General features: G+C 64.8%; 105 protein-coding genes and 7 pseudogenes (1 of these 112 cut by a window edge). 52 read left to right on the forward strand and 60 right to left on the reverse strand.

All coding sequences use genetic code 11. The features are described 5' to 3' along the window. Positions 1–40: 40 nt before the first annotated feature. The 4 genes from ACUXVA_RS11510 (at position 41) to ACUXVA_RS11525 (ending at position 2,667) form a co-directional block, all read left to right on the forward strand. Entirely contained in the window at positions 41–697 is a 657-nt protein-coding gene (locus ACUXVA_RS11510; protein ID WP_265080187.1) for a Crp/Fnr family transcriptional regulator, read from the forward strand. A 16-nt stretch (positions 698–713) separates the two neighbouring features. Further along, positions 714–1,559, forward strand: a complete 846-nt coding sequence (locus tag ACUXVA_RS11515; RefSeq protein ID WP_265080186.1) for a DUF6537 domain-containing protein — start codon at positions 714–716, stop codon at positions 1,557–1,559. 137 nt (positions 1,560–1,696) lie between these two features. After that, positions 1,697–2,113: a DUF3307 domain-containing protein gene (locus ACUXVA_RS11520; protein ID WP_265080185.1), complete on the forward strand. Its 417-nt coding sequence runs from the start codon at positions 1,697–1,699 to the stop codon at positions 2,111–2,113. 131 nt (positions 2,114–2,244) lie between these two features. Then, positions 2,245–2,667, forward strand: a complete 423-nt coding sequence (locus ACUXVA_RS11525; RefSeq protein WP_445492216.1) for a hypothetical protein — start codon at positions 2,245–2,247, stop codon at positions 2,665–2,667. On the opposite strand, the gene ACUXVA_RS11530 is transcribed toward ACUXVA_RS11525, so the two are convergent. Then, positions 2,668–2,994: a YkgJ family cysteine cluster protein gene (locus ACUXVA_RS11530; protein ID WP_265083833.1), complete on the reverse strand. Its 327-nt coding sequence runs from the start codon at positions 2,992–2,994 to the stop codon at positions 2,668–2,670. It abuts the gene before it with no gap. Positions 2,995–3,107: 113 nt separating this feature from the next. Continuing rightward, positions 3,108–3,719, reverse strand: coding sequence for a pyridoxamine 5'-phosphate oxidase family protein (locus ACUXVA_RS11535; RefSeq protein WP_265080183.1), 612 nt, complete (start codon positions 3,717–3,719; stop codon positions 3,108–3,110). Between the two features lie 124 nt (positions 3,720–3,843). On the opposite strand from ACUXVA_RS11535, the gene ACUXVA_RS11540 reads away from it, so the two are divergent. After that, positions 3,844–4,776: a LysR family transcriptional regulator gene (locus ACUXVA_RS11540; RefSeq protein ID WP_265080182.1), complete on the forward strand. Its 933-nt coding sequence runs from the start codon at positions 3,844–3,846 to the stop codon at positions 4,774–4,776. A 6-nt stretch (positions 4,777–4,782) separates the two neighbouring features. On the opposite strand, the gene ACUXVA_RS11545 is transcribed toward ACUXVA_RS11540, so the two are convergent. Beyond that, the gene (locus ACUXVA_RS11545) at positions 4,783–5,202 is read right to left on the reverse strand and encodes a PaaI family thioesterase (RefSeq protein ID WP_445492219.1); all 420 of its coding nucleotides are present in this window, start codon (positions 5,200–5,202) and stop codon (positions 4,783–4,785) included. A 165-nt stretch (positions 5,203–5,367) separates the two neighbouring features. Continuing rightward, positions 5,368–6,542 (reverse strand): annotated as a pseudogene (gene pobA / locus ACUXVA_RS11550) (4-hydroxybenzoate 3-monooxygenase). Between the two features lie 167 nt (positions 6,543–6,709). Between pobA and ACUXVA_RS11555 the strand changes: the two are divergent. The 9 genes from ACUXVA_RS11555 (at position 6,710) to ACUXVA_RS11595 (ending at position 16,548) form a co-directional block, all read left to right on the forward strand. Next, a complete protein-coding gene (locus ACUXVA_RS11555; protein ID WP_445492221.1) occupies positions 6,710–7,720 on the forward strand; it encodes a TRAP transporter substrate-binding protein in 1,011 nt (336 codons plus the stop codon). A 182-nt stretch (positions 7,721–7,902) separates the two neighbouring features. Next, positions 7,903–8,466: a TRAP transporter small permease gene (locus ACUXVA_RS11560; protein WP_445492223.1), complete on the forward strand. Its 564-nt coding sequence runs from the start codon at positions 7,903–7,905 to the stop codon at positions 8,464–8,466. A gap of 11 nt (positions 8,467–8,477) precedes the next feature. After that, on the forward strand, positions 8,478–9,782 hold the full coding sequence (locus ACUXVA_RS11565) for a TRAP transporter large permease (protein ID WP_265083832.1): 1,305 nt from the start codon (positions 8,478–8,480) through the stop codon (positions 9,780–9,782). 2 nt (positions 9,783–9,784) lie between these two features. Then, a complete protein-coding gene (locus ACUXVA_RS11570; protein WP_265083831.1) occupies positions 9,785–10,246 on the forward strand; it encodes a DUF3237 domain-containing protein in 462 nt (153 codons plus the stop codon). Positions 10,247–10,359: 113 nt separating this feature from the next. After that, entirely contained in the window at positions 10,360–11,151 is a 792-nt protein-coding gene (locus ACUXVA_RS11575; protein WP_265080179.1) for a crotonase/enoyl-CoA hydratase family protein, read from the forward strand. Between the two features lie 41 nt (positions 11,152–11,192). Continuing rightward, positions 11,193–13,076, forward strand: coding sequence for a feruloyl-CoA synthase (locus ACUXVA_RS11580; RefSeq protein WP_265080178.1), 1,884 nt, complete (start codon positions 11,193–11,195; stop codon positions 13,074–13,076). 40 nt (positions 13,077–13,116) lie between these two features. Beyond that, on the forward strand, positions 13,117–13,878 hold the full coding sequence (locus ACUXVA_RS11585) for an SDR family NAD(P)-dependent oxidoreductase (RefSeq protein ID WP_265080177.1): 762 nt from the start codon (positions 13,117–13,119) through the stop codon (positions 13,876–13,878). 127 nt (positions 13,879–14,005) lie between these two features. Further along, positions 14,006–15,154 carry an ABC transporter substrate-binding protein gene (locus ACUXVA_RS11590; protein WP_265080176.1) on the forward strand — a complete coding sequence of 383 codons (1,149 nt, stop codon included), beginning with the start codon at positions 14,006–14,008 and terminating at the stop codon, positions 15,152–15,154. A gap of 245 nt (positions 15,155–15,399) precedes the next feature. Beyond that, the gene (locus tag ACUXVA_RS11595; protein ID WP_445492226.1) at positions 15,400–16,548 is read left to right on the forward strand and encodes an ABC transporter substrate-binding protein; all 1,149 of its coding nucleotides are present in this window, start codon (positions 15,400–15,402) and stop codon (positions 16,546–16,548) included. Between the two features lie 187 nt (positions 16,549–16,735). On the opposite strand, the gene ACUXVA_RS11600 is transcribed toward ACUXVA_RS11595, so the two are convergent. From ACUXVA_RS11600 to ACUXVA_RS11610, 3 genes are read right to left on the reverse strand one after another with little or no spacing between them, the layout of a single operon-like run. Then, positions 16,736–17,470, reverse strand: a complete 735-nt coding sequence (locus ACUXVA_RS11600; protein WP_265080175.1) for an ABC transporter ATP-binding protein — start codon at positions 17,468–17,470, stop codon at positions 16,736–16,738. After that, positions 17,467–19,236 (reverse strand): branched-chain amino acid ABC transporter ATP-binding protein/permease, encoded by a 1,770-nt coding sequence (locus ACUXVA_RS11605; RefSeq protein WP_445492229.1) that lies wholly within the window; start codon positions 19,234–19,236, stop codon positions 17,467–17,469. The genes ACUXVA_RS11600 and ACUXVA_RS11605 overlap by 4 nt, the downstream gene beginning before the upstream one ends. Before the next feature lie 3 nt (positions 19,237–19,239). After that, positions 19,240–20,280: a branched-chain amino acid ABC transporter permease gene (locus ACUXVA_RS11610; RefSeq protein WP_265080173.1), complete on the reverse strand. Its 1,041-nt coding sequence runs from the start codon at positions 20,278–20,280 to the stop codon at positions 19,240–19,242. A 218-nt stretch (positions 20,281–20,498) separates the two neighbouring features. On the opposite strand from ACUXVA_RS11610, the gene ACUXVA_RS11615 reads away from it, so the two are divergent. After that, positions 20,499–20,981, forward strand: coding sequence for a MarR family winged helix-turn-helix transcriptional regulator (locus ACUXVA_RS11615; RefSeq protein ID WP_445493276.1), 483 nt, complete (start codon positions 20,499–20,501; stop codon positions 20,979–20,981). Positions 20,982–21,104: 123 nt separating this feature from the next. Here the strand turns inward: ACUXVA_RS11615 and ACUXVA_RS11620 are convergent, their stop codons facing one another. Both ACUXVA_RS11620 and putA read right to left on the reverse strand, forming a co-directional pair. After that, positions 21,105–22,391: a glycerate kinase type-2 family protein gene (locus tag ACUXVA_RS11620; protein ID WP_445492231.1), complete on the reverse strand. Its 1,287-nt coding sequence runs from the start codon at positions 22,389–22,391 to the stop codon at positions 21,105–21,107. A 63-nt stretch (positions 22,392–22,454) separates the two neighbouring features. Next, positions 22,455–25,449: pseudogene (gene putA, locus ACUXVA_RS11625) on the reverse strand (bifunctional proline dehydrogenase/L-glutamate gamma-semialdehyde dehydrogenase PutA). Positions 25,450–25,560: 111 nt separating this feature from the next. On the opposite strand from putA, the gene ACUXVA_RS11630 reads away from it, so the two are divergent. Further along, positions 25,561–26,193 (forward strand): hypothetical protein, encoded by a 633-nt coding sequence (locus tag ACUXVA_RS11630; RefSeq protein ID WP_445492233.1) that lies wholly within the window; start codon positions 25,561–25,563, stop codon positions 26,191–26,193. A 237-nt stretch (positions 26,194–26,430) separates the two neighbouring features. Here the strand turns inward: ACUXVA_RS11630 and ACUXVA_RS11635 are convergent, their stop codons facing one another. The 4 genes from ACUXVA_RS11635 to ACUXVA_RS11650 form a co-directional block, all read right to left on the reverse strand. Continuing rightward, positions 26,431–26,631 carry a cold-shock protein gene (locus ACUXVA_RS11635; protein ID WP_143576103.1) on the reverse strand — a complete coding sequence of 67 codons (201 nt, stop codon included), beginning with the start codon at positions 26,629–26,631 and terminating at the stop codon, positions 26,431–26,433. A gap of 280 nt (positions 26,632–26,911) precedes the next feature. Next, entirely contained in the window at positions 26,912–27,190 is a 279-nt protein-coding gene (gene sorB / locus ACUXVA_RS11640) for a SorB family sulfite dehydrogenase c-type cytochrome subunit (RefSeq protein WP_445493277.1), read from the reverse strand. A 50-nt stretch (positions 27,191–27,240) separates the two neighbouring features. After that, positions 27,241–28,449: a SorA family sulfite dehydrogenase catalytic subunit gene (gene sorA / locus ACUXVA_RS11645; protein WP_445492236.1), complete on the reverse strand. Its 1,209-nt coding sequence runs from the start codon at positions 28,447–28,449 to the stop codon at positions 27,241–27,243. Positions 28,450–28,659: 210 nt separating this feature from the next. Beyond that, positions 28,660–30,387 (reverse strand): adenylate/guanylate cyclase domain-containing protein, encoded by a 1,728-nt coding sequence (locus ACUXVA_RS11650; RefSeq protein ID WP_445492238.1) that lies wholly within the window; start codon positions 30,385–30,387, stop codon positions 28,660–28,662. 159 nt (positions 30,388–30,546) lie between these two features. On the opposite strand from ACUXVA_RS11650, the gene ACUXVA_RS11655 reads away from it, so the two are divergent. After that, complete coding sequence (locus ACUXVA_RS11655; RefSeq protein ID WP_445492240.1) at positions 30,547–32,151, forward strand: glycosyltransferase family 39 protein; 1,605 nt, start codon at positions 30,547–30,549, stop codon at positions 32,149–32,151. A 139-nt stretch (positions 32,152–32,290) separates the two neighbouring features. Here the strand turns inward: ACUXVA_RS11655 and ACUXVA_RS11660 are convergent, their stop codons facing one another. Both ACUXVA_RS11660 and ACUXVA_RS11665 read right to left on the reverse strand, forming a co-directional pair. Continuing rightward, positions 32,291–33,325 carry a YcjF family protein gene (locus ACUXVA_RS11660; RefSeq protein ID WP_445492242.1) on the reverse strand — a complete coding sequence of 345 codons (1,035 nt, stop codon included), beginning with the start codon at positions 33,323–33,325 and terminating at the stop codon, positions 32,291–32,293. Then, positions 33,322–34,786 (reverse strand): annotated as a pseudogene (locus ACUXVA_RS11665) (YcjX family protein). The gene ACUXVA_RS11660 and the pseudogene ACUXVA_RS11665 overlap by 4 nt, the downstream one beginning before the upstream one ends. 219 nt (positions 34,787–35,005) lie before the next feature. Here ACUXVA_RS11665 and trhA point away from each other — a divergent pair. Both trhA and ACUXVA_RS11675 read left to right on the forward strand, forming a co-directional pair. Then, positions 35,006–35,704 carry a PAQR family membrane homeostasis protein TrhA gene (trhA, locus tag ACUXVA_RS11670; RefSeq protein WP_265080165.1) on the forward strand — a complete coding sequence of 233 codons (699 nt, stop codon included), beginning with the start codon at positions 35,006–35,008 and terminating at the stop codon, positions 35,702–35,704. Between the two features lie 23 nt (positions 35,705–35,727). Then, positions 35,728–36,525 carry an SDR family oxidoreductase gene (locus ACUXVA_RS11675; RefSeq protein WP_265080164.1) on the forward strand — a complete coding sequence of 266 codons (798 nt, stop codon included), beginning with the start codon at positions 35,728–35,730 and terminating at the stop codon, positions 36,523–36,525. A 252-nt stretch (positions 36,526–36,777) separates the two neighbouring features. Here ACUXVA_RS11675 and ACUXVA_RS11680 read toward each other — a convergent pair whose 3' ends face one another. The 6 genes from ACUXVA_RS11680 to ACUXVA_RS11705 all read right to left on the reverse strand — a co-directional run bounded on the left by ACUXVA_RS11680 (position 36,778) and on the right by ACUXVA_RS11705 (position 45,481). Next, entirely contained in the window at positions 36,778–39,108 is a 2,331-nt protein-coding gene (locus ACUXVA_RS11680) for a molybdopterin guanine dinucleotide-containing S/N-oxide reductase (protein ID WP_445492245.1), read from the reverse strand. A gap of 26 nt (positions 39,109–39,134) precedes the next feature. Further along, positions 39,135–40,760: a benzoylformate decarboxylase gene (mdlC, locus tag ACUXVA_RS11685; protein ID WP_265080162.1), complete on the reverse strand. Its 1,626-nt coding sequence runs from the start codon at positions 40,758–40,760 to the stop codon at positions 39,135–39,137. Between the two features lie 238 nt (positions 40,761–40,998). Then, complete coding sequence (locus ACUXVA_RS11690; protein ID WP_445492248.1) at positions 40,999–41,850, reverse strand: FAS1-like dehydratase domain-containing protein; 852 nt, start codon at positions 41,848–41,850, stop codon at positions 40,999–41,001. Between the two features lie 11 nt (positions 41,851–41,861). Next, the gene (locus ACUXVA_RS11695) at positions 41,862–42,956 is read right to left on the reverse strand and encodes a CaiB/BaiF CoA transferase family protein (protein ID WP_445492250.1); all 1,095 of its coding nucleotides are present in this window, start codon (positions 42,954–42,956) and stop codon (positions 41,862–41,864) included. Between the two features lie 42 nt (positions 42,957–42,998). Then, positions 42,999–44,183: an acyl-CoA dehydrogenase family protein gene (locus ACUXVA_RS11700; protein ID WP_265080160.1), complete on the reverse strand. Its 1,185-nt coding sequence runs from the start codon at positions 44,181–44,183 to the stop codon at positions 42,999–43,001. A gap of 32 nt (positions 44,184–44,215) precedes the next feature. After that, on the reverse strand, positions 44,216–45,481 hold the full coding sequence (locus tag ACUXVA_RS11705; protein ID WP_445492252.1) for a cytochrome P450: 1,266 nt from the start codon (positions 45,479–45,481) through the stop codon (positions 44,216–44,218). Positions 45,482–45,700: 219 nt separating this feature from the next. Between ACUXVA_RS11705 and ACUXVA_RS11710 the strand changes: the two genes are divergently transcribed. Next, on the forward strand, positions 45,701–46,873 hold the full coding sequence (locus tag ACUXVA_RS11710) for an isovaleryl-CoA dehydrogenase (protein ID WP_445492254.1): 1,173 nt from the start codon (positions 45,701–45,703) through the stop codon (positions 46,871–46,873). Positions 46,874–47,141: 268 nt separating this feature from the next. On the opposite strand, the gene ACUXVA_RS11715 is transcribed toward ACUXVA_RS11710, so the two are convergent. Both ACUXVA_RS11715 and ACUXVA_RS11720 read right to left on the reverse strand, forming a co-directional pair. Beyond that, positions 47,142–47,954 (reverse strand): DUF2927 domain-containing protein, encoded by an 813-nt coding sequence (locus ACUXVA_RS11715; protein WP_445492256.1) that lies wholly within the window; start codon positions 47,952–47,954, stop codon positions 47,142–47,144. Positions 47,955–48,048: 94 nt separating this feature from the next. After that, entirely contained in the window at positions 48,049–48,564 is a 516-nt protein-coding gene (locus ACUXVA_RS11720) for a L,D-transpeptidase (protein ID WP_445493278.1), read from the reverse strand. On the opposite strand from ACUXVA_RS11720, the gene ACUXVA_RS11725 reads away from it, so the two are divergent. From ACUXVA_RS11725 to ACUXVA_RS11740, 4 genes are all read left to right on the forward strand, one after another. Next, complete coding sequence (locus ACUXVA_RS11725; RefSeq protein ID WP_445493394.1) at positions 48,464–48,832, forward strand: hypothetical protein; 369 nt, start codon at positions 48,464–48,466, stop codon at positions 48,830–48,832. The genes ACUXVA_RS11720 and ACUXVA_RS11725 overlap by 101 nt on opposite strands. A 64-nt stretch (positions 48,833–48,896) precedes the next feature. Continuing rightward, entirely contained in the window at positions 48,897–50,435 is a 1,539-nt protein-coding gene (locus tag ACUXVA_RS11730) for an acetolactate synthase large subunit (RefSeq protein ID WP_265080155.1), read from the forward strand. Positions 50,436–51,803: 1,368 nt separating this feature from the next. Next, complete coding sequence (locus ACUXVA_RS11735) at positions 51,804–52,976, forward strand: MFS transporter (protein WP_265080154.1); 1,173 nt, start codon at positions 51,804–51,806, stop codon at positions 52,974–52,976. 143 nt (positions 52,977–53,119) lie between these two features. After that, on the forward strand, positions 53,120–54,256 hold the full coding sequence (locus ACUXVA_RS11740; protein ID WP_445492259.1) for a hypothetical protein: 1,137 nt from the start codon (positions 53,120–53,122) through the stop codon (positions 54,254–54,256). 201 nt (positions 54,257–54,457) lie between these two features. On the opposite strand, the gene ACUXVA_RS11745 is transcribed toward ACUXVA_RS11740, so the two are convergent. Next, the gene (locus ACUXVA_RS11745; protein ID WP_445492261.1) at positions 54,458–55,681 is read right to left on the reverse strand and encodes a polyhydroxyalkanoate depolymerase; all 1,224 of its coding nucleotides are present in this window, start codon (positions 55,679–55,681) and stop codon (positions 54,458–54,460) included. 182 nt (positions 55,682–55,863) lie between these two features. Between ACUXVA_RS11745 and ACUXVA_RS11750 the strand changes: the two genes are divergently transcribed. Next, positions 55,864–56,517, forward strand: a complete 654-nt coding sequence (locus tag ACUXVA_RS11750; protein ID WP_445492263.1) for a glutathione S-transferase family protein — start codon at positions 55,864–55,866, stop codon at positions 56,515–56,517. A gap of 400 nt (positions 56,518–56,917) precedes the next feature. Further along, positions 56,918–58,068, forward strand: a pseudogene (locus ACUXVA_RS11755) (hypothetical protein). Between the two features lie 55 nt (positions 58,069–58,123). Here ACUXVA_RS11755 and ACUXVA_RS11760 read toward each other — a convergent pair. Beyond that, positions 58,124–58,330: a hypothetical protein gene (locus tag ACUXVA_RS11760; RefSeq protein ID WP_265080150.1), complete on the reverse strand. Its 207-nt coding sequence runs from the start codon at positions 58,328–58,330 to the stop codon at positions 58,124–58,126. 121 nt (positions 58,331–58,451) lie between these two features. Between ACUXVA_RS11760 and ACUXVA_RS11765 the strand changes: the two genes are divergently transcribed. Then, a complete protein-coding gene (locus tag ACUXVA_RS11765) occupies positions 58,452–58,817 on the forward strand; it encodes a hypothetical protein (protein ID WP_413776398.1) in 366 nt (121 codons plus the stop codon). A gap of 218 nt (positions 58,818–59,035) precedes the next feature. Here ACUXVA_RS11765 and ACUXVA_RS11770 read toward each other — a convergent pair whose 3' ends face one another. Next, positions 59,036–60,238, reverse strand: coding sequence for an ABC transporter substrate-binding protein (locus ACUXVA_RS11770; protein ID WP_445492266.1), 1,203 nt, complete (start codon positions 60,236–60,238; stop codon positions 59,036–59,038). Positions 60,239–60,522: 284 nt separating this feature from the next. Between ACUXVA_RS11770 and ACUXVA_RS11775 the strand changes: the two genes are divergently transcribed. Both ACUXVA_RS11775 and ACUXVA_RS11780 read left to right on the forward strand, forming a co-directional pair. After that, the gene (locus tag ACUXVA_RS11775; protein ID WP_445492268.1) at positions 60,523–61,464 is read left to right on the forward strand and encodes an SMP-30/gluconolactonase/LRE family protein; all 942 of its coding nucleotides are present in this window, start codon (positions 60,523–60,525) and stop codon (positions 61,462–61,464) included. 10 nt (positions 61,465–61,474) lie between these two features. Continuing rightward, positions 61,475–62,062, forward strand: coding sequence for a GNAT family N-acetyltransferase (locus ACUXVA_RS11780; protein ID WP_265080147.1), 588 nt, complete (start codon positions 61,475–61,477; stop codon positions 62,060–62,062). A gap of 163 nt (positions 62,063–62,225) precedes the next feature. On the opposite strand, the pseudogene ACUXVA_RS11785 reads toward ACUXVA_RS11780, so the two are convergent. Next, a pseudogene (locus ACUXVA_RS11785) lies at positions 62,226–62,785 on the reverse strand (TetR/AcrR family transcriptional regulator C-terminal ligand-binding domain-containing protein). Positions 62,786–62,917: 132 nt separating this feature from the next. Between ACUXVA_RS11785 and ACUXVA_RS11790 the strand changes: the two are divergent. After that, positions 62,918–64,231, forward strand: a complete 1,314-nt coding sequence (locus ACUXVA_RS11790) for an MFS transporter (protein WP_445492271.1) — start codon at positions 62,918–62,920, stop codon at positions 64,229–64,231. Here ACUXVA_RS11790 and ACUXVA_RS11795 read toward each other — a convergent pair. The 3 genes from ACUXVA_RS11795 to ACUXVA_RS11805 are packed head-to-tail and all read right to left on the reverse strand — an operon-like array spanning position 64,128 to position 66,927. Further along, on the reverse strand, positions 64,128–65,105 hold the full coding sequence (locus tag ACUXVA_RS11795; protein ID WP_265080144.1) for a PDR/VanB family oxidoreductase: 978 nt from the start codon (positions 65,103–65,105) through the stop codon (positions 64,128–64,130). The two genes, ACUXVA_RS11790 and ACUXVA_RS11795, sit on opposite strands and share 104 nt — an antisense overlap. Positions 65,106–65,117: 12 nt before the next feature. Continuing rightward, entirely contained in the window at positions 65,118–65,873 is a 756-nt protein-coding gene (locus tag ACUXVA_RS11800; RefSeq protein ID WP_445492273.1) for a GntR family transcriptional regulator, read from the reverse strand. A 4-nt stretch (positions 65,874–65,877) separates the two neighbouring features. Further along, positions 65,878–66,927, reverse strand: coding sequence for an aromatic ring-hydroxylating dioxygenase subunit alpha (locus ACUXVA_RS11805; protein ID WP_265080142.1), 1,050 nt, complete (start codon positions 66,925–66,927; stop codon positions 65,878–65,880). Positions 66,928–67,115: 188 nt separating this feature from the next. Here ACUXVA_RS11805 and ACUXVA_RS11810 point away from each other — a divergent pair, with 188 nt between their 5' ends. Both ACUXVA_RS11810 and ACUXVA_RS11815 read left to right on the forward strand, forming a co-directional pair. Beyond that, positions 67,116–67,286 (forward strand): hypothetical protein, encoded by a 171-nt coding sequence (locus tag ACUXVA_RS11810; protein WP_265080141.1) that lies wholly within the window; start codon positions 67,116–67,118, stop codon positions 67,284–67,286. After that, on the forward strand, positions 67,286–68,326 hold the full coding sequence (locus ACUXVA_RS11815) for a YwqG family protein (RefSeq protein WP_445492276.1): 1,041 nt from the start codon (positions 67,286–67,288) through the stop codon (positions 68,324–68,326). The genes ACUXVA_RS11810 and ACUXVA_RS11815 overlap by 1 nt, the downstream gene beginning before the upstream one ends. Positions 68,327–68,787: 461 nt before the next feature. Here the strand turns inward: ACUXVA_RS11815 and ACUXVA_RS11820 are convergent, their stop codons facing one another. The 5 genes and pseudogenes from ACUXVA_RS11820 to mtnK all read right to left on the reverse strand — a co-directional run bounded on the left by ACUXVA_RS11820 (position 68,788) and on the right by mtnK (position 73,335). Further along, positions 68,788–69,630, reverse strand: coding sequence for an AAA family ATPase (locus ACUXVA_RS11820; RefSeq protein ID WP_265080139.1), 843 nt, complete (start codon positions 69,628–69,630; stop codon positions 68,788–68,790). Between the two features lie 96 nt (positions 69,631–69,726). Next, positions 69,727–69,978, reverse strand: a complete 252-nt coding sequence (locus ACUXVA_RS11825; protein WP_265080138.1) for a GlsB/YeaQ/YmgE family stress response membrane protein — start codon at positions 69,976–69,978, stop codon at positions 69,727–69,729. Positions 69,979–70,198: 220 nt separating this feature from the next. Next, entirely contained in the window at positions 70,199–70,852 is a 654-nt protein-coding gene (locus ACUXVA_RS11830; protein ID WP_445492278.1) for a class II aldolase/adducin family protein, read from the reverse strand. 129 nt (positions 70,853–70,981) lie between these two features. Then, positions 70,982–72,067, reverse strand: a pseudogene (mtnA, locus tag ACUXVA_RS11835) (S-methyl-5-thioribose-1-phosphate isomerase); the annotation flags it as partial. Further along, on the reverse strand, positions 72,064–73,335 hold the full coding sequence (mtnK, locus tag ACUXVA_RS11840; RefSeq protein ID WP_445492280.1) for an S-methyl-5-thioribose kinase: 1,272 nt from the start codon (positions 73,333–73,335) through the stop codon (positions 72,064–72,066). The pseudogene mtnA and the gene mtnK, both read right to left, overlap by 4 nt. Before the next feature lie 144 nt (positions 73,336–73,479). Between mtnK and ACUXVA_RS11845 the strand changes: the two genes are divergently transcribed. Genes ACUXVA_RS11845 through ACUXVA_RS11855 form a run of 3 tightly spaced genes read left to right on the forward strand, consistent with a single transcriptional unit; the run spans position 73,480 to position 77,164 of the window. Beyond that, positions 73,480–74,997 (forward strand): sugar ABC transporter ATP-binding protein, encoded by a 1,518-nt coding sequence (locus ACUXVA_RS11845; RefSeq protein WP_445492282.1) that lies wholly within the window; start codon positions 73,480–73,482, stop codon positions 74,995–74,997. Continuing rightward, positions 74,994–76,058, forward strand: a complete 1,065-nt coding sequence (locus ACUXVA_RS11850) for an ABC transporter permease (RefSeq protein WP_265080136.1) — start codon at positions 74,994–74,996, stop codon at positions 76,056–76,058. Before ACUXVA_RS11845 ends, ACUXVA_RS11850 begins: the two co-directional genes overlap by 4 nt. Before the next feature lie 50 nt (positions 76,059–76,108). Continuing rightward, positions 76,109–77,164 (forward strand): substrate-binding domain-containing protein, encoded by a 1,056-nt coding sequence (locus ACUXVA_RS11855; RefSeq protein WP_265080135.1) that lies wholly within the window; start codon positions 76,109–76,111, stop codon positions 77,162–77,164. 239 nt (positions 77,165–77,403) lie between these two features. On the opposite strand, the gene ACUXVA_RS11860 is transcribed toward ACUXVA_RS11855, so the two are convergent. Further along, positions 77,404–78,408: a sugar-binding transcriptional regulator gene (locus ACUXVA_RS11860; RefSeq protein WP_445492285.1), complete on the reverse strand. Its 1,005-nt coding sequence runs from the start codon at positions 78,406–78,408 to the stop codon at positions 77,404–77,406. Positions 78,409–78,642: 234 nt separating this feature from the next. Between ACUXVA_RS11860 and ACUXVA_RS11865 the strand changes: the two genes are divergently transcribed. The 3 genes from ACUXVA_RS11865 to sseA all read left to right on the forward strand — a co-directional run bounded on the left by ACUXVA_RS11865 (position 78,643) and on the right by sseA (position 81,261). Beyond that, positions 78,643–79,824, forward strand: a complete 1,182-nt coding sequence (locus ACUXVA_RS11865; RefSeq protein WP_445492287.1) for a vWA domain-containing protein — start codon at positions 78,643–78,645, stop codon at positions 79,822–79,824. Continuing rightward, positions 79,821–80,237, forward strand: a complete 417-nt coding sequence (locus tag ACUXVA_RS11870) for a rhodanese-like domain-containing protein (protein WP_265080134.1) — start codon at positions 79,821–79,823, stop codon at positions 80,235–80,237. Before ACUXVA_RS11865 ends, ACUXVA_RS11870 begins: the two co-directional genes overlap by 4 nt. A gap of 166 nt (positions 80,238–80,403) precedes the next feature. After that, positions 80,404–81,261 carry a 3-mercaptopyruvate sulfurtransferase gene (gene sseA, locus ACUXVA_RS11875; RefSeq protein ID WP_265080133.1) on the forward strand — a complete coding sequence of 286 codons (858 nt, stop codon included), beginning with the start codon at positions 80,404–80,406 and terminating at the stop codon, positions 81,259–81,261. Between the two features lie 15 nt (positions 81,262–81,276). On the opposite strand, the gene ACUXVA_RS11880 is transcribed toward sseA, so the two are convergent. Further along, positions 81,277–82,098: a hypothetical protein gene (locus tag ACUXVA_RS11880; RefSeq protein WP_445492290.1), complete on the reverse strand. Its 822-nt coding sequence runs from the start codon at positions 82,096–82,098 to the stop codon at positions 81,277–81,279. A 353-nt stretch (positions 82,099–82,451) separates the two neighbouring features. Between ACUXVA_RS11880 and ACUXVA_RS11885 the strand changes: the two genes are divergently transcribed. Then, positions 82,452–83,603, forward strand: coding sequence for a L,D-transpeptidase family protein (locus ACUXVA_RS11885; protein ID WP_445492292.1), 1,152 nt, complete (start codon positions 82,452–82,454; stop codon positions 83,601–83,603). Positions 83,604–83,667: 64 nt separating this feature from the next. On the opposite strand, the gene ACUXVA_RS11890 is transcribed toward ACUXVA_RS11885, so the two are convergent. Together ACUXVA_RS11890 and ACUXVA_RS11895 are read right to left on the reverse strand one after the other, a co-directional pair. Next, positions 83,668–84,627 carry a D-2-hydroxyacid dehydrogenase family protein gene (locus ACUXVA_RS11890; protein ID WP_445492294.1) on the reverse strand — a complete coding sequence of 320 codons (960 nt, stop codon included), beginning with the start codon at positions 84,625–84,627 and terminating at the stop codon, positions 83,668–83,670. A 118-nt stretch (positions 84,628–84,745) separates the two neighbouring features. Beyond that, positions 84,746–84,955: a hypothetical protein gene (locus ACUXVA_RS11895; protein WP_445492295.1), complete on the reverse strand. Its 210-nt coding sequence runs from the start codon at positions 84,953–84,955 to the stop codon at positions 84,746–84,748. Between the two features lie 230 nt (positions 84,956–85,185). Between ACUXVA_RS11895 and ettA the strand changes: the two genes are divergently transcribed. The 4 genes from ettA to ACUXVA_RS11915 all read left to right on the forward strand — a co-directional run bounded on the left by ettA (position 85,186) and on the right by ACUXVA_RS11915 (position 89,653). Further along, the gene (ettA, locus tag ACUXVA_RS11900; protein ID WP_265080128.1) at positions 85,186–86,835 is read left to right on the forward strand and encodes an energy-dependent translational throttle protein EttA; all 1,650 of its coding nucleotides are present in this window, start codon (positions 85,186–85,188) and stop codon (positions 86,833–86,835) included. Between the two features lie 91 nt (positions 86,836–86,926). Next, entirely contained in the window at positions 86,927–87,697 is a 771-nt protein-coding gene (gene tam, locus ACUXVA_RS11905) for a trans-aconitate 2-methyltransferase (protein ID WP_445492297.1), read from the forward strand. 109 nt (positions 87,698–87,806) lie between these two features. Continuing rightward, on the forward strand, positions 87,807–88,394 hold the full coding sequence (locus ACUXVA_RS11910) for a TIGR00645 family protein (RefSeq protein ID WP_265080126.1): 588 nt from the start codon (positions 87,807–87,809) through the stop codon (positions 88,392–88,394). 17 nt (positions 88,395–88,411) lie between these two features. Continuing rightward, positions 88,412–89,653, forward strand: coding sequence for a lytic murein transglycosylase (locus ACUXVA_RS11915; protein WP_265080125.1), 1,242 nt, complete (start codon positions 88,412–88,414; stop codon positions 89,651–89,653). An 85-nt stretch (positions 89,654–89,738) separates the two neighbouring features. On the opposite strand, the gene ACUXVA_RS11920 is transcribed toward ACUXVA_RS11915, so the two are convergent. Together ACUXVA_RS11920 and ACUXVA_RS11925 are read right to left on the reverse strand one after the other, a co-directional pair. Continuing rightward, entirely contained in the window at positions 89,739–90,029 is a 291-nt protein-coding gene (locus tag ACUXVA_RS11920) for a hypothetical protein (RefSeq protein WP_265080124.1), read from the reverse strand. Between the two features lie 212 nt (positions 90,030–90,241). Further along, the gene (locus tag ACUXVA_RS11925; protein ID WP_265080123.1) at positions 90,242–90,565 is read right to left on the reverse strand and encodes a hypothetical protein; all 324 of its coding nucleotides are present in this window, start codon (positions 90,563–90,565) and stop codon (positions 90,242–90,244) included. 451 nt (positions 90,566–91,016) lie between these two features. On the opposite strand from ACUXVA_RS11925, the gene ACUXVA_RS11930 reads away from it, so the two are divergent. Beyond that, complete coding sequence (locus ACUXVA_RS11930) at positions 91,017–91,280, forward strand: (2Fe-2S)-binding protein (RefSeq protein ID WP_265083826.1); 264 nt, start codon at positions 91,017–91,019, stop codon at positions 91,278–91,280. A gap of 138 nt (positions 91,281–91,418) precedes the next feature. Then, entirely contained in the window at positions 91,419–91,904 is a 486-nt protein-coding gene (gene bfr, locus ACUXVA_RS11935; protein WP_265080122.1) for a bacterioferritin, read from the forward strand. 98 nt (positions 91,905–92,002) lie between these two features. On the opposite strand, the gene ACUXVA_RS11940 is transcribed toward bfr, so the two are convergent. From ACUXVA_RS11940 to ACUXVA_RS11970, 7 genes are all read right to left on the reverse strand, one after another. Next, positions 92,003–92,575 carry a hypothetical protein gene (locus ACUXVA_RS11940; RefSeq protein WP_445492301.1) on the reverse strand — a complete coding sequence of 191 codons (573 nt, stop codon included), beginning with the start codon at positions 92,573–92,575 and terminating at the stop codon, positions 92,003–92,005. A gap of 79 nt (positions 92,576–92,654) precedes the next feature. After that, positions 92,655–93,356 carry a YoaK family protein gene (locus ACUXVA_RS11945; RefSeq protein ID WP_445492303.1) on the reverse strand — a complete coding sequence of 234 codons (702 nt, stop codon included), beginning with the start codon at positions 93,354–93,356 and terminating at the stop codon, positions 92,655–92,657. Between the two features lie 95 nt (positions 93,357–93,451). Beyond that, positions 93,452–93,697, reverse strand: coding sequence for a hypothetical protein (locus tag ACUXVA_RS11950; RefSeq protein WP_265080119.1), 246 nt, complete (start codon positions 93,695–93,697; stop codon positions 93,452–93,454). Positions 93,698–93,955: 258 nt separating this feature from the next. Continuing rightward, complete coding sequence (locus tag ACUXVA_RS11955; RefSeq protein ID WP_265080118.1) at positions 93,956–94,309, reverse strand: hypothetical protein; 354 nt, start codon at positions 94,307–94,309, stop codon at positions 93,956–93,958. Between the two features lie 178 nt (positions 94,310–94,487). After that, entirely contained in the window at positions 94,488–96,374 is a 1,887-nt protein-coding gene (locus ACUXVA_RS11960) for a putative bifunctional diguanylate cyclase/phosphodiesterase (RefSeq protein ID WP_445492306.1), read from the reverse strand. A 203-nt stretch (positions 96,375–96,577) separates the two neighbouring features. Next, a complete protein-coding gene (locus tag ACUXVA_RS11965) occupies positions 96,578–97,654 on the reverse strand; it encodes an alpha/beta fold hydrolase (RefSeq protein ID WP_265080116.1) in 1,077 nt (358 codons plus the stop codon). A 124-nt stretch (positions 97,655–97,778) separates the two neighbouring features. After that, a complete protein-coding gene (locus tag ACUXVA_RS11970; protein WP_445492308.1) occupies positions 97,779–98,324 on the reverse strand; it encodes a collagen-like protein in 546 nt (181 codons plus the stop codon). Positions 98,325–98,544: 220 nt separating this feature from the next. On the opposite strand from ACUXVA_RS11970, the gene ACUXVA_RS11975 reads away from it, so the two are divergent. Together ACUXVA_RS11975 and ACUXVA_RS11980 are read left to right on the forward strand one after the other, a co-directional pair. Next, positions 98,545–99,117 carry a hypothetical protein gene (locus ACUXVA_RS11975; protein WP_265080114.1) on the forward strand — a complete coding sequence of 191 codons (573 nt, stop codon included), beginning with the start codon at positions 98,545–98,547 and terminating at the stop codon, positions 99,115–99,117. A gap of 55 nt (positions 99,118–99,172) precedes the next feature. Next, positions 99,173–99,679: a DUF3280 domain-containing protein gene (locus ACUXVA_RS11980; protein WP_265080113.1), complete on the forward strand. Its 507-nt coding sequence runs from the start codon at positions 99,173–99,175 to the stop codon at positions 99,677–99,679. Between the two features lie 29 nt (positions 99,680–99,708). Here ACUXVA_RS11980 and ACUXVA_RS11985 read toward each other — a convergent pair whose 3' ends face one another. The 3 genes from ACUXVA_RS11985 to ACUXVA_RS11995 form a co-directional block, all read right to left on the reverse strand. Further along, positions 99,709–100,005 carry a helix-turn-helix domain-containing protein gene (locus ACUXVA_RS11985; RefSeq protein WP_445492311.1) on the reverse strand — a complete coding sequence of 99 codons (297 nt, stop codon included), beginning with the start codon at positions 100,003–100,005 and terminating at the stop codon, positions 99,709–99,711. 227 nt (positions 100,006–100,232) lie between these two features. After that, positions 100,233–100,487, reverse strand: coding sequence for a hypothetical protein (locus tag ACUXVA_RS11990; protein WP_265080112.1), 255 nt, complete (start codon positions 100,485–100,487; stop codon positions 100,233–100,235). Between the two features lie 139 nt (positions 100,488–100,626). Next, positions 100,627–101,013, reverse strand: a complete 387-nt coding sequence (locus tag ACUXVA_RS11995; protein WP_445492313.1) for a RidA family protein — start codon at positions 101,011–101,013, stop codon at positions 100,627–100,629. A 193-nt stretch (positions 101,014–101,206) separates the two neighbouring features. Between ACUXVA_RS11995 and ACUXVA_RS12000 the strand changes: the two genes are divergently transcribed. Together ACUXVA_RS12000 and ACUXVA_RS12005 are read left to right on the forward strand one after the other, a co-directional pair. Next, positions 101,207–101,551: a hypothetical protein gene (locus ACUXVA_RS12000; protein WP_445492315.1), complete on the forward strand. Its 345-nt coding sequence runs from the start codon at positions 101,207–101,209 to the stop codon at positions 101,549–101,551. 167 nt (positions 101,552–101,718) lie between these two features. Further along, a complete protein-coding gene (locus ACUXVA_RS12005) occupies positions 101,719–103,011 on the forward strand; it encodes a flavin-dependent oxidoreductase (RefSeq protein ID WP_445492317.1) in 1,293 nt (430 codons plus the stop codon). 69 nt (positions 103,012–103,080) lie between these two features. Here ACUXVA_RS12005 and ACUXVA_RS12010 read toward each other — a convergent pair whose 3' ends face one another. Continuing rightward, positions 103,081–103,584: a DUF2314 domain-containing protein gene (locus ACUXVA_RS12010; protein WP_445492319.1), complete on the reverse strand. Its 504-nt coding sequence runs from the start codon at positions 103,582–103,584 to the stop codon at positions 103,081–103,083. Positions 103,585–103,677: 93 nt separating this feature from the next. Between ACUXVA_RS12010 and ACUXVA_RS12015 the strand changes: the two genes are divergently transcribed. Beyond that, on the forward strand, positions 103,678–104,205 hold the full coding sequence (locus ACUXVA_RS12015; RefSeq protein WP_445492321.1) for a TY-Chap domain-containing protein: 528 nt from the start codon (positions 103,678–103,680) through the stop codon (positions 104,203–104,205). 46 nt (positions 104,206–104,251) lie between these two features. Beyond that, the gene (locus ACUXVA_RS12020; RefSeq protein WP_265080106.1) at positions 104,252–104,728 is read left to right on the forward strand and encodes a hypothetical protein; all 477 of its coding nucleotides are present in this window, start codon (positions 104,252–104,254) and stop codon (positions 104,726–104,728) included. A gap of 88 nt (positions 104,729–104,816) precedes the next feature. On the opposite strand, the gene ACUXVA_RS12025 is transcribed toward ACUXVA_RS12020, so the two are convergent. Next, entirely contained in the window at positions 104,817–105,749 is a 933-nt protein-coding gene (locus tag ACUXVA_RS12025; RefSeq protein WP_265080105.1) for a YiiG family protein, read from the reverse strand. Between the two features lie 124 nt (positions 105,750–105,873). Next, positions 105,874–106,227, reverse strand: coding sequence for a hypothetical protein (locus ACUXVA_RS12030; protein WP_445492324.1), 354 nt, complete (start codon positions 106,225–106,227; stop codon positions 105,874–105,876). On the opposite strand from ACUXVA_RS12030, the gene ACUXVA_RS12035 reads away from it, so the two are divergent. After that, complete coding sequence (locus ACUXVA_RS12035) at positions 106,226–106,441, forward strand: hypothetical protein (protein ID WP_445492326.1); 216 nt, start codon at positions 106,226–106,228, stop codon at positions 106,439–106,441. The genes ACUXVA_RS12030 and ACUXVA_RS12035 overlap by 2 nt on opposite strands. A 42-nt stretch (positions 106,442–106,483) precedes the next feature. Here the strand turns inward: ACUXVA_RS12035 and thiC are convergent. The 6 genes and pseudogenes from thiC to ACUXVA_RS12065 form a co-directional block, all read right to left on the reverse strand. Then, positions 106,484–108,422, reverse strand: a pseudogene (gene thiC / locus ACUXVA_RS12040) (phosphomethylpyrimidine synthase ThiC). Between the two features lie 13 nt (positions 108,423–108,435). Then, entirely contained in the window at positions 108,436–108,621 is a 186-nt protein-coding gene (locus ACUXVA_RS12045; RefSeq protein WP_265080102.1) for a hypothetical protein, read from the reverse strand. Beyond that, entirely contained in the window at positions 108,621–109,229 is a 609-nt protein-coding gene (locus ACUXVA_RS12050; protein ID WP_265080101.1) for a thiamine phosphate synthase, read from the reverse strand. Before ACUXVA_RS12050 ends, ACUXVA_RS12045 begins: the two co-directional genes overlap by 1 nt. Continuing rightward, on the reverse strand, positions 109,216–109,998 hold the full coding sequence (locus ACUXVA_RS12055; protein ID WP_265083824.1) for a thiazole synthase: 783 nt from the start codon (positions 109,996–109,998) through the stop codon (positions 109,216–109,218). The genes ACUXVA_RS12050 and ACUXVA_RS12055 overlap by 14 nt, the downstream gene beginning before the upstream one ends. A gap of 211 nt (positions 109,999–110,209) precedes the next feature. After that, positions 110,210–110,407 (reverse strand): sulfur carrier protein ThiS, encoded by a 198-nt coding sequence (gene thiS / locus ACUXVA_RS12060; protein ID WP_445492328.1) that lies wholly within the window; start codon positions 110,405–110,407, stop codon positions 110,210–110,212. Beyond that, positions 110,398–111,046: the 3' portion of an FAD-dependent oxidoreductase gene (locus tag ACUXVA_RS12065; RefSeq protein WP_445492330.1), read on the reverse strand. 407 nt of this gene lie beyond the right edge of the window; 649 of the gene's 1,056 nt are visible here — the last part of the coding sequence; the start codon falls outside the window, past its right edge; the stop codon is at positions 110,398–110,400. Before ACUXVA_RS12065 ends, thiS begins: the two co-directional genes overlap by 10 nt.

Here is a 111,046-nt window from a genome sequence, read left to right on the forward strand (position 1 = left end):
GGCGGGAGCGCATCGAGTTCCGGAACGATCGGCACTTCCCATGGATATGGACTATCTTCACCACGCCGGCAGCGCGTTCGCATCGATCTTTGTGGTGGCGACCTGCACCATGAGAACGATGATCCCGCTGCGGGTGTTCGGCATTCTGACCAATGTGATCTTGATCGGAATCTCGATTCCGACCCACAATTATCCGACCATGGTGCTGCACGCGGTGCTGCTGCCGCTCAATGCCTATCGCCTGCACCAGATGCTGCAACTGGTGCGGGACGTGAAGAAGTCGGTCAACAGCGACCTGTCGATGGAATGGCTGAAGCCGTTCATGACCGAACGCAGGTGCGAGGCCGGGGAAGCACTCTTCTACAAGGACGAGAAAGCCGAGGACATGTTCTACATCGTCAGCGGCCGCTATCGCCTGGTGGAATCCGGCATTGAACTGCCGGTCGGCGCCATCGTCGGCGAACTCGGCATGCTGTCGCCGTCCAACGAGCGGACCCAGACGCTGGAATGCATCGAGGCGGGCACCGTGCTGAGCGTGAGCTATAGCCAGGTCGAAGAGCTCTACGTGCAGAATCCGGAGTTCGGCTTTTTCTTCCTGCGCTTGGCGAGCGCCCGGTTGTTCGAGAATATCGATACTCTGGAGCGCCGTCTGGCGAAGAACAGCGGCGCGGCGGTGGTCGCCGTGCAGCCGGCCTAGGGGCAGGAAACCTTACGTGGCAGGCTTCATCTCCGCAATTCGCGCCACGCTGACCGAGCTGATGGGTCAGGACGATACGGCGGCGCCTTGCCTGCCGCCCGGCCTGCCCGATGAGGTCAGGACGGTGGCGCTGCAGGGCGTGGCGATCCTGATCGACTACCAGGGGCCCGGTTATGCGCAGCTCTATTGCGACCGGATGCGCCGCTTCGTCGGTCGTCGCGGCGTCGATGACGCCCTGTTCTGCGAGATCGCGCGCCTGCTGGCGGTGCGCATGAGCTACCATGATCCGATCCGGATCGCGCAGCTCAAGCTCGCCGAGCCGCTCGCCGCCGGCCGCGCGCCGGTGGTCGATATCAGGCGATTCCGGGCCGACGAACTGATCTCGGCGCTGCCGGAGATCGTCGGCGATCCCGTGCTGTGGGCCCTGGAATCCGTCAGTTGCTCGCACCGGACGATCGCCATGCGCTTCAGCAACGTCGGCTGGTGGAGCAGGCGACGGCTCAGGCTGGAAGCTTCGTTGCGGCGCTGGCGGTTGCTGTCGGTTCGCTATGAGGCGGAGCGGCGCTGGGTCGAGCGCTGGCTGCACATGATCGACCGCGCGCTGACGAATCGTCCGGAGGCGGTCGCAGCGATCGTGCAGACCGCCACGATGATCGAGGGGTATGGCACCGGCTACCGACACGGCCTTGCCGCTTGGCATCAGATCATCGACGGTTTGGCGAAGCCTGTTTTCGACGGTGCGCTGCACCTGCCCGATCTGGCCGACGCCATCCGACGCGCCCGCGCGGTACCTCTCGATCCCAAGGGTGACCAATTGCGCAGGGCGATCGCGGAGATTCGGGCGCGGGCCCGAACGCCATGAGCCAGTCCGTTACCGGGCATCGTTGCCGGGAAACCACGCCCGCCTGGAAGCAGTGGGTTTCCCGGTTCCGTGGCGTGCATTCTGCGATTTGTGCTGTCATAAATGCACATCGTTGCTGATCCCAGAGGGGCATGGGCTTGTCACTTCCCGCAATGTCGTCGTCGGTTGTCTTGGCGCCTTTGGTCGGATGGATGCTGGTCCTGACGGTCAAGCATGTGGTCGCGGATTTCTTGCTGCAAAACGCCTGGATGGCGAAGGGCAAGGACCAGAAGACCGGTTGGGCACTGCCGCTGCTGGCGCATTGCTCCGTGCATCTGGTGCTCACCACTTTGATCATGCTGATCATCGCGCCGCGGTTCTGGTTCATCGGACCGGTCGATTTTGCGATCCACATCACCATCGACCGGCTCAAGGGAATTTGCGTGTCCAGGTTGGGCGTGACGCTGCAGCACCCTTGGTTCTGGTCGCTGATCGGGATCGACCAGGCGCTTCATCACCTGACCGGGTTTGCCCTTGCGATCTTCATCGCCGCGAACAGCGGATCCGCCGTCTAGCCGGGGCGGGAATGTGGCGCGGCTGCCTTATTCATCGAGATCGTTCAAGAGTCCCCCGATAACGTACTGGGGTTGTGGTTAACCTTCCATTAGTAATTTACGTTGCATCGTCGCAGCTGAGGAGAAACCCCATGTGGTCCAGCCGCGAAGCCTTCGAGAACGATTTCTGTCCGGTCCAAGATGATCTGCTCGGTGCGATGTACCGGGCGAATGAGAATGGTCTGCCGCAGCTCGTCGAGAGCGTCTCGTCCGATGTCCGTGCGATGTTGGCGCTGTTCTGCTACCGCCGCAGTCATCTGCACTCGCTGGCGCTTTCCATCGCCGCCAGCTGCGATGAGCGCGAACTGATCCAGCCGGGCGGTCGCGTTGGCTCGACGCTTTATGCGTTAGCGCATGAAACGACCGCGGCGCGACCCGCCGCCACCTCGTCCTACGGCAACCGCAAGGCGATCACGCTGTCGACCAAGCCGCTCACCACGTTCTCGCCGGTGACGGATGACGAGCTTGACGAGGACATCGAAACAGCCGGCAATCGCGTTCACGTCACGGCTTGATTAAAGGCCGCTCTCGTCGGGAGCGCACTCCAACACTGGCAGCCCATGTCGGCGCCGCGCCATGGCGCATTCCGGGTCGCCGGGCATGCAGGTCCGACACACGTCCGGCCTGATCTCATAAATGCCGCACGCCGTGCTCTCGCCGACCTTGCCGGTCAGGGCCGAACAGCGATCGCCGTCGCAACGCATGCCGGACAGCCGCTCGTTTACATATTTTTCCGGAATGAGATCGAGCGCCTCGTCGTCCTCGATGGTGAACCGCGGCCAGTTGCTGGAATATGAACAGCATGCCCCGCAGGCCTGGCATGGGCTCGTCTCGGCAGGCATTGTTGTGATGGCAGTCATCGCTGTGTCTTAGCGCGGACACGCCAGCGCCGATACACCTCTCGTCATTCCGGGTTCGCTCGGGCTGCACCCTCACGCCCCCGGAACGACGAGCTCTATCCCTTCAGTTGCGCCAGTTCCGCTTCCAGCTCGGCGATCCGCGCATCGCGCGATGCCAATGCGGCGGCCACGTCCGCGGCGTCGAATTTTTGTGGAATGTGCTGCGGGCAGTTCGTGTCCCACGCCGAGATATTGAAGACGATCACCTGTTCCGGCCGCGCCCTGTATCCCTGCGGCATCAGGCTGGCGAGCAGCGCCGGATCGTCCTCCACCACGCGCGCCTCGCCCCAGATCTTCACGCGGCGGCGATGCGCATAATCCATCAGGAAAATCTGCGCCTTCGGGTTTTCTGTGAGATTGCCCTGGCTGATGAACTGCTGATTGCCCTTGTAGTCGGCAAAGGCCAGCGTCTGCTTGTCCAGAACCTTCACGAAACCCTTGGGGCCCCCGCGATGCTGGATGTAAGGCTGACCATCGGCGCTTGCGGTTGCCAGGAACAGGCTGTCGGCCTCGGCCAGGACCGCCGCAAGGTGGTCATCGACCTCGCTGCGCCAGCCGCCATTCTGTTCGACCCGCGCATAGGCCTCGCGCGAGCCTTTGCGCGCCTGAATCGCCTTGACCGCCGGCGTGAAGGCGACGTCGCTGGAATAATGCTGGGTCCTGGTCATTCGAATCTCCCAAGAATGTCTCAGGCGAGCGATATTTCTCGTCACGCCCCAAGATGGCTCCGTCCACGAAATTTGAGAATAATCGCAATTGACACTTCATTGTTGCGGAATATGAAATAACGCCATGGATCGCATCGACGCCATGACCGCCTTTGTCGCGGTTGCCGACCTCCGGGGCTTTGCGCCCGCCGCGCGAAAAATGGGGCTGTCGGCCTCCAACGTCACCCGGCTGATCGCCGCGCTCGAAGAGCGCGTCGGCGCTCGGCTGCTGCAGCGAACCACGCGCTCGGTGACCCTCACCGACGTCGGCGCGCGTTATCTGGAACGCGCTCGCCGCATCCTGGCCGATATCGAGGAGGCCGAAGGCTCCGCTCGGGCCGAGCGCACCCTGCCGAGCGGCCGGCTGGTCGTGTCGGCGCCGGTCGGTTTCGGACGGATCCATGTCACGCCGCTGATGTCGAGCTATCTGCAACGCTATCCCTCCGTCAGCGGCGAGTTGCGCCTGACAGACCGGGTGATCAACATGGTCGAGGACGGCGTCGATGCCGCGATCAGGATCGGTCATCTTCCGGATTCCAGCCTGGTGACGCGCAGTCTCGGCAGCATGCGGCGCATCGTGGTGGCGTCGCCGGATTATCTCGCGCGGCGCGGCCAACTGAAGGCGCCCGCCGAGCTTGCCGGCCACGACACCATCCAGTTCGGCGCCACGGCGGCTGTGCCGGAATGGCGCTTCCTCGTCGACGGCAAGGAGATCCGCGTCAGCCATGCGCCGCGCTTCACCTGCAACGTGGCGGATGCCGCGACCTGGCACGCGGAGCACGGCGGTGGACTCGCCAGCGTGCTGGCCTATCAGGCAGCCGACGCCATCGCGGCGGGACGGCTGGACGTCGTGCTGGCGGATTTCGAGTTGCCGGCGATGCCGATCCACGTGGTCTATCCGACGTCGCGTTTGCTTTCCGCCAAGGTGCGGACGTTCATCGATCTCGCGCTGGAGACCGCCGACTGGCATTTCGACGCGCGGTCGGCAGGCCGGCACAAGAAGCCGCGCGCTGAATGAATGCGGTTATTCTTTTTTCTGCACCACGCTGAAGCTGGCACTGGCGCGTGCGCAGGGCACGCCGTCGACGATCACCAGGCACTGCGCGAAGCATAGCGTGCGGCCGGTCTTGATCACCTCGGTCTCGACCTGCAGCCATTGCCCGACTTTGGCCGGGCCGATGAAGTCGACCGACAGGCTGGCGGTTACCAGTCGCGTCGCGCCGCCGAGCTGGTGCCCGCAACTCAATCCCATGGCGTTGTCGGCCAGCGACGTGATCAAGCCGCCATGGGCCATGCCGCGCGAATTGGTGTGCGGCAGCGCCAGCCTCAGGCCGATGATGACAGCCTTGTCGGTGCGCTTGGAATAGATCGGCTCCCACGGATCGGTCAGCGGGCTCTGACGGAAGTGGCGCTCGAAGCCAGCGGGGATGTCGGTGGTGGTCATGCAGTGGCGCTCGCGATGGAGGAGGTTGTCTCCATATGAGCCGGATCGTGCTGCCGAGGACAGAGCAACAAAGTTTAAAACGAGATTTCAAACGGGTTGCGATCGGTCGTCATTCCAAGGTCGCGCGCAGCTCGCGCTGCGCACGCCCCGGAATGACAGCTGTGTTCAATACGGCAGCCCCACGTAATTCTCCGCCAGCGACGCCGTCGCCGCCTGCGAATGCACGACGTAGTCGAGTTCGGCCTGCTGGATCTTGCCGCCAAATCCGTCGGCGTCGGGGAAGCGGTGCATCATCGAGGTCATCCACCATGAGAACCGCACCGCCTTCCACACCCGCTTCAGCGCGCGCGCCGAATAGAAGTCGATGCCGACCGAGGATTTCTCGTCGTAGAACTCGCGCAGCGCCTGCGACAGGTAATGGACGTCGGAAGCGGCGAGGTTGAGCCCCTTGGCGCCGGTCGGCGGTACGATGTGGGCAGCGTCGCCGGCCAGGAACATCCGGCCGAAGCGCATCGGCTCGGCGACGAAACTGCGCAGCGGCGCAATGCTCTTTTCGATCGACGGTCCGGTGACCAGCGCCTCGGCGGCTTCGGGGTCGAGCCGCGCGCGCAACTCGTCCCAGAACCGGTCGTCGGACCATTCCTCGACATGCTCGTCGAGAGAGCACTGCACGTAATAGCGGCTGCGGGTTGTCGAGCGCATCGAGCACAGCGCGAAACCGCGCTCGTGATTGGTGTAGATCAGTTCCGGCGAGACCGGCGGGGTGTCGGAGAGCAGGCCGAGCCAGCCGAACGGATAGACCCGCTCGTAGGTTTGCACTGCGGTAGAAGGCACGCTCTGCCGGCTGACGCCGTGAAAGCCATCGCAGCCGGCAATGAAATCGCAGGCGAGTTCGTGGCCGACGCCATCCTTGACGTAACGCACGCGCGGATGGTCGGTGTCGAAGTCGTGCAGGCTGACCTGGTCGGCGTCGTAGACCGTGGTGAGGCCGGCCTTGGCGCGGGCATCCATCAGGTCGCGGGTGACCTCGGTCTGGCCGTACACGGTGACCGATTTGCCGCCGGAGGCCCGTTTCAGGTCGATGCGATGCCGGATGCCGCCGAACAGCAGTTCTATGCCGTCATGGATCAACCCTTCATGGTGCAGCCGCTCGGTAATCCCCAGCTCGTTCCATCAGGCCGACCGCGCCCTGTTCGAGCACGCCGGCGCGAATCCGGCCGAGCACGTAGGCTGGGTCCTTGCGTTCCAGGATGACGTTGTCGATTCCGTAGGAATGGAGCAGACTGCCCAAGCAGGAGACCCGCCGGGCCGGCGCCGATGATTGCTACTTTTGTCCGCAACACTTGCTCCTGCATTTCTTATAGGTTTGTCGGGCCCGCAGCGCCGCGAGTGAAGACGTCGCGGATCGTTGCAGGCTCGGCTTGCAATGATAATTATATCATATAACAATATTCGCAAAGGGGTCGTTCAAGACCCCACGTCCAAAGGCCAAGGGGAGAAGATGTCAATGAGGAAAGCCATTCTGGCGTTGCTGGTTGCGGCCAGCGTGACGCCCGCGCTCGCGCAGGACAAGACCGTCAACATGAAGGTGTCGCTGTGGGTGCCGCCGGCGCATCCGCTGGTGCCGGCCACGCAGGCATGGGCTGCCGACATCGAAAAGGTCTCCGGCGGCACCATCAAGATGTCGGTGTTTCCCTCCGAACAGCTCGGCAAGGCGTTCGACCATTACGACATGGCGCGCGACGGCATCGCCGACATCACCTACGTCAATCCCGGCTACCAGCCCGGCCGCTTCCCGATCGTGGCTGCCGGCCGGCTGCCGTTCGTGTTCTCCGACGCCAAGAAGGGGACGCTGGCGCTCAACGAATGGTATCACAAATACGCCCCGACCGAGATGAAGGACACCAAGCTGTGCTTCGCCTTCATCCATGATCCCGGCACCCTGCACGGCAAGAAGAAGATCGTTGTGCCGTCCGATCTCAATGGCGTGAAGGTCCGCCCGGCGCAGAGCACCATCGGCGAGATGGTCAAGCTGTTCGGCGGCACCAACGTGCAGGCCTCGGCGCCGGAATCCCGCGACGCCATCGAGCGCGGCGTCGCCGACGAAATCGCGTTCCCGTGGGGGTCGATCTTCCTGTTCGGCATCGACAAGGTGGTTAAGTATCACATCGATACGCCGCTCTACACCACGGTGTTCACCTACAACATCAATCTGGCCAAATACAATTCCATGTCGGACGGCCAGAAGAAGATCATCGATGATCACTGCACGCCGGAATGGGCATCCAAGGTCACCGATCCCTGGACCGACTTCGAGGCTAACGGCCGCACCAAGATGAAGGCGCTGGAAGGTCATGAGGTCTACAAGCTGACGCCGGAACAGCTGGCCGAATGGAAGAAGGGCGTCGAGCCGCTGCACGCCAGCTGGGCCGCGCAGGTCAAGAAGGCCGGCGGCGACGCCGACAAGGTCGACGCGGATCTCAAGGCTGCGCTGAAGAAATACGACGCGGGATTGTAAGTTCTTAACCTCTCCCCGCTCTTGCGGGGAGAGGTCGGCTTTCACGCGCTTGCGCGTGGGTGCCGGTTGAGGGGCGAAGCCACACACTGCCCCATCATGAGCACCATGCCGCGCGATTGCCCCTCACCCCGACCCTCTCCCCGTAAGAACGGGGAGAGGGAGCCGTTAGTCTGCGAGTTTTCATGACCACCATCCCCGAAGTCTCTCCCGACGGCGCGCTGTCGCTGCCACCTCCACCGAAAAAAGACGTGATGGATCGCTTCATCGATTCCATCGAATGGATCGCCGCGTTCTTCGTCGGTATCGTCGCGCTCAACACCTTCGTCGCCGTCTTCATGCGAAAATTCTTCGCGGTGACGATTCCCGACTATTACAATGTCGGACAGTTCATGCTCGGCATCCTGATCTTCTGGGGCATTGCCGCCACCAGCTATCGCGGCTCGCACATCACCGTCGATTTGGTGTGGGCCAACGCCACGCCGAAATACCAGCGCTGGATCGACATCTTCGCCACGCTGGTGCTGCTGTTCGTGGTGACGGTGCAGACCTACACTTTGTTCGACAAGGTGGCGGATACCTGGCGCAGCAACCTTGTCACCATGGACCTGCGGCTGCCGGTGTGGCCGTTCTTCCTGGTGTCGTGGGTCGGCGACGTCTCCGCCGTGCTGCTGATCGCCATCCGCACCTACAGGCTCATCATGCATCCCGAGCAGATGCATGAACCCAAAATCAAGACCGCAGAGTAGCCGCCATGGAATTGAGCAATGAAGCGGTCGCCCTGATCGGGTTCGTCAGCCTGTTCGTCCTGATGCTGCTGCGGGTGCCGGTCGGCATGGCCATGGGCCTAGTCGGCATCACCGGATTCGGCTATCTCACCGGCTTCGCGCCGGCGCTGAAACTGGTCGGCCAGACCACCATGCGGACGGTGACGGACTATTCGTTCGGCGTCATCCCGATGTTTCTGCTGATGGGCGCCTTCGTCTCGGTGTCCGGCATCAGCCGCGAGTTGTTTCGCGCCGCCAACACTTTTGTCGGCCACTGGAAGGGCGGGCTGGGCATCGCCACCATCGCCGCCTGCGGCGGCTTCGCCGCGATCTCGGGATCTTCGGTGGCGACCGCCGCAACGTTCTCCGCCGTCGCCTATCCGGAGATGCGGCGCTTCAAATATCCACAGAGCTTTGCCACCGGCGTCATCGCGGTCGGCGGCACGCTCGGCGCCATGCTGCCGCCATCCACGGTGCTCGCCGTCTACGGCATCATCACCCAGCAGGACATCGGCAAGCTGTTCATTGCCGGCATCGTGCCCGGCCTGCTGGCAATCGTCATGCACATGATCACCATCTTCATCATCGGCGTGGTCAAGCCGGACTTCCTGCCAGCCGGACCGAAGGCCTCGTGGCGCGACCGGGCGCTGGCGATCCGCGACGTGTGGTCGCCGTTGTTGCTGTTCATCTTCGTGATCGGCGGCCTGTATGGCGGCTTCTTCATTCCGACGGAAGCCGGCGCGGTCGGTGCGGTCGGCGCGTTCCTGATCGGCGTGCTCCGCGGCAAGCTGAACCGCGAGGGCATTCTGCAATCGCTGCTGCAGGCGACTCGGACGGCGGCTGCCGTCTTCACTGTGCTGATCGGCGCGCTGTGCTTCGGCTATTTCCTCACAATCACCCAGACCCCGCAGCACGTCACCGAGTTTCTCACCGGGCTGGGCATCGGTCCCTACGGCGTGCTGGCGCTGATCCTGCTGATGTATCTGGTGCTCGGCTGCCTGATGGATGCCATGGCCATGGTGATCCTCACCGTGCCGATCGTGTTCCCAGTGGTGATGGCGCTGGGCTTCGACCCGATCTGGTTCGGCATCGTCATCGTCATGACTGTCGAACTCGGCCTGATTCATCCGCCGGTCGGCATGAATGTGTTCGTCATCAAGAGCGTGATCAAGGACGTCACCATGTCCACCATCTTCAAGGGCGTACTGCCCTTCGTGGTCACCGACCTGATCCGGTTGGTGCTGCTGATCCTGTTCCCGCTGATCGCCACCTGGCTGCCGACGCGGATGATCGGATGACCATGACACCCGCGCTTGCGACAAAGTACGTCTTCACCCTGACGATCAAGATCGGCGCGCCGATCGTCGCCGGCGATCTCGGCCATGGCATCCGCCGTATCATTCCGATCCTCGGCGGTTCGGTGAGCGGCGAGGGGATGTCCGGCACCATCTATCCGGTCGGCGCGGATTATCAGACCATCCGGCCGGACGGTTTTACCGAGGTCGTGGCAAATTACGCGTTCGAGATGGACGATGGCGCGGTGATCTACATCGAGAACGTCGGCGTCCGCTTCGGGCCGAAGGAAGCGCTGGACCGCATCGCCCGCGGCGAGGCCGTCGATCCCGCGCTGATCTATTTCCGTTCGGTGCCGAAGTTCGAGACCGGCAGCGCGCAATACCGCTGGCTGATGCAGCACCTGTTTATCGGTGTCGGCACAAGGCATCCCGATCGCGTGGTGATCGACGTTCATCAGGTGTTGTAGAAGCGGTCTTTCTTCCCTCTCCCATGCGCGAAACATCGCATACCGCAGTGCAAGATTGACTCACGCGCCAATCGTTATAAAATATAACTATTCTCACTAGGACATATTGTGCCATGGTCGACGCCACTCCCATCGCAGCCTCTTTGTTAACCATCCAGACCGTCGGTCGGGTGCTGACTGTGGGCCTGAACCGACCGGCTAAGCGCAACGCGCTGAACGATTCCATCATCCTCGAAATCGAGAAGTGTTTTACCGATTTGCCGGATGATATCGGGGCCGTGGTGGTGCACGGCATCGGTGAGCATTTCTGCGCTGGCCTCGATCTGTCCGAACTCTCCGAGCGCGATGCCAGCGAAGGCATGTTGCATTCGCGGAGCTGGCACCGGGCGTTCGACCGCGTGCAATATTGCCGCGTGCCGGTGATCGCCGCGATGCGGGGCGCGGTGATCGGCGGCGGGCTCGAGCTGGCCTGCGCGGCGCATATCCGCGTCGCCGAGCCTTCGGCCTATTTCGCGCTGCCGGAGGGCAGCCGCGGCATCTTTGTGGGCGGCGGTGGGTCAGTCCGCCTGCCGCGTCTGATCGGTGTGGCGCGGATGGCCGACATGATGCTGACCGGGCGGATTTACCCGGCCGCCGAAGGCGTCCAGCACGGCTTCGCGCAATATCTCACCGCTGAGGGCGGCGCCTTCGACAAGGCGATGGAGCTTGCCGAGCGCGTGGCGCAGAATGCGCCGATGACCAATTTCGCGGTGCTGCAGGCGCTGCCGCTGATCGCCGACGCCAGTCCGCAGACCGGGCTGTTGCTGGAATCGCTGATGGCCGGGGTGGCGCAGAGCGACAAGGAGGCCAAGCGGCGGATCCAGGATTTTCTCGATCGAAAGGCGGCAAAGGTACAGCCCACCTGACGACGGACTACGAAAAAATATAACCAGGGTCGAAACAAACAATGTCTGCAACAGCCGAAATGCGCGATCAGACGACACGAGCCGGCTCGGCGCATCCGCTGCGCCAGATTTCGTTCGGCGACACCACGGTTACCGTCGAACGTCGGGACGACGGCACCATCTATCTGCGGCCGACCAATCCGATCGGCGACTACCCGACGCGCCTCACGGACTATCTGCATCATTGGGCCAAGGAGGCGCCCGACCGTGTTTTCATGGCCGAACGCAACGCGTCCGGGGGCTGGCGCGAGGTACGCTATGCGGAGATGCTGCAGACCACGCGCCACATCGCTTCGGCGCTGCTGACGCGCGGCCTGTCCGCCGACCGGCCGATCGTGATCCTGTCCGGCAATTCGGTGGATCACGCTTTGCTGGCCTTCGGCGCGCTCTACGCCGGCATTCCCTATGTCCCGGTGTCGCCAGCTTATTCGCTGGTCTCCAAGGACTACGGCAAGCTGTCCTACCTGATGAAGCTGCTGACGCCCGGCATGGTGTTCGTCGACGACGCCGATGCTTTTGCCGGTGCGATCCACGCCAACGTGCCTGCTGATGTCGAGGTGGTGATGTCATTCGGCACGCTGCCGGACCGCCGCGTCACCTTGCTGGCCGACCTGCTGGCGACGCCGGTGACCGCTGATCTCGATGCAGTCCATGAGGCCATCGGCCCCGACAGCATCGCCAAATTCCTGCTGACCTCGGGTTCGACCGGCAACCCGAAAGCGGTGATCAACACCCAGCGCATGCTGTGCGCCAACCAGATCATGCTGCGCGACACGCTGGCCTTTCTGAAGGACGAGCCGCCTGTCATCATCGACTGGCTGCCGTGGAATCACACCTTTGGCGGCAACCACAACGTCGGGCTGACGCTGTTCAACGGCGGCTCGATGTATCTCGACGACGGCAAGCCGACGCCGGCAGGCATCGCGGCCACCATCCGGAATCTCCGCGAGATCTCGCCGACGGTCTATTTCAACGTGCCGAAGGGCTACGAATCGCTGTTGCCCTATCTGCGCGACGACGCCGAACTGCGGGAGAAGTTCTTCCACCGGCTGCATGCGATGTTCTTCAGCGGCGCCGGCCTGTCGCCGTTCGTGTGGAATAGCCTCGACGAACTGTCGGTGCAGCAGACCGGCGTTCGCGTGCCGATGCTGACGGGGCTCGGCGCCACCGAGACCGCGCCGTTCTTCATGTGCGTGACGCCGCTGACCAGCCGCTCCGGCCATGTCGGCCTTCCGGTGCCCGGCAACGAAGCCAAACTGGTGCCCAACAACGGCAAGCTGGAAGTCCGCGCCAAGGGCCCGAACGTCACGCCGGGCTACTGGCGCGAACCGGAATTGACCGCGAAGGCGTTCGACGAGGAAGGCTACTATATCTTCGGCGACGCGCTGAAGCCGGTCGATCCCGACGACCTGTCCGCCGGGTTCGATTTCGACGGCCGCATCTCTGAGGATTTCAAGCTCGGCAGCGGCACCTGGGTCAGCGTCGGCCCGCTGCGCGCGCGCTTCATCGCCACCTGCGCGCCTCTGGTGCGTGACGTGGTGATCGCCGGCATCAATCGCGACGAACTGTCGGCGCTGGTGGTGCTCGATCTCGATGGGTGCCGACTGATCAATCCCACGTTGCCGCTCGACGACCTCAAGGCGACCGCGGCCGATCCCTTGGTTCGCGCCGCATTCCGCGAGCGGCTGCAGGCATTTCTGGCCGGCTCGACGGGTTCCTCGACGCGCATCACCCGCGCGGTACTGCTCGACACGCCGCTGTCCATCGATGTCGGCGAGATCACAGACAAGGGCTCGGTCAACCAGCGCAAGGTGCTGGAGCATCGCGCCGCCTTGATCGAGGCCATCTATGCGGGCGCGGAGGACGCGCACGTCATTACGCCCTAGCAGAAGCCGTCGTTACGTTGCGACACCACGGGAGAATTCCATGCAGTTGAAAGACCACGCCGCGCTTGTGACCGGCGGTGCATCCGGCCTCGGCGCAGCGACCGCGCGAAAACTCGCCGGGCAGGGGGCCAAGGTCGCTGTGCTCGACCTCAACATGGCGCTGGCTGAAAAAGTCGCCAAGGAGATCGGCGGCGTCGCCGTGCATTGCGACGTGTCGGATGCCGCGTCCGGCGAAGCCGCGGTCGCGGCCGCCGCCAAGGCCCATGGCGCCGCGCGGGTGCTGGTCAACTGCGCCGGCATCGGCGTCGCCAAGCGGGTGATCGGCCGCGAAGGCCCGATGGCGCTGGGCGATTTCGACAAGGTCATCCGGGTCAACCTGATCGGCTCGTTCAACATGATCCGGCTGGCCACTGATCCGATGTCGAAGCTGGAGCCGCTGGAGGGTGGCGAGCGCGGCGTGGTGATCTCGACCGCTTCGGTTGCCGCCTATGATGGCCAGATCGGGCAGGCTGCCTATTCGGCCTCCAAAGGCGGTATTGTCGGCATGACGCTGCCGATCGCCCGCGAACTGGCCCAGTTCGGCATCCGCGTCCTGACTATCGCGCCCGGCCTGTTCATGACGCCGCTGCTGGGCGCTCTGCCGCAGGAGGCCCAGGACAGCCTGGCTGCGGCGATTCCGTTCCCGCGCCGGCTCGGCCACGCCGACGAGTTCGCCTCGCTGGCGCTGCACATGATCGACAATCCCTACCTCAACGGCGAGGTGGTCAGGCTGGATGCGTCCTTGCGCATGGCACCGCGCTAGGCTGCGGCGAAGGGTCGACTGGCCGGGGCCTTTCCCCCGCCAGTGCCCTGACCTAAAGAAGGGGCTGATTAAAGCTGCGAAGTTTGATCTAGAAGACCCAGAAAAAACGAACCCCAGGGAGATACCAATGACCAAGCTCAGTTTGGCGATAGCGGCTGTGGCTGCCTCGCTGGCCATCGCCGGCCCGGTGCAGGCGCAGACCCCCGAGATCACCATCGGCATCACCACCACCACCACGGGCCCCGCCGCAGCCCTCGGCATTCCCGAGCGCAATGCGCTGGAATTCGTGCCGAAGGAAATCGGCGGCGTGCCGCTCAAGGTCGTCGTGCTCGACGACGGCGGCGATCCGACCATCGCCACCACCAACGCCCGCCGCTTCGTCACCGAATCCAAGGCCGATATCATCATGGGCTCGGCGACCACGCCGCCCACGGTGGCGGTTTCCACCGTCGCCAACGAAGCCGGCATCCCGCATTTCGGCCTGGCACCGTTCCCGATTTCGCCGGAGCGCGCGAAGTGGTCGGTCGCCATGCCGCAGCCGATCCCGATCGTCGGCAAGGTGATGTACGACCACATGAAGGCGCACAACATCAAGACCGTCGGCTATATCGGCTATTCGGACAGCTACGGCGATCTCTGGTTCAACGATCTCAAGGCCCAGGGGCCGGCGATGGGCATCAGCATTGCTGCCGAAGAGCGCTTTGCCCGCCCTGATACGTCGGTGACCGGACAGGTCCTGAAGCTGGTCGCGGCAAATCCCGATGCCGTGCTGGTCGGCGCCTCCGGCACCGCCGCAGCGCTGCCGCAGACCGAACTGCGCGCGCGCGGCTACAAGGGCCTGATCTATCAGACCCACGGCGCGGCCTCGATGGACTTCATCCGCATCGCAGGTCCGGCCGCTGAAGGCGTGCTGATGGCCTCGGGTCCGGTGATGTATCCGGAAGGCCAGGACGACAGCGCGCTGACCAAGAAGCCCGGCCTCGCGCTCAACACCGCCTATGAAGCCAAGTATGGCCCGAACAGCCGCAGCCAGTTCGCCGGCCATTCCTATGACGCGTTCGAGATCCTCAAGCGGGTCATCCCGGTGGCGCTGAAGACCGCCAAGCCCGGCACGCCGGAATTCCGCGAAGCGATCCGCCAGGCGCTGATGACCGAGAAGGACTTGGCCGCCAGCCAGGGCGTCTACAACTTCACCGAAAAGGATCGCTACGGCCTCGACGAGCGCTCGCGCATCCTGCTCACGGTGAAGGACGGCAAATACGTCATGGTCAAGTAAGACCGGACGCGTTCGATGTCAGCCGGCCCCCGCAAGGGGGCCGGCTTTTTTGTGGCTGGGCCATGCGGTGCGGTCTGGCTGCCCGGCAGCGGTCGCGGTTGAGATCGGGGCGGTATCGCTTTAAGTCTGCACCCCCTCCCACGGTCCGGGCGACGCATCACCCTGCCAGGACCGTCCAGCCCTGCCCGACAGGAGATCGCCCGGTCTTCGTTCGGGCGGACGGCAGTCACTTGAAAGAACAACGAATGACCAGACTTCATGTGGCCATGGTGGCTGTCGCCGCCACATTGGCCGTCGCCTCGCCGTCTTGGGCGCAGACCTCCGACATCACCATCGGCATTAGCCTGTCGACCACCGGTCCCGCCGCGGCGCTGGGGGTGCCCGAGCGCAATGCGCTGGAATTCGTACCGAAGGAGATCGGCGGTGTGCCGCTGAAACTGATCGTGCTCGATGATGGAGGCGATCCCGCCACGGCGACCACCAATGCGCGGCGCTTCGTGACCGAGTCGAAGGCCGATCTGATGATCGGCTCGTCGATCGTGCCGTCGTCGGTTGCGATGTCCACCGTCGCCAACGAGGCCGGCATTCCGCATTTCAGCCTGTCGCCGATGCCGTTCACGCCTGCCCGCGAAAAGTGGTCGGTGGACATGCCGCAGCCGGTCGCGATCGTCGGCCGGGTGATGTACGACCACATGAAGGCGCATGGCATCAAGACCGTGGGCTATATCGGCTATTCGGATTCCTATGGCGACCTGTGGTTCTCCGACCTCAAGGCGCAGACCGCGTCGCTGGGCATGGCCATCGTCGACGACGAGCGTTTCGCGCGGCCGGATACGTCGATCACCGGCCAGGTGCTGAAGCTGGTCGCCGCCAATCCCGATGCGATCCTGGTCGGCGCCGCCGGTGCCGGCGCCGGCATGCCGCAAACGGAATTGCGTGCCCGCGGCTACAAGGGCCTGATCTACCAGACCCACGGCGCCGCCGTGATGGACTTCATCCGCATCGCCGGCGCTTCCGCCGAAGGCGTGCTGATGGCTTCCGGCCCGGTGATGAATCCCGAGGGCCAGCCCGACAGCGCGCTGACCAAGAAGCCCGGCCTCGCGCTCAACGCCGCCTACGAGGCCAAATATGGCCCGGACAGCCGCAACCAGTTTGCCGGCCATTCCTATGATGCGTTCGAAGTCTTGAAGCGCGTCATTCCGGTGGCGCTGAAGACCGCCAAGCCCGGCACGCCGGAATTCCGCGAGGCGATCCGCCAGGCGTTGATGTCGGAAAAGGAAATCGCCGCAACGCAGGGCGTCTACAACTTCACCGACAAGGACCGCAACGGCGTCGACGATCGCTCGCGCATCCTGCTGACGGTGAAGAACGGCAAGTACGTTCCGGCGCAGTAGTTACTCGTCTGTCGTCCCGGCCAAGCGAGCAACGCGAGCGCTGAGCCGGGACCCATACGCCGTGCAGAATTGATGGAGCGTTGTGGCTGCCGCCATGATGCGACACGACTGACGGAGGTTATGGGTCCCGGCGTTCGCCGGGACGACAAGTGGAGGGGGTGCGCCGGAAACAGAACGAGCGCGCCAGCTATACCGCGCTGGCGCCTTCGTGTTGAAATCCCAGATAGCTCGCCACCACGCGCTGGTTGCTGGCGATATCGCTCGCCGCACCGTCGAGGATGAACTCGCCGAGCTCCATGACATAAGCGCGGTCGGCGATTTTCAGGGCCGCCTGCGCGTTCTGCTCCACCAGCAGCACCGAGACGCCAGCGGCCTTCAGCTCGGCGACGATGCGGAAAATGTCGGCGACGATGATCGGCGCAAGGCCAAGGCTCGGCTCGTCGAGCATCAGCAGCTTCGGCGCACCCATCAGTGCGCGGCCCATGGCCAGCATCTGCTGCTCGCCGCCGGACAATGTGCCGGCGAGCTGCTTGCGGCGCTCTTTGAGCCGCGGAAACAGCGTGTAGACCCGCTCGAAGGAGCGTGCGGCCGTGGCCTTGGCGATGCGGAAGGCACCAAGCTGCAGGTTGTCCTCGACATTCATGGTGGCGAACAGCTCGCGATGCTCGGGCACCAGGCATAGGCCGGCGGCGACGCGGTCCTCGATGTCCATCTTCGAGACGTCTTCGCCGGCAAAGCTGACGCCGCCCTTGAGCGGCAGGATGCCCATGATGGCGTTGAGCAGCGTGGTCTTGCCGGCGCCGTTGGCGCCGATGATGGTGACGATCTCGTCGGCGCGGACGTCGAGCGACACCGCCCGCACCGCCTCCACCTTGCCGTAGGAAATGTGCGCGTCGGAGACTGCAAGCAAGGGCGTGCTCATGCGACCGCTCCCAGATAGGCCTTGATGACGTCGGGGTTGCGCTTGATGGCCTCGGGCGTGCCCTCGGCGATCCGCGTGCCGAAGTCGAGCACCACGATACGGTCGGCCAGGTCCATCACAAATCCCATGTCGTGTTCCACCAGCAGCACCGACATGCCGCCGTCGCGCAGCTGCCGCAGCAATGCGGCCGGCTGCTGCTTTTCCATGTGTCGCAGGCCGGCGGCGGGCTCGTCGAGCAGCAGCAACTGCGGGTCGACGCACAGCGCGCGGGCGATCTCGACGATGCGCTGCTGGCCCAGCGACAGCGAGCCCGCGAGCTGGTCGATCTGATCGCCGAGGCCGACGCGGTCGATCTGCCGTGCGGCTTCCGCCAGCAGTTTCGCTTCGTCGGCGCGGTCGAGCCGCAGCATGCTGCTGATGGCGCCGGCCGTGCCGCGCAGATGCGCGCCGAGGGCGACGTTCTCCAGCACGGTCATGTCCGGCACCAGCTTGACGTGCTGGAAGGTGCGGGCGATGCCGAGCTTGACGACGTCCTGCGGCGGCGCGTTGTCGATGCTTTTGCCGCGCATGGAGATCTTGCCGGCGGTGGTCTTCAGCACGCCGGTGATCAGGTTGAAGGTGGTGCTCTTGCCGGCGCCGTTGGGGCCGATCAGCGCCACGATCTCGCGCGCTCCCACGTCGAACGAGACGTTGTTGACGGCGATCACGCCGCCGAACTGCTTGCGCGCATTGTTGACTTCAAGCAGCGGGCCCGATCCCGTGGCGGTCTGCGGCCGCGCCGGCAGGGTTGCGGACGGATCCGGCCGCTTGCGCTTGATCTCGAACGGCAGCAGCGAGGTCAGCCACGGCCACATACCGGTTGGTGCGAACTGCAGCAGCGCCACCAGCAGGATGCCGAACACGATGGTCTCGAGCTGGCCACCGCCGCCGAAGATCAGCGGCAGGTAGCTCTGCAGCACCTCCTTGAGGATCACCACCACGGCAGCTCCGAGCACGCCGCCCCAGACATAGCCGGCGCCGCCGACCACGGCGATGAACAGATATTCGATGCCGGCCTGCGGGCCGAACGGCGTCGGCGTCGCGGCGCGCTGGAAGTGCGCGTAGAGCCAGCCGGACAGGCCGGCCAGCATTGCGGCATAGATGAAAACCATCAGCTTGGCGCGGGCGGTCTGCACGCCGAAGGCTTCGGCGGCGATGTGGCCGCGACGCAATGCGCGGATTGCGCGGCCGGTGCGGGAGTCCAGCAGGTTCATCGACAGCACGGCGCAGAGGATGACCGCGATCCAGATAGGAAAGTAGATGGTGTGGGGATCGAGCATCTTCAGCGTGCCGATGGACAGCGGCGGAATCCCGGAGATGCCGTCATTGCGGCCGAGAAAGCTGAGCTTGCTGAAGAGATAGTACAGGCTGATGCCCCAGGCGATGGTGCCGAGTGGCAGGTAGTGGCCGGATAGCCGCACGGTGACGAGGCCAAGCAGCACGGCGGCGAGGCCACTGACGATCAGCGCCGCCGGCAGGGTCAGCCACGGCGACACGCCCCAGGTGGTGGTCAGCACCGCGGTGGTGTAGGCGCCGAAGCCGCAGAACGCCGCCTGGCCGAACGACGTGAGGCCGCCGACGCCGGTGAGCAGCACGAGGCCCATCGCCACCAGGGCGGCGAGGCCGATATTGTCGAGCAGCACGATCCAGAACGGCGGCATGCCGGGGATGAACGGCAGCGCTGCCATGACAAGCGCGAAAATGACGATGGGAAAACGCCGGTTCATCGCTCAATCCTTCTCTTCATCGACCGCGGGTGCCGCAAGCGAGCGCAGCACGAGGACCGGCAGGATCAGCGTGAAGACGATGACCTCCTTGAAATTGCTCGCGTAGAACGATGAGAACGCCTCGACGCAGCCGACCACGATGGCGGCGACGGCGGTGAGCGGATAGCTCACCAGGCCGCCGATAATTGCGGCGACGAAGCCCTTGAGGCCGATCAGGAAGCCGGTGTCGTAATAGAGCGTGGTGATCGGCACGATCAGGATGCCGGAGATGGCGCCGATCACCGATGCCAGCAGGAAGGCGATCTGGCCGGACAGCGAAGTGCGGATGCCGACGAGGCGGGCGCCAAGCCGGTTCACCGCGGTGGCGCGCAGCGCCTTGCCGTATAGCGTGAAACCGAAGAACAGCCAGAGGCCGATGATCAGCGCGAGGGTGATGGCGTAGACTGCGATGCTCTGGCCGGTGAAGCGCAGCGGCCCGATCATCACGGCGGCATCGGAGATGGTGGGGCCGCGCTGGCCCTCGGCGCCGAAGAACACCAGGCCGAAGCCCTGCAGGGCCAGGTGGCAACCCACCGAGGCGATCAGCAGCACCAGCACAGAGGTGTGGGCGATCGGCTGGAACGCGATGCGATAGAGGAACAGTCCGATCGCCGCGACGATCAGCAGGGACAAAGCGATATTCACCGCGATGTGGCTCTGCCGTCCGGCCAGCGCCAGGGTCAGGCCCCACACGGCCAGCGGAAACACGATATTGACCGCGAATGCGCGCAGAACACGCCGCAGATGCAGCGACTTTCTGAAGGTGAAGATGTCGAAGGCAAAAGCGACCACGCCCATGGCGACGGCCAGGCGAACCGTGCCCGGGACCTGCCCGGTCGACAGGCTGGCATAAGTCAGCGCACCATAGGTGATGAATTCGCCCTGCGGAATCAGGATCACCCTGGTGACCGCAAAGACCAGCACCAGCGCCAGGCCAAGCAGCGCGTAGATCGCGCCGTTGGTGATGCCGTCCTGCAAGAGGAACAGCAGAATCGTTGTGTTCAAGACCGCACGCTCCCACCCCGGATGAATGTGCCGCGGATACCACAGCCCCACGACAATCAACAACGGCAGTTGAAATCTGCCGCTCATTTGATACAGTAATGGTATATCCTATAACGATTATCCATCATAATCTCAAGAGCCGCCGCATTTCGACCGGGTATTGCGCTCATTGACCGGTAGCCGGGGATTGCACGATGCCTGTTTCCAGAGATGCCGATATGGACCTTCGGCTGCAGGTGCTGCCTGAGGACACCGCCGTCGACGACACCACACTGCAGATCGGCGAACTGGCCGGCCTGCTCGGCTACTCGCTCAAGCGGGCTCAGTTGCGGGTGTTCGACGACTTCATGCGCTGCATGGCGCCGCTGCAACTGACGCCGGCGCAGTTTTCCGTGCTGCTGCTGCTGGACAACAATCCCGGCCGCAACCAGACCGAGATCGCCAACACCCTCGGCATTCTCCGCCCCAATTTCGTGGCCATGCTGGATGCGCTGGAAAGCCGCGGCCTGTGCACCCGGATGCGTTCGCCCAACGATCGCCGCTCCCATGTCCTGATGCTCACCGACAAGGGCCGCGCCACGCTGGTCCGCGCCAAGAAACTGGTCACCGCCAAGCACGAGGCCCGTTTGATCGAGGTGCTCGGCCCGGCCAACCACACCGCGCTGCTCGGCATGCTGGCGACGATTGCCCGGGATTTTTAGGACTTCCTCTCTCGTCATTCCGGGGCGCGAGCGACCCCGGAATCCCGAAATGTTCATCAAAGCACATCGAGGTTCCGGGTTCGCGTTCGGCTGACGCCGCCCGCGCCCCGGAACGACAGTGCGCTATTCCCGCTCCACCAGGATCACCCTGACATCATTGACGTTGGTCAGCGTCGGACCGTTATGCAGCAGGTCGCCGGTAGCTGTGAAGAATGCGGTGGCGTCGTTATTCTTCAGATAGGCGGCGGCCTCGAGGTTCTGCGCGCGCATCGCAGCAAACGTCTTCGCATCGACCATCGCACCTGCCGGATCGTCGGCGCTGCCGGCGCCGCCGTCGGCGCCGTCGGTGTCGCCGGCCAGCGCTGACATGCCGGTGCTGTCTTTCAGCAAGTCCGCCAGCGCCAGCGCATATTCCTGATTGGGGCCGCCGCGGCCGTTGCCGGTGACGGTCACGGTGAGTTCGCCGCCCGACAGGATCGCGAGCTTCCGGTTGTCCGCGCGTGCCTTCAGGGCGAGCTGCGCATGCCCTGCAGCCACCTCGCGGGCCTCGCCCTCGAGGTCGGCGCCGAGGTCGACGATCTCGTAGCCGGCATCTGCCGCCACCTTGATGGCGGCGTCGAGGGATTCGCGCGGTCGCGCGATCATCTGGTAGCGCGCGCGTGCGAACGCCGCATCGCCCGGCTTGACGCTCTCGTTGGCGTCATCGTCGAGGGCGGCGCGAACCGCGTCGTCGATGGCAAGATCGTATTTGGCGACGATGGCGCGGGCTTCGGCCAGCGTGCTGGCGTCAGGCACTGTCGGGCCTGACGCGATCACCGCCGGGTCGTCATGGGGCACGTCGGAAATCGCCAGCGTCAGGATCTCGGCGCGCTGGCCGGCGCGGGCGAGGCGGCCGCCCTTGATGCGCGACAGATGCTTGCGCACGGTGTTGATCTCGCCGATGGCGGCGCCGGAGCGCAGCAGCGCGCGCGTCACCTGCTGTTTCTGCAGGAAGCTGATGCCCGCCACCGGTGCGATCCAGTTGGCGGAGCCGCCGCCGGAAATCAGCACCAGCAGCAGGTCGTCGGCAGCGGCGGTGGCGGCGAGCCTCAGGCTGTCGTCGGCGCCCTTCAGTCCGGCCTCGTCGGGCACGGGATGGCCGGCCTCGATCACCGTGATGCGGCGTGTCGGCACGCCATGGCCGTGGCGCGTGGTGGCGATGCCGATGAGGCGTGACGGCTCGATCTTGAGGTCATCGAGATAGTGCGCCTCGGCGGCGGCGGCCATGGCGCCGGCAGCCTTGCCGGCGGCGAGGATGATGATGCGGCCCTTCGGCGGCGCGGGCAAATGCGCGCCCAGGATCTTGTCCGGATGGGCGGCGGCCACGGCGGCGTCGAAGATGGCGCGCAAAAGCGGGCGTTTGTCGGTCATGGACGATGTCATGGGGCGATCTTATGCCGATCAGCGCTGGCCACGGCAAGATGCACCGGCGGCCTATTCTGCATCCGACAGCAATGCTGCGTTGCCACCGGCCGCGGCGGTGTTGATGGTCACGGTCTGCTCGGTGGCGAAGCGTGGCAGGTAGTGCGGACCGCCGGCCTTGGGACCGGTGCCCGACAGGCCGAAGCCGCCGAACGGCTGCACGCCGACCACCGCGCCTATCATGTTGCGGTTGACATAGATGTTGCCGACCTGCAGCCGGTCGATAACGCCTTCAACCATGTCGTCGATCCGCGAATGGACGCCGAGCGTCAGCCCGAAGCCGCTGCGGGTGATCGCCTGCACCACCTCGTCAAGCGCGTCGGCGCGGTAGCGCACCACGTGCAGCACCGGACCGAACACTTCTTCGGTGAGCTGCCCCGCGTCGGACAATTCAAAAATGTGCGGTGCCACGAAATTGCCTGATGGCGCGACGCCGGCGAAATGCAGGCGAGCTTCTTGCCGCATCCGCGCGATATGGCCATCGAGCTTGTGCTTCGCCTCGGCGTCGATCACCGGGCCGACATGGGTGGCGGGATCGCTGACATCGCCGAGCTGCAGCTCGCGTGCGCTGCCGACGATCATCTCGATCATGCGATCGGCGACGTCCTCCTGCACGAACAGCAGCCGCAGCGCCGAGCAGCGCTGGCCGGCAGAGCGGAACGCCGAGGTCACTACGTCGCCGGCGACCTGTTCCGGCAGCGCGGTGGCGTCAACGATCATGGCATTGATGCCGCCGGTCTCGGCGATCAGCGGCACGATCGGGCCGTCCTTCGCCGCCAGAGCGCGGTTGATGTTGCGGGCGACCTCGGTGGAGCCGGTGAACGCCACGCCGGCGATGCCGGCATGTGCCACCAGCACCGCGCCGATCGCGCCATCGCCCGGCACCAGATGCAGCGCTGTCGCCGGCACGCCGGCCTCATGGAGCAGACTGCACTGCGGCAGCAGCCACGCGCGGCGTCTGTCCGGCGGGTTTTGCCACCACCGCATTGCCGGCCGTCAGCGCCGCCGTGACCTGGCCCAGGAAAATCGCCAGCGGAAAATTCCATGGCGAGATCGCCACGAAGACGCCGCGTCCGCGCAGTCGCAGCAGGTTGCTCTCACCGGTCGGCCCGGGCATCGCTACGCCGTCGCCGAACAGGACGCGGCCGTGCGCGGCATAGTAGCGACAGAAGTCGATGGCCTCGCGGACCTCCGACAGCGCATCGTCCAGCGTCTTGCCGCCCTCGCGCTGCAGCAGCGCGATGAAGCCGGCGCGGCGTTGCTCGAGCAGGTCGGCGGCGCGCTCCAGAGCGGCGGCGCGCGCATCGGCCGGGGTGCGGCTCCAGTGCTGGAAGCCCGCTTGTGCGGCGACGATGGCGGCATTCGCCTCTTCTGGCGTGGCATCGGCGACCGATGCGCCGCCTGTCGCGCCGGCGACCTCGTTGACCAGTTCCCGCAATGCCGCGCGCTCACCGAACTCGACGCCGCGCGAGTTGATCCGCTGCGGCCGGTAGAGATCGCGCGGCAGCGGAATATGGGGATGCCGCGCCTGGTCCGCGGTGCCGATGATATCAGCCGGCCGCTTCAGCAACACTTCCACCGGCACGCTATTGTCACCGGCGACCGCGACGAAGGACGAGTTGGCGCCGTTCTCCAGCAGCCGGCGCACCAGATAGGCCAGCAGGTCGCGGTGGCTGCCCACCGGCGCATAGGTGCGGCAGGAAAGTTGCATCCGATCGGCGATCAGTTGCGCATAGAGCGCCTCGCCCATGCCGTGCAGACGCTGAAATTCGTAAGTAGCGTTGTCGCCGGCGAGTTCGACAATCGTCGCCACCGTCAGCGCGTTGTGGGTGGCGAATTGCGGAAAGATCCGCGGTCGCAGCGCCAGCAGGCGTTGCGCGCAGGCGATGTAGTTGAGGTCGGTCATCGCCTTGCGGGTGAACACCGGGTAGTCGCCGAGGCCGCGCTCCTGGGTGCGCTTGATCTCGTTGTCCCAATAGGCGCCCTTCACCAGCCGGACCATCATGCGGCGGTCGAGGCTGTCGGCGAGCGCAGCCGCCCAGTCGATCACTGCGCCGGCGCGCTTCTGATAGGCCTGGATCGCCAGGCCAAAACCATCCCAGCCGGCCAGCGACGGATCTGCAAAGGCCGCCGCGATCACGTCGAGCGACAGTTCGAGCCGATCGGCCTCCTCGGCATCGACAGTGAAGTTGAGGTTGTAGGTCTTTGCCTGGCGCGCCAGCGCGATCAGATCCGGCACCAGTTGGGTCATCACCCGGGCGCGGCTCATCGCCTCGAAGCGCGGATGCAACGCCGACAGTTTCACCGAAATGCCCGGCCGGTCGGGCAGGGCATGGTGGCCGGCGCTGTGGCCGATGGCGTCGATGGCGGTTCGATAGGCGCGGCAATAGCGCTGCGCATCGGCGCGGGTGCGCGCGCCTTCGCCGAGCATGTCGAAGGAATAGCGTGGCGCGCGATCGTCTCGCGTTTTGGCGCGCTGCAGCGCGGCCTCGATGGTCTCGCCAAGGACAAAGTGGCTGCCCATCAGCCGCATCGCCTGCCTTGTCGCGGCCCGCACCGCGGGCGCGCCGAGCCGCTTTGTGAGTTGTCCGATGGTGCCCCGGGGCGTCTCTCCGGACTGGATCACCCGCGCCGACACGCCAAGCGCCCAGGCCGAGGCATTGACCAGGAACGCAGTCGACCTGATTTCGTGATGCACGAAGTCGCCGTGGCCGAGTCGGTCCTCGATGAAGCGGTCGGCGGTGGCCGCGTCCGGCACCCGCAATAGCGCCTCGGCCAGCACCATCAGCGCCAGGCCTTCTTTGGTCGACAGCGCGTATTCCCGCAGCATGTCCTCGACGCCGCCGAAACGGTCGTCACGTCCGCGAATCGCACGGATCAGCCGCGTCGCGGTTGCGTCGATCCGCGTCTCCTGCGCCGGCGTCAGCCGCGCGCCAGCGAGCAGCGTTGCAGCCATGGTTGCGTCGTCGGCAGCATAGGGCGCATGGAATGCGGGACCCGATGTCATCTGCTTCAAACCTGCGATTGGCGTGGCGCCGGAACAGCCTTCCTCAACGCTTGGCATGATAAAACGGCTGCGCTAGTTTCCGCAAAATTGTGGCGACCGGACGGGCACATCATGCGGATAGAGCATTTCAGACGGCGCGTTGCGCAGGCCCTTGCGGTCATTGCGCTGCTGGGCCTGCCGGCCGCGCATGCGATCGAACTGACGCCTGGAATCAGCGAGCTCTATACCTCGGTGTCGATCTACCCGCCGACGACCTCATCGATGACGATCTGCTACGGCTTCGTCTGCAAGCGGCGTTATGAGCTGGGCTTTACCTCGGGCGATCGCGCCGCGCTGACGAAAATCATGGCAGCCGGCCGTGCCAATGCGGCGGCCGAGCGCGCTGCGGTGCAGAAGGCGGTGGTGTGGTTCGATCGCCGCGTCGGACCGGTGATCGGCACCGACAAGCGCATCGCCAATGCGGATTTCCGCTATTTCGACGACAAGCACAATTTCGATTGCTGGGACACCACCCGCAACGTCACCAGCCTGCTGCTGGTGATGCAGGAGTGGGGTCTGTTCAAGCATCACACGGTGGGAGAGCCGAAGTATCGCGGCAATGCCCTGGTGCTGCAGACGCCGCACAACACACCCGTGCTGGTCGAGCGCGCAACCGGCGAGCGCTGGGTCGTGGACATGTGGACGCGCGGCTACGCGCAGGCGCCCGATGTCATGACCGTCGATAAATGGGTTGATTTGAAGTGAGCGCCGACGCGCGGCCGAAGCCAACGCGTGGATCTTTCAAGCGGACCTGAATTGTTTATAGAGCGCACACCGCGGATCGAATTAGCGCAATCTGCGTGAACCTGATTGCGTCGCAACAGTGGAAAGCCCTTTGGAGGTAACCGCTGCTGCCGAATGCGCTCTATGTTGTTGAAACGTGATCGTTCGGAAACTGGCCTGGATTGTGTCGAGGAGAGCGGTCCGGATCACGCCGTCGCATCAAACCTTGAGGTTTTCAGCCGAAGTCTTGCCGCGGTTGGCGACTTCTTCGTATTCAACGGTCTGGCCTTCGTTCAGCGAAGAAAGACCAGCCTTCTCAACTGCCGAAATATGAACAAACACGTCCTTGCCGCCGTTGCTGGGCTGGATGAAACCGAAGCCCTTGGTGGCGTTGAACCACTTCACAGTACCTTTAGCCATAACGTCGTCTCCGCGGGATCAAAAATCGATAACGAACTGCCGGTCCCCGCAAACCGGCATATCCGACATGCGCACGATACGCGCTATATGTCCGGCTTGATAGCTTAAACGACGGGCAAAATTCGTGCAATATCGACGGTATCGGGACATTTAGAGCGTTTTTGACCGCTTTTGAACCGTTTTGCCGCGGCCGAACGCCGCGAGGCACGGTCAAGGTCTATTTCCCGCAAAGTCGACCGCTTCGCAGGTCAGCGCGATTCCCGGCCGGTCCGGCCCGATCCTAATAGGTCGCGGCGAGATAATCGACGATCTTGCCGACATCCGCCTCGTCGATCGTCGCGCCGTAGACCTTGATCATCTTGGTGACCTCGGCCTGCCAGAAATCCTTCTTGAACTTCGGGCCGCGCGGCTGGGTCTGGATGTAGTCGGCGGAATGGCACGCCGTGCAGTTGTTCTGTGCGGCCTCAACACCCGGTCCCGGCTTGAACGCCGCGGTCTCGTCGGGCAGTTGATAGTTGATAGGCCTGGCGCTCGCAGCGAGTGTAGCGCCGCAGGTCATCGCCACGAGGGCGACCAGTGCACGGATGGACTGTTTCATGATCGATCGCCTCATGCGGCCGTGACGCGGGTGGTCTCGATGCCGTTGCGCAGATAGCCCGCCGGGTTCCACAGCGATTCGGCAGGTTGAACCTGGCCGCCATTGCTGGTGGCGCGCACCTTGAGTGCGTGGGGGCCGGCCGCCAGCTTTACCGGTAGCTTCCATTCGCGGAACGAGTACTTGCCGAGGTCCTTGCCGAGCTTCGCCGGCGTCCGGCTGTTGCCGCCGTCGGTCGACACTGCGACTTCCTTGATGCCCTTGCCGCCGTCGAAGGCAATGCCTTTCAAGGTCACGCGGCCGGCCTTGAGCTTCGCCCCATCGGTCACGTTGGTGATGAAGGAGCGGACCGTGAAGCGGTTGATCGGGATTGTCGCCTTCGGCGCGGTCCCCGGCTCGAGGCAGTTGCAGTCGTTGTCGGGAATGCGATAGGCCGACTTCATCCAGAACCCGTCGAAGACATCGTCGATCACCGTGATCTCGTTGAGGTGCTTGACCCAGTAGGTGCCGTAATAGCCGGGCACGATCAGCCGCATCGGAAAGCCGTTGAGCAATGGCAGGTCTTCGCCGTTCATGCCGTAGGCCAGCATCACCTCGCCGTCGCGGGCATGATCGATGTCCAGCGCCTTGACGAAGTCCGGCGTCTTGTCGCTGACGGGTCCGTCCATGCCGTTGAAGGTCACCTGCTTCGCGCCGGCCTTGACGCCGGCCCGGTCGAGCAGCGTCTTCAGCGCCACGCCGCGCCAGCGTGCATTGCCCATGGCGCCGTTGCCGAGCTGGCCGCCGGCGACGCGCGGGGTGAAGAAACCGCGGCTGTTGCCCGAGCACTGGTTGACGGCGACGAGTTCGACCGCGGGAAGCTTCCTGATCTCCTTCAGCGACAGCTTGAGCGGACGCTCGACGCTGCCCTTGATCTCCAGCGTAAACGTGTCCGGATCGATGTTGTAGGGAATGTCGGCGAGGTGATAGCGGACGAAGAACGCATTGTTGGGGGTGATGGCGCCATCGTTGAAGATCGCAAACGGCGTCTCCAGTTGCGGCGGCCTGCTGGTCAGGCCGATCATCGGGCGCTTCTGCGGATATTTCACCAGCGGTCGCTCGCCGTTGTCGAATGGCAGCGTCACCGTATCCAGTGCAAAGGCGGTGACCGGATCGAGCCCTGCCGTGCCGAGCGCTGCCAGGCCTGCGCCGACGCGCTTCATCATCTCTCGTCTGTCGAGCATGGGCTTCCTCCGAAGCGATCTTGCGCAGGCCGGTCATCACCGCGCCCGTTTGCGCCATAGTCGCATGGTTGCCGGTCCTGTCAATTTGTCGCAGGCGATCGACCAGCGCTCGACCCGGCACATTCAACAAGAATTCGTTATCCGCACCGCGGCTTTCCATGGAAATCCGTGCGCTTCGCGACCGGCTTTCCCCGGACGGATATCCCCGGCTTAGTCGCCCTGCGTCGCCAGCCCTGCCAGACCGCGCGCATCGGCAATCGCGCGCACCATCATCGGCGCGACGCGACCGCGGATCGTCACGTCATGAGCCGGCAGCGCATCCGCCGCCACGCCGGCGGTCTCGAACACGGTGGCGGAGACGATCGCTTCGCAAGCCATGCTCTTGGTCATGTCCTGCAATCGCGCCGCGACATTGACGGCGTCGCCGAGCGCCGTGAACACCATGTGGTCGTGATAGCCTATGTCGCCGACGATCACCTCTCCGGCATGGATGCCGATGCCGAAGCCGATCGGCTCAGGCAGATCATCTTTGAGGAACTGGCTGAGTTCCCCGATATTGGTGGCGATCATCGCCGCCGCCTGCAACGCCTGGCGGCAGGCCGTCGCAGGATCGGCACCGAGGCCGAACAGCGCCAGCATGCCGTCGCCGACGAACTGGTTGGGCTGACCGCCCGACGCGATCACGGCCTGCGACACGGCGCCGAGGAAGCGGTTGACGATGAATACCGTATCGAACGGCAGGCGTTTTTCCGCCATCCTGGTCGAGCCGCGCATGTCGATGAACATGCTGACCAGATAGCGTTCCTGGCCGATGCGCGCCGGATTCGCCGCGTGGGCATTGGCGCTTGCGGCGTGCGGCAGGAACGGCTGGAAGAAGGCGAGGTCCGCGGTCGGCCGCAACTGGCAGGCGAGCCGGATCGACGGGTCGGCGGAAGCGCCCACACGATCGAGCACGAAGCTCTCGCGCGGCGACGGCGCGGGCAGGGCGCTGCTGTTGCCGATCACCCGGATGCGGCAGGTGGAGCAGCGGGCGCGGCCGCCGCAGACGCTGGCGTGGGGCATCTGGTGGCGCAGGCTGGCCTCGAGCACGCTGAGGCCCTTCGGCACCCGGATGGTCCGGCCATTGCCATAGGACAGGCTGACCATGCCGCCGCGGCGGTCGAGCAGCGCCCGCCCGCCACGCGCCGTCACTGCCAGGCCGAGCAAGACCCCGTAGCCGAGCATCAGGCCATTCGCGATATCGTCGAGCACGTCCTGTTGCTCCGGCGTGCCCACTTCCCCGATCGACAGGTTCTGCTTCTGCCATTCCGGCGCTGCGCTGTCGCGCATGACCGTGCGACCGCCCTGGTAGAGTCCCAGCAAGGCCAGTGTCGGAATCAGCACCGCGACGGCCAGAAGAGCCGGTGCCGCGGACCTGAAGAACGGCTTCAGCCGCAGCCAGAAATACAGCCCGATGCATCCATGGGTCCAGGCGATCAGGACGGTGAGGTGGGTCAGCCATATCTTCAGCGGGCCGGCGCCCCAGTAGCCGTACAGCACCTGCTGGTAGCCGCGCTCCTGCTCGAACAGCACGCCGCTGAGGCGCATGTTAACGGCATGGGCAATGATCAGTGCGGGGATGCTGAGGCCGAGGATCGGCTGCAGCGGCTCGATCGCCTTCCGGTGGAACTGCCGTCGCTCATACAGCGCCCAGATGCCGAGCCCGGCATGGATGGCGGCGGCTGCATAGAACGTCATGGCCACCGGCGGGTACTGCCAGAACCGGGTGTGGATCATCATCCCGGACGCCATCGCCGTCAGCGAGATGTTGCCTAGCGCGTGATTGAGGAAGTGGCTGACCAGGTAGCTGAACAGCACCACGCCGCAGGCCAGCCGCAACTGCCGGACGCTGAAGCCGCGGAGTGCGGCGCCGCGGGCCGTTGGCGTTGCTTCGATCATCGAGCCGCTCGCCTCGCTGCTGTCTGGTGGGTCATGCGCATCGTCCGACCCTAGAGGGAGACCGCCGGCGTTGCTACCGTCCGGCGCCGTTTTGCTGCGCTTTGCGCCAGCGATGTCAACAAGTTGACACCATGCCGCGGGCCGCCCAAAAGCTCCGCCATGAGCATGGTCCAGCCGATAGATCCAAACGTTTCGCGCCGCAGCTTGCTGGCCGTCGTGGCGCTGGTGGTTGCCTTGACCGCGATGCGCGGGATCTATGCCGGGGTGTTCGACCTGCGCACCGACGAGGCCTATTACTGGACCTGGTCGAAGGAGAACGTGCTGTCGTTCCTCGATCATCCGCCGATGATCGCCTGGTTCATCCGGCTGGGCACCGCGATCTTCGGTGACACGAATTTCGGGGTGCGCTTCGCCGGCCTGCTGGCGATGGCGGTGACACAACTGCTGCTCGGCGACATCGTGCGCCGCGTCACCCACGATTTTCGCGCGGTGGCGTTCGCGGTGCTGATGCCGGAGGCCGCGCTGTACTACGGGCTGCTGATGGCCAAGGTCGCGCCGGACGTGGCGATGATCCCGTTCGCGGTGGCGATGATCTGGTCGCTGGTGCGGCTGGCGCAAAGCAATGACGGACGATGGTGGCTGGCCGCCGGCCTGTTCGCCGGGCTGGCGCTGCTGTCGAAACTGACCGTGGTGATGCTGGTCCCGGCGGTGCTGGCCTTCCTGCTGGTGCCGGCGTGGCGGACGCGCTGGCTGCGCAGCCCGTATCCGTGGGCCGCCGTGCTGATCGCCTTCGTGGTGTCGTCCCCGGTGCTGATCTGGAATGCCGGGCACGACTGGGCGTCGTTCAAGTTCCAGTTCGTCCGCGCCACCACCGACAACGCGGTGTCGCTGCGCACGCTGGGCGATTTTCTCGGCCTGCAGTTCGGTCAGGTTGGTCCGATCCTGTTTCCCGTGGTGCTGTCGGCGGTGCTGATCACCGCATGGCGCGGCTATCGCCGGCGCGAGCCGGTGGCGATCCTGCTGTCGACCTGCGTGCTGGTGCCGTTCGTCTACTTCGTCTGGAAGTCGCTGACGCTGCGGATCGGCGATACCTGGGCGATGTTCCTGTGGCCCGCCGGCTTCGCCGCCGCTGCGATCAACATCACGCTGTTGCCGCGCGAGCGCTGGCCGGCCTGGATGATCCAGTCGGCCGCGCCGTGGATGAAGGCCGCGATCGGCTCGGGCATTGCGCTGGTGCTGCTGGTCTTCCTGTATTGCGTCGCCAGCCCGTGGAATTTGATCGGCCGGGCCGATCCGATCGGTGGCGAGGCCGGCTACGGACCGCTGGCGGCACGCGCGCTGGTGGAGATGGACCGCGCCGGCGCGACCTGGATCGCCACGACCGACTATCGCACTTACGCCATGCTGCGCTGGCACCTGAAGGACAAGGTGCCGGTCGTGCAGGTCAATCAGCGCGCGCGCTTCCTCGGCTTCCGCGATCCCGGCCTGACGCTGATCAGGGATCATGCCGGCCTCTACGTCGCACAGACCAACGACGACAATCGCGCCCTGCTGGCCGCGACGCCGGCGGTGCTCACGCGCGTCGCCGTGGTCGATACGGTGTGGCGCGGGGTGGCGATGAAGACCTATGCCATGGACAAGCTCACCGGCTGGACCCCCGACCTCAACCCGCCGCTCGGCACGCCGTTCTATCGCTGGCCAAATCTGGCGATGGCATTGCCGAACGATCAAATAGCCGCGCTACATCTGCACGCAACGCGTTAGTTGAAATGGCGCTCGACCTCCCCTCCCCCTTGCGGGGAGGGGCCGGGAGTGGGGGTCCACAAGCGCCGGCGTTCGTGGCCCCCCACCCCCGGCCCCTCCCCCGCAAGGGGGAGGGAGCATGACCGCCGTCAATTTTGACTCAAACAGCCTCTTCGCCGTCGCGCTTGCGCAACAGATCCTTCGCGAGATCGCTCAGCACCGGGCGCGGCAGTGCGGTGAACGGCAATGGCCTTGTGACGTCGATGGCGGCGAGGCCGAGCCGCGCGGTGAGCAGGCCGTTCAGGATGCCTTCGCCGAGCCGCTGCGACAGCTTCGCCGCAATGCCGTGGCCGAGCATCTGCTGGATCATGCTGTCGCTGGCGGCCATGCCGCCGGTGATGGCGAGGTGGCCGATGGCGTGGCGCATCAGCCGGATCATGCCGAGCGCGCCGGGCCGGCCGCCATAGAGCAGCGCCAGTTGCCGCACCAGCCGCACCGCTGCAGCCGCCACGAACAGCACGTCGACCAGTGCGCGCGGGCTGATCGCGGTGACCACCGACACACGCTGTGCCGCGACTGAGACGAGGCGGCGCGCCTCGATATCCAGCGGCCCCATCAGCTCGCGCTCGGCCAGCTTGATCATGTCAGCGCCGTCGATGATGTCGTCGGTATGGCTTTGCAGCGCGCTGCGCGCGCGGGCCAGTTGCGGGTTGCGATGCGCTAGCTTCAGCAGGTCGTGGACGACGACCCGGCTTCCGGCGCGGTCGTCACTGGCGAGAACGTCAAGTGCGCGCAGGTGCAGGCTCTCGATGGTGGCCAGCCTGACCAGAGCGAGCGCTTCGCGGGCGATGATCACCACCAGCGCGATCGCCGCCAGCGCCGCCAGTGTCAATCCGGAATAGCCAAGCCCTTCGTTGCGCGCGTAGAGGTCCTCGACCAGATGGGTGACGCTGAGGCCGAGGCCCATCAGCACCAGACCGCCGAGCGCGCACCAGAACAGCGTGCCCCAGCGAAAGCCTTTGCGTGCGGCGATCTGCGGCGCGTCGATCACCACCGGCATCGCCATGGCGTCGGCCTCCGGCGTGATGCGCACGGTGCCACGCGTCAGCCGGCCGGCCTCATCGTCGGCATCCATCACGACGACATGGGGATCGTCGAGCCGGAACGTGGCCGGGCGCCGCGGGGTGGTTGTCATTGCAGCCTGTCTCCGATCAGGAACTGGAGCGCGCGGTCGAGGCGGATGTGAGGCAGCGCCGGCTCCTCGGCGCCCTGGCGCTCAAGCAGCGGGGGGCGAAATCTGAGGAAGCGGTAATCGGCCTTGTCCGCGGCGGTGCTCGACAGCCCGCTGAAGCCGCCGCCGAAGAAGCCATCGAGATCCGTCGGCAGGTCGCCGGGGAAGGTCGCCACTTCCGTCGCGCCGTCGAAGCTTTCGCCATTGGCGACCTCGCCGGCGACGGGGGTGCCGAGAATGGAGGGCAATTTGTCGCGGCCGCGCTGCACCAGCGCCTCCCTGGTGGCACGGACCGCGGCCATCGCCACCACGTCCACCGCGGCGCCGGCCAGTTCGGAGCGTGCCACGGCCTTGTCCACGGTTCGCCGCAACACCGCCTCAAGCCGATCGTGGCTGAGATGATGCAGGTGATCGGCCTTGGTGGCCGCGAACAGGATGCGATCGACCCGCGGCCGGAACAGACTGGCTCAGAATGGTGGTGCGGCCGATGCGGAAGCAGTCGAGAATCCCGGCCAATGCGGCTTCGAGATCGTGCAACGCCTCCGGTCCGGCATTGAAGGCCGCGAGCGCATCGACCAGCACGATCTGGCGGTCCAGCCGTGAGAAGTGGTCGCGGAAGAATGGCCGCACCACCACGTCCTTGTAGGCCTCATAGCGCCGCCGCATCATCGCCCACAGCGAGCCATCAGGCGCCGTAGTGTCGGCCGGGAGGTCGAGCGGCGCGAAGGTCAGCGCCGGCGAGCCCGCCAGATTGCCCGGCATCAGGAAGCGGCCGGGCGGCAGCAGGCTCATGGCGAAACGCTCGTCGCGGCAGGCGCGCAGATAGTCGGTGAACAGTCTTGCCGCGATCAATGTCGCCTGTTCGTTCTCGCGGCCAACGGGGTCGAGCGTGGCGAGGTGCGCCAGCCATTGCCCGGCGATCGCTGCGCGCGGACCCTGCCGGGCGAGGCCAAGACTCTCGGCCGACCATTCCTCATAGGACTTGTTGAGCAGCGGCAGGTCGAGCAGCCATTCGCCGGGATAGTCGACGATGTCGAGGGTCAGCGTGCGGTCGGCGCCGTTGTGGCGCTGGTAGTCGATGACTAGGCGCAGCTCGCTGATATCCACGGTGGAGTTCGGCCAACGCCGCTCGTCGATCAGCGTGCGGACGTGGTCTTCATAGGCGAAACGCGGCACGGCATCGTCGGGTTGCGGCGCCAGCCGGGCCTTGGCAATGCGCCCGGTGGCCAGCGATTCGAATACCGGGAAGCGTCCGCCGCGCGTGAGCCCATGCACCAGCGCGGTAATGAACACCGTCTTGCCGGCGCGTGACAGGCCGGTGACACCCAGTCGCACGGTCGGATTGAACAGGCCTTCGCCATAGTCCAGCAATGCGCGTGCGGACAGGCGAGCCTCTTCGACGAGTTCGGAAAGACTGGAAGCCATGTCAGAGTGCAACGCCTGCCAAGTGACGAATTCGTCATCAAATTGATCAATAGTGATCAAGGACAGGTGGCGATCTGCGCATGGAAATCAAGCCTTACGATTGACGCCTTTGCAGTGCACTCGTTCGCCATCGGTTTACTGGCTTGGCCTATGATGTCGTGGCGTCCCAAGTGGTGATATCGTCTCTTTGGTCCATCGTTGCTGTCGTGCGGATCCGCCATGAACAAGATTTTCAAGCTCAAGGAATTCGCGGCCCATTCCGCGACCACTGTCACCGGAACGGTACGCTGGAATTACGATCGCGCCGAGCTGATCGCCGACGGCATCGTCCACGGCCTCGGCGTGTTCTCCGGCCTGATTGCCGCCACGGCGCTGATCGTGCTGGCCGCGGTGTTCGCGCCGGCCGCCTCGGTGCTGACCGTGTCGGTCTATGCCGTTGGCCTGCTGGCCATGCTCGGCTTCTCGGCGGCGTATAATCTGTGGCCGGTGTCGCCGCGCAAATGGCTGCTGCGGCGGTTCGATCACTCGGCGATCTACGTCCTGATCGCGGCGACCTACACGCCGATCTTCGCCCAGCTAAGCGACAGCGGCTTCGCGCTGGCGCTGCTGGCCGGAGTGTGGTGCGTGGCGATTGTCGGCATCGCCATCAAGCTGTTCCTGCCGGGCCGCTACGATAAGGTGGCGGTGGTGCTGTATCTGGCCATGGGCTGGAGCGGCGTGATGGCCTATGATGCCGGTCTTGCCACGTTGCCGTCGACGACGCTGTGGTTCATCGGCGCCGGCGGCCTGCTGTACTCCTTCGGCGTGATATTTCATGCCTGGCAGCGGCTGCGCTTCCAGAATGCCATCTGGCATGGATTTGTGCTGCTCGGCGCCGCCTGCCATTATACCGCTGTGCTCGACCTCGTTCTCGCCTGAGCACTCAACAGCGGAGTGTATCCATGCAGGTGGCTGGTAAGGTCGTGGTCGTGACCGGAGGCGGTAACGGCATCGGCCAGGCGCTGTGCGAAGCCTTCCGCCGCGCCGGTGCCGCCAAGGTCGTCGTCGCCGATCTCGACCTCGCGCGCGCCGAAGTCGTGGCTGCCTCCGTCGACGGCGCCGCGTTCAAATGCGACGTCGGCGTCGAAGCCGATATCAAGCATCTGATCAGCGAGACCGAGCGCCGCTTCGGCCCGATCGCCTTGTTCTGCTCCAATGCCGGCATCGGCGGCGGCTTCGATCCGCTCACGGTCAATGCCGGCGGCACGTCCGACGAACCATGGGCCAAGAGCTGGGCGATTCACGTGATGGCTCATGTCTACGCCGCTCGCCATCTGATCCCATTGATGAAGGCGCGCGGCGGCGGCTATTTCCTCAATACCATCTCCGCGGCAGGGCTTTTGTCGCAGGTCGGCAGCCCGGCCTATTCCACCACCAAACATGCCGCGGTGGGCTTTGCCGAAAATCTCGCGATCTCGCATCGTGCCGATGGCATCAAGGTGTCGATCCTGTGCCCGCAGGGCGTCGATACCAATATGCTGCGCTCGATCCCCAAGGGGCCGCAATCCAGCGACGGCGACCTGACGCCGGAGCAGGTGGCGAAGGACGCGCTTGATGGAATCGAAGCCGAGACGTTCCTGATCCTGCCGCATCCGCAGGTGATCGATTACATGCGCAAGAAGACCGAGAACTACGATCGCTGGATCGGCGGCATGGCGAAGATCCAGGCCAAGATGCGGGAAGAGTTCGGGAAGTCCTGAAGGCGCGCTTCCTTACCTCTTCCCGCCCTTTGCGGGGAGAGGTCGCGCGCACTTGCGCGCGGGTGAGGGGCAGGGCACGCGGCCTAACGCAGGCGTGTTGTCACGGATAACGCGAATGAGAATAACATCAACAGCGGTTGCAGCCCGAGAGAGATGCGTTGTGGCAATCTCGTGTCTTGCCCCTCACCCGACCGGCTTCGCTACGCTTCGCCGGTCGACCTCTCCCCGCAAAGAGCGGGGAGAGGTTAGGAACTACTCCGCCGCTTCCAGCCCCGCCTTAACCGCCACCGGCGGGTCATAGGCCTGGATCGGCGGCAGGTTGCCGATGAATTTCTCCACCTGCACCGTGGTGAGCTGGCCGGTGCAACCCTGGGCGAGGCTGGAGGTGCCGACGTCGCGGGTCAGCACGTTCGGGTTGCCGTGCACGCACAGCGGTTTGTCGTCATTGATGTCTTCCGGATCGTACCAGGCGCCGGTCGGCAGCCGTACCACGCCCGGCATGATGCCGTCGGTCACGACGACGGCCGCCAGGCAGGCGCCGCGGTCGTTGAACAGCTTGATGATGTCGCCGTCGGCAATGTCGCGCGCGCGGGCATCGGCGGGGTTCATGCGCGCCACTTCGCGTCCGCGGCGCTTCTCCGCTGAACTGTGGCCGCCGAAGTCGAACTGGCTGTGCAGACGGCTGGCGGGCTGGTTGGCAACCAGTTGCAGGGGCGTCGTCTCGCTGATCACATCGACGGGCGCAATCCAGCTGGGATGGCCGGGGCAATCGGCATAGTTGAAGCTGGCGATCTTGTCCGAGAAGATCTCGATCTTGCCGCTGGCCGTGGCCAACGGTTTGCCGGCCGGATCGTTGCGGAAGGCGCGGATGCTGCCGCCGTCATGCGGCGGCTGCGGCAGCGTGAGTTCGCCGCGGACCCAGAACGTATCGAAGTCGGGCGCCTCGAGGCCGCGCGCGGCGAGACCATCCCGGGTGAAGCTGTAGAGATGACGCAGCCATTGTCCGGAGGTGCGGCCCTCGGTGAAGGCGTCCTTGCAACCGAGGCGCCCGGCAAGTCCGGTGAAGATGTCATAGTCGTCACGGGCCTCGCCGAACGGTTCGGCCAGGCGATGCATCGCCACCATCAGCGGATCGGTGGGCGCGCCGCCGATGTCCTCGCGTTCCAGGGTCATGGTGCAGGGCAGAACAATGTCGGCGTGCCTTGCCGTCGCGGTCCAGGCGATCTCGTGCACCACCAGCGTATCGACCGCAGCGAAAGCGCGGCGCAGGCGGTTGAGATCCTGATGATGATGGAACGGGTTGCCGCCGGCCCAATAGACCAGCTTGATATCGGGATAAGCGAGGCGCTGGCCATTGTAGTCGAACGGCGCGCCCGGATTGAGCAGCATGTCGCTGATGCGGGCGACCGGAATGAAATCGCCGACGTTGTTCTTGCCCTGCGGCAGGGCGGCGATCGGCACGGCGTTGTGGCGGCGACCGTAATTGGCGATGGCGCCGAGCGCGTAATTGTAACCGCCGCCGGGCAGCCCGTGCTGGCCAAGCATGGCCGCCAGCACCGAAGCCATCCACACCGGCTGCTCGCCGTGTTCGGCGCGCTGCAGCGAATGCGCGACGGTAACCAGCACGCGCTTGCCGGGCAGGCGGCGCGCCAAAGCGCGAATGTCGTCGGCGTTGACGCTGGTGATCCCAGCCGCCCAGGCGGCATCCTTGGGCTGGCCGTCGCTGCGGCCCATCAGATAGTCTTCGAACACAGGCCAGCCGGTGCAGTGGCTGTCGAGCAAGCCGCGGTCGTGGCTGTTATCGCTCACCAGAGTATGTGCCAGCGCCAGCATCAAGGCCGTGTCGGTGCCCGGTTTCAACGGCACCCATTCGTTGTTGACCTCGTCGGGCAGGTCGCTCTTCAGCGGGCTGATCAGCACCAGCCGGCAGCCGCGCCTGGAGGCCGCGACCATGTCCTGATGTTCGGTGTGGCGGCTGATGCCGCCGGAGGCAACGCGCGAGTTCTTCGTCGCCATGCCGCCGAAAGCGAGAATCACATCGGTGTGGGCAACGATCTCGTCCCAAGCGACGTTCTTGCGCGAAACGTCGTCGTAGTTGCCGAGAACATGCGGCAGGATCACCATCGAGGCGCCGGCCGAGTAGCTGTTCACCGAGCGCACATAACCGCCGAGCGCAACGTTGAGGAAGCGGTGCGGCTGGCTCTGGGCATGATGGAAGCGGCCCGCACTCGACCAGCCATAGGAGCCGCCGAACACCGCCTTGGCGCCATGCTCGTCGTTGACGCGCTTCAGCTCGGCGGCGAGCAGGTCGAGCACCGCGTCCCATTCCATCTCGACGAACTCGTCACGGCCGCGGCGGTCATCCTTGCCGGGACCGTTCTCCAGCCAGCCGCGGCGCACCATCGGCTTGGCGATCCGCGCCTTGTGACGAAGCGCCTCGGGGAAATTCTGGATAATCGGATTGGGATCGGGATCGATCGGGTGCGGAACGATGACCAGCTTGCCGTCTTTCCAGGCGCCGGAGAAAGCGCCCCAGTGCGAACTGTGCGGCTTGGCCGGGGTGTCCTTCATCCGGTCGGTCATGCGGGTCGTCCTATCGCGTTGTCACATCAGTGCTTTTGTCCATAAAGCACGGGCACGGCGCTGTCGACGACGACTTCGACAAGGCTGACGCCATCATACTGCAGGCCGCGCGCGAGCGCTGCCGCGAGTTCCGTGGCCTTGCTGACACGCACGGCGTTGCAGCCCATTCCTTCGGCAAGCTTGACGAAATCGAGACCGGGCAGGTCGAGGCCGGGCACATTCCGCACCTGCATGACCTGGCTGAACGAGCGCATCGCGCCGTAACCGGAATTATTGATGATCACCACGGTCAGCGGCAACTTGCGCTGGACGGCGGTCCATAGCGCCTGGATCGAATACATCGCCGAACCGTCGCCGATCAGGCACACGCTGCGGCGGCCGGGATAGCCCAGCGCCATGCCGACGGAGGCCGGCAGGCTGTGGCCGAGGCCGCCGGAACTCATGGTGTAAAAACTGTCCTGGCCGCGCATCGGCATGAACTTCTGCATCGCCGGACGATGCGAGGGCGCTTCCTCCACCAGCATGGCATCCTTGGGCATCGCCTGCGCCAGCGAGTGCAGGAGGTAGTCGACCGGGATCGGGTCGCCGGTCGCGGGCGGGGGCGGCAGGATACGGCCGGGCGCGGCCGTGCGTTTGGTAGCGGGCAGCAGGTCCAGCAGCAGCGTCAGTGCTGGCTTCATCGTCGCTATGATGCTGGTGCCGACCGGCATCACCGCGGCCGAGGTGGTGTCATCGGTGATCTGGAACAGCGTGGTGCCGCCATCAAAGATCGACGCGTGGCCCTCCACATGGAAAGTAAACACCGGCGCGCCGATCACCACGACGAGGTCGTAGTCGCGTAGCGCGTCGGAGAGTTGCGCCGGCGAGGCATGCAGGAAGCCGGCGAACTGTGGATGCCGTTCCGGAAAGCTGCAGCGTGCCGAGAACGGGCTGACCCAGACGGCCGCCTTGGTCTTTTCCGCGACCTGGACCATCAGGTCGACGGCCTCGGCGCGGTCGATGCCGGGGCCGACGATCAGTGCCGGCTTCTTGCTGCCAGCCAAGGCGGCGACCAGTTCGTGCATCGCCTGGGGATCGGGACCGAGCTCGCGGCTCACGCGCCGTGCGGCGATGGGTTGCGCGGGATGGGTCCAGTCGTCGATCGGTACCGAGACGAAGGTCGGCCCGCACGGCGGCTGCATCGCCACGTAATACGCCCGCGCGATGGCCGCGGGCACGTCCTCGGCGCGCGCCGGCTCGACGCTGTATTTCACATAAGGCCGCGGAAATTCCGAGGCGCGTTCGGCATAGAGAAAGGCCTGCAGCGGCAGGATGCTGCGCGCCTGCTGGCCGGCGGTGATGACCATCGGGGTCTGGTTGCGATGTGCGGTGTAGATGTTGCCAAGCGCATGGCCGACGCCGGCGGCGGAATGCAGGTTGACGAAGGCGGCATTGCGCGTTGCCTGCGCATAGCCATCGGCCATGCCGATCACCGAGGCTTCCTGCAGACCGAGCACGTAGTCGATGTCGTCGGGCCAGTCCGACAGAAACGGCAGTTCGGTCGAGCCGGGATTGCCGAACACCTTCTTGATGCCGAAGGCGCGGATCAGGTCGAGGGTGGCGTCCTTGACGGTGACGGATTTACGGGCGGGTTTTGCTTTGTCGCGGGCCAATGTGTTTCCCCATTTGCGGCGTTGGTTCGCAGCGATTGGCCCCGATCAATCAGGGGAAGTGCGGAAGAGTCAACATGCTCTGGCTGTCATCGTCCGCAATCTCAGCCTGTCATCACCCGCGAAAGCGGGTGATCCAGTAGACGCTGGCGCCGCGGCTTTCTTCACCGCCGCCTGCGTATACTGGGTCGCTCGGTCCTGGCGCGCAATTGCGCGCAGGCCGGGCGACGACAGTCGGTGGCTACCAGCTCGCCGTCGCCTTCATGGTCGGCGCGCCCTTGTCGTTGGCGGTCCAGACCTCCAGCCCCTCGGCCGTCTCGTTGGCATTGACCGAAAATTCCGCGCCGTCGAACAGCGGCTGCACGCCGCGGTAGCTGAACTTGGCGGGCGCTTTGCCACCGTGCAGTTTCGCTGACAATTCCACCAGCAAGGCCGCCTGCATCGGCCCGTGAAACACCAGGCCGGGATAGAACTCGACTTTTGTCACGTAGTCGCGGTCGTAATGGATGCGGTGGCCATTGAAGGTCAAAGCGGAGTAGCGGAACAGCAGCACCGGATCGGCAAAGTGCCTTTCGCTGTGTTTTGCCGTGGGCACCTCCTTCGGTGCCGGCGCCGGTGGCGCCATGCTGGTCGGCGCGTCGCGATAGACGATGTCCTGGCGCTCGCGAATGGCGAGGCCGCGCGGCGTGGTGATGAGGTGCTCGACGCTGACAAAACACAGCGCGCCGGTGGAGCCGGTCTTCAGCGTGACGTCGAGGATTTTTGACGCGCGCGTGACGTCGTCGCCGACGCAGAGCGTGTCGAGAAATTCGAGCTGGCCGCCGGCCCACATGCGGCGCGGCAGCGGCACCGGCGGCAGGAAGCCGCCGCGGGCCGGATGGCCATCGCTGCCGAGCTGGTCCATCGGCGCCACCGGCTGCGCGAGGCACCAATGCGTGGTGAAGGGCGCGGCGTCGCCGGGCTGCGGCTTGCCGATGTCGAGGAACAGCGTGGCGCGCAGCCCCTTCACGAGCTGTGCGGTGACAATATCCGAGGCCTCGTCGGTGCGCCCGATCCGGCTGCGGAGGTGATCGAGATCGAGTGTGTCGGCCATGGTTTGCTCCGTTACTTCTGCACTTCGCCGATGGCCGGGACCGCGCGGTATCCACGCGGCGCGTCGACGAAGATCGCGGCCGGCGCGGGATAGCTGACGTCACCGTTCGGCGTCGCCACCGTGATGCGGCGCAGATGCGGGTGGGTGGAGAGATCGGCCATGGTGTTGACCTCGGCAAAGGCGATGTCGGCCTCGGTCAGCCGCTGCAGCAGCGCGTCGCGGCTCAGGGAGCCGAACGCGTCGCTCACGGTCTGGTCGGTGAAGGCGCGGTTGCGCACGCGCTCGACGCCGTTGACCAGGCGCGGGTCGCTGGCCAAAGCGGCGTCGCCGAGCACCTTGGCGCACAGCACTTTCCACTCACGTTCGCTCTGGATCGAGATCAGGATGTCCTTGCCGTCCATGGAGCGGAACACGCCATAGGGCGCGATGGAGGGATGTGCGAGGCCCATGCGCTGCGGCGGGTTGCCGGCCTCGGCATTGAGCAGCGGCACGGTGAGCCAGTCGGCCATCACGTCGAACATCGAGATGCGGATGTCGGCGCCCTGGCCGGACATCGCCCGGCCAATCAGCGCTTCGAGGATCGCGGCATGCGCAGCAGCGCCGGTGGCGACGTCGACGATGGAGACGCCGACCCGCGACGGGCCTTCGGGGCCGCCGGTGATCGAGGCCAGCCCGCTTTCGGCCTGGATCAAGAGGTCATAGGCCTTGCGGTGGGCATAGGGGCCGTCGTCGCCATAGCCTGAAATCGTGCAGCAGATCAGTCGCGGATAGTCCTTGCGCAGGCGCTCGAGAGTAAAACCGAGCTTGTCCATCGAGCCGGGCTTGAGATTCTGCAGCAGCACGTCGGCGGCGGCGATCAGCTCCTCCAGCGAGCGACGGCCCTCGGGCGTCGCGAGGTCGATGACCACGGAATCCTTGCCGCGGTTCAGCCAGACGAAGTAGCTGCTCTGGCCTTTTGCCGCATGGTCGTAGCCCCTGGCAAAATCGCCTTCCGGGCGCTCGATCTTGATCACATGGGCGCCGGCATCGGCGAGCCGCGAGCTGCAGAACGGCGCGGCCACCGCCTGTTCGACGGCGATGACGGTCAGTCCTTCAAGCGGCAGCATCGTTCACTCCGGGATTTCGAAAGAGGAGCCTCGGCCGTTGTGTCAGTACGAGCGCGGCATGCCGAGCACGTGCTCGGCGACGTAGGACAGGATCAGGTTGGTGGAGATCGGCGCCACCTGATACAATCGCGTCTCGCGGAATTTGCGCTCGACGTCGTATTCCTCGGCAAAGCCGAAGCCGCCGAAGGTCTGCACGCAGGCGTTGGCCGCTTCCCAGGAGGCATCGGCGGCGAGCATCTTGGCCATGTTGGCCTCGGCGCCGCAGTCCTGACCCGCTTCGTATTTGCGGGTGGCTTCCTTGACCATGAGTTCGGCGGCGCGCATGGCGGCGTAGCTCTTGGCGATCGGGAACTGGATGCCCTGATTCTGGCCGATCGGGCGGCCGAACACCACGCGTTCCTTGGCATAGGCGGTCGCCTTGGCGATGAACCACTTGGCGTCGCCGATGCACTCGGCGGCGATCAGGATGCGCTCGGCATTCATGCCGGACAGGATGTAGCGGAAGCCCTTACCTTCCTCGCCGATCAGATTGGCCGCGGGCACCTTGAGGTCGGTGAAGAACACCTCGGTGGTGGCGTGGTTCATCATGGTGCGGATCGGGCGGATCTCCAGCCCGTTGCCCTTGGCTTCCTTCATGTCGACCAGGAACACGGACAGACCGTCGGTGCGCTTGGCCGACTGGTCCTTCGGCGTGGTACGCGCCAAGAGCAGCATCAGGTCGGAGTGTTCGGCGCGGCTGGTCCAGATCTTCTGGCCGTTGACGACGTAGTTGCCGTCCGCGTCCTTCTTCGCGAAGGTTTTTAGCGATGTGGTATCGGTACCGCTCGTGGGCTCGGTGACGCCAAACGCCTGCAGCCGGACTTCGCCGGTCGCTATCTTCGGCAGCCACTGCGCCTTCTGCGCATCGGAGCCGTGCCGCAGCACCGTACCCATGGTGTACATCTGCGCGTGGCAGCCGCCGCCGTTGCAGCCGGCGCGCTGGATCTCTTCGAGGATTGCAGCCGCTGCGGAAATTTTCAGCCCGGAGCCGCCATATTCCTCGGGGATCAGCACCGACAAGTAGCCGGCCTCGGTCAGGGCATCGACGAAGGCCTTGGGGTAGGCCATGTCGCGGTCGAGCTTGCGCCAGTATTCGCCGGGAAACTGTGCACACAGCTTGGCGACGGCATCGCGGATATCGTGATAGTTTTCCTGGAACTCGTCCTGCTCCGCGGCTTGGTTTTTCATCGAGGAATTTACATTCTCTTATTTGGGAAAAATCAGGAAATGCGAACCGGCAAAGACTCGTAGCCTTTGACGAAGCTCGAATATACCCGCTTAGGTTCCCCGACAACCTCGATATTGGCAAACCTCTCCAGCATTTCCTCCCACACGATCTTCGGCTGCAACTCGGCCAGCCGCATGCCGACGCAGCGGTGGACGCCGAAACCGAACGACAGATGGGTGCGCGGACGGGCGCGGTCGATGATGAAGTCGTTGGGGTTCTCGATCATCTCGTCGTCGCGATTGCCGGAGACGTACCACATCACCACACGGTCGCCCTTTCTGATGGTCTTGCCGCCCAGTTCGGTATCGACCAGTGCGGTACGGCGCATATGCGCGAGCGGAGTCTGCCAGCGAATGACCTCCGGCACCATGGTGTCGATCAGCGCCGGATTGTCGCGCAGCTTCTGATACTGGTCGGGGTTCTCGTTCAGCGCCAGCACCGAGCCGGTCATGGTGTTGCGCGTGGTGTCGTTGCCGCCGACGATCAGCAGGATGATGTTGCCCATCAGGGTGTCGGGGTCCATCTGCCGCGTTGCGTCGCTGTGCGCCATCATCGAGATCAGGTCATTCCGCGGCTCGGAATTTACCCGCTCATTCCACAGCTTCTCGAAAGTAGCGGCGCACTCGTCCATTTCGCGCCGGCGCTCCTGCTCCGAGGAGACGACGCCGCTCTTGGGCAGCGCCGTCGCCACGTCGGACCAGCGCGTCAGCTTGCGGCGTTCTTCCCACGGGAAGTCGAACAGCGTCGCCAGCATCTGCGTGGTCAATTCGATGGAGACGCGCTCGACGAAATCGAAGGTCTCGTTGCGGGGCAGGGCGTCGAGCACCTTGCAGACTCGCCCGCGAATGAGCACGGCCAGTTCGTCGAGATGAGCGGGCGTAAACATCGGCGACACGGTCTTGCGCTGTGCGCTGTGACGCGGCTCATCCATGGCAATGAAGCTCGGCCAGTCGTAGCCTTCCGGCACGTCCCGGATACCGATGCCGCCGTGCTTGACGTCGGAGGAGAAGATGGCGGCATTGGTATCGACATGCATGATGTCGTTGTATTTGGTCACCGACCAGTACGGCTCGATCGGCGCATTGGTGCAGTAATGCACGGGCTCTTCCTTGCGCAGCCGCTCGAACCATGGCCACAGCGTGTCGGTCTGGAACAGCTTGGGCGCGCCCGGATGGAAATCCTTCAGCGGTGTTGCGTAGGCCTGCTCGCGTGCGATGCGCTGGCGTGCGACCTTTTCGCTCTCGATGGTGCCGTGCATTTTCGATTCCTGTTTCGTTCGTCCCGACGCGTACCGTGGCTGATCCCGGCGGCGTTATTTTGGCCGAATTACACTCCGTTGTCGGTCACAGCGCAAGGCCGGGCAAAGGCGATTCCGGCCGAACGAAGGGATTGATTTGGCGAAGCATTTCCTGTCTTCAATAGGGAAACGCATGCGCGTTGCGCGCCAAAGGCGATTTTCGAGCGGAGGCAGCCCCCGATGATTCCCAATGCCCACAGGATGTTCAATTTTGATCTCGGTGAGACCGCCGACGCGATCCGCGAAACCGTGCGCGACTTCTCCGCCAACGAGATCGCGCCGCGCGCCGACGAGATCGACAAGAGCAATCAGTTTCCGCGCGACCTGTGGCCGAAGCTCGGCGCGCTCGGCCTGCACGGAATCACAGTCGAGGAGGAGTATGGCGGCTCCGGTCTCGGCTATCTCGAGCACTGCATCGCCATGGAAGAGATCTCGCGGGCCTCGGCCTCGGTCGGGCTTTCCTACGGCGCGCATTCCAACCTCTGCGTCAACCAGTTGCGCCGCAACGGCTCCGATGCGCAGAAGCGCAAGTACCTGCCGAAGCTGATCTCCGGCGAGCACGTCGGCGCACTGGCGATGTCGGAGCCGGGAGCGGGATCCGACGTGGTGTCGATGACAACGCGCGCCGAGAAGAAGGGCGATCGCTACATCATCAACGGCAACAAGATGTGGATCACCAACGGCCCGATCGCCGAGACGCTGGTGGTCTACGTCAAGACCGATCCTGCGGCCGGCTCACGCGGCATCACCGCCTTCATCGTCGAGAAGGGCATGAAGGGGTTCTCCACCGCGCAGAAACTCGACAAGCTCGGCATGCGCGGCTCCGATACCGGCGAGCTGGTGTTCGAGGACTGCGAAGTGCCCGAAGAGAACGTGCTCGGCGAGGTCGGCCGCGGCGTCAACGTGCTGATGTCGGGCCTCGACTACGAGCGTTCGGTGCTGGCCGCGGGACCGCTGGGGATCATGCAGGCCTGCCTCGATCTGGTGATGCCCTATGTGCACGAGCGCAAGCAGTTCGGCCAGCCGATCGGCATGTTTCGGCTGGTGCAGGCCAAGGTCGCCGACATGTATGTGACGATGAACGCCTCGCGCGCCTATGTCTATGCAGTGGCGAAATCCTGCGACCGCGGCGAGACCACCCGCGAGGATTCCGCCGGCGCCATTCTCTACGCCGCCGAAAAGGCTACGCAATGCGCGCTCGATGCGATCCGGCTGCTCGGCGGCAACGGCTACATCAATGACTATCCGGCGGGCCGGCTGCTGCGCGACGCAAAGCTCTACGAGATCGGCGCCGGCACCAGCGAGATCAGGCGCATGCTGATCGGCCGCGAGCTGTTCGACAAGAGTGCTTAGCGGAAGACTGAATTCAATTGTCGCGGCCCCATCGTTTCCCTCCTCCCGCGTCTTCGCGGTGGGGAGGGTGGCCGGGCGTAGCGCAGCGAAGCCCGGTCGGGTGGGGGGTGTTGCAACATGGATTGCAAAGTGTGGGGCACCCCCACCCCGGCCTCCGCTTTCGCTCGGCCGACCCTCCCCACCTCGCGCAGCTTCGCTGCGCTCCGGGGGAGGGAGGCCATGAGCGCATTCGCGCCCGATGAAATCGGCAAATGAGAGAAAGCGATGACTACTCTGACGTCAGCCCATTCACCTTGGTCACCCAGTTCCGCACGTCGGCCAGCACCTGCGGGATTACGGCATTGACCTCCTGCACGGTCATGCCGGCCCGGATGCGGGGGTCGTAGAGGATGTTGAGGATGTACTGGTCGTAGACGTCGAAATAGCCCATCTGGACGCTGTCGTTGAACATCGTCCATGGCACCGAGCTGGTGTCGTTGATCGGGCCCAGCGACTGCAGCAGTTCCTCATAGGCGCAGTCGAGGAAGATGAAATCGCCATTGTCGACGGTGAGGATGACGTCGGAATGCTCGATCTCGTAGGCCTCGTTCTTGCGGAAGCCGGACAGGCACTGCGGATCCAGCGAGGTGCGGATCTCCCTGGCGCGGTCGCTGCCGTAGAAGGTGGCGATGGTGCGGTTGAGGTCGCGGTCGCGCACCAGCTTGACCAGCACGTTGGCGTCGTCGCTGCTATCCGCCATGGCGATGTTGAGGTGCTGCACGCGCCGGGCGATGTCGGTCACCACCCGGGCGACCTGCGCCTTGCGGTCGGCGCGGCCGTCGGCGAACACCCGCACCGGGATCTCGTATTTGCGGATCCGGTCGACCCGGCCGGCGAGGTGATATTCGGCGCCGAACGCGGTCTTCAGAAAGCCGTCGACGATCTCGGCGTCGGTGAAGGCCTTCTTCTCGCTGCGCTGGCGCGCAGCGATTGCCGGAAGTTCACCGGCGACCGCTTGCGGCGCGGCCGGGGTCAGCAGGGTTGCGACGACGCCGAACGCCAGGATGGTCCGGTTTCGTCGCGATTTGTGCGGTGCGCTCATTGCGTGCACGCTGTCGCAATGCGTCGGCGTGCGCAAGTTACAATTAGGCGTCTGGGTGGAACAGCGGCGCCCGCAGGCGCCACCTGCCGCGACCTCAGTTCTTGACGATCACCGTGGCGCCGACGGCGACGCGATTATAGAGGTCGGTGACGTCGTCATTGGTCATGCGGAAGCAACCCGAGGACACTGCCTGGCCAATGGTCTCCGGCTCGTTGGAGCCATGGATGCGGTACAGCGTGGAGCCGAGATACATGGCGCGGGCGCCGAGCGGATTGTCGACGCCGCCTTCCATGTGGCGCGGCAAATCGGGGCGCCGGGCGATCATCTGTGCCGGCGGGGTCCAGCTCGGCCATTCCTTCTTGGCGGTGATCTTGTGCACGCCGCCCCAGCGGAAGCCGTCGCGGCCGACGCCGATGCCGTAGCGCAGCGCCTGGCCATTGGCCTGCACCAGATACAGCCGCCGTTCGGCGGTGTTCACGATGATGGTGCCGGGCGCATAGCGGGTATCGATGCTGACCACGGTGCGGGGGATCGGTCCGGAGCCGCTCGAGGTGCCGAAATTGGAAAAGAAATTGGTGAACGACGGCAGAATCGTCGACCTGGAAGTCAGGCTGCGCCTGCTGCTGAGGCTGCCGCCCGCGGGCATTGGCGGGTGCCGCGATGGCCAGCATCGCGACGGTGGCAAACAGAATGGAGAAAATGCGCTTCATCGTTTCCTCGCCAGAACAGCCAAGCCCAAGACGGCCATGGCCAAGACAGGCCACAATTCGCCTCAATCTGCAAGCCACCGGTCGGTGATTCCCGCCGCGTCGGCCGGCATGGTGAAGCCCGCTGCCTGCGCAGGGCTGACCGGGATGCGTTGCATTTGCCCCCTTTGACGAGAACTCCGAACAATGGTTGATCGTCCTCGTCATTCAAGACGCGAAAAACGGGAGCGAGACGATGAACGGTGCGGAAAGCCTGGTGCGGACGCTGGTGGCGGGCAAGGTCGATGTCTGCTTTGCCAATCCCGGCACCTCGGAAATGCATTTCGTCGCCGCGCTAGACCGCGTCGAGGGCATGCGCTGCGTGCTCGGCCTGTTCGAGGGCGTGGTGACCGGCGCCGCCGATGGCTATTATCGTATGAAGGGCACGCCGGCCTCGACGCTGCTGCATCTCGGCCCCGGCCTCGCCAATGGCCTCGCCAACCTGCACAACGCCAAGAAGGCCAATTCCGGCATCGTCAACATCGTCGGCCAGCATGCCGTCTATCACATCGAATACAACGCGCCGCTGACCTCGGATATCGAGGGCCTGGCGCGGCCGATGTCGCAATGGGTGCACACCTCGCCGGATGCGAAGTCGGTGGCCACGGACGGCGCCGCCGCTATTGCCGCCGCGCGGAATGCCCAGGTCGCGACCCTGATCCTGCCCGCCGACACCGCCTGGGGCGAGGCCTCCGGCATCGCCGAGGTCAAGGATGACAAGCAGCGCGCAGGCTATGCGCCCGACGCGGTGGATGCCGCAGCCCGGGTGCTGAAGTCCGGCGAACCGACGCTGCTGCTGCTGACCGGCGGCGCGCTGACCGAGCACGGCCTGGCGCTGGCGGCGCAGATCGCCGGCAAGACCGGCTGCAAGGTGATGGGCCAGACCTACAATCCGAAGATGGCGCGCGGCGCCGGCCGCTTCGCCATCGACCGGATTCCCTATGTAATCGAGCTGGCGCTGCCGATCCTGAAGCAGTTCCGCCACATCGTGCTGCTCGAGGCCAACGATCCCGTGGCGTTCTTCGCCTATCCGAACAAGCCGAGCATGCTCAAGCCGGAGGGCTGCGAGGTTCACCGCGTCACCGCGACCGGCGAGAACTCGGTGGCGGCGCTGGAAGCGCTGGCCGGCGCGCTCGGCGCCAAGCCGTCCGACGTGGCGCCGCAGAAGCTGATGGAGCTGGTCAAGCCGACCGGCGCGCTCAACCACGCGTCGATTGCGCAGGCGATCGCGCTGGCGATTCCCGACAATGCCATCATGGTGGACGAGTCGCTGACCACCGGACGCGGCTTCTTCCCGCCCACCGCGGCGGCGAAGCCGCATGACTGGCTGCAGAACATGGGCGGCTCGATCGGCTTCTCGACGCCGGTGGCGACCGGCGCCGCGGTGGCCTGTCCTGACCGCAAGGTGATCTGCATGGTCGGCGACGGCAGCGCCATGTACACGCTGCAGTCGCTGTGGACCCAGGCTCGCGAAGGGCTCGATATCACCACCATCGTGTTCGCCAACCGCAAGTACCAGATCCTGCTCGGCGAGTTCGACGGCGTCGGCGCCGGCCATCCCGGCCAGCGCGCCCTCGACATGCTCAACCTCGATCGCCCGGCGCTGGACTGGGTGGCGCTCGCCAAGGGCATGGGCGTGCCGGCGCGGTCGGTCACCACGGCCGACGACCTCAACAAGGCACTCGCCGACGCCATGGCCGAGAAGGGCCCGAAGCTGATCGAAGTGGTGATGTAAGGGACGGCTGCAACTCTCTCGTTCCCCGGACGCGTGCAGCGCTCTTCCTTCTCCCTCCCCCCGCGTCTTCGCGGTGGGGAGGGTGGCGCGTGTGAGCGGAGCGAACAACGCGTCGGGTGGGGGGACGCGCGCCATGCGCGACAGAGCGTGAGGCGCCCCCACCCCGGCCTCCACTTCGCCGATGCTGCGCATCGCCTTCGTTCGGCCGACCCTCCCCGCCTCGCGCGGCTGCGCCGCGCTCCGGGGGAGGGATTCTTCAGGCGCCTTGCCTGAACATCTGATTCAACTGTCAAACAGCCAAGCAACGACAATCCCGCGACGCTTTCGCGCCCGGGCTGTGCTGCATTCCCGCCCTCAATCGAGAGGGCGCGCGGAACGCCGGGTGCCCGATGCACCCATGGGCTTGTGCGCAAAATGTAGTAAGCGCACAAGGCTTGCCACGGTCACACCGGACTGATCCGGCGTTCCGCGCGCGATGGTGTTAACGGTCTATGTCGTGCTCTCCCCGGCGGCCGACACGGTTTCTCGTCGCCGTCGCTTCCGGTTGAGGGTGTTCCGCGGACGGATTGCCGCGGACTCTCCACCGGGCTTGGTGCTCACGCGGGGCACCAGGACCACACGCCTTCGCCGTCCGCGCAGCGCTGTCGTCTGCACTTCCTCCGGTTCTCACTGGCCATTCTGGCGAGCCCTGAACCGAATTCCGCGCCTGACGCTGCCGCGTCCACCGCACCCCGCCCAGCGAACCTGACGATCGCGATACGCCCCTCTCGGTGGGGCGGGATGCGATGGATTATAAACCTAGCTGGATGTACGTCAAGAGGAATCGCGGATTATTTTCTCTGCGTGCCTGTCGCTGTTATCCCGTTCCCCGGACGCGGTGCACTGCGCCGCGCCTGCGCGGCGTGGTGCGCCGCAGATCCGGCCCAGCTTGTTGACATCAAAGCAAGCTGGGTCCCGGGTCTGCGCAGCAGCACTTTCGGCGATGCTGCGCATCGCCTGTGCTGCAGCGCGCCCGGGACACGAAGGACGCTGCTGCGTGCCCGGGAAACAGAATGTCGCACCGTGAAACGGGGGCTGCACAGCGCGCCCGGGAAACGGAGAGTTGCAGCGGCGCTGTCACCCCACCCCGCCGCACACGCGCTGCGCGCGCCGTGCGTCGACCCTGAGCGGGCGAGGCGCCCGCTCGCCCCCTCAAAGGGGAGGGTGACGGAAGATGCTGCCGCGCGAAACTTCGCCGAGCGCTTTGCTTCGCGCATCTGGACATGCCGCCGAAGATCACGGCAGATTGGCACGCCAGTGATCGGCGCTGGCGACTTCCCGCTACGACCGGCTTCCATAACGGTCGTCCCAGCACTGCAGGATCGAGTCATGAACGTCCCCGCCCGGGTCATCACCTACGTCAACGTCGGCCATTTCATCGATCACTACGCGATGCTGATCTTCGCCGCCGCGGTGATCGTGATGGGGCCGACCATGGGCATGACTTATTCGGAGCTGTTGCCCTATGCCACGCCGGGCTTCATCGCCTTCGGTGCGGGATCGCTGGTGACCGGCTGGCTCGGCGACCGCTGGAGCCGGCGCCATATGATGGTGATCTATTTCTTCGGCATCGGCCTGTCGATGATCTCCGTCGGGCTGGTGCAGTCGCCGCTGCAGCTCGGCGTCGCGCTGTTCTCGATCGGCCTGTTCGCCTCGATCTATCATCCGGTCGGCACCGCCATGATCGTATCCTATGCCGACAAGCTCGGCCGCGAGATGGGCATCAACGGCGTATGGGGCAATTTCGGCGTGGCATCGTCGGCGCTGATCACCGGCGTGGTCGGCGAATTCCTCGGCTGGCGCTGGGCTTTCATCATCCCGGGCGTGGTCACGCTGCTGGCCGGCTTTTTCTTTGCACGCGCCGTGGCCCATGAAGATCGTTCGGGCTTCAAGCAGGCCGCTGCGCAGGCTCGGGTGGCCAAATCCGATATGTGGCGGGTGATCCTGGCGCTGCTGGTCACCGTGATCGCGATCTCCACCACCTTCAATGCGATCACCGTGGCGCTGCCGAAGCTGTTTGCCGAGCGGCTGTCGGATATGACCCACAGCCCGGCGCTGCTCGGCATCATCGCCGCCGGCGTCTATGTGTTCGGCGCCGCGACGCAGTACAATATCGGCAAGCTGATCGATCGCCATTCGCTGAAGGCGGTGTGCGTGCCGCTGTCGCTGGTGCTGGCGCCGTTCCTGTATTTCGCCGCGACCCTGTCGAACGTGTCGCTGATCGTGGTGGCGATCGGCATCATTATCGGGCTGTTCGGCCAGATCACGGTCAACGAGGCCATTGTCGGCAAATACACCAGCGAGGAATGGCGCTCGCGGGCCTATGCGGTGCGCTATTTCGTCGGCTTCAGCGCCGCCGGCGCCTCGGTCGGGCTGGTGGCGTGGCTGTACGAGCAGGGCGGTTTCATCATGATGCTGCATTCCTTCGCAGCATTGTCGGTGCTGGTGATCGTGGCAGCGATGATCCTGCCGCCGGAATTGCCGGCCGCGAAGGCGAACTAGCGCGCCATGGCATGACAGCATATCGGTGGACCGTGCCATCTCCAGAACGAGGTGTGACCGCCCGGAATTTTTTGGTAACCACGGTGTAGATCAGTGTGAGAGCCGGAACTGCGGCCTGTGCCTGATATGAACCGAGAGATGCATTGTTCGATTCTGTAAACTTCGAAGCGCTGGTCGACGAGATCTACGAAGCGGGCGTGGTGCCGGACCGCTGGCCGCTGGTGTTCGACAAGCTCGCCGGGATCGCCGACGGTGAAGGCGCCATGATGTTCGCGATCGCCCCGGGGATTCCGCGATGGTGTTCGTCCGCCGCGATCCACGAGCGCATCGATCGATGGACCAAAAGCCCGTTCGCGCAGAACAATCCGCGCAACGAGCGCCTTCTCCCGAACATCGAGTCGCGTTTTCTGACCGACCTCGACAAGTTTACGCGCGAGGAGCTCGACAACGAGAAATTCTACACCGACATTCTTCGGCCGGGCGGGTTGGGCTGGTGCGTCGGCACATCGATTCGTGCACCATCCGGCGACATGCTGGTGTTGTCGGTGGAAAAGGCGTTCGCCAAGGGGCCGGTGCCGCGCGAGACCGCCGAACAGCTCGACCATTTGCGTCCGCATCTGGCGCGCGCGGCGGTTCTGGCGGGCCGCCTAGGCTTCGATCGCGCCCGCACCGCCATCGCCACGCTGGAGATGATCGGGCTGCCGGCTGCGGCCGTGACCCGCAACGGCCGTTTGGTCGCCGCCAATCCGGCCTTTCTCACGGTCAGTGCTACCGTCGGCGTCGGCGCGCGCGATCAGGTGCAGTTCACCGCGCCTGCGATCCAGTCGATGTTTGTGGAAGCTCTGGGCAAGCCGGTCTCGCTCGCCCGGACCGGCCGCTCGATTCCGGTCGCGGCGACGTCAGCCAGCCCGCCGCTGATCGTCCATGTGCTGCCGTTGCGGCTGGCTGGGCTCGACGTCTTCACCGGTGCGGTGTCGATCGTCTTCCTGACCGCCATTACCCAGCAGGGCAGTCCGGCGCCGGAGCTGCTGCAGGCGCTGTTCGACCTGACGCCGGCGGAAGCGCGAGATCGCCAGCATGCTGATCGATGGCCATTCGCTCAGCGGAATCTCGAAGCTGCAGAACGTCAGCCTGAACACCGTCCGCACCCAGCTCAAATCGGTGTTCGCGAAAACCGGGGTCGATCGCCAGGTCGACCTGGTCCGGCTGCTGGGCCAGCGGCGGGTCCGGGTGGCGTGAGGCCGCGGCAACAAAAAGGCCGGCTCGAAGGCCGGCCTTGATGCACAATATGATGTCGTTGAAAGTGGTGCAACCTGTCAATAAACGGTCCGCCGAAGCGGCAATTGGAACGATCGACATGCCGCTTGCGCGGCCTGCAAAACGAATCCCCCGGTACCGACGTAGGCGAATGGCTGGGATCGCGCCTCACCCGTTTGGGTGAAGGAATGAATTTAATTTTATTTTTACAGAACGTCCCACACTCACGAGTTGACGTGCACGAAGTCCCGCAACAAGGGGTAGATCTCGTTATTCCATCGCCGTCCGCTGAACACGCCGTAATGGCCGACGCCGGCCTGCATGTGGTGGACTTTGCGATAGGCGCGCACGCCGGTGCATAGATCCTGTGCGGCGAGTGTCTGGCCGATCGAGCAGATGTCGTCCTTTTCGCCCTCGACGGTCATTAGGCCCATGCGCTTGATCGAACCGGGATTCACCGGCCGGCCCTTGTACATCAGCTTGCCCTGCGGCAGCAGATGTTCTTGGAAGACGTCGCGGATGGTCTCGATGTAGAACTCGGCGGTCAGATCCATCACCGCGAAATACTCGTCGTAGAAGGTCTTGATGACCTCGGCCTTCTCGGTCTCGCCCTTGGCGAGGTGGTCGGCGAGATCGACATGGGACTTGATGTGGCGCTCCAGGTTCATGGAGACGAAGGCGGTGAGCTGGACGAAGCCGGGATAGACCTTGCGGAACGCGCCCTTGCACTGGATCGGCACGTAATTGATCAGGTTGTCCTCGAACCACTTCAGCGGCTTGCTCTTGGCGAAGTCGTTGACCTTGGTGGGCTGGATGCGGGTGTCGATGGGGCCGGCCATCAGGGTCAGGCTGGCGGGACGGGCGGGGTGGTCGTCTTCCGACATGATCGCCGCGGCGGCCAGCGCCGACACCGACGGCTGGCAGATCGCGATCATGTGCGAGCGCGGCCCCAGCACGTTCATGAACGTAATCAGGTGCTCGGTATATTCGTCGAGGCCGAACTTGCCGGCGCTGAGCGGGATGTCGCGGGGATTGTGCCAGTCGGTAATATAGACGTCGTGATCCTGCAGCAGTGTCTTGACGGTGCCGCGCAGCAGGGTGGCGAAATGTCCGGACATCGGCGCCACCAGCAGCACGCGCGGCTGCAGTGGTGAATTCTCTTTCTTGAAATGCAGCAGCGAGCCGAAGGGAGTCGAGAACACCTCTTCCTCGGTGACATCCAGCTCGGCATTGCCGACCATGACCTTGCCGATGCTGAAGGCCGGACGGGTATAGGTCAAAGCGGTGCGGGAGATCAGTTCGAGGGCGGACGACAGCCGGCCGAACAGCTTCTCTGAGGTACCGGCAGGAACGAGATTGAGGTATCGCAAGGCCGCGGCGGCGCCGCTGCGCCAAGGTGCCGTCAGGTCCATGTGATTCTGGTAGGCTTGGTACATCATCGACATCATGCGGATCTTTCCCTGCTTTATTGCTATGCAATATCGAAGCCAGGGAAGAGTCAAATAGTCTGTAAAACTGGCACGTCGTTTGCTGCACGAATCGGGAAAAGCACACGCATGGGGCGATTCGCGGCGGTAAAGCCGCCGTCCGCTGCAGGTCGCGTTGGGTTTGATAGGTGAGGAGATCGCCGATGAGCAGGGCCACACTGACACTGAGCAGCAAGAATTACTCGTCGTGGTCGCTGCGCGGTTGGCTGCTGACCAAATTCTCCGGCCTGGAGTTCGACGAGATCATCACCGCGCCCGACGATGCCTCGGCCAAGGCTGAAATCCTGCTGCTGTCGTCCTCGATCCTGGTGCCGTGCCTGCGCCACGAGGGGGCCGTGGTGTGGGACACCCTGGCAATCGGCGAGTATCTCAACGAGATCATGCCGGAGGCCGGCCTGCTGCCGTCCGACCGCATCCTGCGCGCCCATTGCCGCTCGATCTCCGGCGAAATCCATTCCGGCTTCACCACCTTGCGGGCGTCGCTGCCGGTCAACCTCAAGGGCCATTTCCCGAACTTCAAGATATGGTCGCGCGCCCAGGCCGACATCGACCGCATCTGCACCATCTGGCGTGAATGCCTCGCCAAGTCCGGCGGCCCGTTCCTGTTCGGCGAGCGCAGCATGGCGGATGCCATGTACGCGCCCGTGGTGACGCGCTTCATGACCTATGACGTGAAGCTCGACGACCGGCTGGCGGCCTATGCCAGCATGGTGATGACGCTGCCGGAAATGCAGGAATGGATCGCTGCGGCGAAGCTCGAGCACGACGATATCGAAGAGCTTGAGGTCGAGTACTAGAGTTCGATTGAGTTCGAGGGCAGCGTTCCCCGGACGCGGTGCACTGCGCCGCTTCAAGCGGCATGGTGCTCCGCAGATCCGGGGTCCCGATGACCAAGAACACTTGGGTCCCGGATCTGCGGAGCGGCACTTCCGTGCGAAGCTTCGCTTCGCTAGGCCGCACCGCGTCCGGGACACAAGCGCATCTCGGCCTTTGAACAGGCCTGCAAATCGGGCATCGCATGCCCAAACTCTATCCAGCGCTTTGTCCTCTCTCGCGTCCGTTCCGGCGAATGCGCACCGAACCGGGCCGCTTTCCCGGCGTCAGCTAACAAAACTCCGCCACGACCCGCTGGCGCGAAATTCGCATGGTGCATCGCAGTAACACCGGGCCGAGCGCCCCGCCGGATTGGAGGATGCCATGAACGTGCATGCTGCGGTCGATCTCAAATGGCCGGGCCTGACGCGCCCCAACGGCGATCCGCTCCGCCTCAACCATCAGGATTTCGTGGCCATCGATCGCCACAAGGATACGACCTACGAGGCGACCTATCGCCCGCAGGCGCTGTACAGTCGCGCCAATGAAGGCTTCCACGCCAACAACGAGACCTTCTTGCTGCACGAGGTCGCGACTAACCTGCCGATCTACCGCGAGGATACCGGCCCCACCGATTTCCACCTTCACCTGCCGCCGGGCGGCTTTCAGCTGGTGCTGGTGACCTCGGGCATGTTCACCTTCGACTACGATGGCCGCGTCTATTATGTCGGGCCGGGCGCGGTGATGCTGCAAAGCGCGATCGTGCATCGCCAGCTGTTCTACACCTGGTCGGGTCTGTCGACTGAGGAGAACCTGAAGACGCCGCAGACGGTGGTGCCGGACGCCATGTCCATGGGCTATTCCGGCAAGTTTCTCGAAGCTTTCGTTACCGATCCCACGACCTTCCCGAACCCGACCATCGTCGGCCCGGACAAGATCGACGAGGCCGAAACCCCGCGGGTGGCCTGGACCCATGCGTTGCATGATCGACCGGCCGATGCCGGCTTCTGGCTGCAGGATCCGCTGGCGCTGGATGCGCTGTTCAGGCCGCTGGCCGAAGGCGTCATCGCATCGGCTGTGCCGGTCTATGTGCGCGATATCGGCATCGAGGTGCCGAGCGGGCATCTGGTCACCGGCCACATCATCGCCACCGATCCGCGCGGCCAGTCGCTGCTGCCGAAGAGCACTTCGTCCGCAGCGGACGCCGGCTGCTTTGCGAAAGGCGAGGTGGTCATCTACCGGGTCATTCGCGGCACCGCCGAGTTCAGGGACAGCGCGGGCAAGACGTTCGAACTGGGCGCTGGCGATGTGGTGACGGCGGGCAGGAATGCGACGAGCCTCGTCGGGGTCGGCGACAATACGCAGGTGCTCCGGCTCGGCCTTCTGAAGGGCCTGGAGCGGCCGCGCAGCTGGACGCCGACGCAGCGTGACGAGATCGACGGCCTCGCGGACAGGATCATCACCCGCAAGGACGTGCGTCCGCTGCGCACCGAGGAAAGCCGGTCGGCTATCTGTACGGGGCTTCCGCGGGTTGACCACGGGGACGACTGCGTGTTGACGTCGCCGCGCTGGCCTCGAGCAGGGCGGAGTCTAGAACCGCGGCAGCCGCCAGCCGATCACGGTTGCCTCGACGAGGCTGCCCGACTCCGCGTTGCGCCATTCGCCGTCGATGCGCTTGCAGGGAAACGGCAGCTGGTAGGTGCCGCTGTGATCCTCGCACAGCACGTGCACCGCCTGATCGGGCAGCGGGTCGCCTTGGCCGTTGAATTCGGCCAGCCGTCTCTCGCGCGTCGCCATATCGTTCAATTCTCCGGGGATGGAACGACTGCCATCCGTGCTTGTTTTAGGCCTGCAGTTGACAGAGGCGGCACAAAGCCGTCTGGCTGGCGCAACCTATCAGGACGCACGAGGCTTTTTCATGATCGGCCGGGCCATGTTGACGACCGCCGCTGCGATGCTGGCGCCGTGCGTCGTGCTCAACTCTACTGCCGCGCGGGCGCAGGACGTGCCGGGCATCGAGATCTGCACGGTCGAAAAGACCATGGAGCGCCGCACCAGCTGCCTGCAGAGCAATGTGATCTTCCTGCAGAAGACCATCGGCAAACTCGGTCTGGACAGCCAGGCCAGGCTCGACGCCGCCAACCGCCAGATCGAGGCGTTGAAGGCGACGGTGGCCGGATTGCAGAAGAGCGTCGAAGAGTTGCAGGCCGCGCAGAAGAAGACGCCGCCGGCAAAGGAAACGCCGGCTGCTGCCGCGCCGGCCAAGGACGGCGCAGCGAAGTAGGGTTACTTCTTCCCCTCCACCTTGCGGGGAGGGTGGCCGCGCGTAGCGCGGTCGGGTGGGGGTAACCGCAAACGCCGGAGCGAGCGGCACCCTCACCCCGGCCTCCACTTCAGCGATGCTGCGCATCGCCTCGTTCGGCCGACCCTCCCCGCCTGGCGAAGCTTCGCTTCGCGCGGGGGAGGGAAACCATATCGGCCGTGCTTTATTTTCCGCGCTCCCTACGACGCCTTCTCGCCGGACATCAGCGGTCCGAACGGCTGCCAGCTCTCACCCTTGAACTTCATCATCTGCAACTGTTCGAGCGGGCTGAAGTCGGTCGGGCTGGTCCTGATCTTGGTGCCGGGCAGGTAGATGCCGATCTCCATGTTGAGACTGGCGGCCTGCTTCATGATGTTGTCGCGGGTGAGATCGTCGCCGCACTGCTTCAGGACCTGCACGATGCCCTGCGCGACGCCGTAGCCGAACACGGTGCCGCCGTCTTCCTTGTCGCCCTCGGGGAAATATTTATCCATGAAGGCGCTCCACTCCATCATGGCGGGGTCGCTCTTCCAGGTCGGATCCTTCGGGTCCTTCATGTAGGCGGCGCTGAGCACATCCTGCGAATTCACGTAACCCGCCGGCTTCATCACAGCGCCGACCGAGGCGGAGACATTGGTGACGATATGGACCGGCTTCCAGCCCATCTCGCCGACCTTCTTGATCGCCTGTGCTGCAAATTTCGGCGTGGCGATGTTGATGAAGACGTCGGGATTGGCCGCCTTGATCTGCACGATCTGCGAGTCCACCGTCGGCGAACTTGTCTCGTAGGGCACTTCGCTGACGATATAGTCCTTGTCCTTGCTGCCGAAGCCCTCATGCAGCCCGACGAGATAATCCTTGCCGAAGTCGTCATTGGCATAGAGCACGCCAACCTTCTTGCCCGGATAATTCGCCATGATGTATTGCGCGTAGATCCGCGCTTCGGCCTGGTAGCTCGGCTGCCAGCCCATGGTCCACGGATAGTTCTTCGGGTCGGCCCATTTGGCGGCGCCGGTCGAGACGAACAGTTGCGGGATCTTCTTGGAGTTCATGTATTTCTGGATCGCGGTGTTACCCGGCGTTCCCAGCGGATTGAGGATGAACAGCACCTCGTCGCTTTCCACCAGCTTGCGCGCCTGCTCGACGGTCTTCGGCGGGCTGTAGCCGTCGTCATAGGAGATGAAGGTGAGCTTGCGACCGTTGATGCCGCCCTTGTCGTTGATCATCCTGAAATAGGCCGCCTCAGTCTTGCCGATGACGGCATAGGACGACGCCGGGCCGCTATAGGGCATGATATTGCCGATCTTGATCTCGGTATCGGTGGCGCCGATATCGTACTTCTTCTGCGCATGGGCGGAGATCGCCATGGCGCCGAGCAGCAGCGCAGCAAGCGTCGCAGTCATTCCAGTTCTGGCGTGGTGTCGCATTGTCGTCCTCCCTGAGGTTTAACCGCGGCTCCCTCCGTCTTCGCGGATGGTGAACCGTCGGCGCAAATGCAGGGCGAGTATGCACGAATGCATGGGCGTTGCCAGCGACGCAGCGGCGCATCGCAGTGCGGAATTGCCATCGCGCGAAATTACCCGTTCGCTTGGCAAGGGATGGCGAGTTGCATACCATTGCCGCCAGGCAACTGCCGCATGTGCTGGATCGTTCTGGTATCCGCCTGCAAACAACAAGAACAAGGAGGATGCCCATGTCCACGCCCAACATCCGCGTGCTCGCCACCGGTCTCGCTTTTCCCGAAGGTCCCGTCGTGATGCCCGACGGCTCGGTGATCCTGGTGGAAATCCGCGCGCAGCGGCTGACGCGTGTCTGGCCCGACGGGCGCAAGGAAGTGGTGGCGAAGATTCCCGGCGGTCCCAACGGCGCGGCGCTCGGGCCGGACGGCAAGATGTATCTCTGTAACAATGGCGGCTTCGGCTGGCATCCGTCGCGCGGCACCATGATGCCCGGCGCGCCCGAGCCCCACGAATATATCGGCGGTTCGATCCAGCGCGTCGATCTCGCCAGCGGCAAGGTCGAGACGCTGTTCGACAAATGCGGCGAGCATCCCCTGAAGGGGCCGAACGATCTGGTGTTCGACCGCCAGGGCGGGCTGTGGTTCACCGACCTCGGCAAGCGCCGGCCGCGCGACATGGATGTCGGCGCGTTCTATTACATGAAACCCGGCGCGACCGAGGTGGTCGAGGGTCATTTCGGCATGTTGCCGGCCAACGGCATCGGCCTGTCGCCGGACGAGAAGACCGTCTATGTGGCGGAGACGCCGACGGCGCGGCTGTGGGCGTTCGATCTGTCGGCACCCGGCGAGGTCAAGCCCTCAGAGGTCATCTACCGCGGCGAGCGCGGCACGCCGATCGCCGGTCTCGGCGGCTATCAGATGTTCGATTCGCTCGCCGTGGAGGCGTCCGGCAATGTCTGCGTCGCAACCCTGGTCAGCGGCTGCATTTCGGTGATTGCGCCCGATGGAAAACTGGTGGAACAGGTACCCACCGGCGACCGCGTCACCACCAACATCGCATTCGGCGGGCCCGAGCTGAAGACGGCCTACATCACGCTGTCGGGCAAGGGCGAATTGATCGCGATGGACTGGCCGCGCGGCGGACTGCCGCTGAACTATCTCAATAAATGAAGGATACGCGATGCCGTGGCTTGAACCTGTAACGCTCTCTGGCCCTCATGCCCGGCTCGAACCTCTCGCACAGGCCCATCGCGATGGCCTGGTCGAGGCCATCGGCGACCTCTCATCGATCTGGTACACGGCGATTCCCACCGCGGAGAAAATGCCGGCGGAAATCGACCGCCGGCTGGCGCTGCAGGCGTCGGGCGCGATGCTGCCATTCACGGTGTTGGACGCCGACGGCGGCGTCGCCGGCATGACCACCTACATGAATGTCGATGCCGGCAATCGCCGGGTCGAGATCGGCTCGACCTGGTACGCCAAGCGCGTCCAGCGCACCGCGCTCAACACCCAGTGCAAGCTGCTGCTGCTCGGTCACGCCTTCGAAAAGCTGGACTGCATCGCGGTGGAATTCCGCACGCACTTCTTCAACCAGCAGTCGCGCAAGGCGATCGAACGGCTCGGCGCCAAGTTCGACGGCATCCTGCGCAACCATCAGATCGCGCCCAACGGCACGCTGCGCGACACCGTGGTCTACAGCATCATCGCGTCAGAATGGCCGACGGTGAAGGCGCATCTGACCTATCAGTTGAACGAGAGAGCGCGGTAGCTCCGCCCCCGTTCCCCGGATGCTGCGCAACGCGTCGCGAAGCGACGTGGTGCGCTGCTGATCCGGCCCCGTGGTGCGCGGAAGAAACCGGGGTCCCGGATCTGCGAAGCGGCACAAGAGCGCCGCATCGCGTCCGGGAAACGAAAGTGTCGTGTGCGGCGTGTCAGGCTGCCGGCAGCGAGCGCAGCCGCGCCAGCAGCGCGCGGCAGTAGTCCGGGGTCACGTCGCGGTCGCCATAGAGGATGTGATAGACGATCGGCGCGACCACGTGGTCGATCACCTCGTCGATGTCGAACGGCGTTTCCCCGCGTGCTCTGGCACGCTCCACGAGGGTGGTCAGATGGTCCGCGGTGAAGCCGCAGCACTGGCTGGGAAAGCTCTGGTCCGAAGAGAACACGTCGCGGATCAGCGCACGGCCAACCGGCGATGACATCTCTTCGGCGTACTGCTCGATGAAGGCCGTCAGATCCGACACCATGGCGCCGGTGTCGTCGGGGTCGGCAATGGGCCGCAACCGGGCGACGGCGACATCGGCCAGCAGCGTCTGCAGGTCGCCCCAGCGGCGATAGATCGTCGATGGCGTGACGCCCGCCGCGGCGGCAATCTGCGGAACGGTGATCTGGTTTCGGGTGGTCAGCGCCTCGAGCTTGTGGACAGCATCGTGCACCGCAGATTGAATCCGCGCGCTGCGCCCCCCACCCGTATCCGTTCCTTCAGCGCCACGTGATCCCCTCTGACGTCGCCAGCCGCGCCGCTGAAATATTTAACGCAAAGAATTTGCTTTAGTGCGGCAGGTGGCGTATAGCTAACGCTTCATAATAGCTTTAAGGACCTGCGATGCAAGAGACCTCTGGCATGGGACATGGTTCTGGCACCGCTCCCGCAACGTCCGCGCCGCGCCGGCTCTCGCTGCGGGCCATGACGGTCTACGGTTTCTGCGGGGCGCTGCTGGTTTCGGCCGGCAGCAGCGCGCCGACGCCGCTGTATCGGCTGTACCAGGAATCCATGCAGCTGACGCCGTTCTGGATCACCGTGGTGTTCTCGGTTTACGTCATCAGCCTGCTCGCGGCGCTGCTGACATTGGGCGGACTGTCCGACTATGTCGGGCGCAAGCCGGTCATCCTCGCCGCATTGCTGGTCAATGCCGCGGCCATGGTGCTGTTCGCGCAGGCCAGCGGGCTCGGCGATCTGATCCTGGCACGCACCGTCCAGGGTTTCGGCGTCGGCATCGGCACCACCGTACTCGGCGCCGCGATCCTCGACTCCGACCGCGAACGCGGCCCGTTGCTCAACAGCCTGACCGCTTTCCTGGGAATAGCCTCGGGATCCCTGGGGGCCGTGCTGTTGCTGACCTTGGCCCCCGATCCGCTGCACATGGTCTACGAAGTGCTGCTGGCGCTGACGGCGGCGATGGCCGTGCTGTTGTGGATCATGCCCGAGAGCGGTGCGCGCAAGCCCGGTGCGCTGGCGTCGCTGCGGCCGCAATTCAGCGTGCCCGCGCAGTCGCGCCCGGTCCTGCTGCGACTGACCCCGGCCAATACCGCGGGCTGGGCGCTGGGCGGATTCTATCTGTCGCTGATGCCCACGCTGGTCGCGACCACCATGCATGCCGCCTCGCCATGGATCGGCGGCATCGTCGTATCGGCGCTGATGCTGAGCGGCGCGATGGCGGTGGCCTTGCTGCGCGGCTGGCGAGCGCGGCGGCTGGTGGTGTTCGGCACCAGCACGCTGGTGCTCGGCGTCGCGGTGACGCTTCTCGGCATCCAGCAGCATCTGGTCGCCGCGCTGTTCGGCGGCACCATGATCGCCGGCTTCGGCTTCGGCGCGACGTTTTCGGGGACGCTGCGCAGCCTCCTGCCCACGGCGCACCCGGATCAGCGCGCCGGGCTGCTGTCGACCTATTATGTGCAGTCGTATCTGGCGTTCAGCCTGCCGGCCGTGGCCGCCGGTCTGTCCGTCCCGTCGATCGGGCTGGCCAACGTCGCCTACAGCTACGGCGCGGTGGTGATGCTGCTCGCCGTCATCTCCTTGCTGGCCGCACTGCGCGCGGACAGCCGAGGGGGCGCTACGGGGCGTCGGGCCGATACAGCGTATCCACCGTCACCGTGCCGACCGCGCGCGACACGCAGGGGCAGATTTTTGCATTGTCGTGCTTCTGGTGGTCGCTGAAGAACACGTCGCGGTGGTCGATCTGGCCGTCCACCGCGAGCACGTCGATGGCGCAGACGCCGCATTCGCCGCGCTCGCAATCCGACATCACTTCGAAGCCCGCCTCGTTCAGCGCCGCCAGCATCGAGCGGTTCTGCGGCACCACGATCTCGGAGCCGGTGCCCTTGAGGCGGACGCGGAATTCCGCGGTCGGTAGCAATCCGCTGGAGCCGAAGGTCTCGTAGCGCAGATCGGCGGGCGCGCGGCCAGCCTCGTTCCAGGCGTGGCGCGCCGCTTCCAGCATGCGCATCGGCCCGCAGATCACGGCGATGGCGTCGGCAGGCAGTCCGGCAAAAGTAGTGGCGAAATCCAGTCGCTTGCCCTCGCTACCGGCATGGACGTTCAGGCGATCGTCCAGCGTCGCGGCCAACTCGTCGAGATAGGCAGCATCGGGACGCGACTTCACCGCATAGTGCAGTTGCACGTCGATGTTCTTGCGCTCAAGCGCCGCGGCAATTCCGATGATCGGGGTGATGCCAATGCCGCCGGCGATCAGGCAATAGGTTTTGCGCGTCCAGTCGATGTCGAACAGCGACGACGGGCTGGAGATCTCCAGCCGCGCGCCGGGCTGCAAGGCCCACATCGCCTTGGAGCCGCCGCGGCTGTCCGGCGCCAGCCGCACCGCGATGCGCAGCGTGTCGGGCCGGCGTTCGCCGACCAGTGAGTAGGACCGCGTCTGCGGCTGGCCGTCGATCAGCAGGCTGACATTGATGTGGCTGCCGACCGGGCAGGGGGCGACCGGCGCATCCGGCCGCAGCACGATCTCGCGAATGCCCGGCGTGACGTCGCGGGTGCTGTCCACGGTGGCCCACATCCAGTGTTCGGCAAAGCGCATGGCAGTCTCCGGTCAGTCCGAGGTCGTTGACGTCAGCAAGGCGAGCGCCGGCAGCAGGTCGAGATGGGTACGGTTGCGCAGCGCCAGCCGCAGATTGCGCACCGCGAGGCGGGCGTGCTCGCGCATGATCGCTTCGGCGCGCGCGCCCTCGCGGTTCTCGATGGCATCCACCACGATGCGGTGATGCTCCTGGCTGATCAGCAGGATGGTGTGGGCCTCGGGCAGCGTCGATTGCGCCATCACGAAGGCGCTCGGCGAGGCGAACGGCATCGCCGCGACGCGGTCGATCTGCCGGATCACCGGCGCGCTGCCGGATAGCTCCGTCAGCAGCGCGTGGAAGCGCGCATTCATGGTCACATAGGCCGAGAACGCTTCCACCGAGACCGGGTCCTGCCGCACCGGCTGGTCGAGATCGCCGAGGCATTCCTTCAAGGGTTCGAGGCTGCGGGCGCTGGCGCCGCGTTCGGCGGCGAAGCGTGCGGCGAGGCCTTCCAGCGTGCCGCGCAGCTCGATCGAATCCAGAATGTCGCGCTCGGAAAACGCCTTCACCATGAAGCCGCCGGACGGGATCGCCTGCAGCAGGCCTTCATCCTCCAGCCGCACCAGTGCGAGGCGCACCGGGGTGCGCGACACGCCGGTGATGTCCACCGCCTGCAACTCGCTGATACGTTCGCCTGCGCGCAGGCTGCCGGACAGGATCATGTCGCGCAGCGCCGGCTGCGCGCGCACGGTCTGCGACACCGAGCGATCGGACTCGCGTTCGCTCATGATCCTACTCCGCCGCCTGCAGCCGCTGCGGCGTGGTTTCCTTGTCGACCATGCGTTCGATCACCTTGCGTGTCCACATGGCGCCGGCGTCGATGTTGAGGTTGTAGAATACCCGGTCCGGGTTTTCGTCCATGGCCTTTTGCTGCGCTTCGAGGATGATCTCGTCCTCGCGGAAGATCGCCGAGACGCCTTCGCGGATCTCGGTGGTCAGCTTCTGTTCGGTGATGCGGTGGTTGCGCACGAAGGCCCAGAAGTAGTGGCAGGTGGTGTCGGTCTCCGGCGTCATGGTGTTGAGCACATAGCCGTTCACGCCCTGCGAGCGGTCGCCTTCCGGCGCGCCGGTGCCGGCGGGGGCCACGCCGACATCGATGTTCACGGTGCCCGGCGCCTGGAAATGAATGATCTGCCAGCGGTCCACCGGGCCGGGCTTGCCGAGTTGCGCCGCCCAGAACGGCGGCGGCGTAATGTTCTTCATCCAGCGCGTCACGGTGACGGTCTTGTCGCCATGGCTGACATCGAACGGCGCTTCGGCGACGTCGTCCTGGCCGATGCTGGAGCCGTGCACGAAGGCCTCGTGGGTGAGGTCCATCAGGTTGTCGATCACCAGGCGCCAGTCGCATTTGACATGGATGGTCTTGCCGTCGCCGGCCCATTCCGGATCGTTGTTCCAGTGCATGTCGGGCACCAGAGCGGGATCGGCCAGCGCCGGGTCGCCCATCCACAGCCAGACGAAGCGGTGCCGCTCAGCCACCGGATAGGAACGCACGCAGGCGGACGGATTGATGGTCTCCTGCGATGGCATGAAGGTGCAGCGGCCCTGCGGATTGAACTTCAGCCCGTGATAGCCGCACACCACGATGTCGCCCTCGAGCCGGCCCTTGGACAGCGGCACCAGCCGGTGCCAGCAGGCGTCTTCCAGCGCGGCGATGCTGCCGTCAGCCTTGCGGTACATCACCACATGCTTGTTGCAGATCGTGCGCGGAAACAGCGCGTGCTTGATGTCCGCATCCCAAGCGGCGGCGTACCAGGCATTCATGGGGAAGGCTGCGGCCATGGCGGTATCCTCCGTAAGGCGGAATTCAGATTGTATACTGAAATTTGATTATGACCCTTTTAACCCGTTAGCGCCCCGTTGAAAAGGCTGTTTATGTATACAGGGAAAAATCAGAAGCCTCGAAGGAAGTGATCTGGCTTGAAGTTGTTCCCGATTTGTTCATAATCCTTGACGGCTAGGAGAACGTCATGGGCGATCTTCAAGGACTCTCGGACACTGAGCTGGTTCAGGCCTGGATCGACAATGTGCGAGCGCATGCTGCAATCGAGCATGTTGGCGCCGCAAACCGTCATTTTGACAAGCGGATCCGGATCGCCGACCTTTTGAAGGCGCGGAGCGATGGCGGCTGTCGCAACTGATGCCGCTGCTTCAGCATCCGGACGTCGAACTGCGATATACGGCGGCGCTGCAATTTCGAGATATCGATCCCCAGGCTTTTCGCACGACCCTCACCGCACTGAGCAGCGTCGGCGGCGAAGTCGGAGCGAACGCCGCCCGGATGCTGGCAGCGCCGCCGCTGGCCATGCCCGTTCCGATTGCGCCACTTCCCGCGGACCATCCGATCTTCTGGCCGGCGCGCCATCCGCCTCCGGCGGGTATGGCGCGCGACGAAATCGAGCGGCGGATCTCTGCACTGATCCCCGACCAGCCGCGACGACTGCTGCAGTTGCTGAGACCGGCAATGGGACTTTGGCCGCAGGCGCCGCGGGACGATGCACCGCCGCACGGATCGCGCCTTGGTGGCATGCCTCATGCGCCGCCGGGCTGGACATGGCCGGTTGAGGCAACGGAGCCGATGCTGTTTATTGGACAGATCAATTGCGCCGATATCTGTCATCTGCCTGGTGCCGAGGTGTTGCCGTCCTCCGGCGTGCTCGCCTTTTTCGGCGATCATGACACCGTCAACGGCTGCATGTTCTCGTCAATGGGTGGCGCGGTGTACCACTGGCCCGATACGTCGCAGCTCGCGCCGGCCGTTCCGCCGATGCTGCCATTGACCGTGTTCCCCCGCGCCGAACTGCTGTTCCGCCCGCTTCTGCAACTGCCGGATCCGAAGAGCAGGCTGGTTGAATCCATCCTGAAGGACGACTGCGCGTTTGCGGCCTATGAAGAATTTTACAGTGCACTGGAGTCGCATGGCTTGCCCGAAGGCTACGACTATGCCGGCGATTTTGGCGCCATGCTGGGCTGGCCGCGTCTGGTGCAAAACGACGACTGGGATTTCCTCCTCGACAGGCCGTCCGACGATTACCGCCTTTTGCTCCAGCTTCCCTCCTACACAAATGGCGAAGAGTTTGCCGATTGGGGTCCGGGCGGGACGTTGTATTACTTCATTCCGGAAGAAGGGCTCGAACAGCAGGACTGGCAAAGCTGCGAACTTGCCGGGCAGTTTACGTAGCGCCGTCGTTCTGCGACGCGCGTATCCCGGACGCAGTGCACTGCGCCGCAGATCCGGGGGCGGGTTACTTTCAAGGCGGACACCGGGATCCCGGATCTGCGAAGCGGCACAAACGTGCCGCACCGCGTCCGGGAAACCAGGGCAGCCTCGACGAAATAGGCGGTAGGATGGGGTGAGCCAACGGGTCGCGCGAAGCGCGCCCGATGATGAACTCCGCGAAACCCATCACCGCTTCGGCATGCATGATGGGTTTCGCTCCGGCGCCGTGCGCCTGCGCTCTACCCACCTTACGCGTTGTCATCGCCCGGCCAGGCGCGCAATTGCGCGCCTGGCCCGGGCGATCCAGTAAACTCAGGCGTTCGCGATCGAGTCGCGCGGCCGGTGTCTACTGGATCCCCGCATACGCGGGGATGAGAGCCGAATGTGTGAGCAAGCGTGCGCAGGCAACTCGCTTGTCCGCCTTACACTTCCCTTCTGTTCAAAAACGCCAGCCGCTCGAACAGGTGGACGTCCTGCTCGTTCTTCAGGAGCGCGCCGTGCAGCGGCGGGATCAGTTTTCGCGGGTCGCGCTCGCGCAACATTTCCGGCGTCATGTCCTCGTTGAGCAGCAGCTTGAGCCAGTCCAGCAGTTCGGAGGTCGAGGGCTTCTTCTTCAGGCCGGGCACCTCGCGGATCTCGAAGAAGATGCGCATGGCTTCGGCGACCAGGCGCTGCTTGATGCCGGGGAAGTGCACCTCGACGATCTGGTTCATGGTCTCGATGTCGGGGAACTTGATGTAGTGGAAGAAGCAGCGGCGCAGGAAGGCGTCGGGCAGTTCCTTCTCGTTGTTGGAGGTGATCATCACGATCGGGCGCTTCGCCGCCTTGATGGTCTCGCCGGTCTCGTAGACGTGAAATTCCATGCGGTCGAGTTCGAGCAGGAGATCATTGGGGAATTCGATATCGGCCTTGTCGATCTCGTCGATCAGCAGCACCGGGCGCTGTTCGTGGGTGAAGGCCTCCCACAGCTTGCCGCGCTTGATGTAGTTGGCAATGTTGGAGACGCGGCTATCGCCGAGCTGGCTGTCGCGCAGCCGCGACACCGCGTCGTATTCATACAGGCCCTGCTGCGCCTTGGTGGTCGACTTGATGTGCCAGGTCAGCAGCGGCGCGCCGAGCGCTTTCGCCACTTCCTCCGCCAGCACGGTCTTGCCGGTGCCCGGCTCGCCCTTCACCAGCAGCGGCCGCTCCAGCACGATGGCGGCATTGACCGCGATCTTGAGATCGTCGGTGGCGACGTAGTTCTTGGTGCCGGTGAATTTCATCGAGACTTTGCCTTGCTGTTATTGTCGCGCGCTGTGACGGCATCTGGACATGAAACGACCGCCGGAAGGCGGTCGCAGGGAGCATGTGAAACGGCGTCAGCGCCGGATCAGAGACAGGACGACGAGAACGATCACCGCGCCGATCGCCGAATTGATGATGGCGCGCAGGATCCCGCTGCCGAGGTTGACGCCGAGTTGCGGCAGCAGCCAGCCGGCGACCACCGCGCCGATGATGCCGATGACGATGTTGCCGATCAGGCCGAAGCCGCCGCCGGTGACGATCAGGCCCGCCAGCCAGCCGGCGACGGCGCCGACCAGAAGCCAGACGACAATAGATTCAATTCCCATAACTTGTTTACCCTTGAATGACCGCTGCCGGTGCCCGTTACGCATGATGCCCCGACCGCGGATATGGATGTCTGCCGCGCGGGTCCAACTCTAGATGAAAAAAGACCGAGGTCCAGAGCGCATGCCGGGCTGGCATCGTCGGCTCCTGCCGCATGGCGGAATGCGCGGCAGGCCGTCAATCGCAAATTGCGCCGGGGGGCGCGCCTCCGGATCGGGGCGCCTATTCGGCCTTGCCGTAGGACATGGTCTTCATTTGCAGGGCGACGCGCGCCATTTCCTCGTCGCTCAGGACCGGCGGCTCGCCCAGCGTGAGGGCTTGCACATACAGGCGCGACAGCGTTTCGACCTCGACGGCGAGCGCCAGGGCTGAGGCCAGGGACTTGCCAAGCGAGATCTGGCCATGCTGGCCGAGCAGGCAGGCGAGGCGGCCATCAAGCGCCACCAGCGCCGCATCCGAGAGCTCCTGCGTGCCGAACGTCGCATAGGGTGCGCAACGGATCGTCGTGCCGCCGGCAACGGCGATCATGTAGTGGAAGCTCGGAATGGTCCTGTGGTGGCATGCCAGCGTCGTCGCATAGACGGAATGGCAATGCAGCACGCAATCGATATCCGCGCGCGCCGTCAGGATATCACGGTGGAAGCGCCATTCCGACGACGGACGGCGCTTGCCCTCATGGGTGCCGTCGAAGAACATCTGGACCAGATCTTCCTCCTGCATGATGTCGTAGGGCAGCGACGTCGGCGTGATCAGGAAGCCCCGGTCGTTGCGGACCGAGATGTTTCCCGATGTGCCCTGATTGATGCCGGTCTCGTTCATCCGCCGGCAGGTCGCCAGGACTTGCGTGCGCAGGGTGCGGTCGTCTGTGGCGGTCAAGGTCTATGCTCCACCTCCGGATCCTGTGGTCTAGCTCCGGGGCTTGGCGGAAAAGGCGTGCTGTCTGGGGCGAACGCTGCCGTCGGTCTGGGTCATCGGCGTGACCGGATGGTCGACGCTGTCGGCATGTTCCGGAAACAGCGCGATCAGGCTTTCGTGCGAAGGGTTGACCACGCCGCGCTCGGTAATCAGGCCGGTGATCAGTCGCGCGGGTGTGACGTCGAAGGCCGGATTGGCAGCCGGGCTTCCCTCCGGCGAGATGCGCACTCGGGCGATGGATCCGTCGGCGCTGCGGCCCTGCACGAACGTCACCTCGTCGCTCGCCCGTTCCTCGATCGGAATCTCCTTGATCCCGTCGCGCAGGGTCCAGTCGATGGTCGGCGAGGGCAGCGCCACATAGAACGGCACGCCGTTGTCGGACGCCGCGAGTGCCTTCAGATAGGTGCCGATCTTGTTGCACACGTCGCCGTTCGCCGTGGTGCGGTCGGTGCCGACGATCACCATGTCGACCTTGCCGTGCTGCATCAGGTGCCCGCCTGCATTGTCGACGATCAAGGTATGCGGCACGCCGTGTCCGTTGAGCTCCCAGGCCGTCAGCCGAGCGCCCTGGTTGCGCGGGCGCGTTTCATCGACATAGACATGAACCGCAATGCCTTCTTCGGTCGCCATGTAGATCGGCGCGGTCGCGGTGCCGTAGTCGACGGTGGCCAGCCATCCGGCATTGCAATGGGTCAGTATGTTCACCGGCTGTCCCGGCGCCTTGCGCTTCGCGATCTCGCGAATGATCTTCAGGCCGTTGGCGCCGATGGACCGGTTGAGCTGCACATCTTCCTGGGCGATTTCGGCGGCGCGCCGATACGCAGCGTCGGCGCGCTCATCGGGGCGGAGCGGCCGCAGGAAGCCGCGCATCGCGTCGAGCGCCCAACGCAGATTGATGGCTGTCGGCCGCGTTTCGTGGAGAACGTCCCATGTCGCGTCGAGATTCGCGTCGGACGGATCGTCGGCCATGGCGATGGCCATGCCATAGGCGGCGGTGACGCCGATCAGCGGCGCGCCGCGGACCCACATGTCGCGGATCGCGGTTGCGACATCGGTCACCGTGCGCAGCGTGACGGTGCGGAATTCATGGGGCAGCCAGCGCTGATCGATGATCTCGACCGAACGGCCGTCAGCGTCGAGCCAGATCGTTTGGTAGTGGCGCTCTCCGACTTTCACGAAATCGTCTCCCTGTACAGCCGTTCGATGGTGCCGTGGACTGCGGCGAGACCGGGGATGCGCTCGCGGTTGACGGTGAGATGCCGCCCGAGTTTCAAGGCCTTACTTTCGCACACCGCGCGGCGGTCGGGATCGGCGATGGTTTCGAAATCGGCGTTGTGGGCAAGCCCGAGAATACGACGCAGGATCTCGACGCCGGCAAAGCCGAGCATCTCGTGATGGATATCGTCGAGCACGCGCACCAGCGCCTGCTCGGCGCCCAGCACATCGCCGCGCTGCTCGAACAGGCTGGTCTGATAGAGAATGCCGTTGCGTTCGCTCTGCCACAGCCGGGAAAATTCGGCGCAGAATGTGGCCCACACGGCGTCGACCGTACCGAGCAGGTAGGCCCGCATCGAATCGCGCTCGCCGGGCGTCTGCTCATGGCCGGCCTGCGAGAAATAGCTCATCCAGAAATTGGCGAGCAGCATGCCGACGTCGAAGCTGATCGGACCATAGAAGGCAAATTCCGGGTCGATGACACGGGTATCGTCGTCCGACACCATCACCGAGCCGGAATGCAGGTCGCCATGGCACAGCGTCTCCGCCTTGGCGGAAAACAGATGCTTCATGCGCTGCGCCTCGACCTTCAGATCGCGATCGCGGCGCAACTCCTCGACCAGTCCGTCGAGTTGCGGCGCGGTGTGCCGGTTCATCGGCGCTTCGATATAGGGATCGGAGAAGACCAGACTTTCGGTGATGTCGCACAACGCGCCATTGTCCGAAAACAGCGCGACATCCGCTTTCTTGTCCAGGGTCGGCATGCACAGGTCGGATCCCCGGAACAGGGTGCGTGCGGTGAACAGCCCGAGGTCGCGACCGATCCTGGGCAGCCGCCGCCCTTCGATGAGCGCGTGGCGCAGGATGACGTGGGGGCTGAGATACTCCATCACGATCATCGCCTGTTCGGCGTCGAAGAAGTACACCGCCGGCACCATGCCCGGATCGCGCTGCGCCTGGCGGGTCAGCGCATGATATTCGAAGAACGAGCGCTTCAGCGGCAAAGGCCATTGCTCGCCGACAAGACGCACATAGGGAAGCGCCTGCTTGACGATCGCGGTGCCCTTGTCGCCCTTGACGATGAAAACCAGATTGAGATTGCCGTCGCCGATCTCGCTGACTTTCCAGCCGTTGCTGTCATCGCCGATCCGCTCGCGCAAGGCGGTATTGCCGCCGAGCCGCGCTGGTAACGTCTCTACGCTGAGCGCCTCGAACACCCGGGCATCCATGAGCTCTCCTCCACATGCGCTTCGTGCAGCTTCGTGCGCCGCATCGTCATCCCTGGCGCCAGCTAAAGTGCCTCGCTGGCAATTGTCAATGCTATTGACATTTGACGGGGTGGCCGCCTACCTTTTGGGGTCAGGGAGGAAGCAATGAGCGAACAGGCAATGTTTCGCATCGCAGACGTGTGCAAATCATATGGACCGATCCCTGTGCTGAAGGGCGTCGATATCGATCTGCGCGCCGGTGCTGTGACCGTGCTGATGGGCGCCAACGGCGCCGGTAAATCGACACTGGTGCGCATCCTCAGCGGCGTGAACAAGTGCGATGCGGGCACGATCACCCTCGACGGCCGCGCCTTCAACCCGGCGTCTCCGGCGGAGGCTATCCGCGCCGGCGTGGTGACCGTTCATCAGAGCATCAACGACGGTGTAGTCGCGGACCTCGACGTCGCGACCAACCTCACCCTCGATCGCCTGAACGGCCGCGGCGCGCGCCTGTTTTTCAATCCGGCTCGCGTGCGGCGCGAGGCTGCGGCGGTTGCTGCACGGATGGGCCTCGCCCTCGATCTGTCCGCCCGTGTCAGCGATCTGACGCTGGCCGACCGCCAGATGGTCGCCATCGCCCGGGCCATGGCGCATGAGCCGCAAGTCCTGATCCTCGATGAGCCGACCTCGTCGCTGTCGAGCAGCGAGGCCGATCGCCTGTTCGATCTCGTCGACCGTCTGCGCGCGCGCGGGGTCGCGGTGCTCTACATCACGCATCGCATGTCGGACATCCGGCGGCTTGCCGACAGCATCGTCGTGCTGCGCGACGGTCGAATTACCGGCCGCTTCGAGGGGCCGGAGCTGGAGTATGAGGCCGCGGTCAATGCAATGCTCGGACAGAAGGTCGTGGCGGGCACGGTGTCCGTTCAACAAGGCGGCACGCCGGTGTTCGCGGCGCGCGGGCTGCAGCTTCGGCAGGGATCGCGTCCTTTCGATTTCCATCTGGGCGACGGCGAGATCGTCGCCGTGACGGGCCTGGTCGGCGTCGGCAAGACCGAGCTTGCGGAAACGCTGTTCGGCGTCGGCCGTCCCGTGGGGGGCAGCATGGCGCTCGATGGCGCCGACTATCGTCCGTCGAACACCCGTCAGGCGATCGCGCGCGGTGTTTTTCTCGTTGCGAAGGACCGCGCCGATAACGGCGTCATTCCCGACTTCAACATCGCCGAGAATATCAGTGCACCCTTCCTCCCGCGCCTCTCGAACTTCGGCGTCGTCGGGCGTGGCCGTGAGCTTCTCAAGGCGCGCGGCCAGATCAAGTCGCTGGGGATCGTCTGCCGCAGCGAAGGCGATGACATGCAGACGCTGTCCGGCGGCAACCAGCAGAAGGTCATGATCGGGCGCTGGCTGTTGGAGCCATCGCGGGTTCTCATCCTCGACGAACCGTTCCAGGGCGTGGACATCGCCGCGCGGCGCGATATCGGCGTTCAGTTGCGTGCTTCGGCCCGTGGCCGCGCCACCATCGTGTTCCTGACCGAACTCGACGAGGTCTTCGAGATCGCCGACCGCATTCTTGTGATGTCGGAGCACAGCATCGTCGGCGAGCACAGCAATGCCGCCGTGGATATCGACCGGCTTCTTGCGCAGATCGCCGGTCAGCATAGTCAGAAAGTGTCAGCGGCATGAGCAGCGAAGACAGCAAAATCGCCTCACCGGCGGTGGCCCGGCTGGGGGCGCCGACCGGCATCGCGACCACCCTGCGCGAGCTCGCCATCAAGTATGGATTTCTCACGCTGCTGGTCGGACTCGTCGTCTATTTTTCGGTGGTCACCACCGGCTTCTCCTCGCCGCAGAGCGCCGTCTTCATCTTCCAGTCGGTGTCCATCACCGGAATTCTTGCCCTTGGCGTCACCGCCACCCTTGTGGTCGGCGGCTTCGATCTGTCAATCGGTTCGGTGGCGACCAGCGCGATGATGGCGTCGTCCTACGTGATGGTCGTCATGGGCGGCGACGCGCTGACCGCGACGCTCGTCTGCCTTGCCATCGGCGTGCTCGTCGGCTTGGCCAACGGGATCATGATTGTCTACATGCGGGTGCCGGATCTTCTGGCGACGCTGGGCATGATGTTCCTGCTGCTCGGCCTGCAGCGAATCCCGACCGAAGGCCGCTCCATCGCCACGGGCATGACCTTGCCCGACGGCTCGGCCGCGACCGGCGTGTTCAGCCCGGCCTTCCTGGCCCTCGGCCGTCATCGGTTCGATTTCATCCTGCCGAACCTGGTGCCCGTGTCGGTCGTCGTCCTGATCGTGCTGGCCGTGCTGATCTGGTTCTTTCTGGAATACACCCGGTTCGGGCGCATGATGTATGCGGTCGGCTCGAACGAGCGGGCGGCGGGGCTCGCCGGGGCACCGGTCAATGCCTACAAGATATTTGCCTATGTGATCTCCGGCGTCTTCGCATCCATCGGCGGAATCCTGCTCGCCGCCCGTCTCGGCCGCGGTGACATCGCATCCGGCAACAATCTGCTGCTCGATGCCGTTGCCGCCGCGCTGATCGGTTTCGCCGTTCTGGGCGTCGCCAAGCCGAACGCCTTCGGCACGGCTGTGGGCGCGCTGTTCGTCGGCATCCTGCTGCAGGGCCTGACGATGATGAACGCGCCTTACTACACTCAGGATTTCGTCAAGGGAGCCGTCCTTGTCGTTGCCCTGATCTTCACTTTCTCGCTGTCGAAAAGAAGCCGACGCTGACGGAGGGCTCCCGTCGCATCTCATAAAAAACAACCCTGGAGGAGACTGACATGACCGTGACCCGCAGAACATTTGGTTTGCTGACCCTTGGCCTTTCCGGAGTGCTCGGCTTCGGCGCCGGCGCCGCCGATATGCCGAAGCCGTTCGACCAGCCGAAGAATGTCAAGATTGCGCTGGTTCGCTATCTGTCGACCGGCGATTTCTTCCAGTCCTATCTGGCCGGCGTTCAGGCCCAGGCGAATGCGCTCGGCATTCAGCTCCGGGTGCTCGACAGCCGGCAGGACGCTGCGCTGCAGGCGGACATGGTCGATCAGGCCATCGCGCTCGGCGTGCAGGGCATCATCATCCAGCACGGCCTCACGGAGTCGATGAAGGAAGCCGCGCGCCGAGCCGTCGCAGCCGGCATCAAGGTCGTCGCATTCGACGTCAACGTCGAGAACGACAAGATCCCGCAGATCGAGCAGTCGGACCGCGACCTTGCCCGCCTTGCGCTGGAGCAGGCCATCAAGGACAACGGCGAGAGCTTCAAGGCGGGTTACGTCTACGTGGCCGGCATCGCGCCGCTCGACCGCCGCGACGAGACCTGGAAGGCATTCAAGAAGAAGTATCCGGGCATCAAGGAGCTCGCGCAGTTCGGCACCATGGACAATCCGATCGCCAATTCCGTCGCCAACCAGGCACGCTCGGTGATCTCGGCCAATCCCGGCATCACGGTGATGTTTGCGCCTTACGACGAATTCGCCAAGGGCGTGAAGATTGCCGTCGACGAGTCCGGACTGTCGTCGAGCGTGAAGATCTACTCAGCGGATATCTCGACGTCCGATATCGCTGCCATGCGCGAGCCGAAATCGGCCTGGGTTGCGACCGCCGCCACCAATCCGGCCGTCGTCGGCCAGGTCTCGGTGAGGGCGCTCGCCATGTTGCTGGCCGGCCAGGATCCCGGCCACAACGTGGTCGTCCCGCCGACCTTGATCACCCAGAAGGACCTGATCGGTCAGGACATCAAGAACATGGAAGAGCTCGGCGCAAAGCTGCCGCAGTTTGCCCATGCGGAGGTGGCGATGCCGGCGTGGATGCCGAAAGTAAAAGCGGGGCAGTCCAAGTAATAGATTGGACGCAGCTCTCTCTTCCCCTCTCCCCAGCAAAGCGAAGCTTTGCGCCGTGGGAGAGGGTGCCTGAGCGCAGCGAAGGCGGGAGAGGGCTCTTTTTCTCGCTTGTTGCAGCCACTCCCTCTCCCGTCTCGAACGCGCTGCGCGCGTTCGATCCACCCTCTCCCGCCTGCGGCTGCGCTGCGCTTGGGGGAGAGGGGAAGAAAAGTGCCGTGACGAGGAAAGTCGGCAGGGCCCTACCGCGCGGTGCGTGCCGGATCTGTCCGCTTGGTCGCGGAAGCAGGGCTTAGACCGCGCTGCTTCCAGCGTTCCAAGATGCGCCGGGCCATCGACGAGGTGATGATGAGGTGAGAGGCGAATCCGCCTTTCAGCGCCGCCGCAAGCGGTTCGAACTTGCTGTCCTCCTGAACCACCAGCATGCGCTTGCGGATGCCGCGGATCGAGTCGTGATCGGCGGCGATGCAGCGCCGGTTGTAGGCGCAGTCCATCCAGTTGCCGTCGGCATCGATGAGCTGGCCGGCGATGACACCGGCGGCGCCGGCCTCGCCCAAAGCATGCATCTCCTCGGCGGAGAGCGCGCCGCACTTGACGAGATGGCTGTCCTTCTCGATGCCGCCCACCGAATACAGCGCCAACTCGCAGTCGGAAATGGCTGCCAGTTGCTCCCTGATCACCGGTTCGGCGCGCAGTTCGTCCGCCAGCCGTTCTGACGACAGGACCAGCGGAGCATAGAGGTTCATGCCGGCGGCGTTGAGCCGCCGCGCGATCTCGGTGGTGCACTGGTCCGGACGGTAGGAGTAGGGCGCGCCGAGATTGCCGCACAGCCGCACCACCGTCACGCCCTGCAAATCGGCGAAGGGCATCACGTCGGCGATGCGATAGACCGTGCGCCCCCAGGCGACACCGATCCTGTCGCCCTTGTTGGCCAGTCCGAGAAAAACCGAGGCGGCCACAGCGGGCATTTCCGCGGCTGCTTCGATCCCTTGCCTGTTGTCGGGGACGATCCAGACGGCGGTGAGACCGGTGGCGTCCTCAAGCTCCCGCGCCAGCACGTCGTCCGAAAAAAGCTCCGTGGACGTGGTAATGGTGACGATGCCCATCTCGCGGGCCCGGCGCAGATACATCGCGATCGACGCGCGGGAAATGTGCAGTTTTTTCGCGACTTCGTCCTGGCGCAGGCCATGCACGTAGTAGAGCCACGCGGCCTTGTGAATGATCTGGTCATTGGGGCGGATGGGCATCGGCTGGCTGAAATCCACGGTCTTAAAGTGCAATGTTCTGACGTTATTCACTGACGTTGACAAAAGTCAACGTTGCGCTGCCACGCGATGAGGAAAGAAGACAGTGACAGCGCGGTGTTCGCGCGATGCCAATCGCCGGCTCGCCGCGCGGCAGCGCGTCACAACTGCGCGGGGTCATCGTCATCGGCTGATCAAGCCCTTGACGGAGCAGCGTGGTCGGGCAATCTGCGCGTCATGTTCCTGCAATTCTTCACATCGCTGCGCGATGCACAGATCCCGGTCACGCTGCGCGAATATCTGACGCTGATGGAGGCGCTCGACGCCAACCTCGCCGAGCAGTCGATCGATCAGTTCTATTACCTGTCGCGCACTGCGCTGGTGAAGGATGAGCGCAACCTCGACAAGTTCGACCGCGTGTTCGGCACCGTGTTCAAGGGGCTGGAAAGCCTGCTCGAGGGCATGGAGAAGGCCGAGATTCCCGCCGAATGGCTGAAGAAGCTGGCGGAAAAGTACCTCAGCGAGGAAGAGAAGAAACAGATCGAGGCGATGGGCTGGGACAAGCTCATGGAAACCCTGCGCGAGCGCCTCAAGGAACAGAAGGGCCGGCACCAGGGCGGCAACAAGTGGATCGGCACCGCCGGCACCTCGCCGTTCGGTGCCGAGGGCTACAATCCCGAAGGCATCCGCATCGGCCAGGAAAAGAGCCGCCACCGGCGCGCGGTCAAGGTCTGGGACAAGCGCGAGTTCAAGGACCTCGACGGCAATGTCGAGCTCGGCATCCGCAACATCAAGGTGGCGCTGCGGCGTCTGCGAAAGTTCGCCCGCACCGGCGCGCCCGACGAACTCGATCTCGACACCACCATCAAGGAAACCGCCAACCACGGCTATCTCGACGTGCACATGCGGCCGGAGCGGCGCAATGCGGTGAAGGTGCTGGTGTTCTTCGACATCGGCGGCTCGATGGATTCCCATGTCGAGCAGGTCGAGGAACTGTTCTCGGCGGCGAAGAGCGAATTCAAGCACATGGAATATTTCTACTTCCACAACTGCCTCTACGAGGGTGTGTGGAAGCAGAACAAGCGGCGTTTCACCGACCGCACCAAGACCTGGGACGTGCTGCACAAATATCCGCACGACTATAAAGTGGTGTTCGTCGGCGATGCCTCGATGTCGCCTTACGAGATCATGGTGCCCGGCGGTTCGGTCGAGCATGTCAACGAGGAGGCTGGCTCGGTCTGGCTGGAGCGCGTGACGCAGACCTATCCCAATGCGGTCTGGCTCAATCCGGTGGCCAAGAAGCACTGGGACTATTCGGAATCCACCACGCTCATCCGCCGGCTGTTTTCCGAGCGCATGTATCCGCTGACCATCGAGGGGCTGGAAGGCGCAATGAAGGAACTGGTGCGAAAAGCATGACACAGACCATCACCCGCGGCATCAAGGCGATGCTCGACGAGGCCAATGCACAGATCGAGACGCTGAGCGCCGAAGAGGCGATCAAGGTTGCGCGAGGCGAAGACGTGATCTTGGTCGACATCCGCGATCCCCGCGAGATCGAGCGCGACGGCCGGATTCCCGGCGCATTCTCCTGCACCCGCGGCATGCTGGAATTCTGGATCGATCCGGAAAGCCCCTATGCCAAGCCGGTGTTCCAGGAGAGCAAGAAGTTTATCTTCCACTGTGCCGGCGGGTTGCGTTCCGCGCTCGCGGCGAAGACCGCCGCGGACATGGGGCTGACGCCGGTGGCCCATATCGCCGGCGGCCTTGCCGCCTGGCGCGATGCCGGCGGCGCTGTGGAGAAGGTCGAACCGCGAAAGGCGAAGGATTGAGCTGACCGCCGTCGTCCTTCGAGGCCTTCGCTGCGCTCGGCACCTCAGGATGAGGCTTCGCTGAGCCGTCATCCTGAGGCGCTCGCCGCCTTCGGCGAGCCTCGAAGGGCGACGGCGGGCTCCAGCGACAACTTCCGTCGAAGCAATAATCAAGGACAACTTCACCATGACCACCACCGCCGACCCTCTCGTCTCGACCGACTGGCTCGCCGCCCACCTCAATGATCCCACCGTCAAGGTGCTCGACGCCACATTCAAACTGCCGGGCGTGCTGCCGCTGCCGCGTGACGACTATCGCGCTGCGCACATCCCTGGTGCGGCCTTCTTCGACGTCGATGTCATCAGCGATCATGGCGTCGGCCTGCCGCACATGTTTCCCAGCGAGGGCCACTTTTCGGAAGGCGTCGGTGCGCTCGGCGTCTCCAATGCCGACACGGTCGTCGTCTACGATGCCGGCGGCTGGGTGGCTGGCCCGCGGGCGTGGTGGATGTTCCTTGCCTTCGGTCATCGCGATGTCCGCGTGCTCGACGGTGGCCTGCAGAAATGGCGCGCCGAAGGCCGCCCGGTGGAGAGCGGCGACGGGGCGCCGGACTTCACCGCCTATTCCGCGGCGCTCGATCCGGGCTTCCTGCGCAGTCGCCAGCAACTGGTTCACAATCTCGACAGCCGCGCCGAACAGGTGATCGACGCGCGGCCAAAGGCGCGGTTCGAAGGCAGCGTGCCCGAGCCGCGGCCCGGCCTGCGCGCCGGACATATTCCGGGCAGCCGCAGCGTGCCCTATGCGGGTCTGTTCGATGCCGCGACCGGCACGATGAAGCCGCTCGACGAGTTGCGCGCGATCTTCACCGGCGCCGGCGTGGATCTCGCCAGGCCGATCGTCACCAGTTGCGGCTCCGGCGTGTCGGCGCTGGTGCTGACGCTGGCCCTGTATCGGCTCGGCGTGCGCGGCACGGCGCTCTATGACGGCTCCTGGGCCGAATGGGGCATGGCGGCCGGACCGCCGGTCGCCACCGGCCCGGCCTAAGCGCCCTGCGGGCGATCAGCGCTGCAGTGGGGTCGCGAACGGGTTGGCCTGCTGTGCCGCAGCCCGGGCGTCGCGCGCCGCACGCGCCTCGCGGGCAGCCTGGGCCCGTTGCGCTTCGCGCGCCGCTTCACGCCGCCGCTGGATGGTTCGCTTGCGCTCGGCCTTTGTCGCGGTGGCGGTCGCAACCGGTGGCCTCGCCACGGGTAGCTTGACGGCCGGCTGGGGCTCAACGGACACCGGCGGCCCGCCAAGCGTGGCTATCCTGGTCGAGATGTTGTCGGCATCGGCCACCGCCGGCTCGGCTGCGCCGACTGGCGCGTCGACGGCGGGCGCCGGTGTCGGTTCGATTTGTTGGACAGCGGCAACGGGTACGGCCACGGCGGCCGGCGGTTCGGCGCCGGATGGCTGCACCGCAGCTATGGCCACCGGGGCTTCGGGGGCCGGTACGTCGGGTTTGGCGATCTCGACCGCTGGCGGCCCGGCTTCGTTCGCGGCAACTGGCGCCGGTTCGGCGGTCATCGGCACCGCCGGCTTTTCGGGCTCGGCCGCCTTGTCGGAGTCGGTCAGGGTGGCGACGTCCGGAGCGATCTCGACGGGTGCAGGGGGCAACGCCGGCGATACGTCTGCCGGGGCAGGCGCATCGAGGCGCAGCATCGCCAGCCGTGGCGGCGCCTCAGCCGGCTGGCTGAAGATGATTTCCGGAGGCGTCCGACGGATTGGCAGGCTGGCGACTTCCTCGCGTGCGGAGCGCAGCAGGGCGGTTGCGCCGAAGCCGAACACCAGAAGCGAAAACAACAGCACGGCGGCCGCGAACAGAAAGCGTATACCCGGAAGCATGGATCGGTGTTCCGCCTGCGCAGTCGGCGAAGGCTGTTGGGACTGTCGGGGACGCGGTGGGGCACTCGGGTCCGGCCGTCTCGCTTGAGCGAACACGGCTCAACCCATCACGAATCAGTGCATTCAGGATATCGCAACACCCGGCAACCGTTTGTTAAAAAATGGGCGCCACAACGAGATGCATATTTTCGGGCAATCGGTCGTGCAATGAGGCGTCCCGGCAACGTTCGCCGGGGAATTTCGCGAATATGGCCGGATTTTGCAGGATTTTGCAGCTTTTGTCTTGAATGCGCCGTACTCCTACGCGATCTGACTTTAACGATCCGGTGTCGGCTTCCGACTATGCAAGGGCGATGATGATCAAGCCTGTTCTGACGATTTTCGCGACCGTGGCCCTCAGCGCCGCGACCTCCTCGCTTGCCATGGCGCAGGTCTATCCCGCCGCGCCGACCGGATATTCGAATGCGCCGTCGGCCTATCCGCCCCGTGCGATGCCGGATTTCGACGCGCTGGACGACGATGAAGGGGCTCCGAACGGCCGTTCGATGACGGCGCTGCCGACGCCCGGCCCCGTGATGTCGCCCGATGATCCGCGCTACGGCCGACCGGCCGGCGCTCCCGTTTATTCCGATCGCGCCGCTCCGCAGGGACCGGTGATGTCTCCCGACGATCCGCGCTATGGCCGTCCGATGGGCCCGCCGGCGGTGATCTATTCGGATCGTCCGGCCGGCGCGCCGCAGACCTATTCCGATCGCGGTCCCGACGACGGTCGCGGCATGCGTCCGCCGGAAGTCGTTGGCTCGCAGGGCGCTCCGGTGGCCGGTGCCGGTCAGCCGCAGCCGATGGGTGCGGATGGCAAGCCCATGGTACTTTCGGCGCTCCCCGCCGACGAGCAGCCGGAAGACGGCCCGGCGCAGCCGGCGCCGAACCTGCGCCGCCAGGAAGTCAGCTTCGTCACCAAGGAGCCCGCCGGCACCATCGTCGTCGATACGCCCAACACCTACCTCTATTACGTGCTCGGCAATAACCGCGCGATCCGCTACGGCGTTCGCGTCGGCCGCGACGGCTTCACCTGGACCGGCATGCAGAAGATCACCCGCAAGGCCGAGTGGCCGGACTGGCATCCGCCGACCGAGATGATCGAGCGCCAGCCTTATCTGCCGCGCTTCATGGCCGGCGGTCCCGGCAATCCGCTGGGTGCACGCGCCATGTATCTCGGCTCGACCGTGTACCGCATCCACGGCACCAACCAGCCCTCGACCATCGGCAAGTTCGTCTCCTCGGGCTGCATCGGCATGCTCAACGACGACGTCTCGGATCTGTTCGAGCGCGCCAAGGTCGGCACCCGCGTGGTCGTGCTGCCGGGTGGCAACAAGGCGCCGGCGCCCACGACCACTGCTTCGGCGCAGCCGATTCCGGGTCCGAACGCCGCCCCGATGGCCCCGCTGCCCGGTGCGCAGCCCACTACGGTGCAGCCGCTGCCCGCGCCGGTGACGATCCGCTAGGCTCTTCCATCTGAGAGAAAGGCGCCGCGTGCAACACGCGGCGCCTTTTTTATTTTGGTGCTTCCTACCCCAGCCGCTTGAGCGGCTCGCCCTTCAGCCAGCCCTCGATGCACGCGATCATCTCGCTGTAGATCCGCCGGTAGTTTTCCGCGGTGACGTAGCCGAGATGCGGTGTCAGCACGACGTTGTCGAGTTTGCGCAGCGGGCTGTCCTGCGGCAGCGGCTCCTGGGAATAGGTGTCGAGCGCCGCGCCGGCGATCTTCTTCGCCTGCAGCGTCTCCAGCAGTGCCGCCTCGTCGACGATCGGGCCGCGCGCGGTGTTGATCAGGTAGGCCGTCGGTTTCATCCGGCCGAGATCCTCGCGCGACACCAGCCCGCGCGAGCGGTCGCTGAGCACGACATGGATGGTGATGATGTCTGCGGTCGCGAAAAGTTCTTCCTTGGTCGCGTAGGTGACGCCGGCCTTTTCGCAGGCTTCCGGAGTCAGGTTGGTGCTCCAGGCGATGGTCTTCATGCCCATGGCGCGGGCGATGGCGGCGACGTGGCTGCCGAGCTTACCGAGGCCGATGACGCCCAGCGTCTTGCCCTCGATGTCCTCGCCGACTGTCACCTGCCAGGGCTCGCCGGCCTTCATGCGGGCGTTCTCGAAGCCGATCTTTCGCGTCAGTTCCAGCATCAGTCCGATGGTCAGTCCGGCCGTCGGATTGCCGACCATGGCCGTGCCGCAGACCACCACGTCGTGGGCCTTGGCTGCCTCCATGTCGATGGCCGCATTGCGCATGCCCGAAGTGATCAGCAGCTTCAGCTTCGGCAGCGCCTCGAACGAGGCGCGCGGAAACGGCGTGCGCTCGCGCATGGCGCAGACGATCTCGAAATCCTTCAGCGCGTCGGCTGCCGCGACCGCGGAAGCGAACGGCGTGTCGAACACCGTGACGTCGATCCGATCGGCCAGCGGGCGCCAATCGGCCAGTTGCAGGGCTACGTTCTGGTAGTCGTCGAGAATTGCACAGCGCAGCCGCGTCATGGGAGCGTCCATCCGGTGGGGTGAGGGGCGGCGCGACGGCGCCGTCTAGGATGGACGATGGTGGCGCGCCCGACGCCGCCGCGCAAGCGGGCGAGCTATGCAGGGCGGGCGTGGCGCTTCAATGCGAGCGGGAGGCGCGGTTCTCGGCGCTGTTTTTGGCGCGGCAGGCCGGGCCGGGGCCGCGCATATAATGCAGTTCGGGCCGGTAGGGATCGAAGGCGGCGACGAAGAATTGCCGCCAGAACATGCGAATTTCCTGGATCAGGCCGGTCTGTCGCTGCTGGTCCTCGGCGGGCCGGGACGATGATGGTGCCGCAAGTGTTGCCATGACGGGATCCGCCGAATCTGTCCGCGACTTCGGTCGCGCCACGGCGATGTCGAGCCGCCCTCCAAATACGCTGGGCGGAAGTCGTTAAAATGCGGTTCAAATGGTCTCGAACCCCGGTTTTGCCGGCCATAGCGTTACCGAATGATGAACCCCCCGGTTGCCCTTTGGGGGCCACATCGCTACATCAGCGGCAACCAATTCCCACGCATTCGACGGCTTCAAGGATCACGATGGCTCGCCAGTTCGTCTACTTCATGCAGGGCCTGACCAAGGCCTATCCGACCCGCAAGGTGCTGGATAACGTCCATCTGTCATTCTACCCGGACGCCAAGATCGGCGTCCTCGGCGTCAACGGCGCCGGTAAATCGACACTCCTGAAGATCATGGCCGGCCTCGACAAGGAATATACCGGCGAGGCCTGGGTCGCCCAGGGCGCCCGCGTCGGCTACCTTGAGCAGGAGCCGCAGCTCGATGCCGCGCTGACGGTGCGCGAGAACGTCATGCTCGGCGTTGCCAAGCAGAAGGCGATCCTCGATCGCTACAACGAGCTGGCGATGAACTACTCGGAAGAGACCGCCGACGAGATGACCAAGCTGCAGGACGAGATCGAGGCCCAGGGCCTGTGGGATCTCGACAGCAAGGTCGACCAGGCGATGGACGCGCTGCGCTGCCCGCCCGACGATGCCGACGTCACCAAGCTGTCGGGCGGCGAGCGCCGCCGCGTCGCGCTGTGCAAGCTGCTGCTCGATGCGCCTGAACTGCTGCTGCTCGACGAACCGACCAACCATCTCGACGCCGAATCCGTGTCATGGCTGGAAGGCCATCTGCGCGCCTATCCGGGCGCCATCCTGATCGTCACCCATGACCGCTACTTCCTCGACAACGTGACGTCGTGGATCCTCGAGCTCGACCGCGGCAAGGGCATTCCCTACGAGGGCAACTACTCGTCGTGGCTGGTGCAGAAGCAGAAGCGTCTGGCCCAGGAAGGCCGCGAGGACGCTGCCCACCAGAAAACGCTGGAACGCGAGCAGGAATGGATCTCGTCGTCGCCCAAGGCCCGTCAGGCGAAGTCCAAGGCGCGCTATCAGCGCTATGAGGACCTGCTCAAGAAGGCCAGCGAGAAACAGACCCAGTCCGCGCAGATTACCATTCCTGTCGCCGAACGTCTCGGCGACAACGTGGTGGATTTCGAAGGTCTCAGCAAAAGCTTCGGCGATCGCCTGCTGATCGACAACCTGACCTTCAAGCTGCCGCCTGGCGGCATCGTCGGCGTCATCGGTGCCAACGGCGCCGGCAAGACGACTTTGTTCAAGATGATCACCGGCCAGGAGAAGCCCGACGCCGGCACCATTACCGTCGGCGAGACCGTGCATCTCGGCTATGTCGACCAGTCCCGCGACTCGCTCGACGGCAAGAAGACCGTGTGGGAAGAGATCTCCGGCAACAACGAGTTGATCCTGCTCGGCAAGCGCGAAGTGAACTCGCGCGGCTACTGCTCTTCGTTCAACTTCAAGGGCGGCGACCAGCAGAAGAAGGTCGGCGCGCTGTCCGGCGGTGAGCGCAACCGCGTGCATCTCGCCAAGATGCTGAAGTCCGGCGCCAACGTGCTGCTGCTCGACGAACCGACCAACGATCTCGACGTCGACACCCTGCGCGCACTGGAAGAGGCGCTGGAAGATTTTGCCGGCTGCGCCGTGATCATCAGCCATGACCGCTGGTTCCTGGATCGTATCGCGACCCATATCCTGGCGTTCGAGGGCGACAGCCATGTCGAATGGTTCGAGGGCAACTTCCAGGACTACGAGAAGGACAAGATGCGCCGCCTCGGCCACGACTCCATCGTGCCGCACCGCATGAAGTACAAGAAGCTGACGCGGTAGCCCGTTGGGCAGGGTGTCATGAAACCCGGGTTTGCAATCGTCGTACTTTCATAGAGAGAGTTGCCGGATTGCAACCGGCGCGGAGTGCTCCATGGCCGACTGGAATGCGCAGCAGTATCTGAAATTCGAGGACGAGCGCACACGCCCGGCGCGCGACCTGCTGGCGCAGGTGCCCCTGCAGGACGCACGCAAGGTGGTGGACATCGGCTGCGGTCCGGGCAATTCCACGGCATTGCTGGTCGATCGCTGGCCACAGGCGGTGGTGACCGGCGTCGACACCTCTGCCGACATGCTGCGCCAGGCCCGCGAGCGGCTACCCGGCCATACCTTCATCGAGGCCAATATCGCGCATTGGGCGCCGCCGGCCGGGACCGACGTGCTGTTCGCCAATGCGGTGTTCCAGTGGGTGCCGGACCACATCAAGCAGTTGAAGCGGCTGGTCGGCGGGCTGCCACCGGGCGGCGTGCTGGCGGTGCAGATGCCCGACACTCTCGGGGAGCCCTCGCACATCCTGATGCGCGAGGTCGCGTATATGGAGCCGTGGCGCAAGCGGCTGTCGAAGGCCGCGGAATTGCGCGACGCGCTGCCGAAACCGGGCGCCTATTACGATGCGCTGCGGCCGCTTTGCGCACGCGTCGAGATCTGGCACACCATTTACAATCACGTGCTCGACGATGCCGCGTCGGTGGTGGAATGGGTCAAGGGCACCGGCCTGCGGCCGTTCGTCGATCCGCTGGAGCCGGCCGAGCGCAAGGGCTATCTTGCCGAATACACCGCCCGCATCGCGGCGAGCTACCTGCCGCAGGCCGACGGCAAGGTGTTGCTGCGGTTTCCGCGAATCTTCATTGTTGCGGTGAAGTAGCCCGATGCGGCCAGTTGCCGCGCCATGCGACATCATGGTGTCCTTGGCACGCCGATATAAGATTGCCTTGTAATCGCGCCGCGATTCCCGATTCTGCGAGACTTGACCGATGTCCATGACCCCCGAAACGCCGCTGCCGCCGAAAAGCTTTCCGCTGCGCCCGATCCCGATGCTGATCTTCGGCTCACGCTGGCTGCAGCTGCCGCTCTATATCGGCCTGATCGTCGCGCAGGGTGTCTATGTGGTGCTGTTCCTCAAGGAGCTCTGGCACCTGTTCAACCATGCCTTCGATTTCACCGAACAGCAGATCATGCTGGCGGTGCTCGGCCTGATCGACGTGGTGATGATCTCCAACCTGCTGGTGATGGTGATCGTCGGCGGTTACGAGACGTTTGTCTCGCGGCTCAACCTGCAGGGCCACCCCGACGAGCCGGAATGGCTCAGCCACGTCAATGCCAGCGTACTCAAGATCAAGCTGGCGATGGCCATCATCGGCATCTCCTCGATCCACCTGCTGCGCACCTTCATCGAGGCCGGCGCGCTGGGGTCCGCGCGGGCCAGCAACTACACCGAGACCGGCGTGATGTGGCAGACCATCATCCACACCGTTTTCATTCTCTCGGCGATCGGCATCGCCTACGTCGACAAGCTATCGAACGACGCCATCGAGGCGGCGAAACTGCCGGGCGGACACTGATCGAGGTCGGCGCCCGCATGCGGTTCATTGGGCGACATTGTCTTATTGTTCTGCTCGGCGGGCTGGTCGCTGCGTTCGGCGCTGGGCCGTGCAGGGCCGCGGACGCCGGCTTCAACAGCTTCCTCGCGGCGCTGTGGCCCGACGCCCGTGCGGCCGGGGTGTCGCGCGCGACCTTCGACGCGGCGACGGCGGGGCTGGAGCCGGACTACAAGTTGCCCGACCTGACGCTGCCCGGCCGGCCCGCCACCGGCGCGCCGTCGCAGGCCGAATTCATCCAGGTGCCGGCCGACTACATCAAGGAGGCCAGTATCGCGCGCCTGGCAACAGAAGGGCAGCGTCTGCTGCAGAAGCATCGCGCCACGCTTGCGGCCATCGAGAAGCAGTTCGGCGTGCCGGCCACGGTGATTCTGGCGATCTGGGGCCGCGAGACCGACTACGGCCGCTATGCTTTGCCCTACGATGGTCTCCGCGTGCTGGCGACGCAGGCCTATGTCGGTCGTCGCAAGGAGCAGTATCGCGGCGAGTTCATCGCCGCCATGATGCTGATCCAGAACGGCGACGTGACGCGCAAGAATTTGCGCGCGTCCTGGGGCGGCGCTACCGGACTCACCCAGTTCCTGCCGACTGAACTCGCCAAGCACGGCGTCGACTTCGACGGCGACGGTCATGTCAACATCTGGACCTCGGTGCCCGATGCGCTGGCCTCCGCCGCGCAGCAACTCGCGCACAAGGGCTGGCAGCCCGGTCTGCGCTGGGCCCACGAGGTCCGCGCGCCGGCCAGTGCCGATTGTACGCAGGGCGTGCCCGAGGTGACGAAGCCGATCGGCGAATGGCTGCGCGCGGGCTTCGTCCCGGTGCGCGGCCAGCGGCTCAGCGCCGCCGAGCAGGCACAGCCGGCCTCCCTGCTGCAGCCGGAGGGCATCTATGGGCCGGCCTTCCTGACCACGAAGAACTACTTCGTCATCAAGGAATATAACTTCTCCGACCTCTATGTGCTGTTCGTCGGGCATCTCAGCGACCGCATGACCGATCCGCAACCCTTCGCCACGCCGTGGTCGGCTTCTGCACAGATGCGCACCACCGACGTCGAGGCGATGCAGAAGCATCTGACCCGGATCGGTCTGTACGGCGACAAGATGGACGGCAAGGCGGGCATGAAGACCCGCGCCGCGCTCGGCGCCTTCCAGAAGTCGGCGGGTCTCAAGGTCGACTGCTGGCCGAGCGCTGCCGTGCTGAAGGCGATCAGCGGAGCGCGTTGAGAAGGCGCGACGATCGCTGCAACGAAAAACCCGGCTGCGTGAGCAGCCGGGTTTTCCGGTTCAGGAGGTGCAGGGCGGCGTCAGATCAATCGCAGACCTGGACGCGGCGCATGCGCCAGCCGTAGCCGTCCCAGAAGCGCTCGCGGACCAGGCGGCAGGCGGGCTCTTCGACGTACACCGGAGCCGGCGCGTAGCCGTAACCATAGGCCGGAGCCGGGCGGCTGGCGGCGATGGCGCCGCCGAGGAGAGCGCCGCCGATCAGGCCGCCGGCGACGCCAGCGGCGATGCGGCCACCGTCAGCCTTGGCGGGGGCCACCGACACCAGCGAACCGGCAACGGTCGCAACGGCCAGCATGGCGGAAATTGTCTTCTTCATCAGAGGTCTCTCCTGAGGTGGGCGCCGCGATCCGGCGCAGATTAAGGGCTACTCACGCTGCAGTTCGGGTTGACGGCTCAATCTAAAGCGCCCAACCGTCAAGCCAACGTAAACGTTAGTGATTCAATGGCCCGGAAAAACGGTTTTTTCGGGCCGCTGCAAATGGTCACACCGAAAATGCCTTGGCAAACATTTTTCGGGGTGTCGTATCGTCAATAGCCGCAGACCCGCACGCGCCGGATCCGCCAACCGTAGCCGTCCCAGAAGCGCTGGCGCTGCCAATAGCAGTTGCCGTCGTAAACGGGACCGCCGACATAGGCCGGACCGCCGTAATAACCGTAACGGGGTGCGTAGCCGTAGCCCGGACCGTAATAGCCGGGCCCGCCCAAGGCACCGCCGACAATGGCGCCGCCGATCAGCCCGGCCGCGACGCCGGCAGCAATCAGGCCGCCGCGGGCCTCCGCGGTTTGAGGCGTGGCCACCGCCGAGACAGCCAAGGTGCCGATGGCTGCCACTGCCATCAGAGTTTTCCGCATGGCTTCACCTTTCTCCTGAATAACGCCGGCAGATAGCGTTCTGCCAGCGGCAAAAGTTTCACACTTCACTTGAATGATCAATGAACGGAGACGCTCAAATCCGCCACACGTATCGAGTGACTACTACTCGGCTGCGCGCGCTGTGGCTGCCGTGGCTGGGCTTCGGCGAAGGTCGGGCGAGGTGCGCGACGTGTCCGCCGGGTCCGCCAACGGGTGGACATCGTTCGACGCATTCGCCGCGCACGCAGGCGCCTGCCGCGACAGCCTGCATGGCTTGGCTGCAAGGGCAGGCACGTTTGACCTGCTGGCCGCAGCCACTTGTTAGAGTGATTCCAATGTGTTTGCAGGCTGCCTCGCAGTTTGGAATTGCTTGAAAACCGACGCTTTCCTTTTGCATCTGGCGACGGTCTTAAATATCGATGGGGTGTCCTCAGTGAGCCACCTTCATCCCATGATTGTTTGTTCCTGCAACGTCCTTAGCGACCACGACGTGCGCAACGCGGTGAGTGCTCCGCGTCCGCCGCGCACGCCAGGGCAGGTCTACGGATGCCTGGGCTGCAGCGCGCAGTGCGGCCGTTGTGCGCGGACTATCAAGCAGATCATGGATGAGGCGCTGGGCCCCTGCGCCAAGGCGTGCATGGCCAACTGCGCGCATGCCGCACATGCCCATACCGAGCCGCATCTGCCGTCGGCGCAAGCTGCCGTTGCGGCCTGATCAGCTCACAACTCCCTCCAAGCCGACTTCAATTGTGGTCTCACAGTACCGCCGAAACGCTTGCTATGGTGTATGCTCCTATTTAGAATTCTTCTAATTTGAAACAGAGGCCGCAGGGCTTCGCAGCAGGAGTGCATCATGAAGGGCGACCCAAAGGTCATCGACTATCTCAACAAGGGCGTACGCAGCGAACTGACCGCGATCAGCCAGTACTGGCTGCATTTCCGCCTGTTGAACCATTGGGGCCTGCTCGAGATGGCCAAGGTGTGGCGCAAGGAATCCATCGAAGAGATGGTCCACGCCGACAAGTTCATCGACCGGATCCTGTTCCTCGACGGCTTTCCCAACCTGCAGGTGCTGGATCCGTTGCGGATCGGCCAGACCGTCAAGGAAATCATCGACGCCGACCTCGCCGCGGAGATCGGGGCGCGCACGCTCTATCAGGAAGCGGCGACCTACTGCCACAGCGTCGGCGATTATGTGTCGCGCGACCTGTTCGAAGGCCTGATGAAGGACGAGGAACACCACATCGACTTCCTCGAGACCCAGCAGCACGTCATCGAGCGCATCGGCATCGACCTCTACACCCAGAAGCACGTTGGCGGTCTCGAGAGCGAATTCTAGATTGGTAAGCTCGTTGCGCGGCGTTGCGCAGACGTGCCCATAGACTGCACAAATGACATCGCCCGGCTTCGCGCCAGGCGATGTCGCTTACCCCATGCTCAATAGATCCGAGGTTGCGACTTCCACCCGGCGCTGGACAGTGTCGGCATCGGGCATTTGGTGTAGGCCGCCCGGATCGCGGCAGCGGAGCCATCGAGATCGTACTCCACCGCTGTGCGGCCGCCGGTCATTGAGCGAATCCGGATATAAACCTTGTTGCTGCCGGGAATTTCGCTGATGAACCGCGCGAGGTCTGCATCGGCTTCGAGAATCAGGATTTTCTGGCCTCGCAACACCCGTGCTTCGACATCTTCGTGGCCCGGTCGGTCGTCAAACCGATAGCCAAGCACCGAATCGCGGTCGGTCCCGATCTTGAAGTCGAAGGCGAAGCGAACCAAGGGCTTGCGATCGACACATGTGAGCTGCATCTGCGAGGCGCGTGGGAAGTCAGCATAGGTGTTGGATGCCAGGGCAAACGTAACGGCGCTCGGCAATTCGGCGCTGGTCACACGATCAATCTGGTGGGCGATGTACCAGTTGCCGGACATGGTCTCGTCATCGGCAGTTACATAGGGGTCGCGCGCGCACCCGCCCAACATCCCGCACAGCACGACGAACGCCAAAAAACGCACGACGACAATCCCCCAAGGTTGCAGAATAACACAACCTTAAGGTGTGTTTCGCAAGTGAAATTCATCTTGCCGGGTGGCGTTAGGCCCCGAGCACAGGCGCGGGATCCTCGATCCGCATGGTAGCGCTGACGAGACCGACCAGCACCGGCAGCGCCAGGCACCAGAAGCCGACCAGCGCGTAGAGGATCGCCGCCAGGGCGCAACCGGCCGCGAAATACAGGATGGCCTTGCTCATCTTGCCGAACCGGGCGCGGACTGCCGCGCGCTGATCCGGCGCTAGTCCGGTCAGCAGATCGACGGCGTCAAGGGTCGCCTGGGTGGTGCTGCCGGTCATCAGCGTGCTCGGCGGCAGCGCCGGCATGTGCACCCGTTGCAGCGCGTTCTGCAGCGCCATTGCGGCGATCCCGGCAAAGCCGGTCAGCAGAGCTGCCGGCGTATTCGGGTCAGGGAACGGACCGAAACCGACCGCGAGCAGAAAGAAACAGAACAGCAGGGCCACCTTGGCGGACAGCAGGATGCGCAAGACCGGTTGCTGGTGTGCGCGCAAAGCCATCCCTGCGAGCCGTGCCAGCGCAATCACGATGACGAACTCCGGCAGCGCCAGTACCTTGCCGATGATGCCGTGGCTGCCGTGAACCAGCGCCGCGCCCAGCGTCACGAAGTTGCCGGTGACATGGGCCACGAACAGGCCCTGCAGCCCGAGAAAGCCTGCGGTATCGACGAAGCCGCCATTGAAACTGAGCAGCGCCGCCATCGTCGCCGGTCCGCCGAACTTCTTCATCTCACCGTCGTTTCATCCGCAGCACCAACCTGTGATCACGCGGCCATGGCCGCGGGACGCATGACGATCCGATGCAAACTGCACCGGCCCGCGAGTCAGGGCTTGTCCACGATATGGGTGGTTGGACGGTCGCTGCCTGAGGCTGTCTCCTCATGCCATTTGCCGTGCTCGTCCTCGTACTGGATGACTTCGGTCTTGCCGGGAACCTGCTGCTCGGCGGCAGCGCGCTTGGCGGCCGCGGCTGCGAGATCATGGGTGCGGTACGGCTCGGAGAACACGGCACCGACCTTGTAGGCCCAGCCGCCGTCATGCTCGACGATGGTATAAGTGACTTCGGTCATGGTGGTCTCGCTGTGTTAGGGCGCCTAGGCGCGAAATAAGGATCGGCAAATCAGGCAACTGGGCACGCCGCGACCGCCGGAAATAACGTCCGGGCCCCGATCAGTGCAAGGCCACTTGGGAACGCCGCGGCGGCATCATTATGGCAGGCCGCTCGAGTTGACGCAAAGCGTCGCGGCTCATGGAACCAGTTGCCGCCCCACGCGTCACGCCCCTGGGAGATGTGCCCTTGCCATCGACCATGCGCAGCAGCGCGGGCTTCACACCGCGTCGGCCGGCACGAAACAGCTGATGACGATGCCGCCGCGGTGATGCACATACCAGACCACGGCCTCGCCAACGGGATTGCCGCGATCGCGGATGACAGCATGGCCGGGCACCTGCATCCACGCACCCTCGATCGGCACCCAGTAAGCGCCGTTGCGTACTTCGTAGTCGGTGCGATGGCCGTCGGTGATATCGCAGCATGGTACCCCGTTGGGCGCGATCACCGCCTTGAACCAGGCGCGGACGTCGTCGGGGACGTGTTCGAACTGGCCGCGATCGACGGCGAAGGCCGCGCCGGCAAAGGCAACCAGCATCACGCTCAAGATGACCTGCGCAGCCTTCCGCATGCGATCCTCATCCGGGTGTCGCTTTGCTGCTGTGGCTCTGGCGGCTCACTGTCGCGGCAAGGCGAATCGCGTTTCCGCGCCAATTAAGCCCGACGGAGCTGCCTAATGCATGCTCAAATAATATGCCGGACAACGACGGCTTGCTGCGTTGCAGTGGAACGGCGCGCCGGTGGCGGGCTTAGCTTGCGGTCGCCCGTGCGGCGTTTTCGGCGGCATGCGTGCCAAGAAACGTTGCGAGATCGCTCAGCGGCATCGGGCGGGCGATCAGATAGCCCTGCGCGATATCACAGCCCATGGCGCGCAGCAGTTCGAGTGCGCCCTGGTTCTCGACGCCCTCGGCGACCACGCGCAGTCCGAGACTGTGGGCCAGGCTGACCGCGGAGCGGACCAGGACCGCATCGACCGCATCGGTGGCCATGTGCATCACGAAGGCCTTGTCGATCTTCAATTCGTCAGCCGGGATGTTCTTGAGATAGGCCAGCGACGACAGGCCGGAGCCGTAATCGTCGATGGAGATGGTGAGGCCGGCCGCGCGAAAACGCTCGAGGGTCTGGCGGGCGAGCCGGGCATTGCCGATGATGGCGGTCTCCGTCACTTCAAGGCAGAGCTCGCCCGTGGCGTGGCGGGCAATCTCGAGCGCCGCATCGGTGAAGGCGACATCGTCGATCAGATGGCCCGACCAGTTGACGGAAATGCAGACGTCGAGACCGGCCTCGTGCAAGGCGCGCTGGTCGGCCACGGCGCGGCGCAGCACCCATTCGGTGAGCTCTGCGATATGACCGGTTTCCTCGGCCATCTGCACGAACATGTCCGGGCGCAACGCGCCGTGCTCCGGATGGGTCCAGCGCACCAACGCCTCGGCGCCGACGATGTCGCCGGAGCGCAGCTCGTATTTGGGCTGATAGCAAAGGCTGATCTGGCCATTGTCGAGGGCGCGCAGCATTTCGCTCATCAGCGACAGGCTGATGCCGGGATTGCCGTACAGTGCGGCGTCGAAGAACGCCGCCTGCTTGCGTGCGGCGCGCGCCTGATCCATTGCGATCATGGCGCGGTCAATGATGGAAACTTCGGTCGCCGATGCCACCGCGTCGGCGGGCTGGCTGAGACCGATGGTGACGCTGACGTCGACGCGGTTGTCGCGCAGCAACACCGGCGTTGCCACCGCACCCTGCAGCCGCGCCACGACGCGGTGCGCGTCGTCGATGTTCCGGGCGACAAAGGCGAAGCCGAAATTGGCGCTGGACAGCCGGGCCATCGGCGTTTCGTCACAGGCGCGACCGAGCCGCGCCGCCAGTCGGCGCATCAGGTCGATGCTCGCGGCGTGGCCGATGGCGCCGCGCAGGTGCTGGAAGCGGTCGACATTGATAGCAGCCACGACGACAATGCCTGTTGGCCGGGATTCCAACAACGCGACCACGCGCTGCTGCACTGCGGCTCGGCTGGGCAATCCGGTTTCGGAATCGATCAAGGCGAGGCGGCCGATCTCGCGTGCCTTGGTCGCCGACTTGAGCAGCCGCTGATAAACCGACCACATGCCGAGGGTGCCGCAGGCGTTGACCAGTCCGGCCAACACCATCGCGATGCTGTCGCCGGCGCTGCCACCGCTGGACAGTATGAAATAAGGCACTGCGAGAAAGGCCAGCAGCGGCGGCAGCAGCGAACAGGTCAGCGCGCCACGGGACTCGCCGCTGACGATGGCGGCGGTGGCGATCGAGCCCGTCCACAGAATTCCTGCACAGGCGATACCCCATACACCGCCCTGATACGCTTCAAGGAGCCCGAACGCGGTGAACACGCTGCTGCTCGTCAGCATGATCGCGTAAAATAGAAAGCTCGTCGTACCCGTTACGGCGGTCGCATTGTCGATCGACCGGAACGCCGCCACTTCCAGCACTTGCAGGCCGAGATACACGGCAGCCCACTGCATTGCCTCGGTCATGCCGATATAGATGTGGAAGGTCGCAACCATCAGGACGGCGAAGCCGACGCGGATGGGCAACTGCGCACGCCGCGCAACGATGATGCGTGCGATGGCTGACCCAGTTTGCAGGTTCGCAGGTTCCATGCGGCGAGCATCTCTGCTCCGCATCAAGATACCGTTAAATCGGCCGTAACTGGAACCCGGTTGGAAAATGGCGTTAACGGATGGTTGCGCCGATCGCAGGAATCCTCGTCTGCGGCGGCCATGTTGCGGCCGCAGGGAAGTCGTCGCGACCGGCTGACGTTTGCTGCCGGTCGCGCGGAAGCTGCCGGCGGGCGGCCGGAGGGCTACATCGTCTTCTGCGGCGCGGTCTGCAGCAGCTCTTGAAGCTGCTGCTTGTAGAAGTTCGCAGAGCCGGTCGTGAGATGGCCGCGGCTGTCATTGCTGGCAGGGATCAGCAGCAGCTTTGCATTCTTGATGCGCTTCAACGCGGCATCCATCAGCCCGGTCTCCGGCGGGTTGCGTTCGTCGTCGGCAGCATTGATCGCCAGGACGGTGGCGTCGATCTTCTCAAGCCTGGCTGACGGATTGTAGTCGTGCGACGACTCCCACTGATAGATGAAGTCGTTGGCGTCGGCGATGAACGGCGCCCTGAGCCGGTCGTCCACATTCTTGTCGGCGGCGGCGCCGGTCGGTGCCAGCATCTGGTAAGCCAGAGTGCCGCCAGCGGTGGCGATACCGAACATCACGCTGGCATATTTCATCATGCCCGGCTGCGCTGTGTAGTTGCCGCCCTTGTAGTCGGGGTCGGCCTTGATGGTCTCGATCATCATGCGCCGCATCATCCAGTTGCGCGACGCCATCTCGGTGGGCTGCGCCGCCATCGGCACCAGCGCGTCGATCTCGCCGGGATGGCTGACGCCCCAGATCCAGGCATGCATGCCGCCCATCGAATTGCCGATCACCAGCCGCAGGTGCTTGATGCCCAGCGCATCCTTCACCACAAGGTGCTGCGCCGCGACCATGTCGTCGTAATTGTACTTCGGAAACGCGGTTTTCATCCCGTCCGACGGCTTTGTCGATTTGCCGTGGCCAATCGCGTCAGGGATGATGATGAAATACTTGCTGGCATCGAGCGGCTGGCCGGGCCCGAACAACTCGCCGGCCCAGCCCGGCGTCAGCATGCTCGCCGCGGAGCCGCCAGTGCCATGCAGCACCAGCACCGGCTGTCCGGTCGGCTCGCCCACGGTGGTGTAGTGCAGTTTCAGCTCCGGCATCACCTCGCCGGTGTGGAATTTGAAATTCCTGGCGATCCAGTCGCCTTGCTTGGGCGCGGGATAGTCGGCGGCCGCAGCCGCGAAGGAGAGCAGGACGCCGCCGGCGCACAGCGCAGCGCGCAGCAATGTGGTCGTGAATGTCGGCATTGTGATTCCTCCCGATGCGGTCGCTTGCTCGCCGCTTGCCGGGATCCTATCACGCGCGATGTCAGGGGCCGAGCCCCTTTGGCGTGGGCGTGGGCGATGCTGCATCGCCCACGCCCGGCCGTTGTTACTTCCGGTGCTTGCGCTGCTTTTTCTTCTTCTTCTCATCGTCGGACTCATCCGCGTCCTCGGCCGCGGCATCGTCCTCGACCATGGCGGCGGCGCGTTCGGCGATGTCCGGCCGCAGGCGCTGCTCGGCCTCCTCGCGCTCCTTCGCCTCGCGCTCGCGCAGCTTGCGATGGTCTTCCCACGCGTCGAAGATCAAATGCAGCCAGGGCATCACCTGCTCGATCGACGGCAATGCTCCGGGCGATCCCGGTTCGCCGCGCGGTCCTGCCGGTCCTTCGATGCCAGGCTTGCCTTGCGGGCCGGGTTCGCCGCGGGGGCCGGCCGGGCCGGGTTTGCCTGCCGGTCCAGCCGCTCCTGCCGGACCGGGCTTGCCCTGCGGGCCCGGTTCGCCGCGGACGCCGGCCGGGCCGGGGATGCCCTGCTTGCCCTGCGGGCCTTCGATGCCTGGCTTGCCGGGGTGACCCTGCGGGCCGGGAATGCCCGGTTCGCCCGCCGGACCGCGCGGACCCTGCGGTCCCTGCGGGATAGTCGATTGCTTGGCCACTGTGCTCTCCAATGATTCTGTTCGCGGGTTTTAACAGCAGGGGGATGACGGCTTCAAATCAGGACCGTCGCATCCGCGCGACGCACCGGCACCAGCGCGCTGTGGACAGCAACGCATGGGTGACGCACACAACCAAAATATCACCTAAGGTTGTATATTTGTGAAATTCGCCAATCATCCAGCGGATTGCCGATGACCCAACCAACCCCGGGAGGATTTGATGCGCAAGGCATTGCTGCTTGGCCTGATGGCCTGTGTACTGGCTGTCGCTCCGGCGCGCGCGCAGTCGCTGACCTTCTTGTTCAACACCGCCTTTCTCGATCCGCTGGCGCAGAGCCCGCTGCTGCTGAACCTGACGGCGCAAAGCTCGCAGCGGATCGCCTTGGCCGACGTGAATGCCTTCGACGATTTCTTCCTGATCAACGGACCCGGGCGGCTGAAGGTGAACTTCAACGGCCAGTTGCAGAACAAGGGGCAGATCCCGCTGCCCGGCTGGATCGGCGTCGCGCAATTTTCCAACCACGAGATCTTCTACGACCTGCAGGAGGGCTTCGAGCGCGTGAAGGCGAACTACAACATGCCGAATGCGCGCGTCGGCCATGTCACCGTCTACAAGACCCTCAACACCGGACAGCTGGTCTATGACTATGCGGTGCAGCGCACGCCGACCATGTGCCAGGAATATCTGTTCACGCCGGCCACCGGCGGCTTCCAGCTCGGCTTCCAGGTGGGCTGCTACGTGACCTTGCGGCCGGGCGGGCGCAGCCTGGCGGGCCGGGCGGCGCGGATGTAAGGTAACGGCAAGCGGGCGTGCCGGTTCGCCGGACGCGGCAGGACTGAAGGTGACGATGCGCAAGGTCGGGAAGCCATTATTGATGGGCGCCGTCGTCGCGCTGTTGCTGTCGCCGGCGCGCGGTTCAGCCGCCAGTACGGCCGTCGCCGTCGCCGATTTCGACTACAGCGATACGTCCGGCGAGGTGACGGACCAGACCTCGGAGCACCGCTCCCGCATGACGATGTTCGCTACGCTGCTGCGCGAAAACGTTGCGCAGCACGACTACCGCGTGGTGCGTCCGTCTTGCCCGCAGCCGGCCTGCACCGCGATCAGCATGGCGCCCGCCGATCTCGTTGCCGCGGCGCGCCGCGACGGTGCGCGCTATCTCGTCTATGGCGGAATCCGCAAGATGAGCACGCTGGTGCAATGGGGCGAGGTCCAGTTGTTCGACGTCGAGCGCGAGCAACTGGTCATGCGCCGCACCGTCACCTTCCGCGGCGACACCGACACCGCGTTCCGTCGCGCCGCCGATTTTGTCGGCGCGACGGTCGCGGATGCGATCAAGCCGCCCGCGCCGTAGTTGGTCAGCAAAAGAATTCCGGATGCGCGCTAGCCATGCGCGGTGACCTCGAGGCCCTCGGCGGCATATTGCCGGATCTTGTTGCGCAGCGTGCGCACGGACACGCCGAGCACGCGCGCGGCGCGGGTGCGGTTGCCGTCGCAGCGCGTCAGCGTCTGCAGCACCAGCTCGCGCTCGATCGCTTCAACGGTCGAGCCAATGAGATAGGGAACGATCTCCGCGGGATCGGCATGCGCGGCGAGAGCGGTATCGTGCGACAGCAGCTCGTTGCGCGGCTGCTCCTGCGGCGGCAGTGCCGGCACGGGAAAAAATGACTCCTGGGGCATCGACACCTCCCGATCAACGCATGCTCCGAAGCGCGGAGCACTACATCGAGACCAACGACCCCCAGCCGTTGCGACAAGGTGGGCGCGATTGGTTAACGAAAGGTTAAGCCGGTACGCGGCGCTGGAGGCGTTGCCTTATTGCGACCGATTCAGGGCGACCGCAGAGGACGCAACGAAACGGCAGGTGCGCTCACGCCCACCTGCCGCGGATACGAAGCCGGGCGTATTCAGAACGCGCAGGTCCCGCTGCGCATCAGGCCGTCCTTCATGCTCAGCGCATCGAGGAAGGTCGGCGTCACCGACTTGACGATGACGGTGTAGTTCGACGGGAATGGCGCGGTCGGGATGCTCTGGTCCCAGATCTGGCAGAAGCCGGTGTCCTGCCAGCGGATCAGATGAAACGCGGCGTTGGCGGGGCTGGTGGCGGCAAGCGCAGTGACGGCAAGGCCGGCAGCGGCGCACAGGGCGGATAGCTTTCGCATCGGAATGTCTCCTGGAAAAAAGGTTCAATCGACTCCGCCGGAATTGGCGGCACGTCGGGTGGACCCGACAGGAGTTCAGTCGCGAGAGAGTAAGGCCCGGTTCAAAATGCGCGCAAGCACGCAACGCAGCCTTGCGCAGTCACAGCTCCAGCAGCGACGCCACGCATTCGATCTCGATCAGCATGCGCGGATCGGGCAGCGCCTGCACCACGCAGGTGGTGCGCGCGGGAAAAGGCGGCGGCCCGAACGCTTCGGCATAGAGCCGGTTCATGACCGCCACATCCGGCGCGCGCGTCAGCAGCACGTTGACCTTGACGAGGCGGCGCGTGTCGGTGCCGGCCTCGGCCAGCACACGCCGGATGGTGGCGACGACAAAGCCGAACTGCGTGGCGAAATCCTCCGACAGCGCGCCGGCCGCGTCGAAGCCGGGAATGCCCGACACGAACAGCAGGTCGCCGACCCGCGTTGCATAAGAGAGCGGCGGGGCAGCGATACCGGGTGGCGGGGCGAAGTGCCGGATGGGCATGGGTGGTCCTTGTCGAAAATAACTCCGACGCGAAGTATAGACGATCGCTCCGATGAGCGAAGCGATATCGGGCGGACGCCTGCCTCGATGCCGCGCAGTTCGTTGAACCTTCATTGTCCGGGGCAGACAGAAGCGTGCACGCCGCGCTGGCGATGATGGCTCAGACCAATTGAAGAAACGGCGACGCATGAGAATGTTTCTTGCCCTGCTCATGCTGGTGGCGTTCACCGGCGCATCGGCGGCCGGCCCCCTCCGTCGGGGCGCGACCATGCAGGTGAAAGCGGATTCGATCTGGTTTCAGGACGCGTCCCGGCTCGCGCACTGGCAGGTGCTGAAGCACACCGGCGATGCTGCGGCGCTCGTGTTGTATCAGGACAGCCTGCTGAAACGTCGCGACGCCTGGCAGTTTCTCGCTACGCTCGAGGTCAGGATACGCGGCCATCGGCCGAAAGCGCATCAGGTCGATGTCGAGATGACGTCCGAAGGCCGGCTGCGGGGCAGCAGATGGGTGCTGGATGAGGATGCGCTGAGCCGATAGGGCTGCCGGCCAGTCCGGCAGCGGTATTGGCCCACTCGCGTTATGGCCGGGCGAAAAAAGGCTCCCGGCCCGGAGCCATCGCCGCGCTGCCGGCGCCGGCTTGCCTCGCTTGCCGTTGCTGGCTAGAGGAGGGCGCAACCGGGTCATCCGGAGCGGGGGAGCGTCTCATGAGCGGCAAGGTCATCATCGCCGGTGGCGGCATCGGCGGGCTGGTGACGGCCCTGACGCTGCATCAGATCGGCGTGCCCTGCGTGGTCTATGAGGCGAGCCGCGAGATGCGCCCGCTCGGCGTCGGCATCAACCTGCAGCCCAACGCGGTGCGCGAACTCGGCGACTTGGGGATCACCGAGGCCGATCTCGACCGCGTCGGCCTGCCGGCAAAGGAATGGGCGCTGGTCGGCCTCAACGGCAACGACATCTATTCCGAGCCGCGCGGCAAGGCGGCGGGCTACCGCTGGCCGCAATATGCCGTGCATCGCGGCCGCCTGCACATGCTGCTGCATGACGAGGTGGTGAAGCGGCTCGGCGCGGACGCGATGCGGCTCGGCAGCCGGGTCACCGGCTACGCCAAAACCGCCGATGGCGTCACCGCCGATATCGCTTATGCCGACGGCACCACGTCGCAGGATTCCGGTGCGCTGCTGATCGGCGCCGACGGCATCCACTCCGCGGTTCGCGCGCAGATGCATCCAGCACAGCCGCCGATCCACTGGGGCGGCGCGCTGATGTGGCGCGGCACCACCTGGGCGAAGCCGACCCGCACCGGCGCGTCGTTCATTGGGCTCGGCACCCATCGCCAGCGCGTGGTGATCTATCCGATCTCGCAGCCGGATGCCGTGAGCGGGCTGTCGATGATCAACTGGATCGCCGAGGTGACCATGGACAATGCCGAGGGCTGGAAGCAGCAGGGCTGGTTCCGGCAGGTGGCGATCGACGACTTCGTGCATCATTTCGACGGCTGGGTGTGGGGCTGGCTCGACGTGCCCGCGCTGATCCGCGGCTCCGACGTCGCGTTCGAGAATCCGATGATCGACCGCGATCCGGTACCGACCTGGCGCGACGGCCCGGTGGCGCTGCTCGGCGACGCTGCGCATGCGATGTATCCGACCGGCTCCAACGGCGCCAGCCAGGCCATCATCGACGCCCGCGAATTGGGCGCCGCCATGGTCGCGCATGGCATGAGCGAAGCTGCGCTCGAAGCCTATGACGCAAAACTCTGCGGCCCGATCTCGCAGCCGATCCTGCGCAACCGCGGCGCCGGCCCGTTCGGCCTCCTGAACCTCGTGGATGAGCGCTGCGGCGGCACCTTCGATGATATCGACACCGTGATCCCGCCCGCCGAACGCGCGGCCTTCATGGCCGGCTACAAGGCCGCCGCGGGGTTTGCGATCGAAACGCTGAACGCGGCGCCGCCGACCATCGCGCAGGGAGCGCGGGTGAAGGAAGCGGTGAACGTCTAGCGCGTGTAGCCCGCATGAGCGGAGCGAGATGCGGGTCACAAGGGTATCGTGATCTCATCCGGCCGGCGATCAATCGGGGCAGTCGAGTCCGTATTGCTTCATGAACGCGTCGCGCTGCTGCGGCGGTTCGCGGTGCACGAGCGCACAGGCGGTGTAGTTGCCGATCGTCCGATCGCCCTTGCGATACGACCAGTCGACGACGTCCTTTCGCTCGAAGGCCAGCCGGTCGCCGAGGGCGAGGTAAGTGAAATTGCGCGGCGTGTTGGCGACCTTGCCGACGAACTTTCCGCTGTCGTGGGTGAAAGGGTGGATCCAGATATATTCATTGGACTCCTTGCCCACCGGCAGCCGGACCTTGACCGAAAAATGTTGGGCGCCGGCCGGCGGCGCGGCGGCGATGCCGAGGGAGGCATCCAGTTCGCGGTCCGCCCGCGCCATGGCTGCCGCCATCGCGGCATCGTTTGAGCGCACCGAGATCACGCCGTCACGCAGCGCCTTGCCGGCCGGCATCTGCGCCGAGGCTTGTGATGTCGCGCACGCGACAATAGCAACCGCCAGCAGACGAAATGACATCGCCCAACTCCGGATCACTCAACGCAACCTGAGATTGACAGTATGTTCTTTGTTTGTTCAAGTTGTCAAGAGGTGTCGACGGAGGCCCTGGCGATGGCGACGTGGCCGCGATGGATGGCTGCCGTTCTGGCGCTGGTTGAACCGGCCGGCGCCGCTGACAGCTTTGCCGACCTGCAGGCCGCCTATCGCTGCGATGTGGTGCGCCGGCTGGAGCAGATTTACGCCGCGGGCGATCCCAGGGAAGCCCTTAATCGCTACCTGGCCATCAGTATCCCGGGCAAGGCGCAGGCCTATGTTCAGTGCATTTTTTACGACACCGGAAGCCGCGTTCTTTGCGAAGCGGCATCAGGGTTCTGGGCCGCCAAGAAGGGCCGGACGCGCACCTTCGATCTGCCGTCACGGGCCGTCGCGGCCTTGGCGAAGCTCGGCTTCGATACTGATGACTCCGCGGGCAATTTCAAGCGTGATCGAGCCGTCGACGCCGCCGCGGATTTCCGCCCGCTCGCAGACGTCATGCTGCGCGCCCTGCATGACAGCTATGGCGCGCGCGGCGAAATGAAACTGCAGTTCAACGCGCCGTTCGCGCCAGAGACGCCGGCCAGTTGCATTCCGGTCAGTTGAGCAAGAAGTTGATGCGCCAACGACACGAAGTAGACGATGAATGTCGATGGAAATCTATGTTCTGTCAGACCGGCGTCTGGCGTCAGTGGTTGCCTGGCAAGAAGCGATCGACAAGGTTGGTCTTCCGCTGCGGCTATCCACGGCGACGCCGTTTGCGGACTTGCACGGCGCGCTGCCGGTTGTGCTTGATCAACGCCAGACGGCCTTCGAGTGCGACCATTGGAGCGCAAAGGAGTTGATGGCCGAAACGCCGAAAGTCGCGTTTGGCCGTGAATGGACCTACGCACTGGCGTTTCGCTGGGGCGCCGATATTTACGCGGGCGCTTCTGCGTATGCGTCGGCTGCGGCCTACGCTACGGCAACAGACCGAGTCATTTTTGACTGCCAGGAAGGAGAAATCATCTCGACGCAGCGTGCTACCGAGACTGCGAAGGAACTGGAGCAGCGCCAGGCGGTGGTCGACGAAGCGGTGCGGCGGGTGACGGAGCAGTTCAAAAAGCAGCCGCTTGCAAAGAAGCCGTAGCTCCAGCCTTTAGGTCGCATGAGCGCAGCGACGTGCGGGCCATCTGCACGGCCGGCCCCGGATATCGCTCCGCTCGTCCGGGCCACGCTTACATCCTGGCATCGCTGTTGTAGGCGTCAACCAGTTGGTTGTAGTCGCGCAGCAGCCGCGGCGGCGAGCCCTGGACCATCCAGCCGCTGCCGCCTCCGCCTCCGCTCAGCATCATCCTGTCGCCGGAGCTGTACGGCACCTTGTCGCGGATCCGGCGCATCAGTTGCTTGGCCGTGGTCAGGAACGATTTGGCATTGCTGATGAACATCGATCCGATTTTGGCGCCGCCGGCCGCGCCCGCCGCTTCGGTAGCCTTGACCGTTGTTTCATAGGCGTCCAGCGCCTGGGTGATTGCCGCGATGTCCGGGCTTGCCGTGTCCTCCGCGCGCAGCACGCGCTTGGCGTCGACCATCAGCGCCTCCACGTAGTAGCGCGCGCTGCGGCCCTCCTTGGCCTCGATGGCCGCCAGTTCCTCGGCCTTGCGCTTGTCGTTGATCGCTTCGACGCCATTGCGCAGATTCCTGTCGGTAGCGGCAAAGGCGTCCCAGGCCGCGACCAGGCGCGGATGCAGCGCGCGGCCCTTGGCCATCTTGTCGTCCTTGTAGTTCTCCTGCGTGTAGTAGTCGTCGGCTTCCTTGAGCAGGGGCCCCAGCGCGGTCACGGCCGTCACATAGGCTGAAGCGGCAGCTTCGAGCGCCGCATCGCGCGGCTCCAGTGCGTTGGCGGCCTCGACCTTCTTCTGGCAATCCGCGGTGTCGTAGATCGTGTAGGTGCCATAGATGACCGGCTCCTTGCCGGTCGGCCCGTTCTTGCCGACCCAGCTGAAATAGCGCGCACGCGAATCCTGCGCGCGTGCCGACAGCCGGTTGATGCAGCCGACATAGGCGTTCAGTTTCTCAACGGCGGGAGGCGTCTGCGCCGAAGCCCGATCGCTGCAGATCGACGCCGCAAGGAACAGCACGCCGGCGAGACAAGCGCGGATTGACGTCATAAATTCTATCTCCAGCAGCTTTTCAGCCTTGCGATGGGGAAGAGATATCAACGCTGGGGAGATTTGCAAAGCGGCTGGAGCGCGCTGGAACCCGCATATCGCTGCGCTCATGCGGCTACGCTTGCTATTTCTCCATCAGGTAGTTTCGCTGCAGATTGAGTTGCAGCGCATGGGCTCGCTGGCGGTCGCTGCCGGCGGCGAGAAACAGTACGATGCTCTTTTCCGGCTCGCAGCGCACCGAGATCGTGTAGTCCTCCCGGCTGGCGAAACGGGAATATTTCGTGCGCTCGATCTCGCCGAAATCCATGTGCCGGATCGCCGCCTCGCCGCGTGCGAAGCATTCTTCGCGCGGCGCCGCCAGGTCGGCCCAGTCGCTCGCGATCGCCGGCCCGTCCCCCAGCGCCAGCGCGGTTGTGGCCGAAGCGCCTGCAATGACGCCCGCTAACGCAACGATGAAAGCAGCCCGTCGGAAAGCCATGGCCGTAACCCCGCGAGATAAGCGCACCCTTCCGGCGCGCACCGGCGATCTGTCGCGCGAGCCGGGATGGCGGTTCAACGAAGCCTGGGCCTTGTGGAGCGGGCAGGCAATCGGCCATCCGCCGACCGGCAAGAACTGTCAGACGCACGATGGGCCGGTGACGTCGATGCGGATGGTCAGTTCGGTGAAACGTAGCATCGTGTTGCGATCGTAGGGCGGGTTACGCCTTCGGCTAGCCCGCCCTACGCTTGTTGCTTTACAGCTCCCGATTGCTCGCCTTCACGGCTTCGGCCTGCACATAGACCTGCTCGCCCATGTCCTTGAACTTCTGGCTCATGGTCGCCATGCCGTCCTCGATCACGCCCGACATGGTCATGCCCATGCTGACAAGCTTGCCGTCGCCGCCGAGGTTCAGCGCCGCCTTCTCGTTGTCGCCGAGGGTGGCCGCGTAGTCGCGGACGTCCTGGGTGATCTTCATGGAGCAGAACTTCGGGCCGCACATGGAGCAGAAGTGCGCGACCTTGTGGGCGTCCTTGGGCAGCGTCTCGTCGTGGTAGCTGCGCGCGGTTTCCGGGTCGAGGCCGAGGTTGAACTGGTCCTCCCAGCGGAAGTCGAAGCGGGCGCGGCTGAGCGCGTCGTCGCGCAGCCTGGGCGGCGGGATGGCCCTTGCCGAGATCGGAGGCGTGCGCCGCGATCTTGTAGGTGATGACGCCCACCTTCACGTCGTCGCGGTTGGGGAGACCCAGATGCTCCTTCGGCGTCACGTAGCACAGCATGGCGCAGCCGAACCAGCCGATCATGGCCGCACCGATGCCAGAGGTGATGTGGTCGTAGCCCGGCGCGATGTCGGTGGTCAGTGGCCCCAAGGTGTAGAACGGCGCCTCGCCGCATTCCTTGAGCTGCTTGTCCATGTTGATCTTGATCTTGTGCAGCGGCACATGGCCGGGGCCTTCGATCATCACCTGGCAGCCCTTGGCCCATGCGATTTTTGTCAGCTCGCCCAAAGTCTCCAGCTCGGCGAACTGGGCGCGGTCGTTGGCATCCGCGATCGAGCCGGGACGCAACCCGTCGCCGAGCGAGAACGACACGTCGTACTTGCGCATCAGGTCGCAGATTTCTTCGAAATGCGTGTAGAGGAAGCTTTCCTTGTGATGCGCGAGGCACCACTTGGCCATGATCGAGCCGCCGCGCGACACGATGCCGGTGACGCGGTTGGCGGTGAGGTGGATGTAGGGCAGGCGAACGCCGGCGTGGATGGTGAAGTAATCGACCCCCTGTTCGCACTGTTCGACCAGCGTGTCGCGGTACAGCTCCCAGGTCAGCTTCACCGGATCGCCGTCGCACTTCTCCAGCGCCTGGTAGATCGGCACGGTGCCGATCGGGATCGGCGCATTGCGGAGAATCCATTCACGCGTCGTGTGGATGTTGCGGCCGGTGGACAGGTCCATCACGGTGTCGGCGCCCCAGCGGATCGACCACACCATCTTGTCGACTTCCTCCTCGACCGAGGAGGTTACCGCGGAGTTGCCGATATTGGCGTTGATTTTTGTCAGGAAGTTGCGGCCGATGATCATCGGCTCGAGCTCGGCATGGTTGATGTTGCAGGGGATGATGGCGCGGCCGCGGGCGATCTCGCTGCGCACGAATTCCGGCGTGACGAAGGCCGGCACCGAGGCGCCAAAGCTTTCGCCGTCGGCCAAGGCGGCCTCGGCGCGCTCCAGCTGCACCTTGCGGCCGAGGTTCTCGCGCTCGGCGACGTAGATCATCTCCTTGGTGATGATGCCGGCGCGGGCGAACTCATACTGGGTGATCATGGCGTCGCCCACGCCGCGCATGGGCTTGTGATAGGCCGTGAAGGACTTTGCGGCGTGCGCCGCGCCGACATTGCCGTTGTCTTCCGGCTTGATGTCGCGGCCTTCATATTCCTCGACGCCGCCGCGCTCCTTGACCCAGGCGGCGCGCGGACGCGGCAGGCCGGCATTGACGTCGATGATGACGTTGGGATCGGTGTAGGGGCCCGAAGTGTCGTAGACCGGCAGGTCCGGCTCGCCGGCGCCCTTGCTGAGGATGATCTCGCGGATCGGCACGCGGAGGTCCGGCGCGCTCTCCGGGATGGAATAGACTTTTCGTGACGACGGCAGCGGGCCGGTGGTGACGGCGGGCAGGGTGGTGTCGGGATTGGAGCGGATGTTCATGGGAATCCTCCTGCTAGATTTTGTTTTTGAAGGCAAAAATTGAGATCGTCATCCCCGCCTGAACGTAATTGCGTTCAGGCTGGAGGTGCTCGCCGTCTTCGGCGAGCCTCGAGGGATGCGTGGGGCACGCCGTCGTCCTTCGAGACGCGCGCAGAGCGCGCTCCTCAGGATGACGGCTTTTGCAGAGTTCGTTGTCCATCACGCCACCTCCGCGCTTGCGCCAAGCCACGCGCGCACGCGCGCATCCGGATCGGCATTTTGCGTGACGTCGCTGACCACGGCGATGGAATCGGCGCCGGCGGCGTAGATCTCCGCGGCCTGTTCCAGCTTGATGCCGCCGATGGCCACCAGCGGGATGGTGCCGATGCGCGCCTTCCAGGTGGTGAGCTTGGGGATGCCCTGCGGCGCGAAGCGCATGGATTTCAGCGTGGTGGGGAAGATCGGCCCCAGCGCGATGTAGTCGGGCTTGGCGCGCAGCGCGGTCTCCAGTTCCTCGTCGTCGTGGGTCGAGATGCCCAGCGTCAGCCCGGCGTCGCGGATTGCATCGAGATCGGCTTCGACCAGATCCTCCTGGCCGAGATGCAGGTGCTCGGCACCTGCGACGATCGCCGCGCGCCAGTAGTCGTTGACCACGAGCTTTGTCGCCGTGCCCTTCGTGATCTCCAGCGCGTCGGTGACGATCTGCAGTGCGGCGCCGTCGTCGAGGTCTTTTGCGCGCAGCTGCACGGTGCCGACGCCGAGCGCGGTCAGCCGCCGGATCCAGTCCAGCGTCGCCACCACGGGATAGAAGCGGTCAGGATACGGCATGCCAGAAGGGTGTCCCGATGACTGGAGTGGAGGGAGAGGCGAAATCGCGGGCGTCCATCAGCCCGGCCTCAAAAGCGGTGCGGCCGGCCTCGACGGCGAGGCGAAAGGCGTTGGCCATGGCGACGGGATCGGCGGCTTTTGCCACCGCAGTGTTGAGCAGCACGGCGTCGTAGCCGAGTTCCAGCGCTTCGGCGGCGTGGCTGGGGGCGCCGAGCCCGGCGTCGACCACCAAAGTGATATCCGGCAGCCGATCGCGCATCAGCTTCAGCGCGTCGCGGTTGATGATGCCGCGTGCGCTGCCGATCGGCGCCGCCCACGGCATCACCACCTTGCAGCCGGCGTCCACCAGCCGCAGCGCGACGCTGAGATCCTCGGTGCAATAGGGGAAGACTTCAAAACCGTCCTTGATCAGGATCGTCGCGGCCTCGACGAGACCGACCACGTCGGGCTGCAGCGTGTCGTTGTCGGCGATCACTTCGAGCTTGATCCACGGCGTGCCGAACAGTTCGCGCGCCAGTTTGGCCGTGGTCACCGCCTCGCGCACGCTGCGGCAGCCGGCGGTGTTGGGCAGCACGGTGACGTCGAGCTCACGGATCAGCGACCAGAACGCATCGCCGGTCTTGCCGCCGGCGGATTCGCGGCGCAGCGAGACCGTGACAATGCCGGCGCCCGAGGCGCGGATCGCATCCTGCATGATCGCCGGCGACGGATACAGCGCCGAGCCGATCAGCAGGCGGGAGGGAAAGGTTTTGCCGTAGAAGTTCAGCATCGGTTTGCTCATGCCGCGAATCCTGCAGTCGCTGTCGCCCCGCACGCGATTGTCATCCCCGCGAAAGCGGGGATCCAGTAAACACGGACGGCGCGGCTAGAATCGAGAAGCCGGCGTGTACTGGGTCGCCCGGTCCTTGCGCGCAAGTGCGCGCGGCCGGGCGATGACAGCGGAGCGTGGTGTGACGGCTGCGTATGTTGATCGTTCATCTTCACCCTCCCTGTCGCGGCGTGATGATCTCGATCTCGTCGCCGTTCTTCAGCGGCGTCCGGGCCCACTGGCTGCGCGGCACCACGTCGAAGTTCAGCGCGATGGCGCAGTGCGAGCCCTCGTACTCCAGCTCCTTCAGCAGCGCATCCACATGATCAGCCTCGATGTCCCGGTGTTCGCCGTTGACGATCACGCGCATTGCATCACCTCGTTGTCGATCACGCCGCGTTGCACATAGGCCAAGGTCAGTTCGGCCAGCGCTGGCGCCAGCAGGAATCCGTGGCGGTAGAGGCCGTTCACGGCGATGCGCTGGCGCGCGCCGTGCTGCTGGTCGATGGCGATGCGCGGCAAATTGTCGGGAAAGGCCGGGCGCAGGCCGGCGCCGAATTCGAGAATCCGTGCTTCGGCGAAGGCCGGATGCACGGCATAGGCGGCGCTCAGCAGTTCCAGCGCCGAGCGCACGCTGACGCGGGGGTCCTCGCTCTCCAGCGAGGTGGCGCCGAGCATGAACAGGTTGTTGCCGCGCGGGATCACATACAGCGGCCAGCGCGGATGCATCAGCCGCACCGGGCGGGCCAGCGAAACCTCGTCGGTCTCGATCATGATCATCTCGCCCTTGACGCCGCGCAAGCCGGGCTGGGCGTCGCGCGCGAACAGGCCGCGGCAGTCGATGACGATGCCGTCCAACGCATCGGGATCGACCGCGGTGTTGAAGGCGATCGTGCCGCCCGCGGCCTTCAATCGCGCATGCAGTTGCGGCAGCACGCTGCGCGGCGCCACGTGGCCTTCATCGGGGAAGAACAGGCCTTCGCGAAAGCGGCCCTCCAGCGATGGCTCG

It is taken from the genome of Rhodopseudomonas sp. RCAM05734, assembly GCF_052658035.1.

Excerpts from the sequence above, each read along its gene's own strand:
- ACUXVA_RS11690 (WP_445492248.1), bottom strand. The coding sequence starts at position 41,850 with ATGGCCGACACACTCGATCTCGATCACCTCCGCAGCCGGATCGGGCGC.
- ACUXVA_RS11575 (WP_265080179.1), top strand. The coding sequence starts at position 10,360 with ATGGTCGACGCCACTCCCATCGCAGCCTCTTTGTTAACCATCCAGACC.
- sseA (WP_265080133.1), top strand. The coding sequence starts at position 80,404 with ATGACCACCACCGCCGACCCTCTCGTCTCGACCGACTGGCTCGCCGCC.
- ACUXVA_RS11535 (WP_265080183.1), bottom strand. The coding sequence starts at position 3,719 with ATGACCAGGACCCAGCATTATTCCAGCGACGTCGCCTTCACGCCGGCG.
- ACUXVA_RS11865 (WP_445492287.1), top strand. The coding sequence starts at position 78,643 with ATGTTCCTGCAATTCTTCACATCGCTGCGCGATGCACAGATCCCGGTC.
- ACUXVA_RS11945 (WP_445492303.1), bottom strand. The coding sequence starts at position 93,356 with ATGAAGAAGTTCGGCGGACCGGCGACGATGGCGGCGCTGCTCAGTTTC.
- ACUXVA_RS12050 (WP_265080101.1), bottom strand. The coding sequence starts at position 109,229 with ATGCCGTATCCTGACCGCTTCTATCCCGTGGTGGCGACGCTGGACTGG.
- ACUXVA_RS11825 (WP_265080138.1), bottom strand. The coding sequence starts at position 69,978 with ATGGGAATTGAATCTATTGTCGTCTGGCTTCTGGTCGGCGCCGTCGCC.
- ACUXVA_RS12005 (WP_445492317.1), top strand. The coding sequence starts at position 101,719 with ATGAGCGGCAAGGTCATCATCGCCGGTGGCGGCATCGGCGGGCTGGTG.
- ACUXVA_RS11710 (WP_445492254.1), top strand. The coding sequence starts at position 45,701 with ATGATTCCCAATGCCCACAGGATGTTCAATTTTGATCTCGGTGAGACC.
- ACUXVA_RS11810 (WP_265080141.1), top strand. The coding sequence starts at position 67,116 with ATGGGCGATCTTCAAGGACTCTCGGACACTGAGCTGGTTCAGGCCTGG.
- ACUXVA_RS11700 (WP_265080160.1), bottom strand. The coding sequence starts at position 44,183 with ATGAAAAACCAAGCCGCGGAGCAGGACGAGTTCCAGGAAAACTATCAC.
- ACUXVA_RS11760 (WP_265080150.1), bottom strand. The coding sequence starts at position 58,330 with ATGGCGACGCGCGAGAGACGGCTGGCCGAATTCAACGGCCAAGGCGAC.
- sorB (WP_445493277.1), bottom strand. The coding sequence starts at position 27,190 with ATGACCTGCGGCGCTACACTCGCTGCGAGCGCCAGGCCTATCAACTAT.
- ACUXVA_RS11955 (WP_265080118.1), bottom strand. The coding sequence starts at position 94,309 with ATGCGGAAGGCTGCGCAGGTCATCTTGAGCGTGATGCTGGTTGCCTTT.
- ACUXVA_RS11585 (WP_265080177.1), top strand. The coding sequence starts at position 13,117 with ATGCAGTTGAAAGACCACGCCGCGCTTGTGACCGGCGGTGCATCCGGC.
- ACUXVA_RS11715 (WP_445492256.1), bottom strand. The coding sequence starts at position 47,954 with ATGAGCGCACCGCACAAATCGCGACGAAACCGGACCATCCTGGCGTTC.
- ACUXVA_RS11510 (WP_265080187.1), top strand. The coding sequence starts at position 41 with ATGGATATGGACTATCTTCACCACGCCGGCAGCGCGTTCGCATCGATC.
- ACUXVA_RS11780 (WP_265080147.1), top strand. The coding sequence starts at position 61,475 with ATGCCGTGGCTTGAACCTGTAACGCTCTCTGGCCCTCATGCCCGGCTC.
- ettA (WP_265080128.1), top strand. The coding sequence starts at position 85,186 with ATGGCTCGCCAGTTCGTCTACTTCATGCAGGGCCTGACCAAGGCCTAT.
- ACUXVA_RS11925 (WP_265080123.1), bottom strand. The coding sequence starts at position 90,565 with ATGCGGAAAACTCTGATGGCAGTGGCAGCCATCGGCACCTTGGCTGTC.
- ACUXVA_RS12015 (WP_445492321.1), top strand. The coding sequence starts at position 103,678 with ATGGCGACGTGGCCGCGATGGATGGCTGCCGTTCTGGCGCTGGTTGAA.
- ACUXVA_RS11860 (WP_445492285.1), bottom strand. The coding sequence starts at position 78,408 with ATGCCCATCCGCCCCAATGACCAGATCATTCACAAGGCCGCGTGGCTC.
- ACUXVA_RS11745 (WP_445492261.1), bottom strand. The coding sequence starts at position 55,681 with ATGATGTCGATGATGTACCAAGCCTACCAGAATCACATGGACCTGACG.
- ACUXVA_RS12030 (WP_445492324.1), bottom strand. The coding sequence starts at position 106,227 with ATGGCTTTCCGACGGGCTGCTTTCATCGTTGCGTTAGCGGGCGTCATT.
- ACUXVA_RS11770 (WP_445492266.1), bottom strand. The coding sequence starts at position 60,238 with ATGACTGCGACGCTTGCTGCGCTGCTGCTCGGCGCCATGGCGATCTCC.
- ACUXVA_RS11805 (WP_265080142.1), bottom strand. The coding sequence starts at position 66,927 with ATGGCCGCAGCCTTCCCCATGAATGCCTGGTACGCCGCCGCTTGGGAT.
- ACUXVA_RS11635 (WP_143576103.1), bottom strand. The coding sequence starts at position 26,631 with ATGGCTAAAGGTACTGTGAAGTGGTTCAACGCCACCAAGGGCTTCGGT.
- ACUXVA_RS11590 (WP_265080176.1), top strand. The coding sequence starts at position 14,006 with ATGACCAAGCTCAGTTTGGCGATAGCGGCTGTGGCTGCCTCGCTGGCC.
- ACUXVA_RS11885 (WP_445492292.1), top strand. The coding sequence starts at position 82,452 with ATGATGATCAAGCCTGTTCTGACGATTTTCGCGACCGTGGCCCTCAGC.
- ACUXVA_RS11695 (WP_445492250.1), bottom strand. The coding sequence starts at position 42,956 with ATGCTGCCGCTTGAAGGACTGACCGTCATCGCCGTCGAACAGGCGGTG.
- sorA (WP_445492236.1), bottom strand. The coding sequence starts at position 28,449 with ATGCTCGACAGACGAGAGATGATGAAGCGCGTCGGCGCAGGCCTGGCA.
- ACUXVA_RS11655 (WP_445492240.1), top strand. The coding sequence starts at position 30,547 with ATGAGCATGGTCCAGCCGATAGATCCAAACGTTTCGCGCCGCAGCTTG.
- ACUXVA_RS11630 (WP_445492233.1), top strand. The coding sequence starts at position 25,561 with ATGCGGATAGAGCATTTCAGACGGCGCGTTGCGCAGGCCCTTGCGGTC.
- ACUXVA_RS12055 (WP_265083824.1), bottom strand. The coding sequence starts at position 109,998 with ATGCTGAACTTCTACGGCAAAACCTTTCCCTCCCGCCTGCTGATCGGC.
- ACUXVA_RS11545 (WP_445492219.1), bottom strand. The coding sequence starts at position 5,202 with ATGACCACCACCGACATCCCCGCTGGCTTCGAGCGCCACTTCCGTCAG.
- ACUXVA_RS11995 (WP_445492313.1), bottom strand. The coding sequence starts at position 101,013 with ATGCCCATCCGGCACTTCGCCCCGCCACCCGGTATCGCTGCCCCGCCG.
- ACUXVA_RS11525 (WP_445492216.1), top strand. The coding sequence starts at position 2,245 with ATGTGGTCCAGCCGCGAAGCCTTCGAGAACGATTTCTGTCCGGTCCAA.
- bfr (WP_265080122.1), top strand. The coding sequence starts at position 91,419 with ATGAAGGGCGACCCAAAGGTCATCGACTATCTCAACAAGGGCGTACGC.
- ACUXVA_RS11615 (WP_445493276.1), top strand. The coding sequence starts at position 20,499 with ATGGACCTTCGGCTGCAGGTGCTGCCTGAGGACACCGCCGTCGACGAC.
- ACUXVA_RS11620 (WP_445492231.1), bottom strand. The coding sequence starts at position 22,391 with ATGACCGACAAACGCCCGCTTTTGCGCGCCATCTTCGACGCCGCCGTG.
- ACUXVA_RS11750 (WP_445492263.1), top strand. The coding sequence starts at position 55,864 with ATGAGCAGGGCCACACTGACACTGAGCAGCAAGAATTACTCGTCGTGG.
- ACUXVA_RS11820 (WP_265080139.1), bottom strand. The coding sequence starts at position 69,630 with ATGAAATTCACCGGCACCAAGAACTACGTCGCCACCGACGATCTCAAG.
- ACUXVA_RS12025 (WP_265080105.1), bottom strand. The coding sequence starts at position 105,749 with ATGACGTCAATCCGCGCTTGTCTCGCCGGCGTGCTGTTCCTTGCGGCG.
- ACUXVA_RS11855 (WP_265080135.1), top strand. The coding sequence starts at position 76,109 with ATGACCGTGACCCGCAGAACATTTGGTTTGCTGACCCTTGGCCTTTCC.
- ACUXVA_RS11795 (WP_265080144.1), bottom strand. The coding sequence starts at position 65,105 with ATGCGCTTTGCCGAACACTGGATGTGGGCCACCGTGGACAGCACCCGC.
- ACUXVA_RS11765 (WP_413776398.1), top strand. The coding sequence starts at position 58,452 with ATGATCGGCCGGGCCATGTTGACGACCGCCGCTGCGATGCTGGCGCCG.
- ACUXVA_RS11540 (WP_265080182.1), top strand. The coding sequence starts at position 3,844 with ATGGATCGCATCGACGCCATGACCGCCTTTGTCGCGGTTGCCGACCTC.
- ACUXVA_RS11920 (WP_265080124.1), bottom strand. The coding sequence starts at position 90,029 with ATGAAGAAGACAATTTCCGCCATGCTGGCCGTTGCGACCGTTGCCGGT.
- ACUXVA_RS11915 (WP_265080125.1), top strand. The coding sequence starts at position 88,412 with ATGCGGTTCATTGGGCGACATTGTCTTATTGTTCTGCTCGGCGGGCTG.
- ACUXVA_RS11985 (WP_445492311.1), bottom strand. The coding sequence starts at position 100,005 with ATGCCCCAGGAGTCATTTTTTCCCGTGCCGGCACTGCCGCCGCAGGAG.
- ACUXVA_RS11725 (WP_445493394.1), top strand. The coding sequence starts at position 48,464 with ATGCTGACCACGGTGCGGGGGATCGGTCCGGAGCCGCTCGAGGTGCCG.
- ACUXVA_RS11845 (WP_445492282.1), top strand. The coding sequence starts at position 73,480 with ATGAGCGAACAGGCAATGTTTCGCATCGCAGACGTGTGCAAATCATAT.
- ACUXVA_RS11910 (WP_265080126.1), top strand. The coding sequence starts at position 87,807 with ATGTCCATGACCCCCGAAACGCCGCTGCCGCCGAAAAGCTTTCCGCTG.
- ACUXVA_RS11705 (WP_445492252.1), bottom strand. The coding sequence starts at position 45,481 with ATGCACGGCACCATCGAGAGCGAAAAGGTCGCACGCCAGCGCATCGCA.
- ACUXVA_RS11965 (WP_265080116.1), bottom strand. The coding sequence starts at position 97,654 with ATGCCGACATTCACGACCACATTGCTGCGCGCTGCGCTGTGCGCCGGC.
- ACUXVA_RS11555 (WP_445492221.1), top strand. The coding sequence starts at position 6,710 with ATGAGGAAAGCCATTCTGGCGTTGCTGGTTGCGGCCAGCGTGACGCCC.
- ACUXVA_RS11880 (WP_445492290.1), bottom strand. The coding sequence starts at position 82,098 with ATGCTTCCGGGTATACGCTTTCTGTTCGCGGCCGCCGTGCTGTTGTTT.
- thiS (WP_445492328.1), bottom strand. The coding sequence starts at position 110,407 with ATGCGCGTGATCGTCAACGGCGAACACCGGGACATCGAGGCTGATCAT.
- ACUXVA_RS12035 (WP_445492326.1), top strand. The coding sequence starts at position 106,226 with ATGGCCGTAACCCCGCGAGATAAGCGCACCCTTCCGGCGCGCACCGGC.
- ACUXVA_RS11870 (WP_265080134.1), top strand. The coding sequence starts at position 79,821 with ATGACACAGACCATCACCCGCGGCATCAAGGCGATGCTCGACGAGGCC.
- ACUXVA_RS11675 (WP_265080164.1), top strand. The coding sequence starts at position 35,728 with ATGCAGGTGGCTGGTAAGGTCGTGGTCGTGACCGGAGGCGGTAACGGC.
- ACUXVA_RS11850 (WP_265080136.1), top strand. The coding sequence starts at position 74,994 with ATGAGCAGCGAAGACAGCAAAATCGCCTCACCGGCGGTGGCCCGGCTG.
- mtnK (WP_445492280.1), bottom strand. The coding sequence starts at position 73,335 with ATGGATGCCCGGGTGTTCGAGGCGCTCAGCGTAGAGACGTTACCAGCG.
- ACUXVA_RS11735 (WP_265080154.1), top strand. The coding sequence starts at position 51,804 with ATGAACGTCCCCGCCCGGGTCATCACCTACGTCAACGTCGGCCATTTC.
- ACUXVA_RS11570 (WP_265083831.1), top strand. The coding sequence starts at position 9,785 with ATGACACCCGCGCTTGCGACAAAGTACGTCTTCACCCTGACGATCAAG.
- ACUXVA_RS11950 (WP_265080119.1), bottom strand. The coding sequence starts at position 93,697 with ATGACCGAAGTCACTTATACCATCGTCGAGCATGACGGCGGCTGGGCC.
- ACUXVA_RS11990 (WP_265080112.1), bottom strand. The coding sequence starts at position 100,487 with ATGCGAAAGCTATCCGCCCTGTGCGCCGCTGCCGGCCTTGCCGTCACT.
- ACUXVA_RS11975 (WP_265080114.1), top strand. The coding sequence starts at position 98,545 with ATGCGCAAGGCATTGCTGCTTGGCCTGATGGCCTGTGTACTGGCTGTC.
- ACUXVA_RS11815 (WP_445492276.1), top strand. The coding sequence starts at position 67,286 with ATGCCGCTGCTTCAGCATCCGGACGTCGAACTGCGATATACGGCGGCG.
- ACUXVA_RS11680 (WP_445492245.1), bottom strand. The coding sequence starts at position 39,108 with ATGACCGACCGGATGAAGGACACCCCGGCCAAGCCGCACAGTTCGCAC.
- ACUXVA_RS11790 (WP_445492271.1), top strand. The coding sequence starts at position 62,918 with ATGGGACATGGTTCTGGCACCGCTCCCGCAACGTCCGCGCCGCGCCGG.
- ACUXVA_RS11530 (WP_265083833.1), bottom strand. The coding sequence starts at position 2,994 with ATGCCTGCCGAGACGAGCCCATGCCAGGCCTGCGGGGCATGCTGTTCA.
- ACUXVA_RS12000 (WP_445492315.1), top strand. The coding sequence starts at position 101,207 with ATGTTTCTTGCCCTGCTCATGCTGGTGGCGTTCACCGGCGCATCGGCG.
- ACUXVA_RS11890 (WP_445492294.1), bottom strand. The coding sequence starts at position 84,627 with ATGACGCGGCTGCGCTGTGCAATTCTCGACGACTACCAGAACGTAGCC.
- ACUXVA_RS12045 (WP_265080102.1), bottom strand. The coding sequence starts at position 108,621 with ATGGACAACGAACTCTGCAAAAGCCGTCATCCTGAGGAGCGCGCTCTG.
- ACUXVA_RS11580 (WP_265080178.1), top strand. The coding sequence starts at position 11,193 with ATGTCTGCAACAGCCGAAATGCGCGATCAGACGACACGAGCCGGCTCG.
- ACUXVA_RS12020 (WP_265080106.1), top strand. The coding sequence starts at position 104,252 with ATGGAAATCTATGTTCTGTCAGACCGGCGTCTGGCGTCAGTGGTTGCC.
- ACUXVA_RS12010 (WP_445492319.1), bottom strand. The coding sequence starts at position 103,584 with ATGTCATTTCGTCTGCTGGCGGTTGCTATTGTCGCGTGCGCGACATCA.
- ACUXVA_RS11800 (WP_445492273.1), bottom strand. The coding sequence starts at position 65,873 with ATGAGCGAACGCGAGTCCGATCGCTCGGTGTCGCAGACCGTGCGCGCG.
- ACUXVA_RS11775 (WP_445492268.1), top strand. The coding sequence starts at position 60,523 with ATGCCCATGTCCACGCCCAACATCCGCGTGCTCGCCACCGGTCTCGCT.
- ACUXVA_RS11605 (WP_445492229.1), bottom strand. The coding sequence starts at position 19,236 with ATGAACCGGCGTTTTCCCATCGTCATTTTCGCGCTTGTCATGGCAGCG.
- tam (WP_445492297.1), top strand. The coding sequence starts at position 86,927 with ATGGCCGACTGGAATGCGCAGCAGTATCTGAAATTCGAGGACGAGCGC.
- ACUXVA_RS11930 (WP_265083826.1), top strand. The coding sequence starts at position 91,017 with ATGATTGTTTGTTCCTGCAACGTCCTTAGCGACCACGACGTGCGCAAC.
- ACUXVA_RS11595 (WP_445492226.1), top strand. The coding sequence starts at position 15,400 with ATGACCAGACTTCATGTGGCCATGGTGGCTGTCGCCGCCACATTGGCC.
- ACUXVA_RS11895 (WP_445492295.1), bottom strand. The coding sequence starts at position 84,955 with ATGGCAACACTTGCGGCACCATCATCGTCCCGGCCCGCCGAGGACCAG.
- ACUXVA_RS11730 (WP_265080155.1), top strand. The coding sequence starts at position 48,897 with ATGAACGGTGCGGAAAGCCTGGTGCGGACGCTGGTGGCGGGCAAGGTC.
- ACUXVA_RS11960 (WP_445492306.1), bottom strand. The coding sequence starts at position 96,374 with ATGGAACCTGCGAACCTGCAAACTGGGTCAGCCATCGCACGCATCATC.
- ACUXVA_RS11560 (WP_445492223.1), top strand. The coding sequence starts at position 7,903 with ATGACCACCATCCCCGAAGTCTCTCCCGACGGCGCGCTGTCGCTGCCA.
- ACUXVA_RS11600 (WP_265080175.1), bottom strand. The coding sequence starts at position 17,470 with ATGAGCACGCCCTTGCTTGCAGTCTCCGACGCGCACATTTCCTACGGC.
- ACUXVA_RS11660 (WP_445492242.1), bottom strand. The coding sequence starts at position 33,325 with ATGACAACCACCCCGCGGCGCCCGGCCACGTTCCGGCTCGACGATCCC.
- ACUXVA_RS11980 (WP_265080113.1), top strand. The coding sequence starts at position 99,173 with ATGCGCAAGGTCGGGAAGCCATTATTGATGGGCGCCGTCGTCGCGCTG.
- ACUXVA_RS11650 (WP_445492238.1), bottom strand. The coding sequence starts at position 30,387 with ATGATCGAAGCAACGCCAACGGCCCGCGGCGCCGCACTCCGCGGCTTC.
- trhA (WP_265080165.1), top strand. The coding sequence starts at position 35,006 with ATGAACAAGATTTTCAAGCTCAAGGAATTCGCGGCCCATTCCGCGACC.